Annotated in this window: 100 protein-coding genes and 3 pseudogenes (1 of these 103 only partly in view); 22 read left to right on the plus strand and 81 right to left on the minus strand. The window is 53.5% G+C overall.

The genetic code is table 11. The annotated features are described in order from the left end of the window. The 10 genes from MTP43_RS11995 to ppdK all read right to left on the minus strand — a co-directional run. Positions 1-387, minus strand: the 5' portion of a protein-coding gene (locus MTP43_RS11995; protein WP_057571461.1) for a DUF4313 domain-containing protein. Its footprint begins 33 nt before the window's first position; 387 of the gene's 420 nt are visible here — the first part of the coding sequence; it begins with the start codon at positions 385-387; its stop codon lies beyond the left edge, outside the window. A gap of 12 nt (positions 388-399) precedes the next feature. After that, a complete protein-coding gene (locus tag MTP43_RS12000; RefSeq protein ID WP_249234859.1) occupies positions 400-711 on the minus strand; it encodes a DUF5720 family protein in 312 nt (103 codons plus the stop codon). 22 nt (positions 712-733) lie between these two features. Beyond that, positions 734-1,480, minus strand: coding sequence for a BRO family protein (locus MTP43_RS12005; RefSeq protein WP_249234860.1), 747 nt, complete (start codon positions 1,478-1,480; stop codon positions 734-736). 36 nt (positions 1,481-1,516) lie between these two features. Then, complete coding sequence (locus MTP43_RS12010) at positions 1,517-2,395, minus strand: DUF6017 domain-containing protein (protein ID WP_249234861.1); 879 nt, start codon at positions 2,393-2,395, stop codon at positions 1,517-1,519. 67 nt (positions 2,396-2,462) lie between these two features. Continuing rightward, positions 2,463-2,651 carry a hypothetical protein gene (locus tag MTP43_RS12015; protein WP_006059571.1) on the minus strand — a complete coding sequence of 63 codons (189 nt, stop codon included), beginning with the start codon at positions 2,649-2,651 and terminating at the stop codon, positions 2,463-2,465. Positions 2,652-2,679: 28 nt separating this feature from the next. Further along, positions 2,680-2,952, minus strand: a complete 273-nt coding sequence (locus MTP43_RS12020; protein WP_118041055.1) for a DUF5720 family protein — start codon at positions 2,950-2,952, stop codon at positions 2,680-2,682. A gap of 11 nt (positions 2,953-2,963) precedes the next feature. Beyond that, complete coding sequence (locus tag MTP43_RS12025) at positions 2,964-3,893, minus strand: ParB/RepB/Spo0J family partition protein (RefSeq protein WP_249234862.1); 930 nt, start codon at positions 3,891-3,893, stop codon at positions 2,964-2,966. Next, complete coding sequence (locus MTP43_RS12030; RefSeq protein ID WP_148337531.1) at positions 3,850-4,671, minus strand: ParA family protein; 822 nt, start codon at positions 4,669-4,671, stop codon at positions 3,850-3,852. Before MTP43_RS12030 ends, MTP43_RS12025 begins: the two co-directional genes overlap by 44 nt. Positions 4,672-5,121: 450 nt before the next feature. Then, positions 5,122-5,985: a ParB/RepB/Spo0J family partition protein gene (locus tag MTP43_RS12035; protein WP_148337529.1), complete on the minus strand. Its 864-nt coding sequence runs from the start codon at positions 5,983-5,985 to the stop codon at positions 5,122-5,124. Between the two features lie 315 nt (positions 5,986-6,300). Beyond that, the gene (gene ppdK, locus MTP43_RS12040) at positions 6,301-8,967 is read right to left on the minus strand and encodes a pyruvate, phosphate dikinase (RefSeq protein ID WP_015537435.1); all 2,667 of its coding nucleotides are present in this window, start codon (positions 8,965-8,967) and stop codon (positions 6,301-6,303) included. Positions 8,968-9,384: 417 nt separating this feature from the next. On the opposite strand from ppdK, the gene MTP43_RS12045 reads away from it, so the two are divergent. The 5 genes from MTP43_RS12045 (at position 9,385) to MTP43_RS12065 (ending at position 16,043) form a co-directional block, all read left to right on the plus strand. Next, entirely contained in the window at positions 9,385-10,143 is a 759-nt protein-coding gene (locus MTP43_RS12045; RefSeq protein WP_005920954.1) for a UDP-N-acetylglucosamine diphosphorylase, read from the plus strand. A 24-nt stretch (positions 10,144-10,167) separates the two neighbouring features. Then, the gene (locus tag MTP43_RS12050) at positions 10,168-10,689 is read left to right on the plus strand and encodes a hypothetical protein (protein ID WP_005920958.1); all 522 of its coding nucleotides are present in this window, start codon (positions 10,168-10,170) and stop codon (positions 10,687-10,689) included. A 133-nt stretch (positions 10,690-10,822) separates the two neighbouring features. Then, positions 10,823-11,401, plus strand: coding sequence for an aminoacyl-tRNA hydrolase (gene pth / locus MTP43_RS12055; RefSeq protein ID WP_249234863.1), 579 nt, complete (start codon positions 10,823-10,825; stop codon positions 11,399-11,401). Positions 11,402-11,442: 41 nt separating this feature from the next. After that, on the plus strand, positions 11,443-14,919 hold the full coding sequence (gene mfd / locus MTP43_RS12060; protein WP_249234864.1) for a transcription-repair coupling factor: 3,477 nt from the start codon (positions 11,443-11,445) through the stop codon (positions 14,917-14,919). Continuing rightward, the gene (locus MTP43_RS12065) at positions 14,916-16,043 is read left to right on the plus strand and encodes a foldase (protein ID WP_249234865.1); all 1,128 of its coding nucleotides are present in this window, start codon (positions 14,916-14,918) and stop codon (positions 16,041-16,043) included. The genes mfd and MTP43_RS12065 overlap by 4 nt, the downstream gene beginning before the upstream one ends. A 73-nt stretch (positions 16,044-16,116) precedes the next feature. Here the strand turns inward: MTP43_RS12065 and MTP43_RS12070 are convergent, their stop codons facing one another. From MTP43_RS12070 to MTP43_RS12090, 5 genes are all read right to left on the minus strand, one after another. Beyond that, complete coding sequence (locus tag MTP43_RS12070; protein WP_249234866.1) at positions 16,117-17,886, minus strand: glycoside hydrolase family 2 protein; 1,770 nt, start codon at positions 17,884-17,886, stop codon at positions 16,117-16,119. A 246-nt stretch (positions 17,887-18,132) separates the two neighbouring features. Beyond that, positions 18,133-20,052 carry an ABC transporter ATP-binding protein gene (locus MTP43_RS12075; RefSeq protein ID WP_249234867.1) on the minus strand — a complete coding sequence of 640 codons (1,920 nt, stop codon included), beginning with the start codon at positions 20,050-20,052 and terminating at the stop codon, positions 18,133-18,135. Continuing rightward, complete coding sequence (locus tag MTP43_RS12080; RefSeq protein ID WP_113620784.1) at positions 20,052-21,803, minus strand: ABC transporter ATP-binding protein; 1,752 nt, start codon at positions 21,801-21,803, stop codon at positions 20,052-20,054. Before MTP43_RS12080 ends, MTP43_RS12075 begins: the two co-directional genes overlap by 1 nt. Before the next feature lie 140 nt (positions 21,804-21,943). Further along, complete coding sequence (locus MTP43_RS12085; RefSeq protein WP_015537423.1) at positions 21,944-22,426, minus strand: MarR family winged helix-turn-helix transcriptional regulator; 483 nt, start codon at positions 22,424-22,426, stop codon at positions 21,944-21,946. Positions 22,427-22,583: 157 nt separating this feature from the next. Beyond that, complete coding sequence (locus tag MTP43_RS12090; protein ID WP_097785525.1) at positions 22,584-23,453, minus strand: phosphoribosylaminoimidazolesuccinocarboxamide synthase; 870 nt, start codon at positions 23,451-23,453, stop codon at positions 22,584-22,586. 323 nt (positions 23,454-23,776) lie between these two features. On the opposite strand from MTP43_RS12090, the gene MTP43_RS12095 reads away from it, so the two are divergent. Both MTP43_RS12095 and MTP43_RS12100 read left to right on the plus strand, forming a co-directional pair. After that, complete coding sequence (locus tag MTP43_RS12095; protein WP_097785524.1) at positions 23,777-25,216, plus strand: 6-phospho-beta-glucosidase; 1,440 nt, start codon at positions 23,777-23,779, stop codon at positions 25,214-25,216. Positions 25,217-25,296: 80 nt separating this feature from the next. After that, the gene (locus tag MTP43_RS12100) at positions 25,297-26,343 is read left to right on the plus strand and encodes a glycerophosphodiester phosphodiesterase (protein ID WP_113620783.1); all 1,047 of its coding nucleotides are present in this window, start codon (positions 25,297-25,299) and stop codon (positions 26,341-26,343) included. 71 nt (positions 26,344-26,414) lie between these two features. Here MTP43_RS12100 and fabZ read toward each other — a convergent pair whose 3' ends face one another. From fabZ to rsmD, 22 genes are all read right to left on the minus strand, one after another. Next, a complete protein-coding gene (gene fabZ / locus MTP43_RS12105) occupies positions 26,415-26,885 on the minus strand; it encodes a 3-hydroxyacyl-ACP dehydratase FabZ (RefSeq protein ID WP_015537419.1) in 471 nt (156 codons plus the stop codon). A gap of 3 nt (positions 26,886-26,888) precedes the next feature. Beyond that, the gene (gene fabF / locus MTP43_RS12110) at positions 26,889-28,127 is read right to left on the minus strand and encodes a beta-ketoacyl-ACP synthase II (RefSeq protein ID WP_117526406.1); all 1,239 of its coding nucleotides are present in this window, start codon (positions 28,125-28,127) and stop codon (positions 26,889-26,891) included. Between the two features lie 12 nt (positions 28,128-28,139). Further along, positions 28,140-28,889, minus strand: a complete 750-nt coding sequence (gene fabG / locus MTP43_RS12115) for a 3-oxoacyl-[acyl-carrier-protein] reductase (protein ID WP_117526405.1) — start codon at positions 28,887-28,889, stop codon at positions 28,140-28,142. Further along, positions 28,886-29,818, minus strand: a complete 933-nt coding sequence (fabD, locus tag MTP43_RS12120) for an ACP S-malonyltransferase (RefSeq protein ID WP_097783120.1) — start codon at positions 29,816-29,818, stop codon at positions 28,886-28,888. The genes fabG and fabD overlap by 4 nt, the downstream gene beginning before the upstream one ends. Beyond that, positions 29,815-30,882: an NAD(P)H-dependent flavin oxidoreductase gene (locus MTP43_RS12125; protein ID WP_117526404.1), complete on the minus strand. Its 1,068-nt coding sequence runs from the start codon at positions 30,880-30,882 to the stop codon at positions 29,815-29,817. The genes fabD and MTP43_RS12125 overlap by 4 nt, the downstream gene beginning before the upstream one ends. Then, positions 30,876-31,811, minus strand: a complete 936-nt coding sequence (locus tag MTP43_RS12130) for a nitronate monooxygenase (RefSeq protein WP_015537414.1) — start codon at positions 31,809-31,811, stop codon at positions 30,876-30,878. Before MTP43_RS12130 ends, MTP43_RS12125 begins: the two co-directional genes overlap by 7 nt. 5 nt (positions 31,812-31,816) lie before the next feature. Then, a complete protein-coding gene (locus tag MTP43_RS12135; RefSeq protein WP_097785518.1) occupies positions 31,817-32,767 on the minus strand; it encodes a beta-ketoacyl-ACP synthase 3 in 951 nt (316 codons plus the stop codon). After that, positions 32,764-33,723 (minus strand): acetyl-CoA carboxylase carboxyltransferase subunit alpha, encoded by a 960-nt coding sequence (locus MTP43_RS12140; protein ID WP_015537412.1) that lies wholly within the window; start codon positions 33,721-33,723, stop codon positions 32,764-32,766. The genes MTP43_RS12135 and MTP43_RS12140 overlap by 4 nt, the downstream gene beginning before the upstream one ends. Before the next feature lie 14 nt (positions 33,724-33,737). Further along, positions 33,738-34,595, minus strand: coding sequence for an acetyl-CoA carboxylase, carboxyltransferase subunit beta (gene accD, locus MTP43_RS12145; protein WP_005921023.1), 858 nt, complete (start codon positions 34,593-34,595; stop codon positions 33,738-33,740). A 21-nt stretch (positions 34,596-34,616) separates the two neighbouring features. Beyond that, a complete protein-coding gene (gene acpP / locus MTP43_RS12150) occupies positions 34,617-34,844 on the minus strand; it encodes an acyl carrier protein (protein WP_015537410.1) in 228 nt (75 codons plus the stop codon). A gap of 238 nt (positions 34,845-35,082) precedes the next feature. Next, the gene (locus MTP43_RS12155) at positions 35,083-36,561 is read right to left on the minus strand and encodes a UDP-N-acetylmuramoyl-L-alanyl-D-glutamate--2,6-diaminopimelate ligase (protein WP_223450850.1); all 1,479 of its coding nucleotides are present in this window, start codon (positions 36,559-36,561) and stop codon (positions 35,083-35,085) included. A gap of 23 nt (positions 36,562-36,584) precedes the next feature. Then, on the minus strand, positions 36,585-38,135 hold the full coding sequence (locus MTP43_RS12160) for a cell division protein FtsQ/DivIB (RefSeq protein ID WP_113620779.1): 1,551 nt from the start codon (positions 38,133-38,135) through the stop codon (positions 36,585-36,587). A 37-nt stretch (positions 38,136-38,172) separates the two neighbouring features. After that, on the minus strand, positions 38,173-39,300 hold the full coding sequence (murG, locus tag MTP43_RS12165) for an undecaprenyldiphospho-muramoylpentapeptide beta-N-acetylglucosaminyltransferase (protein ID WP_113620778.1): 1,128 nt from the start codon (positions 39,298-39,300) through the stop codon (positions 38,173-38,175). A 55-nt stretch (positions 39,301-39,355) separates the two neighbouring features. Beyond that, the gene (locus MTP43_RS12170) at positions 39,356-40,669 is read right to left on the minus strand and encodes an FtsW/RodA/SpoVE family cell cycle protein (protein WP_113620777.1); all 1,314 of its coding nucleotides are present in this window, start codon (positions 40,667-40,669) and stop codon (positions 39,356-39,358) included. Positions 40,670-40,697: 28 nt separating this feature from the next. After that, a complete protein-coding gene (locus MTP43_RS12175; protein ID WP_113620776.1) occupies positions 40,698-41,693 on the minus strand; it encodes a glycosyl transferase family 4 in 996 nt (331 codons plus the stop codon). Positions 41,694-41,721: 28 nt separating this feature from the next. After that, positions 41,722-43,104, minus strand: coding sequence for a UDP-N-acetylmuramoyl-tripeptide--D-alanyl-D-alanine ligase (locus MTP43_RS12180; RefSeq protein ID WP_113620775.1), 1,383 nt, complete (start codon positions 43,102-43,104; stop codon positions 41,722-41,724). Positions 43,105-43,358: 254 nt separating this feature from the next. Further along, complete coding sequence (locus MTP43_RS12185) at positions 43,359-45,836, minus strand: PASTA domain-containing penicillin-binding protein (RefSeq protein WP_113620774.1); 2,478 nt, start codon at positions 45,834-45,836, stop codon at positions 43,359-43,361. A 113-nt stretch (positions 45,837-45,949) separates the two neighbouring features. Beyond that, the gene (locus MTP43_RS12190) at positions 45,950-46,429 is read right to left on the minus strand and encodes a cell division protein FtsL (protein ID WP_112090810.1); all 480 of its coding nucleotides are present in this window, start codon (positions 46,427-46,429) and stop codon (positions 45,950-45,952) included. 39 nt (positions 46,430-46,468) lie between these two features. Beyond that, on the minus strand, positions 46,469-47,434 hold the full coding sequence (rsmH, locus tag MTP43_RS12195) for a 16S rRNA (cytosine(1402)-N(4))-methyltransferase RsmH (RefSeq protein WP_113620773.1): 966 nt from the start codon (positions 47,432-47,434) through the stop codon (positions 46,469-46,471). A 35-nt stretch (positions 47,435-47,469) separates the two neighbouring features. Next, positions 47,470-47,889 (minus strand): division/cell wall cluster transcriptional repressor MraZ, encoded by a 420-nt coding sequence (mraZ, locus tag MTP43_RS12200; protein ID WP_113620772.1) that lies wholly within the window; start codon positions 47,887-47,889, stop codon positions 47,470-47,472. A 228-nt stretch (positions 47,890-48,117) separates the two neighbouring features. Continuing rightward, positions 48,118-48,579 (minus strand): ATPase, encoded by a 462-nt coding sequence (locus MTP43_RS12205; RefSeq protein ID WP_112120924.1) that lies wholly within the window; start codon positions 48,577-48,579, stop codon positions 48,118-48,120. Then, entirely contained in the window at positions 48,576-49,151 is a 576-nt protein-coding gene (gene rsmD, locus MTP43_RS12210; protein WP_097785508.1) for a 16S rRNA (guanine(966)-N(2))-methyltransferase RsmD, read from the minus strand. The genes MTP43_RS12205 and rsmD overlap by 4 nt, the downstream gene beginning before the upstream one ends. Positions 49,152-49,339: 188 nt before the next feature. On the opposite strand from rsmD, the gene MTP43_RS12215 reads away from it, so the two are divergent. The 5 genes from MTP43_RS12215 (at position 49,340) to MTP43_RS12235 (ending at position 54,827) form a co-directional block, all read left to right on the plus strand. Continuing rightward, entirely contained in the window at positions 49,340-49,960 is a 621-nt protein-coding gene (locus MTP43_RS12215; protein ID WP_112120923.1) for a flavodoxin family protein, read from the plus strand. A 232-nt stretch (positions 49,961-50,192) separates the two neighbouring features. After that, positions 50,193-52,592: a glycoside hydrolase family 2 protein gene (locus MTP43_RS12220; RefSeq protein ID WP_113620771.1), complete on the plus strand. Its 2,400-nt coding sequence runs from the start codon at positions 50,193-50,195 to the stop codon at positions 52,590-52,592. Between the two features lie 147 nt (positions 52,593-52,739). Continuing rightward, positions 52,740-53,135, plus strand: coding sequence for a hypothetical protein (locus MTP43_RS12225; RefSeq protein WP_055185500.1), 396 nt, complete (start codon positions 52,740-52,742; stop codon positions 53,133-53,135). Positions 53,136-53,141: 6 nt separating this feature from the next. Next, complete coding sequence (locus tag MTP43_RS12230) at positions 53,142-53,987, plus strand: DUF5685 family protein (RefSeq protein WP_097783111.1); 846 nt, start codon at positions 53,142-53,144, stop codon at positions 53,985-53,987. 87 nt (positions 53,988-54,074) lie between these two features. After that, positions 54,075-54,827: a J domain-containing protein gene (locus tag MTP43_RS12235; protein WP_113620770.1), complete on the plus strand. Its 753-nt coding sequence runs from the start codon at positions 54,075-54,077 to the stop codon at positions 54,825-54,827. A gap of 76 nt (positions 54,828-54,903) precedes the next feature. On the opposite strand, the gene MTP43_RS12240 is transcribed toward MTP43_RS12235, so the two are convergent. Next, the gene (locus MTP43_RS12240; RefSeq protein WP_005921061.1) at positions 54,904-55,398 is read right to left on the minus strand and encodes a hypothetical protein; all 495 of its coding nucleotides are present in this window, start codon (positions 55,396-55,398) and stop codon (positions 54,904-54,906) included. 344 nt (positions 55,399-55,742) lie between these two features. Here MTP43_RS12240 and MTP43_RS12245 point away from each other — a divergent pair, with 344 nt between their 5' ends. Both MTP43_RS12245 and MTP43_RS12250 read left to right on the plus strand, forming a co-directional pair. Further along, positions 55,743-56,300 carry a TetR/AcrR family transcriptional regulator gene (locus MTP43_RS12245; protein ID WP_044959644.1) on the plus strand — a complete coding sequence of 186 codons (558 nt, stop codon included), beginning with the start codon at positions 55,743-55,745 and terminating at the stop codon, positions 56,298-56,300. A 194-nt stretch (positions 56,301-56,494) separates the two neighbouring features. Then, a complete protein-coding gene (locus MTP43_RS12250; RefSeq protein WP_005921067.1) occupies positions 56,495-57,169 on the plus strand; it encodes a hypothetical protein in 675 nt (224 codons plus the stop codon). Positions 57,170-57,309: 140 nt separating this feature from the next. Here MTP43_RS12250 and MTP43_RS12255 read toward each other — a convergent pair whose 3' ends face one another. Next, positions 57,310-57,984: a GntR family transcriptional regulator gene (locus MTP43_RS12255; RefSeq protein ID WP_005921069.1), complete on the minus strand. Its 675-nt coding sequence runs from the start codon at positions 57,982-57,984 to the stop codon at positions 57,310-57,312. Positions 57,985-58,107: 123 nt separating this feature from the next. After that, complete coding sequence (locus MTP43_RS12260; protein WP_005921071.1) at positions 58,108-58,749, minus strand: phosphatase PAP2 family protein; 642 nt, start codon at positions 58,747-58,749, stop codon at positions 58,108-58,110. A 124-nt stretch (positions 58,750-58,873) separates the two neighbouring features. Here MTP43_RS12260 and MTP43_RS12265 point away from each other — a divergent pair, with 124 nt between their 5' ends. From MTP43_RS12265 to MTP43_RS12285, 5 genes are all read left to right on the plus strand, one after another. Then, positions 58,874-59,782: a Cof-type HAD-IIB family hydrolase gene (locus tag MTP43_RS12265; protein WP_113620769.1), complete on the plus strand. Its 909-nt coding sequence runs from the start codon at positions 58,874-58,876 to the stop codon at positions 59,780-59,782. 237 nt (positions 59,783-60,019) lie between these two features. After that, complete coding sequence (gene eda, locus MTP43_RS12270; protein ID WP_097783102.1) at positions 60,020-60,982, plus strand: bifunctional 4-hydroxy-2-oxoglutarate aldolase/2-dehydro-3-deoxy-phosphogluconate aldolase; 963 nt, start codon at positions 60,020-60,022, stop codon at positions 60,980-60,982. Positions 60,983-61,074: 92 nt separating this feature from the next. Continuing rightward, positions 61,075-62,100, plus strand: a complete 1,026-nt coding sequence (locus MTP43_RS12275) for a sugar kinase (protein ID WP_055185510.1) — start codon at positions 61,075-61,077, stop codon at positions 62,098-62,100. Positions 62,101-62,119: 19 nt separating this feature from the next. Next, positions 62,120-62,968 (plus strand): 5-dehydro-4-deoxy-D-glucuronate isomerase, encoded by an 849-nt coding sequence (gene kduI, locus MTP43_RS12280; RefSeq protein ID WP_113620768.1) that lies wholly within the window; start codon positions 62,120-62,122, stop codon positions 62,966-62,968. 90 nt (positions 62,969-63,058) lie between these two features. Continuing rightward, positions 63,059-63,859: a gluconate 5-dehydrogenase gene (locus MTP43_RS12285; protein WP_005921081.1), complete on the plus strand. Its 801-nt coding sequence runs from the start codon at positions 63,059-63,061 to the stop codon at positions 63,857-63,859. Between the two features lie 167 nt (positions 63,860-64,026). Here MTP43_RS12285 and MTP43_RS12290 read toward each other — a convergent pair whose 3' ends face one another. The 8 genes from MTP43_RS12290 to MTP43_RS12325 all read right to left on the minus strand — a co-directional run bounded on the left by MTP43_RS12290 (position 64,027) and on the right by MTP43_RS12325 (position 75,599). Further along, complete coding sequence (locus MTP43_RS12290; protein ID WP_005921083.1) at positions 64,027-65,331, minus strand: HlyC/CorC family transporter; 1,305 nt, start codon at positions 65,329-65,331, stop codon at positions 64,027-64,029. A 229-nt stretch (positions 65,332-65,560) separates the two neighbouring features. Continuing rightward, on the minus strand, positions 65,561-68,173 hold the full coding sequence (gene clpB / locus MTP43_RS12295) for an ATP-dependent chaperone ClpB (protein ID WP_015537390.1): 2,613 nt from the start codon (positions 68,171-68,173) through the stop codon (positions 65,561-65,563). 1,811 nt (positions 68,174-69,984) lie between these two features. Continuing rightward, the gene (locus MTP43_RS12300) at positions 69,985-71,196 is read right to left on the minus strand and encodes a tyrosine-type recombinase/integrase (protein WP_055222189.1); all 1,212 of its coding nucleotides are present in this window, start codon (positions 71,194-71,196) and stop codon (positions 69,985-69,987) included. 146 nt (positions 71,197-71,342) lie between these two features. Further along, entirely contained in the window at positions 71,343-72,551 is a 1,209-nt protein-coding gene (locus MTP43_RS12305) for a tyrosine-type recombinase/integrase (protein ID WP_249234868.1), read from the minus strand. Positions 72,552-72,622: 71 nt separating this feature from the next. After that, the gene (locus tag MTP43_RS12310; protein ID WP_002576363.1) at positions 72,623-72,853 is read right to left on the minus strand and encodes a hypothetical protein; all 231 of its coding nucleotides are present in this window, start codon (positions 72,851-72,853) and stop codon (positions 72,623-72,625) included. Continuing rightward, complete coding sequence (locus tag MTP43_RS12315; protein WP_101870668.1) at positions 72,846-73,268, minus strand: type II toxin-antitoxin system PemK/MazF family toxin; 423 nt, start codon at positions 73,266-73,268, stop codon at positions 72,846-72,848. The genes MTP43_RS12310 and MTP43_RS12315 overlap by 8 nt, the downstream gene beginning before the upstream one ends. A gap of 648 nt (positions 73,269-73,916) precedes the next feature. Further along, positions 73,917-74,435: a hypothetical protein gene (locus MTP43_RS12320; protein WP_101870666.1), complete on the minus strand. Its 519-nt coding sequence runs from the start codon at positions 74,433-74,435 to the stop codon at positions 73,917-73,919. 12 nt (positions 74,436-74,447) lie between these two features. After that, the gene (locus MTP43_RS12325) at positions 74,448-75,599 is read right to left on the minus strand and encodes an AAA family ATPase (protein WP_022272668.1); all 1,152 of its coding nucleotides are present in this window, start codon (positions 75,597-75,599) and stop codon (positions 74,448-74,450) included. 139 nt (positions 75,600-75,738) lie between these two features. On the opposite strand from MTP43_RS12325, the gene MTP43_RS14520 reads away from it, so the two are divergent. Beyond that, complete coding sequence (locus tag MTP43_RS14520) at positions 75,739-76,215, plus strand: ATP-binding protein (RefSeq protein WP_022273726.1); 477 nt, start codon at positions 75,739-75,741, stop codon at positions 76,213-76,215. Here the strand turns inward: MTP43_RS14520 and MTP43_RS12335 are convergent. The 4 genes from MTP43_RS12335 to MTP43_RS12350 form a co-directional block, all read right to left on the minus strand. Further along, positions 76,193-76,483, minus strand: coding sequence for a helix-turn-helix domain-containing protein (locus tag MTP43_RS12335; RefSeq protein ID WP_002576367.1), 291 nt, complete (start codon positions 76,481-76,483; stop codon positions 76,193-76,195). The two genes, MTP43_RS14520 and MTP43_RS12335, sit on opposite strands and share 23 nt — an antisense overlap. A gap of 473 nt (positions 76,484-76,956) precedes the next feature. After that, positions 76,957-77,688 (minus strand): ImmA/IrrE family metallo-endopeptidase, encoded by a 732-nt coding sequence (locus MTP43_RS12340; protein WP_154265718.1) that lies wholly within the window; start codon positions 77,686-77,688, stop codon positions 76,957-76,959. Further along, positions 77,685-77,945, minus strand: coding sequence for a hypothetical protein (locus tag MTP43_RS12345; RefSeq protein ID WP_008396548.1), 261 nt, complete (start codon positions 77,943-77,945; stop codon positions 77,685-77,687). The genes MTP43_RS12340 and MTP43_RS12345 overlap by 4 nt, the downstream gene beginning before the upstream one ends. A gap of 81 nt (positions 77,946-78,026) precedes the next feature. After that, a complete protein-coding gene (locus MTP43_RS12350) occupies positions 78,027-79,262 on the minus strand; it encodes a DNA polymerase Y family protein (protein ID WP_008396547.1) in 1,236 nt (411 codons plus the stop codon). Between the two features lie 201 nt (positions 79,263-79,463). On the opposite strand from MTP43_RS12350, the gene MTP43_RS12355 reads away from it, so the two are divergent. Continuing rightward, entirely contained in the window at positions 79,464-79,880 is a 417-nt protein-coding gene (locus MTP43_RS12355) for a helix-turn-helix domain-containing protein (protein ID WP_002576372.1), read from the plus strand. Between the two features lie 45 nt (positions 79,881-79,925). Beyond that, complete coding sequence (locus tag MTP43_RS12360; RefSeq protein ID WP_005929797.1) at positions 79,926-80,438, plus strand: ImmA/IrrE family metallo-endopeptidase; 513 nt, start codon at positions 79,926-79,928, stop codon at positions 80,436-80,438. A gap of 155 nt (positions 80,439-80,593) precedes the next feature. On the opposite strand, the gene bsh is transcribed toward MTP43_RS12360, so the two are convergent. The 29 genes and pseudogenes from bsh to ltrA form a co-directional block, all read right to left on the minus strand. Next, positions 80,594-81,583, minus strand: coding sequence for a choloylglycine hydrolase (gene bsh, locus MTP43_RS12365; RefSeq protein ID WP_007890377.1), 990 nt, complete (start codon positions 81,581-81,583; stop codon positions 80,594-80,596). A gap of 21 nt (positions 81,584-81,604) precedes the next feature. Then, positions 81,605-81,787, minus strand: a pseudogene (locus MTP43_RS14445) (hypothetical protein); the annotation flags it as partial. A 154-nt stretch (positions 81,788-81,941) separates the two neighbouring features. Continuing rightward, a complete protein-coding gene (locus MTP43_RS12370) occupies positions 81,942-82,259 on the minus strand; it encodes a transposase (RefSeq protein WP_005929809.1) in 318 nt (105 codons plus the stop codon). A gap of 243 nt (positions 82,260-82,502) precedes the next feature. Further along, positions 82,503-83,375, minus strand: a complete 873-nt coding sequence (locus MTP43_RS12375) for a DegV family protein (RefSeq protein WP_005929812.1) — start codon at positions 83,373-83,375, stop codon at positions 82,503-82,505. Positions 83,376-83,455: 80 nt separating this feature from the next. Continuing rightward, a complete protein-coding gene (locus MTP43_RS12380; RefSeq protein WP_242651533.1) occupies positions 83,456-84,673 on the minus strand; it encodes an AI-2E family transporter in 1,218 nt (405 codons plus the stop codon). Continuing rightward, the gene (locus tag MTP43_RS12385; RefSeq protein ID WP_255466232.1) at positions 84,673-85,278 is read right to left on the minus strand and encodes a cation transporting ATPase C-terminal domain-containing protein; all 606 of its coding nucleotides are present in this window, start codon (positions 85,276-85,278) and stop codon (positions 84,673-84,675) included. Before MTP43_RS12385 ends, MTP43_RS12380 begins: the two co-directional genes overlap by 1 nt. A gap of 27 nt (positions 85,279-85,305) precedes the next feature. After that, a pseudogene (locus MTP43_RS12390) lies at positions 85,306-85,877 on the minus strand (CDP-alcohol phosphatidyltransferase family protein). Next, positions 85,867-86,931 carry an FUSC family protein gene (locus MTP43_RS12395; protein ID WP_005946426.1) on the minus strand — a complete coding sequence of 355 codons (1,065 nt, stop codon included), beginning with the start codon at positions 86,929-86,931 and terminating at the stop codon, positions 85,867-85,869. Before MTP43_RS12395 ends, MTP43_RS12390 begins: the two are co-directional and overlap by 11 nt. Positions 86,932-86,964: 33 nt before the next feature. After that, positions 86,965-88,008, minus strand: coding sequence for a HAMP domain-containing sensor histidine kinase (locus MTP43_RS12400; RefSeq protein WP_005929825.1), 1,044 nt, complete (start codon positions 88,006-88,008; stop codon positions 86,965-86,967). Next, positions 88,008-88,718, minus strand: coding sequence for a response regulator transcription factor (locus MTP43_RS12405; RefSeq protein ID WP_005929827.1), 711 nt, complete (start codon positions 88,716-88,718; stop codon positions 88,008-88,010). Before MTP43_RS12405 ends, MTP43_RS12400 begins: the two co-directional genes overlap by 1 nt. Further along, entirely contained in the window at positions 88,697-90,130 is a 1,434-nt protein-coding gene (locus MTP43_RS12410) for a phospholipase D family protein (RefSeq protein WP_008396524.1), read from the minus strand. Before MTP43_RS12410 ends, MTP43_RS12405 begins: the two co-directional genes overlap by 22 nt. 210 nt (positions 90,131-90,340) lie before the next feature. Beyond that, positions 90,341-91,900, minus strand: a complete 1,560-nt coding sequence (gene cls / locus MTP43_RS12415; protein ID WP_008396523.1) for a cardiolipin synthase — start codon at positions 91,898-91,900, stop codon at positions 90,341-90,343. A gap of 36 nt (positions 91,901-91,936) precedes the next feature. Next, entirely contained in the window at positions 91,937-92,617 is a 681-nt protein-coding gene (locus MTP43_RS12420; protein WP_154265982.1) for a GTP pyrophosphokinase, read from the minus strand. Between the two features lie 183 nt (positions 92,618-92,800). Next, complete coding sequence (locus MTP43_RS12425; protein WP_117966293.1) at positions 92,801-93,610, minus strand: SMODS domain-containing nucleotidyltransferase; 810 nt, start codon at positions 93,608-93,610, stop codon at positions 92,801-92,803. An 11-nt stretch (positions 93,611-93,621) separates the two neighbouring features. Further along, positions 93,622-94,182, minus strand: a complete 561-nt coding sequence (locus MTP43_RS12430; protein ID WP_117965640.1) for an SLATT domain-containing protein — start codon at positions 94,180-94,182, stop codon at positions 93,622-93,624. Between the two features lie 27 nt (positions 94,183-94,209). After that, positions 94,210-96,324 (minus strand): protease Lon-related BREX system protein BrxL, encoded by a 2,115-nt coding sequence (gene brxL, locus MTP43_RS12435; RefSeq protein WP_425350682.1) that lies wholly within the window; start codon positions 96,322-96,324, stop codon positions 94,210-94,212. Between the two features lie 29 nt (positions 96,325-96,353). Continuing rightward, positions 96,354-98,876 carry a BREX-1 system phosphatase PglZ type A gene (pglZ, locus tag MTP43_RS12440; RefSeq protein ID WP_249234869.1) on the minus strand — a complete coding sequence of 841 codons (2,523 nt, stop codon included), beginning with the start codon at positions 98,874-98,876 and terminating at the stop codon, positions 96,354-96,356. Next, complete coding sequence (locus MTP43_RS12445; RefSeq protein ID WP_227192419.1) at positions 98,864-99,235, minus strand: chalcone synthase; 372 nt, start codon at positions 99,233-99,235, stop codon at positions 98,864-98,866. The genes pglZ and MTP43_RS12445 overlap by 13 nt, the downstream gene beginning before the upstream one ends. A gap of 26 nt (positions 99,236-99,261) precedes the next feature. Continuing rightward, positions 99,262-102,888, minus strand: a complete 3,627-nt coding sequence (gene pglX, locus MTP43_RS12450) for a BREX-1 system adenine-specific DNA-methyltransferase PglX (RefSeq protein ID WP_007882137.1) — start codon at positions 102,886-102,888, stop codon at positions 99,262-99,264. Positions 102,889-102,908: 20 nt separating this feature from the next. Then, positions 102,909-106,562, minus strand: coding sequence for a BREX system P-loop protein BrxC (brxC, locus tag MTP43_RS12455; RefSeq protein ID WP_249234870.1), 3,654 nt, complete (start codon positions 106,560-106,562; stop codon positions 102,909-102,911). Positions 106,563-106,580: 18 nt separating this feature from the next. Continuing rightward, positions 106,581-107,156, minus strand: coding sequence for a DUF1788 domain-containing protein (locus MTP43_RS12460; protein ID WP_005929853.1), 576 nt, complete (start codon positions 107,154-107,156; stop codon positions 106,581-106,583). A 1-nt stretch (position 107,157) separates the two neighbouring features. Continuing rightward, positions 107,158-107,766, minus strand: a complete 609-nt coding sequence (locus MTP43_RS12465; RefSeq protein ID WP_007882141.1) for a DUF1819 family protein — start codon at positions 107,764-107,766, stop codon at positions 107,158-107,160. Continuing rightward, positions 107,747-107,974, minus strand: a complete 228-nt coding sequence (locus MTP43_RS12470; protein ID WP_005929859.1) for a helix-turn-helix domain-containing protein — start codon at positions 107,972-107,974, stop codon at positions 107,747-107,749. The genes MTP43_RS12465 and MTP43_RS12470 overlap by 20 nt, the downstream gene beginning before the upstream one ends. A 323-nt stretch (positions 107,975-108,297) precedes the next feature. Then, positions 108,298-109,770: a relaxase/mobilization nuclease domain-containing protein gene (locus tag MTP43_RS12475; RefSeq protein WP_005929866.1), complete on the minus strand. Its 1,473-nt coding sequence runs from the start codon at positions 109,768-109,770 to the stop codon at positions 108,298-108,300. A gap of 54 nt (positions 109,771-109,824) precedes the next feature. Then, the gene (locus MTP43_RS12480) at positions 109,825-110,094 is read right to left on the minus strand and encodes a hypothetical protein (RefSeq protein WP_005929869.1); all 270 of its coding nucleotides are present in this window, start codon (positions 110,092-110,094) and stop codon (positions 109,825-109,827) included. A 16-nt stretch (positions 110,095-110,110) separates the two neighbouring features. After that, on the minus strand, positions 110,111-110,416 hold the full coding sequence (locus tag MTP43_RS12485; RefSeq protein WP_154265984.1) for a hypothetical protein: 306 nt from the start codon (positions 110,414-110,416) through the stop codon (positions 110,111-110,113). 154 nt (positions 110,417-110,570) lie between these two features. After that, a complete protein-coding gene (locus MTP43_RS12490) occupies positions 110,571-110,903 on the minus strand; it encodes a plasmid mobilization protein (protein WP_002576391.1) in 333 nt (110 codons plus the stop codon). Next, positions 110,900-112,834 (minus strand): annotated as a pseudogene (locus tag MTP43_RS12495) (helicase-related protein); the annotation flags it as partial. The gene MTP43_RS12490 and the pseudogene MTP43_RS12495, both read right to left, overlap by 4 nt. Positions 112,835-113,043: 209 nt before the next feature. Continuing rightward, on the minus strand, positions 113,044-114,960 hold the full coding sequence (gene ltrA / locus MTP43_RS12500) for a group II intron reverse transcriptase/maturase (RefSeq protein WP_242960739.1): 1,917 nt from the start codon (positions 114,958-114,960) through the stop codon (positions 113,044-113,046). Between the last annotated feature and the right edge of the window lie 383 nt (positions 114,961-115,343).

The raw sequence follows: 115,343 nt of genomic DNA on the forward strand, positions 1-115,343 counted from the left end.
CGGCTTCTTATCCGGCAGATTCCACTCTTTCCGAAACTCCGCCACACCTTTGGGGTCAAATGCCTTCAACTTCTCCAGATCAAAGGCAACAGCAGAATATTTCCCATAACCGGACTGCACCTGATAGGGAAGCACCTTCCCCAATTTGTTCTCTTTGATGAATCGCAGCAAGTCCTTGCTGATGTCACCGGAAATAAACGCCTCTCCGGGGTCCAGGGAATACCCCGGAAGGTTCACCGTCATATCTGCAAACGGTTCTGCCCCATCTTCTGTATGGGTAATCATGCCGATATAAAGCCGCTGATTATTCGCATACATCCCAAGTTGCAGCGATATGGTTTCTTCCCCATATTCCCACTTGAAGGGTACTTTCTTTTCCTCATTCATATCGGATACCTCCTATCGTATCTGTTCTTTGTGGTCATAAAACAAATCTCCATTTCTGACCTTTGCATGGCTGAGAATTTTGATCTGCCCCTTTGCCTGACTGTCCAGCGCTTTTCCATAGCCTATATCTGACAAAAACAGGCGAGTCCGTTCTCCTTTCCAGCCCACCGGGGAGTCATCGGTCAGCACATCAAAAATAACCATGTGCCGGGTATTCTCCGCAAATCGCTGAAGATCCATGTAGTCATGGCCGTGGTAGTTCTGCGCCCCGGCCTTCTGGCGCATTTCCTCCATCAGCTGACCGATTGTTTTGCCTTCCTGCATAAAACCCACTTCCCTTCCGTTCTTATGAGACCAGCAAGATCATCTCCCGAAGCTGGGCAAAATACAGCTTGCCTTGCGGAGTTATCAGCGTATAAGAACCGGTATGACCGTGATTGCAGTAGTCCTTTACACAAAACAGCCCTTCATTGGCTGGCTTTGCATAGGGCAGTACATTGCCGGACGCAGTGCGGTACACAAAACGCTTTTCCAGAAGAAATCGGACAAAGCGGCGTTCCGGGACAGCAAGCTCTTTGGCAGTAGTTCTGAGATTGGTGCTATGCTCCAAATCAATAAATAGGTCATAGAAAGCGGCTTTACCCTCCAGCTGTGCGTTTGCTATGCGCAGAGATACATTCTCCTCTCGTTCAGCCAGGAGATCTGAGCAGAGCTTGAGCAGTGCCTCCGGTGAAGTGGCTACTTCCCATAGCTTTTCTTTTGTGAGATAGGACCCATGCTTGCGAATGGTAGGAAGAACCTCGTCAAAGACCCATTTTTCAAATCGTTCTGCCGATGGCAATTTGCTGTGGACAATCAAGCGATACAGGTTTCCTTCGCTGATGAATTTAGCTTTCTGTTTACGCCCCAAATTATCGGTGAGGTGGTAAAACGCCACCCCATCTTCTCTGCAATGTGTCTTTAGGGCATTTACTGTATCTTTGTATCCCAGAGATTTTGCAACATCAGCGCCGCAAAACAGGTATTTCCCATTTTCCTCGATTACTCGAATGCTTCCAAACTCTGGACTATTGAAAATCTCAATCTGATTCATGCTGTGCCTCCTTTGGTGTAATACAAAAGCGGCCGATTACCAGCCGCCTGCGTGCATATCGTGATTTACCAGTGAAGTGTAGTGGTTATTCATGGTGGTAGGAGCGTTGAACAGCACTGCAAGCAGGTACTGCTTGATGTTGCGTACCTGGGTGGTGTTCTTTTGCAGACAGTCCATGACAAACTCGATGTGAGAGCTGTCCAGCTTCAAAAAGCGGGAGCGTACAATCTCGTGAGGAAAGTCCGCGCCAGAGATCCGGGTTGTCTTTCGTTTGGCACAGACCGTTTCTACCAACAGCTCTACAATCTCATTCAGGTCATCCAGGTAGAGAGGATAACGCTGCTTCAGACAGTCATACTCGATATTCTCCAAAATCAATTCCCGATAATTTTCTATCTCTGTGACAGACATCGCATCCCTTCCTTTCCGTTCCGGCGGTATTGCCGCCGCTGTTTCCCGGAAGGGAATGGAATCGGTATTTGATCTATGAGTATTTTGTTTTTGGGTATTTGATTTCTTAGTATTTAATTGTGTTGGATTTTCCGGTAACGGATTTACCGCTGACGGGTTTACCGTTATCGGGTTTTCCGACGACGGCTTATCCAACATCGGTTCTCCCTCGATGGGACGCTCAAAAATGGTATACTCATTGGCTGCGAATTTACCAGAAGCATCAGTTGTCTGTCTGCGCCGAATGTATCCGGCTGTTTCAAGCTCATTGACAGCAGAGCGGATTGCATCTTTGCTTTCTCGATTGATATAGCTGAGTCCTGACAGCGTATAATCCCAGTCATCTGGCAGAGATAACATCTGCGACAAGAGACCCTTTGCCTTCAAAGAAAGCCGTTTATCCTTTAGATGGAAATTGCTCATAACCGTGTAATCGCCAGTGCGTTCTACACGAAAAACAGCCATTTACTTCACTCCTTTCATTTCTCAGGTATGAAAAAAGCCGCAATTCATAAGAGAATTGTGGCAGTGGTTAGGGTCTGTCTGTATCTTTTTTCTTGCGTCGGTAGGGGCGTTTTGGCATTGGTGGTTTATCAAACAGATCCCTTTCCTGAGAAAATGGTAAGGTTTGAAAAACACGGTCAATCTCGGTGGATTCCATATCACGCTGTGAGCGGCAATCTTCTTGAATAGCTTCTCGGATTTCTCTTACAGTACACATATTCATTCCTTTCCTTTCGTTGTATCGGTTATGAACGACGGTGTTTTTTAGGCTTGAAGTCGAGGATATGCCCCTCAATAACATGAGCATATCTCTTAATTTTGATTTCTCGACGCTGCTGGCTTTGCAGAGCTGACTGATACCTGTCCTCTGTGAGAAAAAGCCTCATTTCGTCACCGGGTTCTCCATAAGCAGTAGGGCGCAAGACAGTAAACTCAATCATCCAGCAAGTGCTGTCCCAAAATCGCTCCACTGCAAGAATGTTGTGGCCTTTCAGCTCCCTTGCTGCAATATCTTTCATAGGCTCTCCCTTCATCGTTCCTGATCTCGTTGGCGTTTTTTCTGCCATTGTTCCAGCAGTTTAATAATGGTTTCCTGCATTTTGGCCGGTGTATAGCTTTTGGGGAAATACTTTCGCAAGGTATCGCTGCTCAAGGTCACTTTATCCAGATCACCCTTTTTTTCCTCTGACATGATGGCAAGCATCACATTTTCTGACAATTTCCCGTCCTGGCTGAACTTTTTCATTCGCTGAGCCTGAGAAAGAGAAGGGGTGGCCTGCTCATAGTCCATTGTTTCCACCAGCATTTGCTGTTCGTCCGGTTTCAAAAAAGAGAGTTCATAGGCTGGATTAAATGCGATTTTCTTTTCATCCACCATATCCAAAAGCTCTGGAATCAGCTCAGTCAAACGAACATATCGCATTACCTGGATACCGCTTCGTTCACCGGCTTCTTTTGCCACCTGGTCTCTGGCGCTCAACTTCTGTTCAACTTGAACAGAAGTCAGGTCTGTTCTTGCTCCCTGATGTTTAATGGCTTCCAGCTTCATTTTGTAGGCAAAGGCCCTTTCACTGGGGAGCAGATTTTCTCGCTGCAAATTGCTGTCAACCATAATAATTGTGGCAGCATCGTCATCCAAGTCGCGCACAATGACAGGCATGGTTTCTTTTCCGGCCAACTCGCTGGCTCTGCGGCGTCTGTGTCCGGCTACCAGCTCATAACTGCCATCAGGCAGAGGTCTGGCAATCGCAGGAACCAACACGCCATACTTTTTGATGCTGTCTGCGGTTTCTATCATTGCATCATCATCCTTGACCTTGAAGGGGTGATCCTTGAACGGATGCAGTTCAGATAGGGGAATTTCCTGGATTTTTTCCAGTTGCTCGTCTTGCCGACTTTCTTCAGTAGAAAACAGGTCATCTACTGAGGCCAGCTCTATTTTTTTCGCGCTGCTTTTCAAGTTTCATCACCTCCTGGGTCAGATTCTTGTAACCCTCGGCCACTTTGCCCTTGGGGTCATGGGCAAAAATACTCTTGCCCTCGGCACTGATTTCCTTTGCTCGGACAGAATGGGGAATCTCAGTTCCGAACACTTTGATTTTGCTGCCGTAGGTTTCTCGCAGCAGAGCCGCAATCTCCTTGGCAAAGTTGGTGCGGTTGTCCACCATCGTCAGCAGGATACCGTCGATCTGGAGCTTGGGGTTGATCTGCCGTTTCACCTTATTGACCGTCTGGAGCAGCTGTTCCAGGCCCTTGGCGGGCAGATACTCCGCCTGGACGGGGATTATGACCCTGTTGGCCGCCGCCAACGCATTGACCGTAAGCATCCCCAGGGAGGGCTGACAGTCAATCAGGATATGGGAATACTGTCCCTTGAGCGTGTCCAGGTATTGCCGCAAGATGGTCTCACGGCTCATGGCGTTCACCAGGGAGACCTCCATGCCGGAGAGCTGGATGTCGGCAGGCATCAGGTCAACGCCTTCCGGGTGGTGCAGGATGCCCTCGCCGGGGCGCATCGGCTCGTCCATCAGGATACGGCCCATCGCGTCGGACAGAGTAAAGGGCAGCTTGTCCGGCTGGGGATGGCCCAGGCTGATGGTCAGGCTGCCCTGCGGGTCTCCGTCGATCAGCAGAACTTTCTTCCCCGTCTGCGCCAGCCCGATACCCAGATTTGCGCAGGTGGTTGTCTTGCCAACGCCGCCTTTCTGGTTGGCGATGGCGATAATTTGTGTGTTCATTTCAGTTTCCTCCTGTGTCTTGAACAGAAGATGGAATGTAAAGAGGGTAAACTACCCCCTTGGGTTTTCTTAAAATCAAGAACATTTCGGCATCCTTTTGATTTAGGATTCATTTATCACGGTTCTGTACCGGACACTCCCATTGCCTGCGACGCTTTTAACGCTCGGACTGTGGCTGAGTGTAAGTTTTCCCCCTGTCCCTGGATCGTGGCCTCAAGTTATCAAGCTCTTTACCGGCGATAGGGAAGTCGCTCGACCCGTAGGCGTCATGGCGTATCACCGGAGTGGCTCTCCGAGGGACGGTTGTACCTGATGTTCTTCTGAATTTTCAAGGTCCACGAGATGTAACTCTCACTTGTAGGCCACGGCAGAGGCCGTTTGTTGCGCAAAAAATAAAAAAAGGAGCAGAAAATTTTTCTGCTCCCTGTTGTGACAAGGTATAATGACCTTTTATTGTGTGTAGCCACGCTTTTTACTCCAATTTCTAATCAACAGTAAAATCGTGTTGTGCATCTGTTCACTATTGTAATGCGAGGGGAAATACTGCTTGATTTCTTCTTCTTCAACAATCATCGGCTCTCTCTGGTTTGGTTTCTTTTCCGATAAGATACAAACCAAGTAATCTTCTGTAAAGTCTGATTCACTGGCCTTTTCTCGGATGGCTTTTGCCTGAGAAATAGATGGGGTTGCTTTTAGTGCTACCATTACCTTATATAGTAGCCTCTGTTGCTTCTTGTCCAAGTAGGAAATAGATACTGCTGGATTCAATGCCATTTTTCGATTATCAACCATTTCAAGGATTTCTGGTATCAATTCAGTAAGACGGATATAGCGAGAAATTTGGTTGCGACTTTGACCGACTTGTTCAGCAATTAACTCTCTGGATTCTTTTCCGACACACTTCCGCCCAAGTTGGGCGGAAGTAAATCCTTTACGCCCCTGATGGCTCATAGCTACCAACTTCATTTTGTATGCAAAGGCTCTTTCACTTGGGAGAATCGTTTCACGCTGAAGGTTTGCATCTACCATGTTTACAACTGCCTCATCATCCGTCATAGACCGGACTAAAACAGGCATCTCAGAGTAACCCAATACTTCACAAGCCGCTTTGCGTCGATGACCAGAAATTAGTTCATAACAATCCTCACCAATCTGGCGAGCCACCGCTGGATGAATTACACCGTGAATTTCAATGCTCTCAACAAGACGCCGAAATTCCTCATCGTCTCGTACCTGAAAGGGATGATTCTTAAATGGCTTCAGTTGTTCCAAGGGAATGTTTTTTACTGCTTGCCTTTGATCGTCTCGTCTCATAATGGCCTCCTTTACTGAAAGCTGAATTCGTCCAAAATTACGGAATTGGCTGCTGTGAAAATAGCAGCGAGCATGGACAAAATGTATTTTTGAAATCAGAATACATTTTTGCGTTCCCATTTAGATTTGTACAAACAGCCCAAAATAACAACAAAAAACCCCCGCACATTGCCCAATTGGGAATGTACGGGGGTTTTGGTGATTAGATATAAACCTCCACGGTCAAATCATGCCATTTTGACGGTTTTATGCCGTATCCATGGGATTTATAGAAGGTTTGCGCTTCATCAAATCCAATGGTGAATGACAGAACTCTTACTTGCGGGGGTTCTTGATAGCAGCCTGAGCAGCAGCCAGACGGGCGATAGGCACACGGAAGGGAGAGCAGCTGACGTAATCCAGACCAACGTTGTGGCAGAACTCCACGCTCGTGGGGTCGCCGCCGTGCTCGCCGCAGATGCCCAGACCCAGATCGGGGCGGGTCTCACGACCGTCGTGGGCAGCCATCTTGACCAGCTTGCCGACGCCGACCTGATCCAGATGCTGGAACGGATCGCTCTCGTAGATCTTGTTCTCGTAGTATGCGCCCAGGAACTTGGCAGCGTCATCACGGCTGAAGCCGAAGGTCATCTGGGTCAGGTCGTTGGTGCCGAAGCTGAAGAACTCAGCCTCCTTGGCGATCTCGCCGGCAGTCAGGGCTGCGCGGGGGATCTCGATCATGGTACCGACCTGATACTTCATGTCAACGCCGGCAGCAGCGATCAGCTCGTCAGCAACCTTGACGACAACGTCCTTGACGAACTTCAGCTCCTTGACCTCGCCGACCAGCGGGATCATGATGTGCGGAGTGATCACATGACCGGTCTCAGCAGAGACGTTCAGGGCAGCCTTGATCACAGCGCGGGTCTGCATAGCAGCGATCTCGGGGTAGGTAACAGCCAGACGGCAGCCACGGTGACCCATCATGGGGTTGAACTCGTGCAGAGAAGCAACCACGTTCTTCAGGTCTTCGTAGGTCATGCCCATGTCGGCAGCCAGTTCCTTGATGTCCTCGTCCTTGGTGGGCAGGAACTCGTGCAGGGGCGGGTCCAGATAACGGATGGTCATCGGGCGCTCACCCATGATGCGGTACATGGCCTCGAAGTCGCCCTGCTGGAACGGCTCGACCTTGGCCAGAGCAGCCTCGCGCTCTTCCACGGTGCGTGCGCAGATCATCTCGCGGACAGCCTTGATGCGGTCCTCAGCGAAGAACATGTGCTCGGTACGGCACAGGCCGATGCCCTCAGCACCCAGATCCACTGCCTGCTGTGCGTCACGCGGGTTATCAGCGTTGGTCATGACCAGCAGCTGACGTGCTGCGTCTGCCCAGCCCATGAAGCGGTTGAAGTTCTTGTTGCCGGTAGCGGCCACGGTAGCGACCTGCTCGCCGTAGATGTTGCCGGTGGAGCCGTCGATGGAGATCCAGTCGCCCTCGACGAACTTATGGCCGTTGATCTCGAAGGTCTTTGCCTCCTCATCGATCTTGACCTCGTTGTCGTTGCCGCAGCCGGAGACACAGCAGGTGCCCATACCACGGGCAACAACGGCTGCGTGGCTGGTCATACCGCCGCGGACGGTCAGGATGCCCTGAGAGACCTGCATACCCACGATATCCTCGGGGCTGGTCTCCAGACGCACCAGAACGACCTTCTTCATCTTGCCGGACTTGACCATCTCCTCTGCCTCTTCAGCAGTAAAGACGATCTGGCCGCAGGCAGAACCGGGAGAAGCTGCCAGGCCCTTGCCGACGACCTCTGCAGCCTTCAGGGCAGCAGCGTCGAACTGGGGATGCAGCAGGGTATCCAGCTGCTTGGGCTCCACGCGCAGGACAGCCTCCTGCTCGGTGATCATGCCCTCGTCCACCAGATCGCAGGCGATCTGCAGAGCAGCCTGTGCGGTACGCTTGCCGTTACGGGTCTGCAGCATATACAGGTGGCCATCCTCGATGGTGAACTCCATATCCTGCATATCGCGGAAGTAGTTCTCCAGACGGGTAGCGATCTCAACAAACTGATCGTACACCTCAGGCATCTGATCCTTCAGGTGGCTGATGGGAGAAGGAGTGCGCACGCCGGCAACAACGTCCTCGCCCTGTGCATTGATCAGGTACTCGCCCATCAGCTTCTTAGCGCCGGTGGCGGGGTCACGGGTGAAAGCAACGCCGGTGCCGGAACGGTCGCCGGAGTTACCAAAGGCCATCTGCTGCACGTTGACAGCGGTGCCCCACTCGTAGGGGATCTCGTTCATCTTACGGTAGACGTTTGCACGGGGGTTATCCCAGCTGCGGAACACGGCCTTGACAGCCTCGATCAGCTGATCGCGGGGGTCCTGCGGGAAGGGACGGCCTTCGTTCTCCTCGTAGATCTTCTTGAAGGTGCCGACCAGTTCCTTCAGGTCGTCAGCAGTCAGGTCCACGTCGTTCTTGACGCCCTTGGCTTCCTTCATCTTGTCGATCTCGACCTCGAACAGGCTCTTCGGGACCATCATAACGACATCGGCGAACATCTGCACGAAGCGGCGGTAGCAGTCGTATGCAAAGCGGGTGTTGCCGGTCTTTTTAGCCAGACCCTCAACAGCCTCGTCGTTCAGGCCCAGGTTCAGGATGGTGTCCATCATACCGGGCATGGACTGACGTGCGCCGGAACGGACGGAGACCAGCAGGGGGTTGGTGTTGTCGCCGAACTTCTTGCCGGTGATCTTCTCCAAGCCCTTGAGGTGCTCAAAGATGTCAGCAGTGATTTCGTCATTGATCTGACGGCCGTCTGCGTAATACTGGGTGCAGGCATCGGTAGTGATGGTGAAGCCCTGCGGCACCGGCATACCGGCTGCGGTCATCTCGGCCAGACCGGCACCCTTGCCGCCCAGCGTGTTCTTCATGGTGACCTTGTCACCGCCGAAAGCTTCATTGCCTTCGCTGAAGTAGTACAGATACTTTTTGCTCATGCGTTGTTTACCTCCCATTCGTGACCGGCGGCATGGCAGCCGCGGTCTCATCGTTTGCCTTGTCTTGAACGTACGATGAACATTGTTTTGTGAATGCTAAACTATTATACCAGAAAATCCACTCCTTTCCACCATGCAAAATCCCGAATTTGTCTGTTATTTTTTATGCAAATCCCTTGAAATTTGCTAAGTTTTAAGGTAGTATAGAATGGGAGAAAGTTCGAGAGGTTTTTTGTTTATACACGCGATTTCTCGTCCTGTTGGATACAACTTTCTATCCCTGTAACTTTTTCATTTTTATTTTGTCGGAACAAAGCTTTCCGCAGCGGAGATGCTGGGCGGACAGGCAACAATTTTCCGGTCGCCTTTTCTGTCTCTCTTCCGCCGCGCGCTTTGGTGGGAAGGGAGATTTTTTTCATGCAGAATCCTATTTCTGAACAGGCCCGCGCCGCAGCTTTGGCACAGCTGGATGCCGCCGAGGCTGCCCGCGAGGACATCCTTGTGCAGCACATTGCAAACGGCGTCGTCATCGACAGCCGCACCGTGCAGATCGACCCGGAGGTGGTCATTGCCCCGGGCGCTGTGATCCTTGCGGGCACCATCCTGCGGGGCAAGACGGTCATCGGCGCAGGCTGCGTCATCGGCCCCAACACCCTGATCGAGGACAGCACCGTGGATGAAGGCACCACCGTAAACGCCAGCCAGATCTACGGCAGCCACATCGGCCCCCACAACAACATCGGCCCCTTCACCCATGTGCGAGTGAACACCGTCACCGACTACGGCGTGCATCTGGGCGCCTATGTGGAGACCAAGAACTCCAACTTTGCCCGCGGCAACACCGTGAGCCACCTGACCTACATCGGCGACAGCGATGTGGGCAAGTACTGCAACTTCGGCTGCGGCACCGTCACCTGCAACTACGACGGCAAGGATAAGTTCCGCACCCAGATCGGCGATTACTGCTTCATCGGCTGCAACACCAACCTTGTGGCCCCGGTCAAGGTGGGCGATGGTGCCTACACCGCCGCCGGCAGCACCATCACCAAGGATGTGCCCGCACAGGCATTGGGCATTGCCCGGGAGCGCCAGACCAATCTGGACGGCTGGGCAGAGCCCAAGATGGAAGCCTACATCGCAAAAAAGCAGAAGCTGGAAAACGAGCAGAGCAAGTAAACCTCTGCCGGAAGGGAGCCATGTATGAAGTCTGAAAGCTTTCGCAAGCAGGCGCTGAGCCTTGTCCTTTTCTTCGCGGCTGTTGCCGCCGTGTTCGTCCTGACCCGCCTGCGCAGCGACCCCGCCAAAAAGCAGGCCGAGTTCGTGGTGCAGCAGCTGCTCTCCTGCTCCTCTGCCGTAGAGCAGGCCGTGGATGCCGCCGCGCCCGCCGGCAGTGAACCGGGGCTTGCCGCAGCGGACACCGATGGGCTGTACGCCTTTCTTCAGGCGCAGCTGGGCGATACCATGACAGCCGACTGCCTGAACAAAATCATGGCGAACCGTCTGCCCACCCGCATCACCGCGCTGGCCGGGCAGTCCGGCGACAAGCTGGTGCCCGCCGACCTCACCCTGAAAAAGCGCGCCGGGGCAGAAAACTGCTACGACTTTTCCGCCGCCCTGCTGACCGCTACGGACAGCACCGCCGCCGCGCAGGTGTCCGGCACCATCACCATGGTGAAGGAGGACGGCCGCTGGAAGGCCTCTGCCATCACGCTGAACCTGTAATATAATGTTTTTCTGCCCCTGTGCCCTGCGGCATGGGGGCATTTTTTGCTTATAATGTATATCTTTTTGCGCGCGCGTATGTTATACTTAGATGTTGTATCACACTATTATCAGGAAAAGGTATTATCATATCATGAATGAAAACGATATCTGGCTCATTGCAGGGCTGGGCAACCCCGAAGCAAAGTACGATGGCACCCGCCACAACGCCGGTTTTGCCGCGCTGGACGCGCTGGCCGACAAGTGGAACATCTCTGTGGGCAAAACCAAGTTCCAAGGCCTGTGGGGACAGGGCGAGGTGAATGGCCACAAGGTGGTGCTGCTAAAGCCCCTGACCTACATGAACCTTTCCGGCGATTCCATCGCCCCTATGGCGGGCTTTTTCAAGATCCCTGCCGACCATGTGCTGGTGCTGTGCGATGACATCACCCAAGCCCCCGGCAAGCTGCGCATCCGTCCCTCCGGCTCTGCGGGCGGGCATAACGGCCTGAAAAGCATCATTGCCCGGCTGGGCGGGGAGAATTTCCCCCGCATCCGCATCGGCATCGGCGCAAAGCCCCACCCGGACTACGACCTTGCCGCATGGGTGCTGGGCAAGTTCCCGCCAGAGGACGCCAAGGCCATCGCCGACCGCTACCCCGACCTTGAAGCCGCCGCAAAGCTCATCATGGACGGCAAGCTCAGTCTGGCACAGAGCAAGTATAACGGGTAAAAATCATTCTCCCGCATCCTGACAGGAAAGGAGGTTTTTCCATGTACGAAGCCTTACTCAAGGCCACACCGGAATATCAGAAGGTCGCCGCAAGCTTTGGCTCCGCAGGGCCGGCGGCGCTGTTCGGTCTGCCGCCCGCAGGCCGGGCACTGCTGTATGCCGCCCTGCAAAAGGACCTTGGGCGGGTGCTGTGCATCGTGACCCCCGGCGAAGCCGAAGCCACCCGCTTTGCGGACGACCTCAAGGCGCTGGGGCTTACTGCTGCGGTGTTCCCGCCCCGGGATTTTATGCTGCGCCCGGTGGAGGGCGCAGGCCGCGAGTACGAGTACCGCCGCCTTTCGGTGCTGGGTGCACTGGCAGGCGGGCGGCTGCAGGCCGTCTGCGTGCCCGCCGAAGCCCTTTTGCAGTACACCGTGCCCCGGGCTGAGTTCATCCAGAATACCCTCACCTTAAAGCCCGGCATGGTGTATAACCGCGAAGCGCTGGTGGCGCGGCTGTTTGCCGCCGGGTATGTGCGGCGCAGTCAGGTGGACGGCCCGGGACAGTTCAGCGTGCGCGGCGATATCGTGGATATCTACGCGCCGGATATGCGTCAGCCCGCCCGCGTGGAGTACTGGGACGACGAGATCGATTCCATGTCCTCCTTTGACCTGCTGACCCAGCGGCGGGACGGCGCACTGGAAAAAATATACCTCTCCCCTGCCCGCGAGGTGCTGTTCGGCAGCACCGCCGAGACCGCCGAGGCGCTGCGCAGCGCCATCAAAAAGGCGCGCGGCAAGCACCGCACCGCGCTGGAAAAGGCCACCGAAGCCGACCTTTCCCAGCTGGATTCCGGCATGATGCCGGAGGCCATGGATAAATATTACGGCATCCGCTACCCCACCCCCGCCACGCTGCTGGATCATCTGGACGCACCGCTGTTCATTCTGGACGAAGTGGGCGGCATCCGGGATGCCCAAAAGGCCACTGAGTTCCGCCGCAGCGAGGAGCTGACCGGACTGCTGGAAGAGGGCGTGCTCTGCCCCGGGCTGGATGTGCTGTACCAGACCATGGATGATCTTGTCATTGCTGCCCAGAACCACAGCACCCTGCTGTGCGAGAACTTTCTGCGCGGGATGAACGAGTTCAAGCTGAAAGACCTCATCAACGCCGAAGCCTTTGCCGCCCCCAACTGGAACGGCGACCTTGCCTCCCTGCGGGAGGACTTAGACCCGCTCATCGCTCAAGGCTACGCCGTTACCCTGTTTGCCGGTACGCCCAAGGGCGCAGCTGCCCTGACCCGCGACCTTGCCGACAAGGGCTATTCCGTGAGCATGAGCCGGGATGTGCGCCCCGCCAAGGGCATTTTGCAGGTGCTGCCCGGACACCTGACCGCCGGGTGTACCTTCCCCTTTGCCCACGCAGCGGTGCTTTCCAGCCGCCGCCACGGGCTGGACGAGGAAGCCGCCGCCGAAGCCAAAAAGCGCAAGAAGAATAAAAACGCCCTGTCCAGCCTTTCGGACATCAAGCCCGGGGACTATGTGGTGCACCAGAGCCACGGCATCGGGATGTACGCCGGCATCCAGCGGCTGGAGGTGCAGGGCGCTACCAAGGACTACCTCAAGGTGCAGTATTCCGGCTCAGACGTGCTGTATGTGCCGGTGACCCAGCTGGACCTGCTCAGCCGCTACACCGCCCCCGGTGACGAGGAAAAGGTAAAGCTTGCAAAGCTGGGCGGCACCGAGTGGCAGCGCACCCGCGCCAAGGTGAAAAAGGCCACCGAGGAGATGGCGCAGGAGCTGATCGAGCTTTACGCCCGCCGCCGTCAGGCCACGGGCTACGCCTTCCCGCCGGACGGCGACTGGCAGCGGGACTTTGAGACCCGCTTTGACTACGACGAGACCGACGACCAGCTGCACGCCACCGCCGAGATCAAGCAGGACATGGAAAAGGGCTACCCCATGGATCGGCTGCTCTGCGGCGATGTGGGCGTGGGCAAGACCGAGGTGGCGCTGCGCGCCGCCTTCAAGTGCATCATGGGCGGCAAGCAATGCGCCCTGCTGGCACCCACCACCCTGCTGGCGTGGCAGCACTACAACACCCTGCTCTCCCGCATGGAGGCTTTTCCGGTGAAGATCGGGATGCTGTCCCGCTTCCGCACCGCAAAGCAGCAAAAGGAGACGTTGCGCGGCTTACAGGCCGGCAGCGTGGATATCGTGGTGGGCACCCACCGGCTGCTGTCCAAGGACGTAAAGTTCCACGACCTCGGTCTTGTCATCATCGACGAGGAACAGCGCTTCGGCGTGAAGCACAAGGAAAAGCTGAAGGAGAACTTCATCGGGGTGGATATGCTCACCCTGTCGGCTACCCCCATCCCCCGCACATTGAACATGGCAATGAGCGGCATCCGGGATCTTTCCACCATCGAGCAGCCGCCCATCGAGCGCCAGCCGGTGGAGACCTTTGTGCTGGAATATAACGACGTTATCCTTGCCGAAGCCATGAAGAAAGAACTTGCCCGGGGCGGGCAGGTGTACTACCTGCACAACCGGGTGGACAACATTGAATCCTGCGCCGCCCATGTCAGCCAGATGGTGCCGGGTGCGCGGGTAGGCATTGCCCACGGCAAGATGACTGAAGAAGAGCTGAACCCCGTGTGGCAGCACCTGCTGAACGGCGAGATCGACATTCTGGTCTGCACCACCCTCATCGAGACCGGCATTGATGTGCGCAACTGCAACACCCTCATCATTGAGGATGCCGACCGCATGGGTCTGGCACAGCTGTACCAGATCCGTGGGCGGGTAGGACGCTCCGGCCGCAAAGCCTACGCCTACTTCACCTTCCGCCGGGACAAGACCCTGACCGATATCGCCCAGAAGCGGCTTTCCGCCATCCGGGAGTTCACCGCTTTCGGCTCCGGCTTCCGCATCGCCATGCGGGATCTGCAGATCCGCGGCGCGGGCAGTCTGCTGGGGCACAGCCAGCACGGCCACATGGAAGCCGTGGGCTACGACCTCTACGTTAAAATGCTGGGACAGGCCATTGCCCGGGCGCGGGGCGAGCCTGTCCAGCGGGACAAGAGCGATTGTCTTGTGGACCTGCGGGTGGACGCCTTCATCCCGGAAAAGTATATCCCGGACGGCGCGGGGCGCATCGAAGCCTACAAGCGCATTGCCGCCATCCAGACCCCGGAGGACGCCGCCGATGTGCTGGACGAGCTCATTGACCGCTACGGTGACCCGCCGCCCTCGGTGAGTGATCTGGTCAACGTCTCCCTCGTCCGCGTGCAGGCCGCCGCCGTGGGCGTGTACGAGGTGACCCAGAAGAAGGACACCCTCGTGCTGAATCTGGAAACGCTGGAACTTGCCATGATCCGCGGCCTGCTGCAGGCTTTCAATGGCCGTGTCACCGCCGGAGCGGGCAGCAAACCCTATCTCTCGGTGGTATTGCAGCCGGACGAAAAGCCGCTGGAGCTGCTGCAAAGCATCCTGAAAGCCATGGATGCCATTTTGAACAACAAGGAGCCAAACCAATGAAAAAGAAACTGCTTGCGCTGGTATGCGCACTTGCACTGACCGTCAGCCTTGTGGGCTGCGCACTCTCCACCCCGGACACCGTGGGCAAGATCGGCGATTTTGAGGTGACCAGCGGCCTGTACCTGCTGGCGCAGTACGATGCCTACCAGCAGGCTGCGCAGCTGGCGGACTCTGAGCAGGACACCAGCAAGGTGAATTCCTTCCTCAAGGCCACCATCACCACCGATGCCGACACCGGCGAGACCGCCGTGGTAAAGGACTATGTGGCGCAAAAGACCCTTGAGACCTTGCAGACCCTTGCCGCCGTAGACGCCCGCTTTACTGAACTGGGCGGCCAGCTGACCGAGGAACAGAAGTCAGCTGCCGACAGCTACGCCCAGCAGCTGATGGATAACTACGGCGATGCCTACACTGCCAACGGCATCGGGCTGGAGACTTTGAAGCTGTTCCAGCAGCTGCAGTACAAGCAGGTCCTGCTGCTGGATCTTGTCTACGGCAAGGACGGCGAGACCCCTGTGGAGGACGGCGAGCTGACCGAGCATCTGGACAGCACCATGTACGAGATCGGCTTTATCACCGTGCCCCTGTACAACACCAGCACCTTCGCCTTTGCCAGCGATGACCAGAAGGCCGAGATGCTCTCCCTTGCCCAGAAGGCTGTGGACAGCTACAACGCCGCCGCCCCGGAGGACGCCTCCAGCCAGATGGCCGCCTTTAACAGCATCGCAAGCAGCGCACTGACCGATATTTGCGCCGTGCTGGATGCAGAGGTTCCCTCCACCAGCACCCTGCAGACCGACCTGCTGGGCGAGAGCGACCTGACCGACGCCTTTACGCAGGAGGGTGCCGCCGATACCCTGCGCGGCCTTGCCTACGGACAGGCAGCTGCCATCCAGTACACCGGCTACGCCATGATGCTGGCCGTCCGTCTGGACCCGCTGGGCGTTTCCACGCTGGATGCTCTGCGCAGCCAGATTTTGAGCGACATGAAGGGCGAGGAGCTGAACGATGCCCTTGCCGCCTACGGTGCCCAGCTGGACAGCACCCTGAGCAGCTCTGCCATGAGCAAGCTGCCCGCCGCCAAGATTGTGAACGCCACCAGCGCCAACAGCGCCAACAGCTAATGGCTTTGTAAAAACAACACGCCCGGGTTTTCCACATCCTTCCTGTGGAAGGTGGAAAACCCGGGCGTTGTTTTTATTTTATTACTTTTGCAAACTCTGCGGCAAGGGCAGCGTTCACCGAGCGGACGGCGTTGGCGTCCGGCTTGATGGCGGTGCGGTCGTAGGTAAACAGGCCGTTCACCTCGTCCTCCACGTCGGTCAGCTGGGTGTACACCAGCGCCGAAAGCCCTTTTTGCAGCTGCGGCAGCACCGTGCCCAGCTGCATTTTTTTGTACCGGGCGGTCAGCTCCTCCCGGCTTTTGGCTGTGCCGTAGCCGTAGGTCTTGCGGGGCGGCTCGTGCCCCGGCATGGGCCATGCAATGCCGCCGTACTCGCTCAGCGCCACGGTGCGCGTCTGCGGGCGCACCCGCAAAGGGTAGAAGTAGTTGTGCAGGGAGTATACATCCCCGCCGCCCTGATCGTACCAGCCGCTGGCTTCGTCTACAAGGCGGGTGTCGTCCAGCGCACGGATGGCCTGTACCGCCCCGGCGGCATCGTACTGTCCCCAGCCCTCGTTAAAGGGCACCCAGCAGCCCACGCAGGGGTGGCAGCGCAGCGCCTGCACCGTATCTTCCAGCTCCCGGCGGTATTCTTCCCGGCTGCTTTCGCTGCTCCGGCTCAGCAGTCCCCACAGGGGCGCTTTGTCCGGCAGACGGCGCATAAGCGGCTGCAAAACATTGGTCAGGTAGGTGACGAACCACAGGTTATACTTGCTGCCGCCGTTGACCATATCCTGCCAGACCACAAGCCCCAGCTTGTCGCAGTGGTAGTACCAGCGCTGCGGCTCAAGCTTTGCGTGCTTGCGCAGCAGGTTGTAGCCCAGCGCCTTTACCTCGCTCAGCTCCCGCTCCACCGCCGCATCCGAGGGCGGGGTATACAGCCCCTCCGGCCAGTAGCCCTGATCCAGCAGGCCGTTGAGCAGGATGGGCTTGTCGTTCAGGCAAAAGCGCAGCACGCCCCTTGCGTCCGGTGCGCAGCTCCACTTGCGCAGGGCAAAGTAGCTGTGCACGGTGTCGAACTGCTCTTCCTCTCCCTGCGTGGTGCCCACGGTCAAATCGTACAAAAAGGGTGTGTCCGGACTCCACGGGAAGAAATACTCGTCCGCAATATGCAGCGTCACCTCACCGTCTTGGCCGGTCTCATCGCTGCCCCAGTCCTCGGCAATGGTCACACCCCCGGCGCGCACTACAGCCCACAGGTTCGCCGCGCCGCCGGGCGCAGAGGTATGGGCTTTCACAGTCACGGTGCGGGCATCGTAGTCCGGCGTAACGGTGAGAGACTGGATGTAATTTTCCGGCACACGCTCCAGCCAGACCGTCTGCCAGATGCCGCTCTGCGCGGGGTAGAACATCCCGCCGGGCTGCAAGGTCTGCTTGCCCCGCGCCTGTGTGCCGTGGCCGGTGGGGTCCTGCACCGCCACCCACAGGCTGTTGCGGCCTGTGCCGTTGAGCTGCGCGGTGATATCCAGCGTAAAGGGCCAGTAGCCGCCCCGGTGACCGCCCACCAGATGGCCGTTCACCTGCACGGCACAGGCGTAGTCCACTGCACCGAAATGCAGCAGCACCCGTCCGCCCGTCCCGGCGGGCGGCGCAAAGTATCGGTGGTAGTGCAGCCACTGCCCGGGCTGCAATGTGCGCCCCACCCCGGAGGCGCGGCACTCCGGCGCGTAGGGCACCAGGATCTCACCATCCCAGCCCGCCGGGCGCTGTGCCGAAGCGGTGATGGCGTACTGCCACGGGCCGTTCAGGTTCTCGTAGCTGTCCCGGCGCATGGCGGGGCGGGGATATTCCGTCAAAGGATGCATACACTCACCAGCCTTTTCTACTCGTTTGCTCCATTCTAGCACAGCCCGGGGCGTTTGTATACCGGGGAGCGGACGATTTTGAATGGCCGCCGCGTAGCTCTGGCCATCTTCAGCGGAAAATTATTTTTATATTTGCAATTCTGGAAAATCTGCGGATTTTCCAGAATTGCTTCTTTATGAGAGCAAAAAACGCCGCCGCACGGCGGCATGGCTGTGCGGCGGCTTTGTGAGAAGGTTGGAAATTGCTTAGTTCTCGGCCAGATTACCGGTATAAAGCTGGTAATACTTGCCCTTTTTAGCGATCAGCTCGTCGTGGCTGCCGCGCTCGATGATGCGGCCCTGTTCCAGCACCACGATGCAGTCTGCATTGCGGACGGTGGACAGGCGGTGCGCGATGACAAAGCTGGTGCGGCCGTACATCAGGCCGTCCATACCGCGCTGCACCAGCGCTTCGGTGCGGGTATCAATGGAGGAGGTCGCCTCGTCCAAAATCAGCACCGGCGGGTCTGCCACGGCTGCGCGGGCAATGGCAAGCAGCTGGCGCTGTCCCTGCGAGAGGTTAGCGCCATCGCCGGTCAGCATAGTGTTGTAGCCCTCCGGCAGGCGCTTGATAAAGCCATCGGCGTTGGCAAGGCGGGCGGCGGCGATGCACTCCTCATCGGTGGCCTCCAGCCGTCCGTAGCGGATGTTCTCCATCACCGTGCCGGTAAACAGGTGGGTGTCCTGCAGCACGATGCCCAGCGAGCGGCGCAGGTCGGCTTTTTTGATCTTGTGGATGTTGATGCCGTCGTAGCGGATCTTGCCCTCCTGAATATCGTAGAAGCGGTTGATCAGGTTGGTGATGGTGGTCTTGCCCGCGCCGGTAGAGCCGACAAAGGCGATCTTCTGTCCCGGACGGCCATACAGGTTGATGTCATGCAGCACCGTCTTTTCCGGCACATAGCCAAAGTCCACGTCCGTAAAGGTGATGTCACCCGCCAGCTTGTGGTAGGTGGTAGTGCCGTCGTGGTGGGGGTGCTTCCACGCCCAGATGCCGGTGCGCTCGTTCGTCTCCACCAGCTGGTCGTTGCGGTCGTACTTGGCGTTCACCAGCGTCACATAGCCCTCGTCGGTCTCGCTGGGCTCGTCCATCATCTTGAAGATACGCTCGGCACCGGCCAGTGCCATGATGACGCTGTTGGCCTGCATGGACACCTGACTGATGGGCATATTGAAGCCCTTGTTCAGGCTGAGGAAGGCCACCACGGTGCCAAGTGTCATGCCTCCGACACCGCCCACGGCCATGGCTGCACCAACCAGCGCGCAGATGGCGTAGCTGATGTTGCCCAGCTGGGCGTTGACCGGCATCATGATGTTGGAGAAGGCGTTGGCCTGTTTGGCGCTTTCCTTCAGCTGGTCGTTCAACTCACGGAAGCCGGCAAGGGTCTGCTGCTCGTGAGTGAACACCTTGACCACCTTCTGGCCTTCCATCATCTCCTCGATGTAGCCGTTCACCTTGCCCAGATCCCGCTGCTGCTGGATGAAGTACTTGGAGGAGCTTTTTGCGATCTGCTTGGAGCAGAACAGCATCAGCGCCACCATGAGCATGGTAACGATGGTCAGCTGCCAGCTGAGCATACACATACTGAAGAACACCGATACGATGGTGATGACGCTGGACACCAGCTGCGGGATGCTCTGGCTGAGCATCTGGCGCAGGGTATCCACATCGTTGGTGTACACGGACATGATATCGCCGTGAGGATGAGTATCAAAATACCGGATGGGCAGGCTTTCCATGTGGGTGAACAGCTTGGTGCGCAGATTGCGCAGCGTGCCCTGCGTTACGTTGACCATGATGCGGGCGTTGGCCCATGCGGCCAGAATGCCCACAAGGTAGATGCAGCACATCCGCACCAATGCACCGGCCAGTGGTGCAAAGCTGGGGTTCTGCTGGCGGGTCATGGGTACGATGTAATCGTCCATCAAAGTCTGCAAGAACAGGCTGGCCTGCACATTGGCCAGCGCGCTGACCACGATGCAGACAAGCACAAGGATGCAGTGGGGCAGATAGTTGCGGAACACCTCATCCATAATGCGCTTCAGCAGCTTGCCCGGGTTTTCCACCTTGGGGCGCGGCCCCCGTGCGCCCCGCGGGCCGGGGCCATGTACTTCTTTTACTGCCATTACTGCGCACCTCCCTGCTTGTCAAAATCGCCGCCGCCCTGCGTCTGGCTGTTGTAGACCTCCTGATAGATGGCATTGGTCGCCAGCAGCTCTGCGTGGGTGCCCAGACCGTTGATCTGGCCGTTCTCCAGCACCAGAATGCGGTCTGCATCCTGCACCGAGGAAATGCGCTGTGCAATGATGATCTTGGTCGTGCCGGGGATCTCCTCCCGGAAGGCCTTGCGGATCTTGGCATCGGTCGCGGTATCCACGGCGCTGGTGGAGTCGTCCAAAATCAGCACCTTGGGCTTGCGCAGCAGGGCGCGGGCGATGGTCAGGCGCTGCTTCTGGCCGCCGGACACGTTGGAACCGCCCTGCTCGATCCATGTATTGTACTTATCCGGGAAGCACTGGATGAACTCATCCGCGCAGGCCAGCTTTGCCATGCGGATGCACTCTTCCTCGGTGGCGTTGGCATCGCCCCAGCGGAGGTTATCCAGAATAGTGCCGCTGAACAGCACATTCTTCTGCAGCACCATGGAGACCTCGCGGCGCAGCACGTCAAGGTTATAATCCCGCACGTCCACGCCGCCCACCCGCACGGTACCGCTCTCGGCATCGTACAGGCGGGGGATCAGCTGCACCAGACTGGACTTTGCACTGCCGGTGCCGCCGATGATGCCCAGCGTCTCGCCGGGTTGGATGGTAAAGCTGATATCGTTCAGCACCGGCTGACCGCTGCCGTGTTTATACTTGAAGGTAACGTGGTCGAACTGGATGCTGCCGTCTGCCACCTGCTGCACCGGCTGCTTTGCCGGGGGCAGGTCGGTGTGCTCGTCCAGCACCTCCACGATACGCTTGGCAGAGGCGGCGGACATAGCGATCATGACAAAGGCCGTGCTCAGCATCATCAGTGCCATAAGGATGTTCATGATATATCCGAACAGGGCGTTCAGCTGGCCGGTGGTAATAGCACCGTGCAGCACATATTTTGCGCCGAACCAGCTCAGCGCGATGTTGCAGCCGTACACCGCCACCAGCATGGCGGGGTTATTGAAGCTCAGGCGGCTTTCCGCGTTGACGAACTGCTTGTACAGGCTCTCGCAGGCAGCAGTATATTTTTCGTTCTCGAAGCCCTCGCGCACGAAGCTCTTGACCACGCGGATGGCAGAGACATTCTCCTGCACCGAGGCGTTGAGGTTATCGTAGTTCTTGAACACACGGTCAAAGATGTGGAAGGTAGGGATCATGATGGCAGCCAGCACCGCCACCAGAAAGGCCACCGCCACCACGAACACCAGCGACAGCGGGCCGCCGATGATCACAGCCATGAACATTGCAAACACCAGATGCACCGGGGCGCGCACGCACATGCGCAGGATCATCTGGAAAGCGTTCTGCACGTTGGTCACGTCGGTGGTCATGCGGGTGACAAGACCTGCCGTGGAGAATTTGTCGATGTTGGAAAAAGAGTAATGCTGGATGTTTTCATACATGGCATCGCGCAGATTTCCGGCAAAGCCGGTGGATGCCTCGGCGGCGTACTTGCCCGCCAGCACGCCCAGCACCAGCGCAATGGCTGCCACCAGAAAGGTAAGCAGGCCGTAGCGGATGATGGCGTTCATATCGCCCTTTTCAATGCCCTGGTCGATGATAAAGGCCATGATGGTGGGCAGCAGCACATCCATAATGGCTTCCAGCGCAGCAAAGAGCGGTGTCTTGATCGAGGCGGCTTTATACTCGCCCAGATGCGACACAAGCTTTTTGATCATCTGAGTTCCCTCCTGTTGAATTTATTTGTTTGGTACAAAACAATTTTATACATAACAATTTAAATGTCAAGACGTTTCGTAAAATGTTCATAATTGCTAATTTAACAAGTCCTTTTTCGGCGCTTTGACGGAAAAGATCGTTATTTCAGTGCTTCCCGCAGCTTGTTCAGCAGCCGCAGCAGTTCTGCGTTCTCCTCCTCGGTCAGCAGTCCGGCCACATAGTCGTCGGTCTGGTGGAAGGACAGCAGGGTCTTTTCGTGCCGTTGGATGCCCTCCTCGGTCAAAACCAGCTGCTTGAGCCGGGCATCCTGCGGTACGCTCAGCCGCTGGATGTAGCCCTTGCGCTCCATCAGCTGCAAAATGTTCGTCACCGTGGAGCGGGTGATGGAAAATTCCCGCTCGATGTCCCGCTGGAACACCGGCTCGTCCCGGTGGCGGTAGAGATACTCAATGATCCACCCGTGCATGGGGGTGGTCTGCTCTACCCCGTTGGCGCGGGAAAACTGGTTCAGCCTGCGGAAGATCAGGTTATCCACCCGGTGCAGCTGGGCGGGGATGACCTGCGGCCCTTCCCACGGCGGGTCCAGCTTGCAGGGCTCTTCAATAGGGTGCTGTGTACACATAATGGTTTCCTCTATTCAAGTTGTTCGATGTGAAACTGTTTGATGCGATACATATATTACCCATCTCCCCGCCCCTTGTCAAGAGGGCGGGGCGCAAAAAAGGCCGCTGCGGAAAATTTTCCGCAGCAGCCTTGGTTTTTATGGATACGGGATACGCTTACAGCTTTTTGCCGGTCAGCAGCTCATAGGCCTCCAGATACTTGGCAATGGTCTTGTCAATGACATCCTGCGGCAGGTCGTAGTTGCTGTCGGGGTTGGCCTTCAGCCAGTCGCGGACGAACTGCTTGTCGAAGGAGGGCTGGCCGTGACCCGGCTCGTAGCCCTCCAGCGGCCAGAAGCGGGAGGAGTCCGGGGTCAGCATCTCATCGCCCAGCACCACGTTGCCGTCCTCGTCCAGACCAAACTCGAACTTGGTGTCGGCAATGATGATGCCGCGGGACAGTGCATACTCGGCGCACTTCTTGTACAGGGCAATGGTGTAGTCCCGCAGCTTGGTGGCGTACTCCAGACCGTGGCCGGGGAACTTCTTCTCCAGCACGTCGATGCTCTGCTCGTAGGAGATGTTCTCGTCGTGGTCACCGATCTCTGCCTTGGTGGAGGGGGTGTAGATGGGCTCGGGCAGCTTATCGGACTCCTGCAGGCCCTCGGGCAGCTGGATGCCGCACACCTTGCCGGTCTTTTGGTAGCTTGCCCAGCCGCTGCCGGTGATGTAGCCGCGCACGATGCACTCGATGGGCAGCATGGTCAGCTTGCGGCACATCATGCTGTTGCCGGTGAACTGGGGCTGGCGGAAGAACTCCGGCATATCCTGCACATCCACGCTCAACATGTGGTTGGGCAGCAGATCGCGGGTGTAATCGAACCAGAACTTGCTCATCTGGGTGAGCACGGTGCCCTTTTTGGTGACCTTGTTTTTCAGGATGACGTCAAACGCAGAAATGCGGTCGGTGGCAACCATGATCAGGCTGTCGCCATTGTCGTAGATCTCGCGGACTTTGCCTTCTTTGATGGGTTTGAACTCAGTCATAATCAAACACTCCATTTTTCCATGTTCTCAGCAGCGCATCAGCGCAGCGCAGTTCTTACCCTATTATTCTACCATACTGCCGCGCGGTTTAAAAGGAACAGAATAAAAGAAAAACAGGCAAGTTTTGTGTTTTTATCGTGAAAAGTGCGCAAAAAACAGTAGGAAATTTCGGCGTTTTGACGATAAAAGTCGTACTTTATCCCCAAATGCACGCACCTTTGCAAAATGCAGTCATGGACAAGCGCCGCCGGTTGCGGTATCATAGTAGTATGCGTATATCTGCGCTCCGCAGGGGCGCAAAAGTAAACAAGGAGGTAAAGAGTATGGGCAAATTTCCCAAGGGCTTTTTGTGGGGCGGCGCTACCGCCGCCAACCAGTGCGAGGGTGCATGGCAGGCAGACGGCAAGGGTCTGGCAACGGTGGACGTGACCCCCTTCGGCCCGGACCGTTTTCCGGTGGCAACGGGCTATATGGAAATGCTGGGCTGCGATGACGCACATTTCTACCCCAGCCACGAGGCCATTGACCTGTATCACCATTATAAAGAGGATATCGCCCTGTTTGCAGAGATGGGCTTCAAGTGCTTCCGGCTGTCCATTGCATGGACCCGCATCCTGCCCAACGGCGACGATGCTCAGCCCAACGAGGCAGGACTGGCCTTCTACGACAGCATTTTTGACGAGTGCCATAAGTACGGCATTGAGCCGCTGGTCACCATCTGCCACTTTGACACTCCCATTGCCCTCATCAAAAAATACGGCGGCTGGAAAGACCGCCGCATGGTGGACGCCTATGTCCACTACTGCGAGGTGCTGTTCGACCGCTTCAAGGGCAAGGTGAAGTACTGGCTCACCTTTAATGAAATCAACATGCTGCTGCACCTGTCCTTTACCGGCGCCGGGCTGGTATTCCACCCCGGCGAGAATGTGGAGCAGGTCAAGTATCAGGCCGCCCATCACGAGCTGGTGGCCAGCGCAAAGGCGGTAAAGCTGGCGCACGAAAAAATGCCGGACGCTATGGTGGGCTGTATGCTGGCGGCGGGTCAGTTCTACCCCCGCACCTGCGCCCCGGAGGATGTGCGGGCGGCGCAGGAGGCAGACCGGGACAACTACTTCTTTACTGACGTACAGGTGCGCGGCGCTTACCCCGTGTGGGCTAAAAAGCGGATGGAGCGCGCCGGGGTGCAGCTGCACACACAGTCCGAGGACGACCGCACGCTGCGGGAGGGCACGGTGGATTTTGTATCCTTCAGCTACTATTCCAGCCGCTGCATCACGGTGGATAAGGAGCTGATGGCGGCAGAGAATGCGGAAGGCAACGCCGTGTCTGCATCGGTGAAGAACCCCTACCTGAAAGTCAGCGAGTGGGGCTGGGCCATCGACCCGGTGGGTCTGCGGGTGACCCTGAACACCATTTACGACCGGTACGAAAAGCCTATGTTCATCGTGGAGAACGGTCTGGGTGCGGTGGATACCGTAGAGCCGGACGGCTCCATCCACGACAGCTACCGCATCGACTACCTGCGGGCGCACATCGAGGAGATGGAAAAGGCCGTCAATGAGGATGGTCTGCCGCTGATGGGCTACACCACATGGGGTCCCATCGACCTTGTGAGCGCCTCCACCGGCGAGATGAAAAAGCGGTACGGCTTTATCTATGTGGACAAGGACAACGACGGCAACGGCACCCTTGCCCGCAGCCGGAAGGACAGTTTTTACTGGTATAAAAAGGTCATCGCTTCAGACGGCGAGGACCTGACCTGAGCAAGCGCCCCGGCACTGTTTGCGGTATGGCAGCGCCGGGGCGTAAACGTGTGAGGACGAACCGATAACGGAGAAAATTTATGACACCACAAATCATTGCACACCGCGGTGCTTCCTATCTTGCACCGGAAAACACCCTGACTGCCTTTAAAAAAGCCATGGAGATTGGCGCGGACGGCGTAGAGATGGACGTACAGCAGACCATTGACGCCGGGCTTGTGATCCACCACGACTATATGATCGATCTGCACACGGATATTTCCGGCAAGATCTACGATATGACCATGGGCGATTTAAAGGAACTGGATTTTGGCAGCTGGAAGGACGCCATCTTTCAGGACGAGAAGATCGCCACCCTGCAGGAGGCCATGGAACTGTGCAGGCAGATGCCGGGATGCACCGTGCATCTGGAACTGAAATCCACCATGGACAACGACCCGGACTTTGTGCCCCGGGTGCTGGAGGTGCTGCAGCAGACCGAGATGGTAGAACAGGTGATCCTTGTTTCCTTCAACCACGCGCTGCTGCGGCAGGCAAAGCAGCTGCTGCCCGAACTGCGGGTGGGTGCACTGGTATACGGCGAGCTGGAAAGCATGCTGCTGCCGCCGCCCATCATCTGGAAGGATCTGGGACTGACCAACGGCATAGACGACATGGATGCCATGGACGCTGCCCTGCCGGAGAGCGCAGCAGACGAGGAAAATTGCAGCTGGATGACCCGCTGGATGAGCGATAAGGTAAGTATGCTGCGGGCAAACTTTCCCGGCGAGAGCCTGAACGAGATCTATAAAAACCTGTTGTCGCAACGGGATCTGCCCGCCTATATCAGCAGTCTGGACTTTGTGCCGGAGTGGGTCAGCTGTGAGTACCACACCGCCTACAAAAACGCCGGTTTCATTGACAAACTGCACGAGATGGGCATCAAGGTGTCTTTGTGGACGGTGGACACGGAAGATTCCGTCCGCAGCCTGCTGCGCACCAGCGCCGATGCCTACATCACCAACCGCCCCGACCGCGTGCGGGAGTGGATGGAGAAGGAACAGGCAGCGACCGCCCCAACAGAAACCGCCACGGCAGAGTCTGCCCCCACTGCTGAAGCAGACGCCGGGACAGCTGCCGCAGAGTAAACCGACCGGAACAGACACAAAAAAGAGATAGGCTTTCCCGAAAGGGATCGCCTATCTCTTTTTCATTCATTTTATTCTGCTGCGTCGGTCAGCACAAAGGTCAGCTCTGCGGTGACGGCGCACTTGCCGTCCACCCATGCCGAGGCCTTGCCTACGCCCACAGCGCCGTGCTGCTGTACCAGCTCGCAGTGGAGGGTGAGCACGTCCCCGGGGGTGACCTGCTTGCGGAAGCGGGCACTCTTGATGCCGCCGAACAGTGCCAGCTTGCCCTTGTTTTCCGGCAGGCTCAGCGCTGCCACAGCGCCGGTCTGTGCCAATGCTTCCAGCAGCAGCACGCCGGGCATGACCGGCTGCGCCGGGAAGTGGCCGTTGAAGAATTCCTCGTTGCGGGTGACGCACTTGCGGCCGATGGCCCACTGCCCCGGCTCGTAGTCCAGAACACGGTCCACGAGGGCAAAGGGGTAGCGGTGGGGCAGAATTTCTGCAATCTGCACGCTGCTCAGGGTGTTGGCGTTTTCACGCACGGTACGGGGTTCTGCCATGGGTCAGCCCTCCCATCTGCGCAAGGCGATGCAGGCGTTGTGGCCGCCAAAGCCCAAGCTGTTGCTCAGCGCGTACTGCATTTCCTGCTGCCGCCCGGTGTTGGGCACATAGTCCAGATCGCACTCCGGGTCGGGCTGGGCGTAGTGGATGGTGGGCGGGGCGAACTGGTCCCGCAGCGCCAGCGCGGTAAACACGGCCTCGATGCCGCCCGCGCCGCCCAGCAGATGGCCGGTCATGCTCTTGGTGCTGACCACGGTCATCTCCTTGGCGTGTGCGCCGAACACGGCGTGGATGGCGGCAGTCTCGCAGGCATCGTTCATGTGGGTGCCGGTGCCGTGGGCGTTGATGTGATCCACCTGCTCCGGTGCGATGTCGGCATCCACCAAGGTCAGCTTCATGCAGTCGATGGCACCTGCGCCGCCGGGAGCCGGAGCAGTAAAGTGATAGGCATCGCAGTTGGCACCGTAGCCCACCACCTCGGCATAGATGTGTGCGCCGCGCGCTCTTGCGTGCTCCAGTTCTTCCAGCACCAGCACACCGCTGCCCTCACCCATGACAAAGCCGCCGCGGCGGGCGTCAAAGGGCAGGCTGGCAGCGTCCGGATCGGTGGCGGTGGAAAGTGCCTTCATGCTGGTAAAGCCGCCGATGCCCAAGGGGCTGATGCAGCTTTCCGCGCCGCCGCAGACCATCACCGGCTCGTAGCCGTCCCGGATGCGGTGGAAGGCGTCGCCTACGGCGTTGGTGCCGCCGGCGCAGGCCGTGACCGGGCAGGTGCACATGCCCTTCAGACCAAAGCGGATGGCCACCTGTGCCGCCGCCATGTTGGCAATGGCCATGGGCACAAAGTAGGGGCTTACCTTCTCCATGCCCTTTTCCTCGCCGCGGGCGTGCTGCTCCTCGATCGTGGGCAGACCGCCGATGCCGCTGGACAGGATGACGCCGATGTCCTTGCCCTCGGCCTCGGTATCAAGGCCGCTGTCTGCAATGGCTTCGGCGGCAGCGCCCAGTGCCAGCAGGGTGAAGCGCGCCATTTTGCGGACTTCCTTTTTGTCCACCACGCTCTCGGGGTCAAAATCCTTTACCTCACCGGCCAGTTTGCACTTGAAGTCGGTGGTGTCGAACTGGGTGATGGGGCCGATGCCGCATTTACCGGCACGGGCTGCTGCCCAGCTGTCCGCCACATTGTTGCCCAGCGGGTTCACCGTGCCAAGGCCGGTGATCACAACTCTGCGTTTTTCCATAAGGGTTCTCCTTTACATTGCCATGCCGCCGTCCACACAGAGCACCTGCCCGGTGAGATAGCTGCTTTGTTCTGCGGCAAAAAACGCCACTGCCTGTGCCACATCCTCCGGCTGGCCTGCGCGGCCCGCGGGGATGCCCTGCGTCATGCCGGTGCGCACCGCCTCCGGCAGCACGGCAGTCATGTCGGTGTCGATAAAGCCGGGTGCTACCGCGTTCACGGTCACGTTCCGCGCGGCCAGTTCCCGGGCAAGGCTCTTGGTCAGGCCGATGAGCCCCGCCTTGCTGGCGGCGTAGTTGGTCTGCCCGGCGTTGCCCCGCAGCGCCACCACGCTGGAAAGGTTCACGATGCGGCCATAGCGCTGGCGCACCATGCGGCGGGCGGCCTCCTTGCAGCAGAGAAAGGCGCTTTTCAGGTTGGTGTCCAGCACCGCTTCAAAATCCTGCTCGGTCAAGCGCAAAATCAGGTTGTCCCGGGTGATGCCCGCGTTGTTCACCAGCACATCCACCCGGCCAAAGGCCTCTGCAGCGGCATCGAACAGCGCCTTGCAGCCCTCGGCGGTGGATACATCCGCCTGCACGGTCACCGCCTGCACGCCCTCGGCGCGGCAGAGCGCTGCCGTCTGCTCCGCAGGCTCTGCGCCGTGGCAGTAATTCACCACCACATTGCAGCCCTGCTTTGCCAGTGCCACGCACACTGCGCGGCCAATGCCCCGGCTGCCGCCGGTAACAATGGCGGCGCGGGTCAGCTTTTCTTCACTCATTCTGCATCCTTCCATGCGGTCAGCACTGCATCCAGCTGTTCCGGGGTCTCCACTGCGGTGCAGACCACCCCGGGCAGGGTCTTTTTCACAAAGCCGCTCAGGGCGTTGCCGGGGCCGACTTCCAGAATGTGGTCCACACCCAGCTCGCCCAGACGGCGCAAAGTGTCCTCCATGTAGACGCTGCTCTGCACCTGCTTTACCAGCAGCTGCGGGATGCTGTCGGTCTCGGCCTTTTCATGCCCCAGACAGTTGAACAGCACCGGCGTCTCCATGGTGCCGAAGTTTTCGCCCGCAAAGCGCTGTGCCAGCGCATCCCCTGCGGGAGCCATCAGCTTTGTGTGGAAGGGGCCGCTGACCTTCAGCGGGATGCAGCGGCGGGCACCGGCTTCCTTTGCCAGCGCGGCAGCCTGCTCCACAGCGGCCTTTTCGCCGCCGATGACCAGCTGCCCAGGGCAGTTGTAGTTGCAGATCTGCACACAGCCCGTCTCCGCCGCCTGTTCGCAGCAGGCAGACAGTTTTTCTCTGTCCAGCCCCAGCACGGCGGTCATGCCGCAGGCAAGGCCCTTTGCGGCCTCCGCCATGGCCTTGCCCCGGAAGGCGGTCAGCTCGATGGCCTGCTTTGCGGTGAACACCCCGGCTGCCTGCAGCGCGGAGTATTCGCCCAGCGAAAGCCCCGCAAGATAGGCGGGCTTTACGCCCTTTTCGGCCAGCACAGCGGTCACGCCGCAGGCAAAGGCCACCATGCAGGGCTGGGTGTATTCGGTCTGGTTCAAAACGCCGTCCGGGTCCTCAAAACAGACGCGGTGCAGATCAAAATCCAGCGCTGCGCTGTCAAAGGCCGCCCGGAAGGCGGGAGATGCTTCGTAAAATTCCTTGCCCATGCCGGGGTGCTGCGCACCCTGACCGGCGTAAAGTACGGCAAGCTTCATAAGTTCTGCCTCCATTCGGTCACAAGTTCGTCCATCAGCTCGCACACGGTGCGCATCCGGTCCAGCCTGCCCACGTTTTCGCCGCAGAAGAAGAGCCCTTCCTCCACGTTGCCCTTCACCGCCTCGATGAGGGCGTGGGTGATGCAGTAGGGCACGGCAGCGGGGTCGCAGGTCTTAAGACACCGGGCGCAGTGCTTGGGCGGGAAGCGTTTGCCCTCGGCCAGCGCCTGCACCAGCGGGGTGTTCAGGGCGCGGCCGGGCATTCCCACCGGGCTGTGGATGATGCGCACATCCTCCGGCTTTGCCGCCAGCAGCACGTCCTTGTAGGTCTGGGAGGCATCGCACTCGTAGGTGGGGATAAAGCGGGTGGCAAGCTGCACGCCCGCAGCGCCAAGCTTTGTAAAGTGTGCCATGTCGGCACCGGTGTACACGCCGCCCGCCACGAATACCGGGATGGCGTGGCCGTATTGCTCCTCGTAGGGATTTACCTCGGCCAGCACCCCGGGCAGAATTTCGTCCAAGGTCTGGCAGCGGTCTGCCAGCAGGTCCTCCTCGGCAAAGCCGAGATGCCCGCCCGCCTTGCAGCCCTCGATGACCACAAAATCGGCGGTGCGGTCAAAGCCCTTTGCCCAGCGGCGCAGGATGAGCTTTGCCGCCCGGGCGCTGGATACGATGGGCGCAATGGCCACCTCTTTGGTGCCCACGATACCCGGCAGTTCCAGCGGCAGACCCGCACCGGAGACCACGGCATCCACCCCCGCCGCTACGGCGGTGCGGATAGCCTCGACATAGTCCCGGGTGGCTACCATGGCGTTGATAGCTACCAGACCCACGCCCCCGGCAATGGCCTTGGCTTTTTGAATTTCTGCGGTCAGGGCACGGTGGTTTGCTGCCGCCGGGTCACGGGCAAAATCCGGCTCGCGGTAGCCTGCATCGGCGGTGGAGATGCACCCCATGCCGCCGCAGGCTGCTACCGCACCGGCCAGCCCGCCCAGCGAGACGCCTACGCCCATGCCGCCCTGCAAAATGGGTACTTGCAGGGGCTTGCCGCCAAGGGTCAGCATTCGGTGTTCAGCGCGGCGATGCGCTGCCTCCCGCCCTGCCACAGGTCGGCAAGGATGTCCGCCACGGGGCGCACCTCGTGCAGCATTCCGGCTACCTGACCGGCCATCAGGCTGCCGCTTACCGTGTCGCCCTCAAAGACGGCACGGCGCAGGCTGCCCAGCGTGTATTTTTCCAGTTCCATCTTATCCGCGCCCGCCTTTTCCTGACGGACATACTCCCGGCTCATGCGGTTTTTCAGCACACGCACCGGTGCACCCACGGTGCGTCCGGTGACGATGGTGTCACTGTCCCCGGCTTTGAGCAGCGCGGCCTTGTAGTTGGGGTGAATGGGGCACTCCTCGCTTGCCAGCAGGCAGGTGCCCACCTGCACACCGCAGGCGCCCAGTGCCAGCGCAGCCGCCAGCTGACGGCCATCGGCAATGCCGCCTGCGGCGATGACCGGCACGCTGACCGCGTCCACCACCTGCGGCACCAGTGCCATGGTGGTCATCTCGCCCACATGGCCGCCGCTCTCGGTGCCCTCGGCAATGACGGCGTCAATGCCCAGCGGCTCCAAATGCCGTGCCAGCACGGCAGCAGCCACCACCGGGATCACCTTGATACCGGCAGCTTTCCACATGGAAACGTATTTTCCCGGGTTGCCTGCGCCGGTGGTGACCACGGCGACTTTTTCCTCCACCACGATCTGGGCAAACTCATCTGCCTGCGGGTGCATGAGCATGATGTTTACACCAAAGGGCTTGTCGGTCAGCTCCCGGCAGCGGCGGATGTTCTGGCGCAGGGTATCGGCATTCATGCCGCCCGCACCGATGATGCCCAGTGCACCGGCGTTGGAGCAGGCGGCGGCAAACTCGCCGGTGGCAATGTTGGCCATGCCGCCCTGAATGATGGGGTATTTCGTCCCCAGGATCTCGTTTAAAAGTTTCATGGTCTTTATCCTTTATATTCCACGATCATGCCGCCCCATGTCAGGCCGCCGCCGAAGCCGATGCAGGCAAGGGTCTGACCGGGGAGCAGCTGGCCGCTTTCAGCCAGCTCGTTCAGCGCCACCGGGATGCTGGCAGCACTGGTGTTGCCGTGGCGGTCCATGTTTTTGTAGAACTTTGCACCATCGGCGTGCAGCGCCTTGACGCAGTGGTCGATGATGCGGCTGTTGGCCTGATGACAGACCACCCAGTCCAGATTGTCCAGCGTAAGGCCGGTCTCGTCCAGCACGGTGTGCAGGCATTTGGGCAGGGCATCCACTGCAAAACGGAACACTGCCCTGCCGTCCATGCTGATGGGTGCCGAGCCTGCGCGGCTGGGGCCGCCGGCATGGATGGCGGCATCGCCCCGGGCACCCAGCGTGATGGCAAAGGGCGCGGAGGTGTCGGTCAGTTCAAACACTGCCGCACCGGCACCATCGCCAAACAGCACACAGGTGGAGCGGTCGGCGGGGTCCATCAGACGGGAAAGTGCTTCCGTGCCGATGACCAGCGCGTACCGCCCGCCCAGCGTAGCCAGCAGGCCGCGCGCCACCGCCGTTCCATACAAAAAGCCGGAGCAGGCGGCGTTTACATCCAGTGCGGGGCGGTTTTCCGGCAGTGCCAGCGCCGCCTGCACCTGACAGGCCACGCTTGGGGTGGCGTCCGGTGCGGAAAGGGTGGCGCAGACGCAGCAGGCAATGTCTGCCGGAGCAAGACCGCTGCGCTGCAGCGCCTGCTTTGCGGCAGCAATGGCCAGTGTAGCGGCGTTTTCGCCCTCGGTGCAGTAGTGCCGGGTGCGGATGCCGGTGCGGGTGGTGATCCACTCGTCGCTGGTATCCACGGTGCGGCTCAGCTCTTCGTTGGTGACCGTGCGGCCGGGCAAAGCCCCGCCGGTGGCGATCAGACGCAAACCCTTCATGCTTTCCTCATTTCTCCGATCTGACGGAATTTCTGGTAGCGCTGCTCGGCCAGCTGACGGCCGTTCATGCGGGCAAGGCTGCGCAGCTGCCGCTGCAGTGCCTCGTCCAGATTGCCGAACAGTACCCCGTGGGCGCGCTGTGCGCCGCCCACCGGCTCCGGGATGATCTCCTCCACGATGCCGTCCTTGTACAGATCCTGTGCGGTCAGCTTCATGATCTCGCAGGCTTCGCCGCTGCGGGAGGAATCCTTCCACAGGATGCTGGCAAAGCCTTCGGGGCTCAGCACCGAGTAGACGGCGTTTTCCAGCATGAGGATGCGGTTTGCCACACCCAGCGCCAGCGCGCCGCCGGAAGAGCCTTCGCCGGTGACCACTGCGATCACCGGCACAGTCAGGCCGCTCATCTCCATCAGGTTGCGGGCGATGGCCTCGCCCTGTCCGCGCTCCTCGGCGTCCTTGCCGGGGTATGCGCCCGGCGTGTCGATGAAGGTGATGATGGGACGGTCAAATTTTTCCGCCTGCTTCATCAGGCGCAGGGCCTTGCGGTAGCCCTCCGGCCCGGGCATACCGAAGTTGCAGCGCAGGTTTTCCTCCAGCGTGCTGCCCTTGCGGTGGCCGATGACCGTGACCGGTTGGCCGTGGAACAGCGCCACACCGCCCAGAATGGCGGCATCTTCCTTGCACTGACGGTCGCCGCACTGCTCAAAGAAGTCGGTGAACAGTGCATCCACGATCTCGTCGATGTGGGGGCGCTCCGGGTGGCGTGCCAGAAAGACCCTGTCCTCTGCGGTCAGTGCCCCGCAGCCGGACAGCAAAGCGTCCTCCTGCGCGGAAAGCTCTGCCAGCTCGGCAGCGTGGTTGGTGATATCGGTCATGTTCTCGTCCGCCGGGTCGCCGCGCAGGGCGGCGATCTTTTCATCCAGCGGTGCGAGCTGTTGTAAGATGTCCTTGATCATAAGGCGCTTCCTCCTCAGGCGTGCAGACGCAGCAGCTGCGCCAGTGTTTCGCGCATTTCGGTACGGGGCACTACCTTGTCCACAAAGCCGTGCTCGTATTGGAACTCGCTGCGCTGGAAGCCTGCGGGCAGCTTTTCGCCGATGGTCTGTTCAATGACCCGGGGCCCCGCAAAGCCGATCAGCGCCCCGGGCTCTGCCAGCATAATATCGCCAAGGCTGGCAAAGCTGGCAGTCACGCCGCCGGTGGTGGGGTGGGTCAGCACGCTGATGTATAGCCCGCCCCGGGCGGAGAACCGCTCGATGGCGGCAGAGGTCTTTGCCATCTGCATCAGGCTGAAAATGCCCTCCTGCATCCGGGCGCCGCCGCTGGCCGAGAAGATGATCAGCGGCAGGTGCTTTGCGGTGGCGTGCTCCACGGCGCGGGTGATCTTTTCGCCCACAGTGGTGCTCATGCTGCCCATAAAGAACCGGCTGTCCAGCACTGCCACTACCACCGGGGTGCCCTCGATGCGCCCCGTGGCGGTGATGACAGCTTCCTTCAAGCCGGTCTTGCCTGTCTGTGCTTCCAGCTTTTCCGGGTAGCCGGGAAACTGCAGCACATCCTGCGGGGCAAGGTCGGCATCCAGTTCCCGGAAGCTGCCCTTATCAAGGATGAGGCTCAGGCGGTAGTACCCGCCGATGGGCAGGTGCACCCCGCAGTTGGGGCAGACGTACTGCGCCTTGTTCCAGATCTGGCGGGTGGCGCGGCGTCCGCACTTTTTGCATTCCACGAACTGCGGGTCGTTCCACACGGCACCCGCATCCCGCCGGGCCTTCAGCTGGAAGGTGCGCTCCCGCATGCTGCCCGGCAGCAGGTCTTTGATACTGTTCATCTCGTTTCGCCTCGGTCAGCCTCAGACATGGGCATTGATGTAGTTGAAGATATCGCCCACGGTCTTGAGGTTTGCCAGCTCCTCATCGGGGATGGACACGCCGCAGGCCTCTTCCAGTGCCATGTTCAGCTCCACAGCGTCTAGGCTGTCGGCCTCCAGATCCTCGGTCAGGCTGGCCTCCATGGTCACCTTGTCCTCATCGCAGCTCAGGGTATCGACAACGATCTTCTTCATTTCCTCGAAAGTCATGGTAGTATTCTCCTTTATGTTTACTGTTTGTGTTTAATTATTTACCTAAAATTTATGAGGTATCGAACACGACCATTATAATCAAACCGTTGGATAAGTCAATGGTTTTAGTTAAATATTTTTATCTTTTACATTTCTGTCACAGTTTGCTTCCTCTTTATATAGGGGCTCCCACAGACGCAAAAAAGCCGCTGCACAGTACTTTGTGCAGCGGCCTTTCCCGCAATAATAATATTTCTTATTCCAGTCCGATCTGCTGGGCGTATTCTTCCAGCAGTTCCCGCTCAAGGAAGGGGGTCTTGACGCCCTCGCGGTCGCGGTAGGTCTCGTGTCCCTTGCCGATGACGGCGATCAGGTCGCCCTCCTGTGCGTGATCCACTGCGTAGTGCAGCGCGTCCAGACGGTCGGGGATTTCCACGAACTTTGCGTCCGGGTTGCCCTTGTTCATGCCCTCGCGGATATCCGCAATAATGTCCTCTACCTTTTCAAAGCGGTTGTTGTCCTCGGTGAGGATGGAGAAATCGGCCATCTTGGCGCAGATCTCGCCCATGCCGTAGCGGCGCAGCTTGGAGCGGTTGCCGCCGCAGCCAAACACCACCACCAGACGGTGGGGCTTGTAGGCGCGCAGGGTGGTAAGCAGGCTCTCGGTGGATACCTCGTTGTGGGCATAGTCCAGCAGGATGGTGAACTTTTTGCTGATGGGCACCAGCTCCACACGGCCCTTCACCACGCACTTGCCCAGACCATCGTGGATGGCGGCATCCGGCAGACCCAGCACCTTGCCCACGGCCAGCGCTGCCAGCGCGTTGTACACGCTGAACTCGCCGGGCATATTCACCTTGACGTCCATCTCGTCCTTGCCGGTAACGTGGAAGGCAACGCCCAGAAAATCGTGGGTGCGCAGCAGCTCGTAGCCGGTCTCGCGGTAGTCGGCCTTTTCATCGCGGCCATAGGTGACCAGCTTGCAGGTATGGCCTTCCAGCAGGGCGGCGGTGTTCTCGTCGTCAATGTTCACCACGCCCACATCGCAACGCTTGAACAGCTGTCCCTTCCAGCTGCGGTACTCCTCAAAGGTCTTGTGCTCGCCGGGGCCGATGTGATCCGGCGAAAGGTTGGTGAACACACCCACATCGTAGTGCACGCCCGCCACGCGGTCCATCATCAGGCCCTGACTGGATACCTCCATCAGCGCGGTATCGCAGCCGGCATCCAGAAACTCCCGGAAGGTCTTTTGCAGCTCGTAGCTTTCCGGGGTGGTGTTGGCGGTGTCCTTGTGGCGTCCCATATAGTAGATGCCGTTGGTGCCGATCATGCCCACCTTGCGGCCTGCGGCCTCCAGCACGCTTTTGATCATGTGGGTGGTAGTGGTCTTGCCCTTGGTGCCGGTGACGCCGATCATGGTCATCTGGCGGGCAGGGTTGCCGAAGAGGTTGGCGCTCATCAACGCCATGGCATAGCGGCTGCTCTCCACCTTGACCACGGTCACCCCGGGCAGGGTAGAAAGGTCGATATCGTGCTGGATGACCAGCGCGCTGATTCCCTTGGCGGCGCAGTCAGCGGCAAACGCGTGGCTGTCCCGTTGGGTGCCCACGATACACACGAACAAAAGCCCCGGGGCAGCCTTGCGGCTGTCGTAGATGATATCTGCGATCTCAGTATCCAGACTGCCCTGCACAAGGGTAAAGGGCACGCCTTCCATCAGTTGTTCCAGCTTCATACAGTCTCCTCCAAAGAGCTTCTTTACATGGGGTTTTCTTCTTCGTTGGCCGTCATGCGGTCAGGGTGGGTCAGGGGCAGCTGCTCGGTGTCCGTTTCAGCCGCCGGTTCGGTGGTGTCGGCAGTATCCGTGCTTTCTGCACTGTCGGTGCTGTCGGCGGTGTCCTCTGCCGGGGCGGGTTCCTCAGCCTTGGGCGGCACCACATAGCCGGAGGGCAGGGTGGGCTCGCCCTGTGCAAAATAGATCTTACGTGTGCTGCTGGCGCTGGTATGGCTGAAATCCAGCCGCCCGGTGTCGGTGGGGCCGCAGCCCTTGCCGTCGGCGTTGGTCAGTACATAGCGGGCGCGATCCAGCTTATAATCCAGATCGTTCAGCGTGCCCAGCAGCACGCTGATGCGATCCTGATACAAAAATGCGAGCTGCTCGGTGTCTGCCACTTCCAGCCGTGTCACGTCCTGCGACAGGCCGTATTCCTCCAGCTTGCTGCGCAGTGTGCGCAGCGCTTCCATACGGTCGTTCTCTGTGCTCACCGTGCTTTCACTCTCGGCGGTTTCCGACCCGGAGGCGCTTGCCGCGTCCGCATCGTCCACGAACCAGAAGCCCTGTCCCGGGGTGGTATCCTGCAGCTTGCCGCCGTACAGGGTGCAAAGTCCCTCAGGCTGGGTGCTTTCCTCGGACAAAATCTTCCATTTGTCCGAGATCACAAGCCACTTGCTGCCGTTTTGCACCGCGTAGGCGGGCACGGCCTCGGTCACCTGCACCACCACGGTGTTGGGGTAGTCCCGGATCACCTTGATGGAGCCCAGCAGCGGGAAGTTCTGCTCCAGCACCGCGGCCTTTTCGCCGGGCTCAAAGCTGAAGATGTTTTCCTCCAGCTGCACGCCCATCCGCTGCAAAATGCTGTCTGCGGAGTAGCCCGCGATCTCGGTCACCTGCTTGCCGTCCGGGGTCTGCACCTGAATGGAGTTGATGCGGAACAGCATGGTCATGGTCAGGTAGATGCCCGCGCCAATGACGCACAGCAGCATGGCAAAGGCGGTCAGACGGCGTAGTATCCGTCGACGGCGCAGCGTGGCGCGGGTCACCTTGCGCTTTTTGCGCATTTCCCGCCGGGCAGGGCTTTGCTGCGGGGCGCTTTGGCTGCCTGCCGGGTGCTGCCGGTTCGGGCGGTTTTGCGCGTTCTGGTTTTTCCGGCTGCTCTGCCCGCTGCGGGCATTGTTTGCCGGGCGGCGCTGCTTGCCGCCGGACTTTGCGTTTTTTGGTCTGCTGCCCGCCGGGCGGTTACCGGCGGGGTACTGGGTGGTATTGCTCCCCTGCCCCTGCGCCGGGCGGCGGGGCTGGGATTGGGTGGGGAACTGGATGCTGTTATCTGCCCGGGAGGAGCGCACACTGCCGTTGGCGCTGCGGGAGGGCGGGCGGCTGAGCGGCTCGCCGTTGTAGCCGTAGCGGCTGTTGCCGGTGCTCCGGGGTGTATTATGATTCTGCGAAGGCGCAGAGGTGCGCGCCACATCCCGGTTCAGGTCATAGGGTCTCGGGTTCCGGGGTCTGCCGTTGCGGTCACGGTTCTGCTGCATCGTTCGCACCTTCTTTCCTGTTTATTCCGGGGCTGCATCACGGGGTCTTTACCAGCTTGAGCAGCGCCGCAGTGATGCGGTCCAGACTGTCGTCCACAGACAGGCTGCGGGCGTTTTTGCCCATCTCGGCCAGCTTGCCGGGCTGTGCCAGCATGGCAGAAACAGTCTGCACCAGCTTTTCACCGGTCAGGTCTTTTTCTTCAATGACCACAGCCGCCCCGGCCTTCTGCAGTTCCATGGCGTTGTAGTACTGGTGGTTCTCCGCTACGTTGGGGCTGGGGATCAGCACAGCGGCGCGTCCCACAGCCTCCAGTTCGGCCAGCGTCAGCGCACCGGCGCGGCTGATAACGAGGTCTGCCGCAGCCAGCAGCTCCGGCATATTGTTGATGTATTCCTTTACCACAAGGCTGTCGCCGGGGGCAAAATCCTTCTGCTTTTGCAGCTGCTCAAACAGCTGCACGCCGTACTGGCCGGTGGCGTGCAGGTGCAGCACCGGCTTGTGCTCGTGCTGCTCCCAAGCGCACAGGTCTGCCACCACCTCGTTGACCCGGCGTGCGCCCAAGCTGCCGCCGAAGGACAGGATGACCGTGCGGTCGCCCGCACCCAGCTGTGCGCGGATGGCCTCGCGGTTGGCGGCCTGTGCAAACACCTCCGGCCGCACGGGGTTGCCCACCACAAGGGTCTTGTCCGGTGCGCCCAGCTTTTCCACGGCGGCGGGCACGGCGGCAAACACGATATCCACATCCGGAGCCAGCAGCTTATTGGTCACACCGGGGAAGGCATTCTGCTCGTGCAGGGCGGTGTGGATGCCCATTTTGGCGGCGCAGCGCACCACCGGGCCGGACACATAGCCGCCGCAGCCGATGACGAGATCTGGCTTTACTTCCTTCATCATGGCCTTGGCCTTGGGGCCGGAAAGCGCCAGATTCCACAGGGTAATGATGTTGCGCTTGATGTTGTGCAGGCTGAGCTTGCGTTGAAAACCGGTGATCTCGATGTGGTGGAAGGGGTAGCCCGCCTGTGTGACCAGACGGTACTCCATGCCCTCCTTACGGCCTGCAAAGTGGATCTCGGCGGTAGGGTCGGCCTTTTTCAGAGCACCGGCAATGGCCAGTGCAGGATTGATATGTCCGGCAGTGCCGCCGGCTGCGATGAGAACACGCATGGTGATTCCTCCTTATAAACGCCCGGCCTGCGGCCGGGCGGGCTTGCGGTTTGTTTTACTGTTCTGTACGGGCTGCGCGGGCAGAGGCCAGATCAATGGTCTTGCGTGCAAGTTCTGCTTCCCGCTCGGCGCGGGCGGCCTCCCGCTGGGCACGCATCTGCTCCCGCTGCTGCGCCGCCCGCTCGCCGTTGCGGCCAATGTTCACCATTACGCCCATCTCTGCCAGCAGCAGGATCAGGCTGGTACCGCCGGAGGAGAAGAAGGGCAGGCTGATGCCGGTGTTGGGCAGGGTATTGGTGACCACGGCGATGTTGCAGAACACCTGCCACGCGATCTGCGCCATGATGCCGATGCCTACCATGGTGCAGTACAGATTTTCCGCTTTATAGGCGATGAGCAGCCCCTGCACGATGAACAGCACGAACAGCACGATGATGAGCACCGCACCAATGAAGCCCAGTTCCTCGCACACCACGCTGAAAATGAAGTCGTTGGTGCTTTCCGGCAGCCAGAGCTGCTTTTCCACACTGTTGCCCAGCCCCAGTCCCTTCAGCCCGCCGGAGCCGATGGCGTAAAGGCTCTGCACGGTCTGGTCGGTCATCTTGCTCAGATCCTGCGTCCAGCCGTCCAGACGCTTTTGCAGGTAGGGGATGGAGTCCACATGGGAGAGCAGTGTTTCCAGCAGGGCGCCTGCCGTGATGGCACCCGCCCATGTCAGCACACCGCCGCTGCCGGACAACAGCAGGATGGTGCCCACCACCGCCACCGTCAGCACGATGCCGGACATATGCGGCTCCAGCGCCAGCAGGATGACCACCGGTATAAGGGGCAGCACCGGCACCACCAGCTGCTTCCACACCCGCACCCGCAGCCACTCCCGGGGGGTAAGCAGGATGCGGCGCTCCGGGTCCAGCCGCTCCACCTGCGGCGCTTTGGCCGCAAGATGGGAACTGAACAGGATCATCTCAAACTTTGCTACCTCCGAGGATTGCAGCGTAAGCCCGCCGAAGCGGATCCAGCGGCGGCAGCCGTTCAGGGGTGCCATGGTCAGGGTGACGGCCAGCATGGCCAGCACGATGATGTAGCCCGGCACCACCATCTTGCGCAAAAAGCGGTGGTCCACATAGCTCATAAGGAACATACAGCCCAGCCCGAGCATCATACACAGCGCCTGCTGTTTGATGTAGTGGAAGCTGTCGCCCATACGCAGGTAACCGGTGGTGTAGCTGGCGCTGAACAGCATCACCAGCCCAAAGATTATAATAACAGCCAGCGTAGCCAGCCAGTCGATCAGCAGCCGGGACCACGGGCCCGGATCTCGCTGGAACACCGACACCGGCGCTCTGTGTTTTTTGCGGATAGTCGCCATCTGCGCTCCCTTCCCTCTCTGTGCCCGGTCAGCACCAGCGCAGCAGCGCCAGCGCCAGCACATAGCCGACAGCGCTCAGCGCAAAGCTGCACAGAAACACCGTTTCCGGGCTCATTTTATGCTTTTTTACCCAGCAGCGCAAGGGCTTGCCGGTGCGCTTTGCACACAGCAGCTGCGCTGCCAAAAGACCGCCCGCCGCCCAGAAGGGCAGCGCCAGTGGCACAGTCAGGCTGGTCATGTCCAGACTGAGCGGGATGCAGCCGATGGCACCCGCTGCCAGCAGGCTGCCGCAGCAGCCCGCACCCAGCCTTGCCGGGGGAAATGCCCATAGCCCCAGTGCCACCAGTGCCCCGGCAAGCGCGGCGGGCAGCACCGCCAGCCCGGAAACGCCCAGACCGGCTTCTACCATCATCAACGCCAGCATGGCCACAAAGGCCGCACCGCACACCGCGCCCTCGTCCCGCTCGGCAATGCGGGCGCACTCGGCCAGTGCCACCATGAGCACCGCCCACAAAAAGGGCACGGCGCTGCCCAGCAGCACATACCCCGCCCCGGGCACGCCCAGCCCCCGGGGCAGACAGCCCGCTGCCCGCAGCAGCAAAAGGACGAAGGCCGCAGCCAGTGCTTCCAGCAAAAGCCGCACGTCCCGCCGCAGCCCCAGCGCCGCCGGGCTGCGCATCCGGGCAACATCTTCTGCAAGACCCACTGCCCCAAAGGCAAGGCTCCCAGCCAGCGCCGTGAGCAGCCGTGTCATCAACCGGCCTTCGCTGCCCAACAGCTCCGGCTGACCCACGCAGGCGGCAAGCCAGCCCACACCCACCGCAGCCACCGTACCCGCCGCCGCACACAGCCCGCCCCACAGCGGGGCGCGCAGAGGTGCAGGCCGGGGCTGCTCAGACTGTACCGGCTGCTGTTGTTGTTCGCGGCGTTCCAACACCCGCCGCAGCGGCACAAACAGGCTGCACAAAGCTGCCGTAAGGGCAAAGCCCAGCACCACCGCCGCTGCCAAGGCGAAACGCTCCATAGATCAGACACTCCATTTCGCCAAATAGTTATACTTCCGCTTCTTTATGCTCTGCGTAGAAGATATCCAGCACTTTTTCCAGTGCCATGCCGTGGCTGGCCTTTACCAGAACGGCATCGCCGGGCTGCACCCGGCTCAGCAGGGCATCGGCAGCCTCGCGGTAGCTGTCCGCGTGCAGGGTCTCTACCCCCTTGGCGGCAGCCACCACAGCGGTGCGCTTGGCCTGCTCGCCGTAAGTGATCAGGCAGTACAGCCCGCTCTCGGCGGCAAGGCGTCCCAGCTCCTCGTGTGCTTCGCGGCTCAGATCGCCCAGCTCCAGCATATCGCCCAGCAGGGCAAAGCGGCGCTTGCAGGGGAAGTCCTTGAACATCGCCAGCGCAGCCTTCATGCTGTCCGGGTTTGCGTTGTAGCAGTCCTCGATGACGGTCACGCCCTCGCTGTCCACCACCTTCTGGCGGCGTCCGGTCTGCTCAAAGTTGGAAAGGCCCCGGATGACCCTCTTGGCGTCACACCCCAGACGGGTGGCGGCGCAGTAGGCAGCCAGAGCGTTTGCCACATTATGGCGTCCCATGGCGGGGATGTTCACCACAAAGGTGCCGTGCTCCTGATCTTCCAGCACAAAGCTCATGCCGTCAGTCTCCTGCCGGATGGACAGGGCGCAGACATCGGCGTTCTCATCGCTCAGGCTGAACCACACCGGGCGCACATGGGCGGGGAGCACCGCCTTGCGCAGGAAGGGGTCATCGTAGTTCAGCACCAGCGGCGCACCCTCCGGCAGACCGTTGCAGATTTCCAGCTTTGCCTTGCAGATGTTCTCCTGACTGCCCAGATTGCCGATATGCGACACGCCGATGCAGGTGATGATGCCCACATCCGGCCGTGCTGCCCGCGCCAGACGGTCGATCTCGCCGGCGTGGCTCATGCCCATCTCGATGACCGCGTACTCGGTGCTGCTTTCCAGCCGCATCAGGGTGCGGGGCATGCCCAGCTCATTGTTCTGGTTGCCCTCGGTCTTGATGGTCTCGCCAAAGCCGCACAGAGCGGCGTAGGTCATCTGCTTGGTGGTGGTCTTGCCCACACTGCCGGTCACACCCACCATTTTGGGGTGGTACTGGCTGCGGTAGTTTGCGCCCATCACCATCATGGCGTGGTAGCTGTCCGGGCAAAGGATGGCCTTTTCTTCTGGCACACCGGACACGGGATGGTTGACCACCACATACTCCGCGCCCTGCTCCAGCGCACGGGCGGCGAAATCATGGCCGTCGAACCGCTCGCCGGGGAAGGCCACAAAAATGCAGCCGGGCTTTACCTCGCGGCTGTCGGTGGTGACCAGTGCCACCTCCGGGTCACTGGTCAGTTTTCCGGCAGGCACCAGCCCTGCCAGAAGCTTGCTTGCATGGATCTTTTCCATTGTTCTATCCCCTCTCTATATTGATAAAAGCTCTCAATCCATACGATTGTTATCAACTGAATTTCTTGCTATTTTTAAGCGGGCTCGCCCTCTCCGTCACCTACGGTGACACCTCTCCCAAAGGGAGAGGCCTTGGCAAAAAGATGAAGTTTGCGTGGACTGCCAAGGGCTCCCACTTTGGGGGAGCTGGCGCGTAAGCGCCTGAGAGGGCGAGGCCGTTGCCCTGCGCAACAAGCCTTTGCAACGTGTCACTTTTACCCACAGGTCAGGGTGATGATGGTGCCGCGCTGCACACTGGAGCCGGGCTCGGCGCTTTGTGCCTGCACCGTGCCGCTGCCTTCCACCACGCAGTTCAGCCCAGCGGCGCTCAGCATCTGGCGGGCAAAGTCCGGGCTCTTGCCTGTCACATCCGGCACCTCGGTGCGGCTGCCCTCGTAGGTATCGGTATACAGGTAGATGGTGGTGCCGTAGGGCACCTTTGCGCCCGCGTGGGGGTACTGGTAGGTGACCGGGGCAGCGGACTGGCTGCTCTGGCTCTCCTGCAATTGATGCTTTAAGCCCTGAATGTTCAGGCTTACCTGCGCGTTGCTCCACTCGGTGCCCACAAGGTTCGGCACAGTGACGATGGTGCCGCTGCGGTCCTCGCCATCGGTGGCGATGCCCAGATAGGGAGCCACCTCACTGATGATATTGCCCGCCACAGGGGCTGCAAGGATGGAGGAGTAGTCCGTCTGTGCGTTGTTGGGGTCGTCCAGCATGACGTAGACCAGAATTTCCGGGTCGTTGGCGGGCAGCACTGCCACGAAGGAAGCCACCTTTTTATAGTCGCCGTCGGCGCGGCGGTGCATATTCAGCTGCTCGGAGGTACCGGACTTGCCGCCGATGCGGTAGCCGGACACATAGGCGTTTTTGCCGCCGCCGGTGCCGTTGCCCACCTCGTACTCCATCATCTCCCGGATGACCTCGCTGGCGCTCTGACTGATGACCTGACGGCGCACGTTTGCGCCGAGCTCCTGAATGACGTTGCCGTTGGCATCGGTGATCTTATCCACCACATGGGGGGTGACCAGATACCCGCCGTTGACGGTGGCCGCAATGGCGGTGCACATCTGCAGCGGGGTGATGGCCATGGCCTGACCGAAGGAGGAGGACGCCAGCTGCACCTCGCCCAGCTGGTCGGCGCGGTAGTACTGCATAAAGTTGGTCTCGCTGGGCAGGTCCACGCCGGTGCGGGCGGTAAAGCCGAAGGCATCGAAGTAGTTATAGAACTGCTGCGAGCCGACACGCTGCCCCAGCTGGATGTAGTAGATGTTGCAGCTCTTGCGCAGCGCCTCGGCCATATTGAGCAGGCCGTGCGCCTTGCGTCCGGCGCAGTGGTAGGTCTCCTTGGCAACACCGTACGCGCCGGAGCAGGTAAAGGTGGTGTTCATGGTCGCCACGCCGGAGTCGATGCCCATGGCAGAGGTGATGACCTTGAACACAGAGCCGGGGTAGTACAGCTCGGTGATGGTCTTGTTCTTCCACAGGATATCCCGGTAGTAGCCGGAATAGTCCGCTTCCTCGTCCAGAATTTTGTTGCCCTGTTCATCGGTGATGTAGTTGCCGTCGGCATCCTTTTTATAGATGCCGTAAAGCTCCGGCTCTGCGTGCACCAGCTCGTTGAGATAAGCCTCGTTGGCGGTGTAGTTCAGCGGGTCGTTGGGGTCAAAGTCCGGCTTGGAGGCCATGGCAAGGATGGCACCGGTCTTGACGTCCATTACAATGGCGCAGCCGCGGTTTTCCACCGTATTGGCTGCAATGGCTTCGTTCAGGTACCGCTCCGCGATCTCCTGCACATTCACATCCAGCGACAGCACCAGATTGGAGCCGTCCTTGGCGGCAAAGGTGGTAGCGTTGGCGTCTGCAATGGCGTTGCCCACCGCGTTGCGCTGGGTGATGGTGCGGCCATCTACACCGGCCAAGGTGGACTGGTAGGATTTTTCCAGTCCGTAGGTGCCGACGCCGTCCGCGTCCGTAAAGCCCAGCACCGCTGCGGCAAAAGCGCCGTAGGGGTAGTTGCGCTGAAAGCTCTTTTCCGAGGACACTGAGATGCGCCCCTTGCGGGAGGTGTCGGTGGCCTTTTTGTGCGCCTTGTTGAAGCTGGTGACGTACTTTTCAATGGAAAGCTTCACCGCGTTGTTCACCTTGGTGGCAAGGGTGACGTAGGCGGAATCCAGCCGGGAAAGTGCATCGTAAACGGTCTGGTACTGCTGCTGGTACTCTGCCGAGGAAGTGTCCACGCTGTCCAAGCTTTCGCCGTCTCCGGAGAGCAGACGCAACGTCAGCTCCCGGCTCACCTCGGCACACATGGCGGGGTCCAGCGTTTTGGTCACGGTGTCGTCATCGTTGGTCTTGCTGGTATAAAGGATGCTGCTGTAACTGGGGTCTGCCCAGATGGTCCACACCACGCTGGTGGAAGCAAGGGTGATGCCGGAAGCATCGTAGATCTCACCGCGGGTGGCCTTGATGGTGGTATCCAGCAGCTGCTGCTGGGCGGCGTACTGGCGGTACTCTGCCCCGTGGACGATCTGGATATTATACAGGCTGCGGATGACGATGGCGGCTGCCACCACCACCGCAAGGATGCCCAGACGGCTGCAAATCCGCCGCACCCGGCTGTCCAGCCGGTCCCGGCCGGAAGCCGGACGCAGGCGGTAACCCCTGCTTTTTTTGTTACGGAAAGGTTCTTGCATTGGTTTTCTCCTGCGGGGCGTGCACTGCATTCCGCACGCCCTGCGCTGTTATTTGTTCAGACTGCGGTGTCCATAAACCGAAAAAAGCGTGCGCCGCCGCACGCTTTTTCCGTTTATCTCACGGTGCCCAGAATGTTCACCGCACCGGTGTACAAAAAGTCGGTCCATTGCCGCACGGTGGACTCCCGGCGCACCAGTGCGCCGCTCTCGCCCAGGCGGATGTAGGTGATCTGGCTGGGGTCTACTTTCATCAGACCCAGCCGCCCTGCGGTCTCCTCCACGCTGGCAATGTTGGTCTTGCTGTTCAGGGTGCTGTTGTAGTAGGTATACTGGCTCTGCTCGCTGACCAGCTGCGCTTTTGCGTCCTGGATCTGGTCGTTCAGCTCCACCAGCTGTGCCTCGCTCCACAGCAGACTGATGGCAAAACCCACCAGCAGTGCTGCCGCCACCAGATTCATGGCGTTATGTACGGCGGCCTGCAGCGGGTTCAACCGCCGCTTGCCGCCCTTTGCTACCCGCAGGTTTGCTTTGCGCTGCGGCTGCGGCGCCCTGCGGCGGCGCGCCGCGTTACGATCGTATGCTGGCTGACCCATGGTTCCTCTCCTCCTCATGATGCCGGTGCTTCCGGCATCTCAGCATTTTTCCAGTACACGCAGGTGGGCAGAACGGCTGCGCCGGTTCTCCTCCAGCTCCTGCGTATCAGCTTCAATGGGTTTGCGGGTGATAAGCTTTGCCTTTGCCTTGCCGCCGCATACACACACCGGAAACTCCGGCGGGCAGGTGCAGGCCGTGGACCAGCGGCGGAACTTGTTCTTGACCAGCCGGTCCTCCAGAGAGTGGAAGGTGATCACGCACAACCGGCCGCCCGGTGCAAGGTGATCGAAAATGGTATCCAAGCCCTCTTCCAGCGCATCCAGTTCGTGGTTCACTGCAATGCGCAGCGCCTGAAAGGTGCGGCGGGAAGGGTTCTTGTTTTTGCGGCGCTCTGCCGGGGGCATCGCGCTTGCTACGGTATCTGCCAGCTGCAGGGTGGTCAGGATAGGAGCAGTTTCCCGCGCCTCCACGATCTTTCCTGCGATCTGCCATGCGTAGGGTTCCTCGCCGTAATCCCGCAGGATGCGGGCAAGCTCCTCGCGGCTTTCGGTGTTCACAAGGTCTGCTGCAGTCTCGCCCTGCTGGCTCATGCGCATATCCAGCGGTGCGTCTGCCCGGTAGGAAAAGCCCCGGGCGGCATCGTCCAGCTGGTGGCTGGAAACGCCAAGATCCAGCAGTGCACCGTTGATCTTTTCAATGCCCAGCTGCTCCAGCGCCTGCCCCGCATAGCGGAAATTGATCTGCACCACGGTGGCAGGCAGCCCGGCAAGGCGGGAGCGCGCGGTCTGCACCGCGTCCGGATCCTGATCCAGCGAGATGAGTCTGCCGCCCTTGGCGGCATCCAGCCGCAAAGCGATCTGGCGGGAATGTCCCGCGCCGCCGGCGGTGCCGTCCAGATAGGTGCCCGCCGGGTCGATGGCAAGCCCCGTCAGGCACTCGTTCAGCAAAACGGGGATATGCTCAAACGAGGCCGGGTCAAAGGGCTGCTGTTCTTCAAAGGCCATTGGCACGGCCTCCTTTCTCGGTTTAATTTTTTGCATCAGAGGTGCAGCTTGCGCAGCTGCTCGGCGCGCTGGTCGTTGGTCACGGCGGCGCGGCGGGCGTTCCAGACCTCGGTGGCCCAGATCTCGGCGTGGTTGCGGTTGCCGATGATGGTCACGTTCTTTTCCAGCCCGGCGTAGGCGCGCAGCTCTGCGGGCAGCAGGATGCGTCCCTGCTTGTCCGGCACCACCTCGCAGGCGGTGCTGAACAGATCGCCGGAGATCGCCCAGCTGTCCATCAGTTCATCGCTTTCCAGCTTGTCCGCCAGCCGCTGGACTTCCTCCATGGGCAGTGCGAACAGGCAGCTGTCCACCCATTCCAGCACCACGAAACTCTCGCCCATGGCGTCGCGGAATTTTGCGGGGAAGTTCAGCCGCCCCTTGGCGTCGATAGTGTAATCATAACGGCCAAAAAACACGCGCTGTTCCCCCTTTCAGGGGCGTTTTCAGGGCATGCGCCCTACTTTTACCCACTTTGCCCCACTGACACATCTTTATTGTAGCAAATCAAGTTCGTGAATGCAAGGGTTTTTGGGCGGCTTTTTGCCGCAAAAATCCACAAAAAAAGTCCCTGTGAGCCGTCATTTTTGCTCGCAGGGACTTCGTTTTCCGCAATCTGTGGAATTTGTGTGGAAAGTTGACCGTTATCAGCCGTTTTTCTTGGCGTTCTGGCGCAGGCTGGCACGGATATTTTTGACCTGTGCAGCGTTTTCCACCATGGTGTCCTCGGTGGTGCGCAGCATATTCTCGCAGTAGTCGGTCACGGTCTGGCGCAGGGTGCGCGCCTCGGTCTGGGCTGCGGAGGTGATCTCAGAAGCGCGCTGCTGGGCGGCCTTGACGATCTCGGCGTCGCTGACCAGAATACGGGCGCGTTCCTCGGCCTTTTTCACAATGGCCTGTGCCTGTGCGTTGGCGCTGTCCACGATCTGCGCCCGGTCGTTCACGATCTGCTGCGCCTGCCGCAGCTCGCCGGGCAATGCCGCCCGCACCTCGTCCAGATAATCCCGGATCTGCTCCACATCCACGATGCGCTTGCCGCCGGAAAGGGGCACGTTTGCGCTCTCTTCCAGTGCATCCTCAATGGTATCCAAAAGCTCGTTCACGTTCATAAGGCTTCTCCCTCCTGCCCAGCGGCGGACTGCATGGGCTTTGTGTACTTCCACAGCAGCACCTTGCCGTATTTATACTGTTTCTGCAGGGTCAGACTGCCCGCCTGCGCGGGCAGCACGATGCCTGTTTCGCTCTCGCACAGCACGATGCCGCCGGGGGCAACGCACTTTTCCACGGCGGGCAGGATCTTTTCCAGCGTGCCGCCACGGAAGGGCGGGTCCAGCAGCACCAGATCGAACTGCTCCCGGCAGGCCGACAAGAACCGCGCAGCCTCGCCAATATTCACCCGGCTGCGGTCGAACACGCCGCAGGCCTTGCAGTTGCGCATCACGATGCTTACGGCCTCCCGGTTCTCGTCCAGAAAGACGCACCGGGCCGCACCCCGGCTGAGCGCCTCGATGCCCAGCTGGCCGCTGCCGGCATACAGATCCAGCACCCGGGCCCCGGGCAGGTCGAACTGTACGATGCTGAACATCGCCTCCTTCACCTGCGAGAGGGTGGGGCGGGTGACATCGGTGCCGGGCAGTGCTTCCAGCCTGCGGCCCCGGGCTTCTCCTGCGATCACGCGCATGATGTTACCTCCTTGCCGTAGCTGCCGCCCCCGCGGCAGCCGGTTTGAACTCTTTCGTATCCTTTATTATCTCCCAACTGCATAGCATTGTCAAGAGCCCGCATTGCGCTGCGGGCGGCTTTGTGCTACAATCATAGCAGCAATATTGCGCATTTTACGGCGCATTTCAGCAAAGGAGAGTATACAGCATGAAAGTTCTGCTCATCAACGGCAGCCCCCACGAGAAGGGCTGCACCTACACCGCCCTTTCCCTCATCGCCGGGGAACTGAAGGCACAGGGCATCGAGACCGAGATTTTGCACGTCGGCGGCCAGCCCGTGGGCGGCTGCATCGGCTGCGGCGGCTGCCGCAGCGGCAATGGATGCGTGTTCGGCGGCGTGGTCAACGAGGCCATCGAGAAGGCAAAGACCGCCGACGCCTTTGTGTTCGGCAGCCCGGTGCACTACGCCTCTGCTGCGGGCAACATGGCCAGCTTTATGGACCGTCTGGCCTACGCGGGCGGCAAGTATCTGGCCTACAAGCCTGCCGCCGTCTGCTGCTCTGCCCGCCGCGCCGGTACCACCTCCACCCTTGACCAGCTGGTCAAATACCCCCAGTTCTTCCACATGCCGCTGGTCAACGGCTCCTACTGGGCCATGGTGCACGGCTCCAACCCCGAGCAGGTGCTGCAGGACGCCGAGGGCTGCGCCGTGATGCAGGAACTGGGCCGCAACATGGCATGGCTGCTGCGCTGCATCGAGGCCGGTAAGGCCGCAGGCATCGACCACCCGCAGAACCCGCCCCGCCCCATGACCAACTTTATCCGCTGAGGCAGGAATAAATTTGGAGCCCCGGAACGCCGCTGGCGTTCCGGGGCTCCATTTCTATGGGCGATTTTATACAATTTTTCCAAGCATTTCTTGGGAAGCCTGCCACCCGGCAGCTTTCGCGCACTGCAAAATTTCTGCTGTTCCGGCACAAAAGGGGCGTGAATGCTTTTTTCGTTCATAACTTTGTGATACCATACCTCTATAAGCATATCACTCAGACGGAGATCCTGCTATGGAACACTACGATTGGAACGAGGGCTGGCTGTTTGCCCCCACCTTTGACACGGCGCTGGTGCGCCCGGAGTGCCCGGAGCTTTCCCTTACCCCGGTGCGGCTGCCCCACACGGTCAAGCCTCTGCCCTATAACTACTGCAATGAAAACGACTACCAGCGCCTGTGCGGCTACCGGCGGGAGTTTTTTGCGCCCAAGGAGTGGCTGGGCCGCACCGTGCTGCTTACCTTCGGGGCGGTGGCGCACGACGCCACCGTGTTCTGCAATGGGCGGCGGGTGTTCCACCATGGCTGCGGCTACACCGCCTTTACGGTAGACCTGACCGGCGCGCTGCGTCTGGGACAGAAAAACGTGGTGGCTGTGCGCTGCGACTGCCGGGAGGATCTGAACATCCCGCCCTTCGGCGGGCAGCTGGATGCGCTGACCTACGGCGGCATCTACCGCGCCGTCAGTCTGGATATCAAGGAGCCTGCCTACCTGCGGGACGTGTTCATCGAGGCCAAGGCCGAGGGCGATTTCCGCATCTACACTGCCACCGTGGGCGAGACGGTCGGCTGCACCCTGCAGGCCGAGATCCGCAGCCCCGCCGGGAGCCGGGCGGTGTACAGCGGCGAGCTTTCCCTGCCCACCACCGGCACACTGAACAACGTGCACCCGTGGAGCTTAGAGCACCCCACCCTGTACACCCTGACCGTGCGGCTCATCCGCCCCGGCACCGGCGGTCTGCCCGACCGGGTGCTGGACGAAAAAACGGTGCGGTTCGGTTTCCGCACGGTGCAGTTCGTGGCAGGCGGGCTGTACCTGAACGGCCAGCGGGTGGAGCTGCGCGGGCTGGACCGGCACCAGAGCTACCCGTATCAGGGCTACGCCATGCCGGACAGCATCCAGCGGCTGGACGCCCAGCTGCTGAAAAAGGAACTGGGCTGCAACGCCGTGCGCACCTGCTATGCGCCCCCCAGCCCGGCGTTTCTGGACGCCTGCGATGAGTTGGGTCTGCTGGTGTTCCCCGAAATGCCCGGCTGGCAACACATCGGCGATGAGGTCTGGCAGGCGCAGGCGCTGCAGAACTGCCGGGAGATGGTGTGCCAGTACCGCAATCATCCCAGCATCTTTTTGTGGGGTGCCCGCATCAGCGGCAGCCCCGACAACGAGGCCTTTTATAAGCGCACCAACGAAGCCATCCACCGGCTGGACCCCACCCGCCCCACGGCGGGCACCCGCAGCACCCGCAAAAGCCAGCTGCTGGAGGACGTTTACGCCTACAATGATTATTCCTACGCTGGGCGCGGCGCGGGCTGCGAGAACCGCGCCGCCGTGACTCCCGACACCCGCAAGGGCTACCTTATCAGCGCGTTCGGCGGACAGAACTTCCCCGCCAAGCCCTTTGACGATGAACCTCACCGTCTGGTGCAGGCGCTGCACCACGCCGCCGTGCTGAACGACAGTATCGCCCAGCCGGGCGTGGCAGGCAGCTTTGGCTGGTGCATGACCGACTACAACACCCACCGGGAATTCGGCAGCGGCGACCGCATCTGCTACCACGGCGTGATGGACCTGTTCCGCAACCCGAAGCTTTCTGCCGCCGTTTATGCCAGCCAGAAAACGCCCCGCGCACCCTCCGACATCGTGCTGGAGGTCTCCTCCGCCATGACGCTGGGCGACCTGCCCGGCGGCGCAGCAGCCGCCTGCTGGGTGTTCACCAACGCCGAGAGCGTTCGGTTGTACCGCGGCAACGACTTTGTGGCCGAGTTTGGCCCCGACCGCCGGGGACGCTTTGCCGCCCTGCCACACCCGCCCATCGAGATCAACGATTTTGTGGGCTCCCTGCTGGAAAAGTACGAGGGCATGGATCACGCCACTGGCGCACAGGTCGCCGCCATCCTCAACGAGCTGCGGCGGGACGCCATGGCGCTTTCGCCCCTTTCCAAGGCGCGGATGCTCTCGCTGCGGCTGAGCTGGAGCGAGCTGCTGCGGATGTACTACAAATACATCGGTGTGCTGGGCAGTTCCGCGCCGGTGTACCGGTTCGAGGCGGTATGGCATGGCCGCGCCGTGCGCACCGTGGTGCGGGAGCCGGTGCAGAGCGTCCGACTGGAATGCACCGTGCACAATCCCCTGCTGACCGACGGCCCCACATGGGACTGCGCCGCGGTCAGCCTGCGCGCCATCGACCAGAACGGCAACCTGCTGCCCTACTGCGGCGAGGCCGTCTGCCTGTCCGTGGAGGGGCCGCTGAAAATTCTGGGCCCCAGCGTGGTGCCCCTGCGGGGCGGCATGGCGGGCACCTACCTTGCCACCACCGGCGAGGCCGGACGCGCCGTGCTGCACTGCCGCATGGAGGGCGCACTGGACACGGAGGCGGTGCTCACCGTGCGCAGCCGGGAGGAGCAAAACGTTTAATTTTCGTCCTTTCATGATAGATTTGCAGTCTGTTCAAAATTTTATCATGGTTGGCTGATATCCTAGAAGCACAAAGTATTCCGCAGGGCGGCGCTGCTGCCCTGCGTTTCCGTGTGTAAAGCCCCAGAGAAGAGGATGCGAAAACCTATGAGAGAAAAATTCCGTCAATTCATGATCGGGCGCTACGGCACCGATGGCCTGAACCAGTTTTTGAGCATGAGCTCCATCGTGATGCTGCTGGTATCGCTGCTCACCCGCGTTTCCCTGTTCACATGGCTGGGCGCAGCGCTGCTGATCCTGTGCTACTACCGCAGCCTGAGCCGCAACATCTCCAAGCGCACCGAGGAGAACTACCGCTTTTACAGCCTGAAGGACCGGTTCAATAACAAGTTCCGCAGCCTGAAGGAGCAGTGGGCCAACCGCAAGCTGTACCACTACTACCGCTGCCCCCAGTGCCGTCAGAAGCTGCGCGTGCCCCGGGGACGCGGACGCATCCAGATCTCCTGCCCCCGCTGCGGCACCCAGTTCATCAAAAAGAGCTGAGCTGCCATGTTCGGATATGTGATCCCGGATCGGGCCGGCCTCAGCCCCGAAGCGCAGAGCCGCTATCGCTCGGCCTACTGCGGGCTGTGCCGCCGCATCGACGCCTTGCACGGGCTGCGGGGACGGTTCAGCCTGAGCTATGACCTGACCTTTTTAAATATCCTGCTGTGCAGCCTGTACGAGGGCGAAACGCCCGCAGACAGCGGCATCGACCGCTGTCCCGTCCACCCGGTGCATGGTGTGCTCTGGCGCAGCGCCGACCCTACCGACTACTGTGCCGACCTGAGCGTAGCGCTGCACTACTATAACGCACAGGACAAATGGCAGGATGACCATAATCTGCTGGCACTGGGGTACAGCACCCTGCTGGACAACAGCACCGCCGAGGCCGCCCAGCGCTGGCCGCGGCAGTGCAATGCGATCCGCGCTTGTCTTGCCAAACTTGCTGAGTACGAGGCCGCCGGCAGCACCGACCTTGACGCGGTGTCCGGCTGCTTCGGTGCGCTGATGGCAGAGCTGTTCGACTACCGGCAGGATCGCTGGGCACCGGAGCTGCGCAGCATCGGCTTTCATCTGGGCAAGTTCATCTACCTGCTGGACGCCTACGACGACCTGCCCCGCGACAAGCGCCGGGGCGCATACAATCCCCTGCGGGAGCTGAGCACCCACCCGGACTACGAGGAAGAGATGCTGGACATCTTTGAGCTGCTGCTGGCACGCTGCGCGCAGAACTTTGAGCGTCTGCCCTGCGTGGAGGACGCGGACCTGCTGCGCAACATCCTGTATTCCGGCGTATGGCTGAAATACAACTGCAAAAACGCAAAACGCACCGGAAAGCCCGATGCATCTTGATTTTGTGCCGATGTTCCGGTAAAATAAAACGGATGCGGTGCAGCGGTGCTGTACCGTCAGTATAATGAGTGAGGAAGTATACCGAGCATGAGAGATCCCTATGAGGTGCTGGGCGTTCAGCGCGGCGCAAGCGACGACGAGATCAAAAAAGCATACCGCGCCAAGTGCAAACGCTGGCACCCGGATTTGAACCCCAACGACCCCACGGCTGAGGAGCACTTCAAGGAGGTGCAGGCCGCCTACGATGCCATTACCAAGGGCGATGCCGGCCCCCAGATGGGCGGCAACCCCTACGGCGGCTACCAACAGCAGGGCTACAACCGGCAGAGCTATGGTCAGCAAGGCTATGGGCAGCAGAACTACGGTTACACCGGCTTTGATGGCTTTGACGGGTTTGAGGGCTTCGACCCCTTTGGCTTCGGTTTTGGCTTTGGCGGCTATCAGCAGGCCGGGCCCAGCGCCTCCGGCACCGACACCCCGGAGATGCAGGCCGCCCGCAATTTTGTGGCCAATGGCCGCTACGCCGAAGCGCGCCGGGTGCTGGACGGCATGACCGGCCGCAATGCGCGGTGGTATTACCTCTCTTCGCTGGCCAATCAGGGGCTGGGCAAAAGCGTGGACGCCCTGCAGGATGCCCGCCGCGCCGTGCAGCTGGACCCGAACAACACCGAGTACCAGATGCACCTGCGCCGGATGCAGAACCCCGGCCAGACCTACCGCACCCAGACCACCTACGCCCAGCCCGGCGGGCTTTTGCGCTGGTGCTGGAGCATGATTTTGCTGAACCTGCTGTGCAACTGCTGCTGCGGCGGCTGGGGCTTCCGTGGGTTCCGGATGTGATATGATTTTATACAAAAAGGCTGCTGCACGCACGGTGCAGCAGCCTTTTTCTGTTTGCGGATGTAAGGGTTTGCTCTTACTTCTGGGGAGCCTCGAAAGCAATAGCGGTAGCACCGGCAGCGGCGTCCACACTCTTCAGAGAGATGGGAGCCACCTCGTAGTGCAGGGTGTCAAAGCTCTGGGTGTTGCCGTCCTCGGTGGTGAACTCCAGAACGTAGACAACGTCAGCCTGCTTGTCAGCCTCGACATCGCGGGTGATGACGATGCTCTCGCCGTCAGCCAGACCCTCGCCTGCCAGGTTCTCGCCCTTGTCCTCAGAGCCTGCATCGTACAGGTACAGCTCGGTCACCTTGCTGCCGGTGGTGTTGTACACGGTGTACTCGGCAGAAGTGGCCTCAGCCTCGGAGGAAGCAACCTCGGAGGAAGCAACCTCGGAGGAAGCAGCCTCGGAAGAGGCAGCAGCAGAGGATGCGGTGGAGGATGCAGCGGTAGAGGCAGCGCCGCCGCAGGCGGTCATGCCGACAGCCAGTGCCAGAGCGGCAGCGGCAATTGCAACAGTCTTGAGCTTCATAGGGATTATCTCCTTTTTCGTCTTTTGTTGGTGTCAGCCCCCGGCAGCATACCAACCGCCTTGGTTGGGCTGATGTTCTCTTATTATACGCACATTGACAAAAAAAGCAAGCTTTTTTCGTGAAAAATCAACGATGAAACAAGAACTGTTACCATTTTGACATGAATTTGGCACATTTTAGGTGGCAGAAACATGAAACAGGTTGCGTATATGCAGCTTTCGTTTCCTGCCGCTGTGCAGACGGCGAAATAGAGCTGCAAAAAATTTTATTCTCCCCTTGACAACAGCCCACCGCCGCTGTATACTGTGCATCGTGAACGTTGTTCATGTTGGAGGGTGAGTGTATGAATCCAATGGCAACATCCAAGGCGGACATCCTGAAAACCAGCCGGGAGCTGATCCAGCAGAACGGCTGGGCAGCGGTCAACATCCGTGCGGTCGCGGCCGCCTGCGGGGTCTCTGTGGGCTGCATCTACAACTACTTCGGCTCCAAGACCGAGCTGGTAAGCGCGGCCGTGGAAAGCATCTGGAACGACATCTTCCACCACCCGGAGGACGAAGCCGTGTTTCAGGACACCCTGTCCTGCATCCGGTGGATGTACCGGCAGATGGAATACGGCTGCCAGCAGTATCCCGGCTTTTTCACCCACCATGCGCTGGGTTTTGTGCGGCAGGACACTGCCAATGGCAAGCAGCAGATGCGGCAGACATGGCAGCACATTCTGGATGCTTTGTGCAACGTGCTGCGCCACGATGCCAAGATCCGTCCGGGTGCTTTTACCGAGCAATTCACCCCGGAACAGTTTGCGGGCATCCTGTTCTCCCTGATGCTGTCCGCGGTGGTGCAGCAGAACTTCGACCCCTCTGCGGTGCTGGAGATCGTGCGCAGGACCATTTATTAAGCAAAAAAACATCCCACAAGCCTTGTGGGAGTTTTTTAAGCCCGAATGTGAACATAGTTCAATTTGGTTTCTGCGCCCCGCAGACTATACTACTGCAAGCCCTTTTCCCTATGATGCTTCCGGTACGGCTGTGCCGCGCCGGTTCGCTATAAAATCAAAAAACTGCAATCAAAACAAATAAAGGAGAAAAACGTATGAGAGCTGTTATTGAAACTGTTTTCGACATCTTCTATCTGGTCACCGTGCTCACGGTGGGCATCCGCATGATCCGCGATAGCAAGACTGGCACCCAGTTCCGCCTGTTCGGCCTGATGGCCGTTGTGCTGGGCGCGGGCGACGCCTTCCATCTGGTGCCCCGCGCACTGGCGCTGTGCACCACCGGTCTGGAAAACTACGCCGTGCCGCTGGGTCTGGGCAAGTGGATCACCTCTGTGACCATGACCGTGTTCTATGTGCTGCTGTACTACGTCTGGCGCAAGCGCTACCAGATCGAGGGTCAGAAGAACGTGACCGCCGCGGTGTACGCCCTGTCCGCTGTGCGCGTTGTGCTGTGCATGATGCCGCAGAACCAGTGGCTCACCAACCACACCCCGCTGGCATGGGGCATCCTGCGCAATGTGCCCTTTGCCCTGCTGGGTCTGCTGATCATCGTGCTGTTCTACCGCAGCGCCAAGCAGAACAACGACAAGGCTTTCCGCTGGATGTGGCTGACCATCGTGCTGAGCTTCGGCTTCTATATCCCCGTGGTGCTGTGGGCAGACGTGAATCCCATGATCGGTATGCTGATGATCCCCAAGACCTGCGCCTACGTCTGGACCGTGCTCATCGGCTACAACGCCATGAAAGCCGAGACCGGCAATCAGAACTAACCTTTTCCCCCGCTGCTTAACAGAAAACCCGCCGACAGACAGCGATGCACTGCTCTGCCGGCGGGCTTTTTATATTGTATAAATAAATATGGCTCCAAAACACCTGCAGGTGTTTGGAGCCATATTTAAACAATTTCTTTTCACCCTTCGGTGAAATATTCCGGGTGGACGCTGCGGGCCTGCTCCACCGAGAGCTTATAGCGGTTCAGGTGGCTTTCCAGCGCTTCGCCCAGTTCATCGGCGGTGCCGTGCAGCACCATTTCCAGAATGCGGGTGTGGGCGGCGCAGACGGATTTGTTCTCGTTGGTCTGCAGGCTGAACTTGCGGATGCGCTCCACATGTTGCAGCTCACCCAGCATGTGGTCAAAATGCGCCTCCATGCCGGTGATCTCAAAGGCCTTGCGGTGGAACTGGTTGTCCAGTTCCAGCAGGCGGGTCTCCCGGTTCGGCTGGGTCAGGTCGGCTTCCAGTAAGCGGTAGTTCTCGATGACCTGCCGGTACTCCTGCTCCTGCTGGTCGGTCAAGCGGCCGCGCACCCGGTTCAAAATCTCTTTTTCCAGGGTGAAGCGGGCAAACTGCTCCAGCTCCATCCGCTTCAGGTCGATGGGCGCCACATGGGTACCGCTTTGCGGCTTGATGTCCACCATGTGGGCAATGTTGAGCATGATCAGCGCCTCCCGCATGGGGGTGCGGCTGATGCCCATCTGCTCCGCAAGCTCCCTGTCGTTCAGGGGGTCGCCGGGCTTCAGCTCCATGGTGATGATCCGGCTGCGGATGGTCTGATACGCCTGTTCCCTCGCACTCAAAGATGCCATTGCAGTGTTCTCCCTTCGGGGTCAGTTGGTGATATACTAGTATATGACCATATTACCCAACTGCCGGGCAACTGTCAATAGCAGGAGCAACCGAAAATCAAGGGCAATTTTTTGCTATTTTGTTCAATGAAGTGCCCGCGCCGGGCGGTACACCACCGGCAGCCACACAAAAGCCACCGCCAAGCCGCAGGCCACATCAATGACCGAGTGCTGCTTGGTGAACACGGTGGACAGGCAGATCAGCGCCGCCCACACCCACGCCAGCACCTTGCGCAGAGGCTTGCCCTCTGCCAGCTTGCTGTGACTGAAGGCCATTGCCATGCAGGCAGAGCTCTGGCAGTGGATGGAGGGGCAGACGTTCACGGCGGCGTCCGCCTTCCACAGCAGCTGCATGATCCGCAGCGCCGGGTTATCCCGGCCAAGAGTCTCCACGGCAGGACGCAGTTCCAGCCCGTTGGGCAGGATCATGTACACGATCAGGCAGAAGGTCATGCCGGAAAACATGGTCATGCAAAGTTTATCATAGCTGGCGGTATCGCACCACCACAGTGCCGCCGTCACCCCCGCCAGCAGCAGAAACCAGCTGCAATAGGGGAGCACAAACCACTCGTTAAAGGGGATCAGATCGTCCAGCGGGCTGTGCAGGATATATTTCGGGGCGGTGACGGTGAGGTCCAGCCAGAAGAACCAGATCAGGTACACCACCCAGTACAGCTGGTACCACAAATGCGGGCGGCACCGGCTGCGCAGTTGGCTAAGTTTCATGTCGTTTCTCCTATTTTTTATGTGAATTGACGTGTTATTATAGCACATTCCGTCCACTTGCGCAAATGTTTTCCCTGCGATACAATAAAAACAAGCTGCATCTTATTTATAAAAGGAGTACGTCATGCCACAAGAATTTTCCGCCATCCGTCTGGTCGCGCTGGATCTGGACGGCACCCTGCTGAACCGCGAGGGGCACGTCACCCCCCGCACCCGCGCCGCTCTGCAAGCTGCTGTGGATAAAGGCGTGTACATCGTGCCCGCCACCGGCCGACCGCTGGCCAGTCTGCCGCCGGAGGTGGCGCAGCTGCCCGGCATCCGCTACGTCATCACCTGCAACGGTGCCGCCGTGTGGGATTTGGGCACCGACCCCGTGGGCGCAGTGTACAGCCGCTATTCCAACGCAAAAGAGCACCGCACCAGCACCCCGGTCTGCCTGCTGCACAGCCTGATGCCGGTGGAGACTGCCCGCGAGGCCTTTGCCGTCTGCGAGAGCTGCCACGCCGACCTGCGCATTTTCTCGGACGGATACGCCTGCACCGATGCCCGCAGCATTGCGCTGGCCGCTGCCCGGGCAGCAAAGAAGGACGGCACCGAAGCGTGCCAGCCCAACGATGGCCGCTTTACCATTCTGCGGGACGCAGCCGAGTGGATGAGCCGCAACGCCTTTGCCATTGAAAAGCTCTGCGTGTTTTTTGAAACCCCGCAGCAGGCTGCGGCCGCGCTGCCCCGCTTCCGCGCCGTCCCGGGCGTGGAGATCGTACAGGGGTCGCCGAAAAACGTGGAGGTGACCGCCGCCGGTGTGGACAAGGGCGAGGCGCTGCGCGCACTGGCCGACCGGCTGGGCGTCCCGCACGAATGCACCCTTGCGGTGGGCGACAGCGAGAACGACCGCGCCATGCTGCAAAAGGCCGGGGTAGCCGCTGTAATGGCCAACGGCATGCCGGAGATCCGGGCACTGGCGCACCTTGTCAGCAAAGCCGACTGCGACCACGACGGCGTGGCCGAGATACTGGAAACCCTTGGCATCTGAGCCAGTTTTTGCAGCAATTTTCCAGCATTTTTACCGGCATTTGCCCCGATTTTTCGGGTCATTCGTCATTTTTGTGCAATGTATACAAGCTCTTATGCAAAACATTGTGCTTGTTGAGTATTACCAAAGACGGGCTGTTCGTTTATACTAGTACTATAAGCGCGTATGGGGGTATTGCGCCCACTGGAGCAAACCCGACGCACCAAGAGAGTTCAAATATAAAAGGAGAAATGCGTTATGAATCCCATCGTAGAAAAGGTCTATCAGATCGGCATTATCCCTGTTATCGCTTTCAACAGCGTTGATGAGGCCCTGCCCCTGTGCAAGGCTCTGGCTGAGGGCGGTCTGCCCGCAGCTGAGGTCACCTTCCGCACTGCCTGTGCTGAAGAGTGCATCCGCAAGATCCACGAGGAGATGCCCGAGATGCTGCTGGGTGCCGGCACCGTTCTGACCTGCGAGCAGGCCGACCGTGCTATGGCTGCCGGTGCTTCCTTCATCGTTGCTCCCGGCTTCGACCCCGAGGTCTGCAAGCACGTCATCGACAAGGGCGGCATCATGATGCCCGGCACCTGCTCCGCAGGCGAGATGCAGCAGGCCATGAACATGGGCTGCGAGGCTCTGAAGTTCTTCCCCGCTGAGGCAAACGGCGGCGTGGGCATGCTGAAGAACATCGGCGCTGCCCTGAAGGGCGCTCGCTGGATGTGCACCGGCGGTGTCAACGCCAAGAACGTCAACGATTATCTGGGCTATGACCAGATCTTTGCCGTGGGCGGCACCTGGATGTGCAAGAGCGATGTGATCAAGGCCGGCGACTGGGCAAAGATCACCGCACAGAGCAAGGAAGCTGTTGACACCATGCTGGGCCTGAAGCTGCTGCATGTCGGTATCAACACCGGCAACGAGGAAGAGGCCATGAAGGTGGCTAACCTGATCGGCGCTATGCTGAACATGAAGGTCGCTCCCGGCAACTCCAGCATCTTTGTCGGCAACAAGGAGTTCGAGATCATGAAGAAGCCCGGCCGCGGCACCAATGGCCACATCGCCATCGGCTGCAATAACGTGGACCGCGCCATCTATCACCTGTCTCAGCGCGGCGTGAAGTTCGATCTGGACAGCAAGAACGTGAAGAACGGCAAGACCGTTGCCTGCTACATGGCAGACGAGATCGCCGGCTTTGCCTTCCATCTGGTGCAGGCATAAGCGCCTGTCCCCCTTTTACCGTAAAAGCCCCGCCGCAGCGGGTATGCCCTGCGGCGGGATGATGAAACACCTGATATAAAGGAGAATAACCAATGAAAGTCGTTACTTTTGGCGAACTGATGGTCCGTCTGCAGCCCTTCAACTACGAGCGTTTCGTTCAGGCTAACAGCCTGGAGTTCAGCTTCGGCGGCGGCGAGGCTAACGTTGCTGTTTCTCTGGCCAACTACGGTCTGGACGCAGCTTTTGTTACCAAGCTGCCCGCACACGCCATCGGTCAGGCCGCTGTCAACAGCCTGCGCCGCTACGGCGTTGATACCAGCATGATCACCCGCGGTGGTGACCGTGTGGGCATCTACTACAACGAGAAGGGCGCTTCTCAGCGTGGTTCCGTCTGCATCTACGACCGTGCCAACAGCGCCATCCAGCTGGCTCAGCCCTCCGACTTTGATTGGGACAAGATCTTCGAAGGCGTGGATTGGTTCCACTTCACCGGCATCACCCCGGCTCTGGGCGAGAACGTTGTCGAGATCTGCCGCGAGGCCTGCAAGGCTGCTAAGGCTCACGGCGTGAAGATCAGCTGCGACCTGAACTACCGCGGCAAGCTGTGGACCCGTGAGCAGGCCCGCGCTGCCATGACCGACCTGTGCCAGTACGTTGACGTCTGCATCTCCAACGAGGAGGACGCAAAGGACGTGTTCGGCATCGAGGCCGAGGCTACCGATATCTACGGCGGCAAGCTGAACGCTGAGGGCTACAAGAGCGTTGCCAAGCAGCTGGCTGACAAGTTCCACTTCGAGAAGGTCGCTATCACCCTGCGTGAGAGCCACAGCGCATTCGACAACGGCTGGAGCGCTATGCTGTACGATGTTGCTTCCAACGAGTACTGCTTCTCCAAGAAGTACGACCTGCACATCATCGACCGCGTTGGCGGCGGCGACTCCTTCGGCGGCGGCCTGATCTACAGCCTGCTGACCGGCAAGAGCACCCAGGAGGCTGTGGAGTTCGCAGTTGCAGCTTCCGCTCTGAAGCACTCCATCGAGGGCGACTACAACATGATGACCGTGTCCGAGGTCGAGAAGCTGGCCGGCGGCGACGGTTCCGGCCGTATCCAGCGCTAATTGCAGGAGGGAGTCCGCCATGGATATCCGTTATTCCTGCAACCAGAAGGATTTTAAGCGCTATACTACCGAGGAAATGCGGGACGAGATGCTGATCACCGGCCTGTATAAGGCAGATGAAGTGGTGGCCGTTTACAGCCATGTGGACCGTATGGTCACGCTGGGCTGCATGCCGGTACACGAGACCGTGTCCATCGACAAGGGCATCGACATCTGGGCCAACTTCGGCACCCACTACTTCCTGGAGCGCCGCGAGATCGGCATGTTCAACATCGGCAAGGATTCCACCGGTATCGTGGTGGCCGACGGCGTAAAGTACGAGCTGGGCTACAAGGACTGCCTGTACATTACGCAGGGCACCAAGGAGGTCACCTTTGCTTCCGCCGACCCGGAGCATCCCGCCAAGTTCTACATGGTCTCTGCTCCGGCACACTGCGCTTACCAGACCCGTCTGATCAAGATGGCTGATGCAAACCACCGCCCGCTGGGCAGCGTGGAGACCTGCAACAAGCGCACCATCAACCAGTTCATCCACCCGGATGTGCTGAAGACCTGCCAGCTGAGCATGGGTATGACCGAGCTGGCACCGGGTTCCAACTGGAACACGATGCCCAGCCACACCCACGAGCGGCGCATGGAGATCTATACCTACTTTGAACTGCCCGAGGGGCAGGTGGTGTTCCATATGTGCGGCGAGCCTACCCAGACCCGCCACATCGTGATGCACAACGAGGATGCTGTCATCAGCCCCTCCTGGAGCATTCACAGCGGCGTAGGCACCTCGAACTATACGTTTATCTGGGCAATGGGCGGCGAGAACATGGAGTTTGACGACATGGACAACATCGCTACCACTGACCTGCGCTAAAAGCACCAATCAAACGCCCCGTACCGGGAAACCGGCACGGGGCGTTTTGCTAAAAAATTAACTTGGATACTGTGAAAAAAGGAGAACCTCATGGATCTGTCTGCATTCAACCTGCAGGGCAAGGTAGCCCTGATCACCGGCGGTGCCCACGGCATCGGTTTTTCCATTGCAGAGGGCATGGCCAAATGCGGCGCCGTCATCTGCTTCAACTGCTCCTCTGAGGCCAGCTTAGAAAAGGGCATGGCCGCCTACAAGGCTGCCGGCATCGACGCCCACGGCTATGTGGCAGACGTTTCCGACGAGGACGCCGTAAACGCCATGGTGGCAAAGATCAAGGCCGAGGTCGGCCCGGTGGACATTCTGGTGAACAACGCCGGTCTGATGAAGCGCGTGCCCATGATCGAGATGAGCCACGCCGACTTTATGCGTGTGATCGACGTCCATGTGGGCGGTGCCTTCAACTGCTCCAAGGCCGTACTGCCCGACATGATGGAAAAGCGCGAGGGCAAGATCATCAACATCTGCTCCATGATGAGCGAGCTGGGCCGCGAGACCGTCTCTGCCTACGCCGCCGCCAAGGGTGCGCTGAAGATGCTGACCAAGAACATCGCCTCTGAGTACGGCGAGTACAACATCCAGTGCAACGGCATGGGCCCCGGCTACATTGCCACCGCCCAGACCGCGCCCCTGCGTGAGCGTCAGCCGGACGGCAGCCGTCATCCCTTTGACAGCTTCATCGTTGCCAAGACCCCCGCAGGCCGCTGGGGTGACCCGGAGGACATGGTTGGCCCCTGTGTGTTCCTTGCCAGCCACGCATCCGACTTCGTGAACGGCCAGATCCTCTACGCCGATGGCGGCATTCTGGCCTATATTGGCCGCCAGCCTAAGTAAATCCTGAAAAAAATCCCCCCGGCGGTGCTCGCCGGGGGGATTTTTTATAGGCAAATTAGACGATTTTAAATGCGCTCCGCGGAGCGCTCCAAACGCATTTTCACGGGAGGGGTCGTAACGAAAAAAAACCGGCTGCCGCACGTTTTGTGCAGCAGCCGGTCAGTGTTTTATTTAGAGGTCATTCTGCCAAAGTGGCCTTTTTCCTCTTCGTCCTTTTTGGTGTCAGGCTTTTCCGCCGGGGTCAGACGCACCTCGGTCACGCGGCGCTTGGCGGTGCGGGTGACCACGCCGTCGTAGCTGCCCAGCGTAAAGCGGTCGCCTACCTTGGGCAGGCGGCAGGTCTTTTCCTGCACCAGACCGTTCACTGTGTTGGAGTCGATATCCTCGTCCTCCGGCAGACCCAGCCGCTCGTACAGGTCGTCCACGCCGGCGCTGCCCAGCACGATCCAACTGCCGTCCGACTGCTTGCGGAAGTCCTCGGTCACCTCGTCGTGCTCATCCCAGATCTCGCCTACCAGCTCCTCCAGAATGTCCTCCAGCGTGATGATGCCCTCGGTGCCGCCGTACTCGTCCACCACCACAGCCATGTGATGGTGCTGCTCGCGCAGGGTGCGCAGCAGCTGGGAGATCTGAGTGGAGCCTGTGGTGTAGAGGGTGGGCTTGACCAGATCCTCCAGCTTGGTCTCCTTTTTCAGGCGTGCCATGTAGAAGTCCTTTTCATGTACCACACCAATGATGTTATCAATGGTGTCGTGGTACACTGGCAGACGGGAGTAGCCGGATTCCGCAAAGGTCTGTGCCACCTCTTCCAGCGGCATATCGTCCTCCACCGCGATCACATCCACGCGGGGGGTCAGGATCTCTTCCACCTCCACGTCATCAAATTCGATGGCGCTGCGGATCAGCTCACTTTCCCGGTCGGTCAGTTCGCCGTCATTCTCGGCTTCGCTGACCATGGTCATCAGCTCGCCCTCAGTGATGGTGTCCTCCTCGGTGCTGTGGACAAAGTGCCCCAGAAAGCGCTTCCACTGGCTGAACAGCCATGTCAGCGGGGTAAACACCAGCATCAGCAGGCTGAGCGCCGGCGCAACTGCGGTGGCTACCGTTTCCGGCATCTCCTTGGCAAGGCTCTTGGGGGTCACCTCGCCAAAAATCAGCACCACCACGGTCAGCACCATAGTGGACACCGTAGCGCCCCGCTCTGCACCCAGCATCTTGGTGAAAATGATGGTGCCAATGGAGGCTGCGGCAATGTTCACGATATTGTTGCCGATGAGGATGGTGGAAAGCAGCTTATCGTATTTTTCAGCCATTGCCAGCACCCGGGCGGCAGAGGTATCGCCGTCCTCGGCGCGGCTTTTCAGGCGGATCTGATTCAGGGAAGAAAATGCGGTCTCGGATGCGGAGAAAAAGGCGGAGAATACCACCAATACTACCAGCGCTACCCAGAGCGTCATACTGCCATCGTCCATAAAAAGGGGAATCACACTCAACTTTCTGTTTTAAATTTAGTTTTATTTGCCCGTTGTATTTTTATTGTGCTTCAACCGTGCCAAGCGGGCTTTTCCGTATACAAAAATGTGCTTTCCATCGTTGCCATTTCCACGATGAAAAGCACATCAATGTTATTTTCTATAATAACATATTCTGCACACGGGTGCAAGCGTTTGGGCTGTACTCCATGTACAAAACCGGTAAATTTTAACGCAGAACCAATGCGCTTCCGTCATAATCCACCGTCAGGGTGTTGCCCTCGGCATAACCGCCCTTGATGATGGCCTTGGCGATCAGGGTCTCCACGCGGCTCTGGATGAAGCGCTTGATGGGACGTGCACCATAGACGCTGTCGTAGGCAGAATCAATGATGAAGTCCTTGGCGGCGGTGGTGACCTCCAGCTTGAGGTGCTTGCCCTCCTCCATACGGTTGCGCAGATCCTGCAATTGCAGATCCACGATCTTGCGCATTTCGTCCTTGGTCAGGCTCTTGTAGTAGACGATCTCGTCCAGACGGTTCAAAAATTCGGGACGGAACTTGCTCTTGAGCAACAGGTCGATCTGGTGCTTTGCATCCTCGCTCAGCTCGTTGGAGCCCTGCGCACGGCGCTGCTCCAGATCGTTCAGGATGATATCGCTGCCAAGGTTGGAGGTCAGGATGATGACCGTGTTCTTGAAGTCCACGGTACGGCCCTGACTATCCGTGATGCGGCCATCGTCCAGCACCTGCAGCAGGATGTTGAACACGTCGGGGTGAGCTTTTTCCACCTCATCGAACAGTACCACACTGTAAGGCTTGCGGCGCACAGCCTCGGTCAGCTGGCCGCCCTCTTCATAACCGACATATCCCGGAGGCGCGCCGATCAAACGGCTGACGCTGAACTTCTCCATATATTCGGTCATATCGATACGCACCATGTTGCGCTCGTCGTCAAACAGTGCCTGTGCCAGTGCCTTAGCCAGCTCGGTCTTGCCCACGCCGGTGGGGCCAAGGAAGAGGAAGCTGCCGATGGGGCGGTTGGGGTTGGCGATACCGGCGCGGCTGCGCAGAATGGCTTCGCTCACCTTGGTCACAGCCTCGTCCTGACCGATGACCCGCTGGTGCAGCACATCGTCCAGATGCAGCAGCTTCTCGCGTTCGCCCTCCACCAGCTTCTCTACCGGGATGCCGGTCCAGCGTGCCACGATGCGGGCGATCTCCTCGTCGGTCACGCGGTCACGCAACAGGCTGTCCTCCTTCTTGGCGGCAGCCACCTTTTCCTCTTCAGCCAGCTGTTTTTGCAGCTGGGGCAGCTTGCCGTACTTCAGCTCGGCGGCCTTGTTCAGGTCGTACTCGCGCTGGGCTTTCTCGATGGCGGCATTGGTCTGCTCGATCTGCTCACGCAGGCTCTGCACCTTGCCAATGGCGTTCTTCTCGTTCTCCCACTTTGCCTTCATGCTGCGGAACTTATCCTGCAATTCGGCAAGCTCCTTTTCCAGATCCTTCAAGCGGCTCTGGCTCAGGGCATCGGTCTCCTTTTTCAGGCTCACCTGCTCGATCTGCAGCTGGGTGATGCGGTGTGCCAGATCGTCCATCTCGCTGGGCATACTGTCCATCTCGGTCTTGATCATGGCGCAGGCTTCATCCACAAGGTCGATGGCCTTATCCGGCAGGAAGCGGTCGGTGATATAGCGGTCAGAAAGGGTGGCAGCGGCAATCAGGGCGCTATCGTTGATCTTTACGCCGTGGAACACCTCATACCGTTCCTTCAGGCCGCGCAGAATGGAGATGGTATCCTCTACGGTAGGCTCATCCACCTGCACCGGCTGGAACCGGCGCTCCAGCGCGGGGTCTTTTTCGATATACTGGCGGTACTCATCCAGCGTGGTCGCGCCGATGCAGTGCAGCTCGCCCCGGGCCAGCATGGGCTTGAGCAGGTTGCCTGCGTCCATTGCGCCATCGGTCTTACCGGCACCCACGATGGTGTGCAGCTCATCGATGAAGAGGATGATTTTGCCCTCGCTCTTCTTCACCTCGTTCAGCACGCTCTTCAAGCGTTCCTCGAACTCGCCGCGGTACTTTGCACCGGCCACCAGAGCACCCATGTCCAAGCTGAACACGGTGCGGTTCTTCAGGTTTTCGGGCACATCGCCACGCACGATGCGCTGCGCCAGACCCTCGGCGATGGCGGTTTTACCAACGCCGGGCTCACCGATCAGGCAGGGGTTGTTTTTGGTCTTACGGGACAGGATACGGATCACATTGCGGATCTCCTGATCTCGACCAATGACGGGGTCCAGTTTCTGCTTGCGGGCAAGTTCCACCAGATCCTGGCCGTACTTCTGCAGCGCATTGTAGGTGTCCTCCGGGTTATCGGTGGTCACCCGCTGGTTGCCGCGCACGGCGGTAAGCTGCTGCAAAAAGGCGTCCTTTTTCAGGTTGAAGGCGCGGAACAGCTCACTGGTGGTCTGGTCCTGCTCGTCCAGCAGGCCAAGGAACAGATGCTCCACGCTGATGAAGTCGTCCTTCATGGCCTTGGCTTCGCGGGCGGCGGCGCTGAGCACCTTATCGGTTGCCTGCGAGATATAGACCTTATCGGGGTCACGGCCGGAGCCGGACACCCGGGGCAGCGCGGACAGCTTTTCCGCCACGGCGGCGGCAAAGCTGCCGGGGTCAACGTTCAGCTTTTGCAGCAGCTGGGGAATCAGGCCGTTTTCCTGCGCAGCCAGTGCGTGCAGCAGGTGGGCGGGCTCCAGCGCATTGTGCTGATACTCCACAGCCAGCTGCTGGGCTGCCTGCAAAGCCTCAAGGGTCTTTTGGGTATATTGATTGGTATTCATAAAGTCAAGCCTCCATTCATACCGGAAGGTTTATTTTAGCGGACGGATAAGTTCTTTGCTAACAGCTCTGCGCCCGGCGGCGGCAGAGCCGTGAGTTAATTATACAGATGTTCTTCTTCATGGTCTTGCACGCCTCCTACGGAGCAGTTTATTTTTCTTTTAGCACTCTATCTGCTCGACTGCTAAAAATATACTCCTATTCACCCACTTTGTCAATAGGGTTCATAAAAAGTTTGCAGAATAGACGCAAACCCATGCTTTTTGTTTTAGCACGCGATGCTTGAGCAAAGATCAATAAGCGCCTCCGGCTCGCCCCTTGCGGGGCAACCGTCGGAGATGCGCAGTCGTGCTCCCCTGTTCTCCGGGAAAGGGGCAACAAAAAACGGCTCTGCCGAAGCAGAGCCGTAAAGTTGCATCTGAAATATAATCAGCGCTTGGAGAACTGGGGAGCATCGCTGGCAGGGCTGCGCCCTGCACGCGATGCTTGAGCAAAGTTTTGTAAGCGCCTCCGGCTCGCCCCTTGCGGGGCAACCGCCGGAGATGCGCAGTCGTGCTCCCCTGTTCTCCGGAAAAGGGGGCAGCAAAAAACGGCTCTGCCGAAGCAGAGCCGTAAAGTTGCATCTGAAATATAATCAGCGCTTGGAGAACTGGGGAGCATCGCTGGCAGGGCTGCGCCCTGCACGCGATGCTTGAGCAAAGTTTTGTAAGTGCCTCCGGCTCGCCCCTTGCGGGGCAACCGCCGGAGATGCGCAGTCGTGCTCCCCTGTTCTCCGGGAAAGGGGCAACAAAAAACGGCTCTGCCGAAGCAGAGCCGTAAAGTTGTATCTGAAATATAATCAGCGCTTGGAGAACTGGGGAGCATCGCTGGCAGGGCTGCGCCCTGCACGCGATGCTTGAGCAAAGTTTTGTAAGCGCCTCTGGCTCGCCCCTTGCGGGGCAACCGCCGGAGATGCGCAGTCGTGCTCCCCTGTTCTCCGGAAAAGGGGGCAGCAAAAAACGGCTCTGCCGAAGCAGAGCCGTAAAGTTGCATCTGAAATATAATCAGCGCTTGGAGAACTGGGGAGCATCGCTGGCAGGGCTGCGCCCTGCACGCGATGCTTGAGCAAAGTTTTGTAAGTGCCTCCGGCTCGCCCCTTGCGGGGCAACCGCCGGAGATGCGCAGTCGTGCTCCCCTGTTCTCCGGGAAAGGGGCAACAAAAAACGGCTCTGCCGAAGCAGAGCCGTAAAGTTGTATCTGAAATATAATCAGCGCTTGGAGAACTGGGGAGCATCGCTGGCAGGGCTGCGCCCTGCACGCGATGCTTGAGCAAAGTTTTGTAAGCGCCTCTGGCTCGCCCCTTGCGGGGCAACCGCCGGAGATGCGCAGTCGTGCTCCCCTGTTCTCCGGAAAAGGGGGCAGCAAAAAACGGCTCTGCCGAAGCAGAGCCGTAAAGTTGCATCTGAAATATAATCAGCGCTTGGAGAACTGGGGAGCATCGCTGGCAGGGCTGCGCCCTGCACGCGATGCTTGAGCAAAGATCAATAAGCGCCTCCGGCTCGCCCCTTGCGGGGCAACCGTCGGAGATGCGCAGTCGTGCTCCCCTGTTCTCCGGGAAAGGGGCAGCAAAAAACGGCTCTGCCGAAGCAGAGCCGTAAAAATGCACACTGAGATAAATCAGCGCTTGGAGAACTGGGGAGCACGACGTGCAGCCTTCAGACCGTACTCACCTGACCTTGATCCAAAAAGACCAGTATTCATGCGGTTTTTCGGGCTCTCCTCTCTCAGTAAACCCATAGGTAAACCCACGAAATCGCGAAATTTTTGGTGCAGTTTAACGCAGCCCGAATGCAGCATTCACAACGCTGCTTAATTCCTCAGGTTTATTATACTTGACTTTCGCATAGATGTCCATAGTCGTTTTGCTGTTCTCATGGCCTGCCAGATACTGCACCGTCTTAGGATCAACACCTTTGTAAATCAGATTGGTGATGTAGGTGTGCCGCAGCATGTGCGGAGTCACCTTGAAGTCCATCGTATACACCAGTTTGGGATTATTCGGCTGATGCTCACCAAGCCTTGGCTTTATTCTATGCTTGATGGACTGTCCATTTACATAAGTGTAATAACAGCGTTCTGCAGTAGAACGGACTGTTATGTACTTCCAGACTCTCACAAACTGTGTTTCCGTCAAAACAGTTCCCTTCGAATTCGAGATCACATATTCCGATTCTGATTTTTCCCTTTCTTCCTTGAGACAGGCTACCAGGCATTTTGGAATCGGAACATCTCGTTTTGCTGCCGGTGTCTTCAATAGCGTGTTGACTACCGGCTCACCGCCTTCCACATGCCATGCACGCCTTACCGAAATGTACGGCGTTTTTTCATCCAGGAATACGCAGTCCCATTTTAATCCAAGGATCTCTTCTCTACGCAATCCCGCGTACAAACCGATCATCACGAAGACATACGGTGGAAGCTCACGAATGCTATCCAGCAAAATGGCAGTCTGTTCATCCGTCAAAGCCTCGCGCCGTTTCGCTGGCTTTCCGCCTCTTGCGCAAATCGTTTTGGATGGATTCTCTTTAATCACCTTGCTCTCTTCTGCTGAATTAAAAATGTTCTTAATCAGCATATTGAGCTGACCATACATTCCGGAAGAACCTTTTGATAACGGAACCATCAGCAGCCGCAGGTCATCTGTGGTCACCTCGTCCATATACATCTGTCCAATCGGACCCACGATGTACCGATTCACCATCCGTGCGTATCCTTCCAACGTATTAGTTCTTACCGTTCCAGACCGCATCAGCAACCATTTTTCACAGTACTCTTCCACGGTCGGATTCTCTCTATGGAAAACCACTTCCGCGATTTTCTTCTGGGCATCTTCCACCCGGTCATACAATTCTTCGCGTGTCAGCCCATAAATCGCCACTCTCTTTCCGTCTGCATCTGTAATCCGGGTGCGGTAATACTGTACCCCTTTCATCATCACTGTTCCGTATTCCGGAAGTTCAGCAGGACGCTTTTTCCCTTTAGCCATGTGTTCTCCTCCTATCTATCTTCATACATTGCGTGTTGTCACTTTTATTATCATGGCGTACAGCACTTCCTTCAAGGATGTCGAATGTATGTAAAAAGGGCAGGGATTTTTGACCATCCCTGCCCTAATTTCTTTCTGATTTACTCTTAATCCCACGATGCAAAAGCATCTTCCAGCACTCCTGCGAGCTGCTCTGGGCGATTATATTTCACCTTGGCGTAAATATCCATGGTGATCTTGCTGCTTTCATGACCGGCAAGATACTGAACCGTCTTCGGATCAACCGAAGCATGAATCAGATTCGTAATGTAGGTGTGCCGCAGCTGATGCGGAGTCACCTCAAAGTCCAGACTGTAAACCACATTTCCATTGTGTGCTGCCTTTTGCCCCAGAACCGGCTTCACCGTATGTTTCACCCTCTTGCCATCTTCATAGCGGTAATAGCAGCGTTCCTTGGTGGTACGGGTTACGATATACTGCCATAATCTCTTGAACTGCGTATAGGACAACGGGTCTCCATCCCGGTTTGCAACCACAAAATCCGATGTCGATGTATTCTTCGCCTCTTTCAGACATTCCAGAAGATTGTCCGGCAGAGGGACATTCCGATGCGCTGCCTTTGTTTTCAGCTCTGTCAGAATCACCGGACGATTATGCTCCGTATGCCAGGCTCTCCGAACGGTAAGGTACGGAGCCTCGCAATCAAGATACACCGAATCCCATTGAAGTCCGAGGATTTCTTCTCTCCGCAATCCTGCGTACAGCCCCAGCATCACGAACACATACGGCGGTAAGCCGTAAATGGCATCCAGCAGCTTATCCACCTGCTCATCCGTAAGCGGGAGGCGATCCTTCTGGGGAATCCCGCCCACATTCTTCTTCAGATAGATGGTCGGATTCTCATCAATGATCTTACTCTCCATTGCTGCCGTGAAAATACACTTATATAGAACGTTCACTGATTTGTACACGGATGCCGACTTTTTCGATGCCGCCAACAGTGCCAGGCGAATGTCATCTGCTGTTACATCTCCCATATGCATATCGCCCAATGGCTTGATGATGTAGTTCTTCACTTTCGATGTATAGTCAATCAGCGTTGTCATCCTGATCTGTGCCGACTGCATCAGCAGCCATTTCTCGCAATACTCCTCCACTGTAGGTGTACTGCGGCGATACGTCTTGTTCTTAATCTGCTGGATCGCTTCCTGTTCCTTCTGGTACAGTTCCTCTCTCGTTCTTGCATATAAGGAAACCCGCCGTCCCTGCTGATCTGTTACACGGGTTCGATAATATTGCGTTCCCTTCATACTCACCGTACCATAATCGGGAAGCATCATTCTTCTTGCCGCCATATCATTACCTCCAATCCTGTTGATGCTTTCATTATTGCGGATTCATCGTCCATACTCAACGATGTCGATTTTCACCGCCGAAAGCTTCGAGGTTTGCGATATGTCGCAGCACGTTCCATCGGTTTTGCACGGTGCGTACATTTTGCAATGTACTCCTGAATCCCCACTTCCGTGAAATAAACGCAGCCATTTTCCACATACTGAACATAGGAGATCAAACCGTCTGTTCTTGCAGCATCCAGTGTTTTTACGCTGATTCCCAGTATACTGGCTGCTTCCTTCCTTGTAATCAGTTTATCCATCGCCTTCTTCGCCATCCTTTCGGCATTTGCCCTGTCTTTTTTTCTCTGACTGTTCCGGAATGTAATAACCAAGCTGAATCCTTACAGCTTCATCAATCCCACGCATCTGCCCCTTACTTACCCGCCCAAGATAGCGAATCACGCATATCTTGTCGCAGGTGTCGAGCTGTTCTGCCAATACCATAGACGGTTTTGCCAGTCCCTTTGCTTTACGGAGAAAGAAATGCGTTGGCTGCTTTCGCTTCTTCTCAATTTTCGATGTCAGCGGAGCAATTGTGATCGTCGGTGAATAATAATTGCCGACATCATTCTGAAGAACCACAACAGGACGAACACCGCCCTGCTTTGATCCGACCGGAACACCGAGATTGGCGAGATATAAATCACCTCGCCGATAAACCCAATTTTCTTTCATTTGCTGTTGTCTCCAATCTCCATACACTGATATGGATAAAGCCTGCCAGGTATCATGCTGATACAGCACCCGGCAGTACTTTCTGAAAATATGGTTTCTCTGTACTTTTTCTTATCACCCCAGAGATGTAGGATTTCTCACAGGCGGCAGTGTGCTTCACTGCTCCATTGGAATTTAACCATCCCGCCTTCCTTATGGCCGGACCGCGAATTACGGAAGTATCATTGTCCCTGTCTGGCTTTAACACCGCCGCCGGTTGCAATCCGGCATTTGCTTCTGCGAAACCGCTATCGCCCCGATGGGCTTCATGGCGTGCAGTCGAAGGCTTGACCAAACAGGAATGTACCTGAAGAATGAGTATTCAGTTTTCAAGGGACATCCGGACTTTCGTCCTTACAAAGTAAGTTTAACAAGAATCCTCCGGTTTCGCGTTGGCCTCGTAGGCGCACTTTGGTTGTCCTTGCAGGACTACATACGGTTCGTTTTGACTTTTTCAGTGTTCTATACAGCCAGATTGAGGCAAAAAAATACCCCGTTGGTTTCCCAACGAGGCATCAAAGACGATTCTATTCTGTTTTCTGTAAACTGGTACCCGTTTATCTCCTGGTGACCATTTGAGTCACGGCTAATGTATCAAAAAAGCAACGCTCATCTCAGCAAATCAGACAAGCTGTATTCTCCTTTGGGGATATTGGCTGTTCTGCGATACTCTTTTATGGCTTTCACCAAGAGCTGAGGATTACTGAAATACTGCTTCACAAAATCATACGACTTCACATCATGCATCCGAAGATTTGTTTTACAAAATTCGCTTGGTTTTTTTCCAGAACGCTTAAACTGATCATATGCTCCTTCCGCATGAATAATCAGCATTTCAATTTCTGGAGCAGTAATGACATTTACCACGTCAATTTTCTGCTCATATGCTTTACTCAATCGAAATTCCTCTCTACGAGAATCCAAAATCCGTATCACCGAAATCTGCTCATCGAATCCTTTCCGTAAGTATCGCTCCTCGAATCGTTTAGCACTTCTGCAACGGATAACACATTCTTCCAGCATTTCTTCTCTTTTGAAAATCAGAAGATCATTATCAACCAGTATGTCGATAATAGCTTCTTCGGCAGAGCCTTCACATATACACGCCTTGTATTTTGCTAATTCCATTCTGCCGCCTCCTTAATTGATTGAAGCAGCCAGGCTTTTCTTCAAGCGCATATACGCTTCATATGCTGGCGTTGTTCCCTCAAGGAAGCCGCTCTGGTAAGCATCACTCTTTTTAATATCATTACGTTTCAATATATAGCTCAAATTTTCTGCTGTAATGCCATTACGGTTTCTAACGATACAAATTCCGTCATTTCGGTCATATTCGTCCAGCAGTTCCGGATAATGCGTAGTGAAAATAAGCGTTCCGCCATTTTTGTTCAGTCGGCTGTCCATAAAGAAGCGCATTAAGGTCGTTACAATTTCCTTGTTGAAATGATTCTCTATTTCATCTACCAGAAGATAACCACCTGAATGAAGAACTTCCTTTACCATCGAGAATGTAATAATACCCTTAATCGTACCAGAGGACAGATACTGCTCAAGGTCTGCCGGATTATTCAGGATAATCTCTTCTTCATCCTTAAACTTCAAGTGGATAAATGTTTTTCCCTCTGTCTGCTCAAAACACAATTTCTCAATGGTCGGATCGAGAAATGCAATTACCTCCAATGGAATATCTTCGGTAAATGGAAGCACATTCACATTCGTATAGGAAAGCAGGCTGAATATTTCCACTGTATCATTCGCTTTTTTATTATGTGCAATGACAAAGCTGACATCATCAGAAAGGTATGCTTCATCGCTATTGCGCTGCTCTACAGGCTTCATTCCTGTAAAATCTGTCAGATACTTTTTCGACTTAACGGTTGCAATCGGTTTTTCCCAAAGGCTTTCAGACAGAATCGAATACACATATTCCCCTGTTTTCGACTTCTTTGCCGCAATTACAGTTTCCAAGCAGCAGACGTAGCTACGCTTATCATAAAAATATGTGCGGATTGTAACATTCTTCGCTCCGCCAAGAATGCTTTTTGCCTCCACATGATTGATGGGCTCATTTTTCACAATATTTAAGGCCAAGCTAATGACCTTTAATACCGAAGTCTTGCCAGATGCGTTAATTCCAATGAAAGCACAGGCAGAGTGGAGATAGTAGTTATCCGTCAAACGGTAAAGACTATCTTTGTCCTCTTCGCAAACACGTTGCTGCGTATAAAAGCAAATATCCAAGTCTTTTTTGAATAATGGGAGTCCTTGTGCGGTGATGCGGAGTATTTTCATAGGTAGTCCTCCTCTAAAAACAGTTTTTTCGTTTTTATTTTCTTATAATCTTATTATACGCCGCAAATAAGAAAATATCAACGGATTTTCCGTTTTTATTTTCTGATTTGTTTTTGACACTAAAAAGTATCCGTTCAATATGGCAAGCCCTGTGATTGCTGACCCGTTCCACCGCATGAAATACATGGAGCGTCATGGAAGCGGCCTACGCAAAATCGTCAGGGAAACCGAAAAGCCGCCTGGATATACAGCGGCATATAATCCGAAAATTTTCTCAACGGCAACAGATTTCAGAGTCATCTTGAAAAATGTAAATTACCAACTTAGTCAGAAAAACTTAGTCAATGACCAAGTTAGTGAGCAAGATAAATCGCCGGACATCCCACACACAGTTTTGAATCTTTGTATCCACCTTATTGCCCACGGCAGTGAGGGTGCTCAAATCACTCATGCTCACTCTATCATGGGTACAGCCAATGATAAGTCCTATGACGCAACCCATGATAACTTAGAGGATGACACCCATCAAGGTATCCACCAAGATAGCCACCATGATTCTACGCCGTCAGCAGTTATATTGCACCTAATGCTTTTTAGATTTTTTTCGCAATCGTAGACAGCTCCGAAATAATACTAAGAAGATCATTTTTGACTTCCTCTTTGCTTGGCTCGCTGCCCATCAGAAGATAATCCGTGCTGACATGGAGGATGCAGGACAGTTCAATCAGCAAGTCAATAGAGCAGCTGCGTTCACCGTTCTCCATGCGGCTGACATGCTGCTTGCTTGCCAGGCCCAGGCGAACCGCCAGTTCCTCCTGCGTAATGCCACGGGAAGTGCGAACATCGTGAAGTCTCTTACCAAACTCTTTTGCGTCAAAATACATACGTTTCTCCTTCCGCACAGCCGGTACAGAACCGGATCGACGGAAGGTCAAAAAAAGAGCCGCATGACGGTGAAGAAAAATCCTGTGCCGATAAAACAGAACATGGGTATCCCATAATTCTGTCTCATGCGGCATTCGGAAGACTTCGCCTGTCAGCGGCTCCACAGCACAGCTATGACTTATAAAATTGTGTTAATAGGGTTATTTATTGTCATCTCAACCATTCAAAGACGAATAGTAGCGCTGCAATCTTCGTAATCTTCTCATCTCCAAAACATTGAAGACGGTCTCGCGTCCGCAGGCCTTACATTTGGTCTGCACATGTCCTCTGGTATCCTCAAAGACGATGATTGAATTGTGTCGGCAATAAGGGCACCTGACAATCCTGGGCTTTTGCGAAGCAATCGCATCCTTTGCCCGGATGATTTTAATCTGCATTTCCGCAGATGGTTCCGATACTCTGATATTCCTGCTCATGGCCACACCTCCAATGGATCACGATATTCATAATCCTTTTTCCGGTTCAGATAGCCCAGTTGTTCCAAGCGGATAGCAGCTGCCGATCTCGAAACGCCAAAGACACCACAGAAAGTATCTATCTTCACCTGGTCTTTGTTATAAAAACGCCATCCATAACATGTCAGAGGCTTTCTGCTGTTGATGAACCACATCGCCCGATCCACTTCTGACTGGGGCATCAGGATGGCAGCTCCCAGCGAATTGGCCTGCCACTCGTTCCAATCTTCCTGCGTTCTCAGAACGCGGGAACCTTTTTTCCTCACTTCCGGTCTCTTATGGCAGGCTATCTTTCGGTCATCGGCATCCAGCTGAAACAATATCTGGTGAGCGCACTCATGTGCCAGCGTAAATCTGCGTTTTCCGCAGAGTTTCCGAATATTCTCTGGTTCAATGAAACTCTTGTCCAGAACCACATCATTAGTTTTCAGGAAGATGCTCCTCTGACTTCCATCAACCTCTATCTGATATTCTGTATCCACATACGCGGTCAGACCATAGATGCTTCCGTCCGAGGACAACTTTTGAAATGACACCTTCAGGTTCAGATAATCGGATGCAAACTGGTCAATGGGTGTCGGAAGCGCAAATCTTGCCGGATCATCTGCTTCGCTGCCGAAAAAGGACTTTTGAAAATCTCTTATCACTGCAACAGCGATTTCTTCTATTTTTTTCTGTGAAAGGATCATAGGCACTGCTCCTTTGCCTCAACGAACCATTTTTCATCTTCGTTGAACAGAAAACTCTCATGCCCACCGATCATGACCGTATAACGAATTCCGCAGCCGCCCACTTTCGTGGAAGAAGCTCGGCACTTATGCTTCAATCGGTCGATCTCATACACCCGTCCGTCAATCCATCGAATTAGGCGCGGGCGAATATTTCCCTCTGCATCCACATCTAAGTTCACAGGTACATATACTTTTCTACATTTCTGTTCCGACATATTCTACGCTCCTCCTCTGCAAACCGGCGAATGTGTTGACTTCTTTTAGCAAAGAACTCACCAGATTCTACCGGTGCTGTATTAACCAATCATTCCTGTCGGCATAACCAAATCCACTTTTCGCTCTGTCGGCATCTTGCTTTTCTGAAAAAGTACCCCATTTTTAATCGCATCTTTCCCGAATCGGAATCGAATCTGCTCAATCGCTGCGTCCAGCCGTTCCTGGCGATCCAGTGATTTCACGTCGGTGAATAAGTCGTATTGTATCGGACAATCCTCTTCAAACAGGTTGATTGCCCGAACCGTCACTGAACGAATCGGATGCTCCCACTGATAGTTCTTTGCAAACAGTGCAAATGCGGTTTTCGCCAGATAGGTAGGGCTTTGTGTCGGAATACCAATCCGGCACTGCCACTCTTTCGTGTAAAGCTCGTTGTTGCGGATGGAAATCGCTATTCCGCCAGCTTTCTTTTTATGTGCTCGCAGCTTGGTTCCGATCTCCTGCACCAGTTCCAGCATGACACACCAGACTTCGGCGTTATTCTCCAAATCCTGCATGGTCGTTATTCCGTGCCCAATGCTCTTTACTGGGGAGACATAATCGGAACGCATAACCGGCGAATCATCCAGTCCATTGGCATATTTCTTAATCGCCAGTCCATTCTTTCCAAGGCGGCACTTCAAGAAATCATCCGATGTTGCAGCAAGCTCTCCAATGGTATGAATCCCATAACCGGACAGAACCTTCTCGGTCGCTCTGCCGACTCCAAGCAAGTCAGAGGCGGGAAGACACCAAATCTTCTCCTGGAACGAATCTGCTTCGATGCAGGTAATCGCATCCGGCTTTTTCATATCCGACCCAAGCTTGGCAAAAATCTTATTGAAGCTCACTCCTGCGGAAATCGTAAGTCCCAATTCAAACTTAACCGTTCTGCGAATCTCATCTGCGATTTCAAATCCGGTTCCCATGCAGCCGCTTCCGGTCACATCCAGCCAGCATTCGTCCATCCCATACGGCTCGATCTGATCGGTATAGCGACCGTATATCCCACGAGCCAGCTTTGAAAACTTCATATATTGCTCATAGTGCGGCTCCACGATCACAAGATCCTGGCACTTCTGCTTTGCTTGCCAGATTGCCTCTCCCGTGGAAACGCCAAACGCCTTTGCTGCATAGTTCTTCGCAAGTACGATGCCATGCCGTTCCTCCACAGAACCGCACACTGCCACCGGCTTGTTCTTCAGTTCCGGGTTCAGCATACACTCGACAGAGGCATAGAAGTTATTCATATCACAATGAAGAATCACCCTTTGCATCCCGTATTCCTCCTCTCCGTTCGTGAAAGCACGAACAACTTTTCACGAACGCATTGACACACAGCATTTCTTGTGATACTATAATTACACGAATTGTATTTCGTGTTTTCATCGTCATTATAGCAAGCACAGTTTTTCGTGTCAATAGATTTTTATGAAAAAGTGTTCGTGTTCGTAATCAAAAAAGAAAGAGGTATTCCTATGGTCTTCAAAGAAAGGTTGAAAGAAAAAAGAACAGAAGCCAATTTAACTCAGGTAGAACTTGCAGAGAAGGCCGGTGTAACCGCCCGCACAATTCAGAATTATGAGCTTGGCAGCCGTAAACCATCCAATATGGTTACGATCCAGAAGATCGCAGATGCACTGAATACTACTACTGAGTATCTGCTGGGAAGCAGCGGCACCTATGTTGTAGAAGCCCATGAAAAAGGCGGCGCAAAAGCAGCGAAAGATATTGAAGAACTGGTCAGCGAAGTGACCGGTATGTTCGCTGGCGGCGAATTAAGCGAAGATGCCATCGAAGGAGCTTATAAAGCTCTGACCGATGCCTACTGGATTGCCAAAGAGAACAATAAAAAATACGCCCCGAAAACGAGGCGTAAAAAATCCGATCAGTGATATTTATCGTACACACTTTTCGCTATACTGTAAACTGGAGGTGGTATGATGAATGCGGAACAGCTTTCACTGGTCGGTGAGAAACTGGTAAAACGCTGCGGTTCCAGAGACCCTTTTGAAATTGCAAGGCAGCTTGGTATCAATGTCATGCTTTGCGAAAATTTTGGTTCCCTGAAGGGAATGTACCGGGTGATTAAGCGGAATCGCTTTATTTTCCTGAATAACAGTCTGGATGAAAATATGCTGCGCATCGTGTGCGCACATGAATTAGGGCATGACCAGCTTCACCGGAATATGGCGAAAACCACCCCGATTCATGAGTTCATGCTCTACGACATGAAATCCAAACCGGAATATGAAGCCAACATCGTAGCGGCAGAGATCCTGATGGACAGCGATGAAGTTCTTCGCTACATCTATGAGTATGGATACACAGCCGAGCAGATCGCCAGTGCGATGTCCACCGACATCAATCTGGTTGCGCTGAAGGTAGCGCACCTGGCTACACTTGGCTATAATCTGCACGCGCTGGAACACAAGAGCAACTTTTTGAAATAACGTACCTTTGAGGAGTCTGGACTGGCTCCTCTTTTTTGTTGCACAAATTGTGCAGGCGGTGCTTGCACAATTATCAACCTAACATCTGCATTCCATACAATCTCGATATTGTCCTCCTGTTGTTCTGCGTTATGCTTTCTCCGTGCATTTTCGTATTATTTATTCTGCCATCTGACTTCGCCCTTGGACAGAAGCGGATAACAGATCAGCTGATCTGAATCCAGATTTTCCGCATGCATGTCAACCGCTGTGATCTGATGATTATCATAAGTCGTATAATAGTAAATACCTTTTGCTGTATTACAACAGGACGTGTATATCGTGATCTCATATTTGCCTTCTGTCACCTCACAGCATCCACGCTGCTGATCTACGGATCCTAAGATATGGAAGAACTGACTTACACTCTCATCCTCTTCTTCACCGGAGATCGAATTTAATTTTGTAAAGGCAACTTTCACAAATCTTGACTGGCTGGAAAGATCTCCAGGTATTCCCATTCCACCCATTCCTCTGCTATATGCATCAAGCTGTAATACTCCTGCAAAAGTACTCTCCGGCTGTTTTCTGGATACTCCGGCATAATTATTCAGTGCAAACATCTGACTCGGGAATGGTGGATTATTGGTAAGCACTCCTACCGGATTATCATATACATGCAGCCCATCTTTCATAGACTCAACAACGATACAGGAGTCTTTGTCTGCAATGATCCAGTGAAGCTGTGCTGTCGGCAGCTGTTCACTGAATGCTGTACCTGTCAGTCTCATTGCTGCCAGCTTCTCTCTCGCGTCTGCTACAGTAGCACACTGTGTAAGGGTCCATGGGATGAACTCGAACTGTGCCACCTGGCTGACTTCTGTTTCATCTTCCGGCAAAGCCTCTTCATATGCCGCATTGCCGACAAAATTAAGACCTGCCATTCCAAGGCCTTTTTCATTAACAGCATCATAATAAAGCGGATAACCTTCTGCAACAAATGCCATTCCGATCAAAGCATAATGGCTTTTTATCTTCCCGGCAAACCGGAAATCAAATTCGTAATTTCTTGGCGTTATCGTGATCTGTTCCCCATAGGAAAATTCATAATCAAGCGTTCTGCCCATATAAAAATCTTTTGTTTTGTAAGTTGCTGCTGTACACATATCGAACACCTCTTCTTTCTGCTATAATAATCCTGCAAACAATCGCATAAACAACTGTTCGAGCCGTAAATATGCACTCCGTCCTGTGCGGTACTTTTCGGTCACTTCCCTGCATTCATTCATGGTTGCTCCCAGATCATCTCTTATATCCAAAACTGTCTGATTATCCGCCATAAAACAACCATTTTCAAAGTGGTGATAAAGCAATGCCATTCAGTTAAGCATCATTTTAGTGGTTTTCTGTCATAGAAAGCCACTGTTTTTATACCTAAAAACTTTAAAAATATTACAAAAAACAGTTGACAAGTAAGCCAATCCGGAGTGATATCCATAAAATCAGATATTTCTTTTGCCATTTTTACAACACATTCATGAAAAGATCAACATCATGCTCTGTTTCGTAAGAAAGAACTCTTGCTCTAAACCTGCTGAGGGTTCTGTCACTAATTGGCTGCTCTTCAAAACTGGTTGTGTGCAGTGCATACTGATAGCGGATATCAAATGCCATAGCTTCAACGATCTCATCGTCAGTAACATTAAGAGCTTCTTTAAGAATCAGTGCCCCAACAATCACATTGACCGGAGTATTAGGTCTGGATGCTTTTTTACTGTAAAGAACAGAAAAAATATTTTCATCAATAGCAGGAAAAACTTTGTCTGCAAAATTTTTGCCCATGATTTTTCTAACATTCGTTTTTCGCGTTCTGTAAGATTAAAAGTACTGTCTAAAACAGTAAGCTGTTGATTATCATTTTTAACAAAAGACATATAGATCACCTCATAAAATGCTACCTACATTTTACCAAAGAATCCAATGTTTTTACATATCGTGTTAAGTTTTCAAGGTACAAATTTATATCAAAGGCTATAAACCTTTTGACACCCTAATCTTTTATTTTATCTTCTCCGGAGCAGTTTTTTACACTGGCTTACAGGTGCATCCGATTCCCAGTCCATCCGGACCGATATGACAGGACAAACCGAAGGAAAGTTTATCACACATGACTTCCATTCCCGGGAAACTTTCTTTAATCTGGTTTACCCATTCTTCTGTCACTTCATCGGTACTGCTGGACGCCGCCATCAGGTACACTTTACCAGCAGCATATTCTTCTCGGAAATTCGTTTCCAGCTCATGCTTCATTGCATCGATCATAACTTTACGTGATTTCTTCATACCACGGCATTTCTGGTAGATATCAAGCTTTCCTGTGCTGAAATGCATAACAGGTTTGATACTCAGGACATCTGCTGCCAAAGCTGTCACAGAGCTGACTCTTCCTCCTTTTTTGAGATATTTCAGTGTGCTGAGCCCGATATAAATTGTCATTTTTTCTCTGGTTTCTTCAAGAATTTTCTTGATTTCGACTACACTGTATCCTTCTTTTGCCATTTCTACTGCATCAAGAACAGAACGATGCATCGGGGTTGCCACACGACCGTTATCTACGACAAACACCTTACCGGCAAATTCATCTTCATTTGCCATGGCTTCTGCTGTCATACAGGACCCGCTTAAAGCACTGCTAAGAGGAATATAAACAATCTCCTCATATTCTTTCAGCATCTCTTTCCACATATCCATAACTTCTGTTGGTGACGGCTGAGATGTAGATACATCTACGCCCTTTCGAAGCATATCATAAAATTCATCTCTGGAAAGATCTACTCCTTCACGATACACTTTCTCTCCGATATAAAAAGGCATCGGTAGTACCTTAATTCCGAGTCTCTGCGCTTCTTCACTCAAAATTCCACTGTGGCTGTCTGTCATGATTCCTATTTTCTTCATAATATCTTCTTCCTTCGTAATCTATTTTTATAACGTCTTAATAATCGGCATTACACTTCATTTATATTTGTATCACATCATTATTTTTCATTCGGCACAATAAAGGATGACGCAATTTCCTCCTCCGCATACTCTTCCACATCCGTTCTCGTTACTCGTTTTATATGTTGTTTTTTTAGGCGCAGATATACGAACTCCCGGAATATAGTATAAAATACCGATACAAGTGGAATGAAAATCAGCATACCTATAATTCCCATAAGATTTCCGCCGATTGTAACTGCCGCCAGTACCCAAATTGATGGAAGTCCTACTGATCCGCCAACCACATGAGGATAGATCAGATTACCTTCTATCTGCTGCAAAAGCAGAAAAACTATAATAAATAAAACTGCCTGTTTTGGATTTACCATAAAGATCAGAAAACTTCCCACGGCACAGCCAATAAAGGCTCCAAAGATAGGAACCAATGCGGTAAACGCGATCAAAATTCCAATTAAAAGTGCATATGGCATTTTTAAAATACTTAGCGTGATAACAAACATCATTCCGAGAATTACTGCTTCCAGACACTGCCCTGCAAGAAAATTTGCAAATGTCCGATATGTCAGCGAACATATGTTAAGAATTGCATCTGCTTTTTGTTTTGGAATAAAAGCGAAAATCACTTTTCTTACCTGTAAATGTAATTTTTCCTTCTGAAAAAGAATATAGCATGCAAAGGAAAACGAAATAAAAAAGGTCGCTAATCCACTGGCAATGGAACCTACTGCTGACATCGTCGTATTCATCATATTTCCGACTCCGTTTCCAAGAAGACTTATTCCCCATTTAATTGCCTGATCAGGCTGAAACTGCAGCTGATCTACCAATTTCATAATATCCTGATTATCATGTGAAAATTCTCGAATCCAGTTTTGCATCTGTGGAATAAAATCTGAAATACTCGTCATCAGATTTCCCATGGTCTGTGTAAGCTGTGGAATCACACCAAACATTACCAATATAATGACACCTGCTACCAATATAATTGTAAGAAGCAGGCTTATCGGTCTCGCAGCTTTTTTTCCTATTTTATTATTTTCTTTTATCTTTCCGAGCATTTTCTTTTCTAGGAAACTCATTGGTACATTAATCACAAAGGCAATTGCACCACCAAGCGCAAAAGGAAACACAATTTTCCATATTGACTTCAGCACTTCAATCACCACATCGAATTTCCACAAAGCAACTACAAGAAATGCCGTAAACACAATCAGTTCTCGAATTTTTTTCATAGAACATCTACTTAAATCCACTATCTTTCCCCTCTTTTTCTTAGTTTCATACGTATACACTTAAGTAATTGAATAATCAGAAGGCTTGCAAAAGCATATAAATATACACATCCAAGCTGCATCAGATTCAACGTTTCCACTTTGAATAAGTTATGGAAACCAGGAACCGTCAGTACTGTTGTAATGAGTACTGCACCTAACACAAATGCTCCCTGAAGCCACTTGTTATGAAAGAGACCTTTTGTAAAAATGACCGGATGATCTGATTTGCAATTATATCCATGAAACAAACGTGCCAGACAAAGAGTTCCAAAAGCATACGTGCTTCCAAGCAATGTACCATTCTGGTTGTATCCTGTCAAAAAACTGATCATTGTCATTGCTCCAATTACCAAACCTTCCAGACCGATTTTGCTAAGAAAATCTTTTGTCAATATCGACTCATCTGCCAATCTCGGTTTTTCACTCATCACTTCACTTCTATCCGGCTCTAATCCTAACGCAATTGCCGGAAGACTATCCGTCAAAAGATTAATGAAGAGTAAATGTACTGGTGCAAATGGCACCGGAAGTCCTGCAACCGATGAACAAAGAACGGTTAAAATTGCTCCGAAATTTCCTGACAAAAGAAACTGTATCGCATATAAAATTGCTTATACAGTCTCTTCCTTAAGAGTCCTGGTATTCTGGATAATATACAGAGCGACCGATATGACCATCATTATAGCGCACAAACCAATCAACAGATCTGATACCATCGGTGTAATGTGGAACCATATAATATGCACCGCTGCAGTTCCATATAATAAAAAGGTTACTATCTTTCCATGCCAGTCTGCACCATGTACTTTTCCTGTCTTTTGTATCACAAGACATCCACTGACTACCATATACAGCTCCTTACCTGCCATTATTACGATTAAAAGAAGCACATGCGGAAAACGAGTAAACAGACAGATTAACATCGCTGCCTGTGTCAGCTTATCAGCCACCGGATCAAGTATTTTTCCTAAATTACTAATCCTATGGAATCTTCTTGCGATATATCCATCAGCAAGATCCGTAAGACCAGACAGCAATAAGATTTCACCAGCTAACAGAGGATTTTTCTTTACACAATAACTCCATATAATTACCGGAATCAGACAAAGCCGAAAAAAGAAAGAAGATTAGGAACCGTAATAATTCTATTCAAATTTTCTTCCTTATTCACTTCACTCTGCATGTACGGTCACCTCACTTTCCTTTTTTTTAGGCATAAACCAATAAAAAATAACACAAAATGCTAAAGCAAACACAACACCAAAAACATTTTGACTCACTCTAAGACTAACCGCTCCTTGTAGTCCATATGTCTCTGCAGCAATGGCTAAAGCACCAAATGTGTTAAATACTGCCTGCCAGCCATATTGTGCTGAAAATCCTACACCGATTCCACCAAGAATTCCTATATATGCATAGATTGACGAAGGAAGCAGAAAATATAATACTGTAAAACATATAACACCTGCAATATTTCCGACAATCCTTTTACGGACTCTGTAGTGCATATCTTCCATAGACGGCAAAATCACGGACATGGCCGCAATACCAGCCCACATTGCACGTGGCATATTACAAAGTTCTGCAATGCAAAGGACAATCGGTACGCATAAAATCTGACATATCTGCCATTTTGTTCTGGAAGAAGTGATATCAAATTCTTGTATCAGATCTTTCAGATTTCTTTTATAAGTTCTGTTTTTATGATTTCGATAGAATACGAAGCAGGTAAGTGCTGCACCTAAAGCCATTCCGACTAATCGCATCTGATAGCTTTTTCCCGTAACATCATAACCATATAGCAGCAGATACCCAAGAACCAATGTAGATTGATTAAACATGGATGGATTATGGCATCCGAACAGAATCAACACAGCCAGTGCCGCAATATTTAACAGCATTCCCAATACCGGTGAAAACTGATTTGCTAAATGCGGACATACAGTCATAATTACAAAGAACAAAGCCAAAAGCATCGTAGATTGTCCGGTGTGGATCCCCAGATCCGCATTCCTAAACACCATGAGACATAATAAGACTACTACACCTACAATGCTGTTCTCATTTCCAAATAAGATGCTGAAAATACTAACAAAGAAAAAACAAAATGCCATTGTAGCAGCTATCTTCACCAGATATACCCACATATGATATAGTTTTTCTTTTAGTGTTTCACTCTTTTTCAACAGGTTTTTAGAACCTGCCTGATTTAACTGCAACTCCTGATAAAATGTCATATAAATCCTCTCATCTTCTAATTTATCTTAAAACTAGATAATCTCATCTTTCTGCTTTGGCAGCTCTATAACAAATCTGCATCCACCATATTCACGGTTTTCTGCTTTGATTGTTCCTCCGGCACTATCTACAATCCGTTTTACAAGTGCAAGACCTAGGCCATTTCCTTCTGCTTTATGAGATCCATCTACCTGATAGAACTTGTCAAATATTCTGGATTTTACATCATCCTCTATTCCTGGTCCTTCATCTTCCAGAATGAACTTAACAGAATCCTGTTCTTGTTTCAGAAACATCGTAATTGTCCCCTTTGAAGGGCTGAACTTAATCGCATTATCTAAAAGATTTATCCAGATATGCATAAAAAGTCCTTCATTCGCAGTATATTTAACTTCCTCCAATTCTACCTGAAAACCAATTTCTTTTTCTGTCCATTTTGTTTCCAATGAAAGAACTGCCTGGCGGATCTGTTCATCCAGACGATATTCCGTTTTTTTCATTGGTATATTCTGATTCTCTAACTTGGATAACAGCAAAATATTACCAACCAATCCGGAAAGTCTTTGGGTGTTAAATAAGATTTTTTCTACATATTCCTCTTGATCCGGAGACAGTTCTTCTCCCTGAAGCAGCATTGTATATCCTTCAATGGCATTAATCGGGGTCTTAAACTCATGAGAAACATCAGATACAAAATCCATCTGCAGCACCTCTGTTGCACGAAGTTCTTTTGTCATAACGTTAAAACTTTGATAAGATTCTCCAACTTCTGCTATACGGCTATTCGTTTCCAAATGCTGTTCAAAATCTCCCCGAGAAACTTCCTTCATTGCTTTACTAAGTCTTGTAATTGGTTCCAGTAACTTTGCATTAATAAAGGAAGTGATCAGCCCTGCAATCAATGTATTGAAAATCAAAAGCCAGCCAAGCACAGGTATGCTACCAGGCAGATTAAAAAAATGATTCAAAAAAGCAAATAATAAAGCAGATATGACTGTTGAAAATACAAGTGCCAGCCAGATTGCACCAGTCAGACAGGATCGAATCCGCAATCCTTTTTCTTTCTTTTGTTCCATTATTTTTTCACCACCTTGTATCCAATTCCACGCATTGTTACGATTTCAAAATCAGGGTTATCTTTAAAACGCTCTCTGATTCTTCCTATATGTACCTCTATCGTATGTGGGTCTGCCTCCGTCTCGTATCCCCATACTTCATCCATCAACTGTTGTTTTGTAAATATTCTGCCTGGCGAAGCTGCAAGCTTATATAAAAGCAGGAATTCTTTTTTAGGCAAAACAAGACTTTCCTTATCAGTTGTAACCGTCATTGCATCATAATCAAACTCTGTTGAACCGATCACAATTTTGTGTTCATTCAGTATCTGTGCACGGCGAAGCAGTGCTCCGACTCTTAAAACCATTTCATTCACATTTACCGGTTTTACCATATAATCGTCACTTCCCGAAAGAAATCCCTGGCGCATATCATCAAAGGAACCTTTCGCAGTGATCATAAGCACTGGTATCTGATATCCTGCTGAGCGAAGTTCTGACACCAGTTCATAGCCATCCATAACCGGCATCATAATATCAGAAATGATCAGATCAATATATTCCTTAACCAATACTTCTAATGCCTCTGCTCCATCCGATGCACTTTTGACTTGATATCCATTCTTCTCAAGCACTTTTTGGAATAGCTGGCTTAATTCTTTATCATCTTCTACAATCAATATTTGAAACACGTTTTCCTTCCTCCTTATTAAAACAGATACCTTGCCCATCCAAGCAGATGCTGTACCAAAAATATTTTTCTCTGACGTTTCTTTGTTAATTCGATTGGCTCTACATGATATGGATCACGATAGGTTCCATCTTCCAATACCTGGCGGGACACTCTTTCATATTCCATCATGCCCTCTTCCAACTGTTTATTAATATCTTTACTGCGAATTACAAGCATCAGTTCCGTATCCAGATATGCACTTCTCATGTCCATATTAAAGGAACCGATTACAGACAGATCATCGTCAATCAGAATACTTTTTCCGTGGTATGAATAACCGCCTTCATATTCCCAGATATTAATTCCTGTACTTAAGATTCTATTTCTGTTTTTCGCATAATCGGCAGCCCCAAATGGATTCCCATTATTCGCAACTGAATTTGTCATGATAGAAAAATCTGAAACGTTCTCTGCAATCTCCTCCCATGTGTTATACATCATATCATTACAGATAATATATGGCGTGTGGATCTTCACACGATTTTTTGCATTTTTCATCAATTCTCCCAACTGATACCACACTACTGGTTCTTTGGAACCTGTGTGAATAGGATTTGACACTAATGCAATCTTTTCTGTCTCAAAAGTTTCGTCCGTGTAATCGGTATCGCAGATTCTTTCCTTATTCTCTTCAAAATATTTCTGATAGCCGTTCTGCAGCTCTAAAACTGCGTTCTTTACAGATTTTCTATTTGCCAGTTTTTTATTGTCATGAAAATAATCACTGTCTTCTTGTTCCCATATCGTTTCAAAATACTCTAACAACTGGTTAACTGAATTTTCTTTCTCAGGTTCATCGCAAACCACTAACACGTCTCTGTCATAGTTCTTATGTCCCGGAAAATCACCCAGGAAATAATTGTATGTATTTCTTCCCCCAAGAATATATCTCTTTCCATCTGCAATCAAATATTTATCATGCATTCTACCCATCATTTTCCACGGTTTCAACGGATTGGCCTTATTATACAGTTTAATTTCAACATTCTCATGGGAAGATAATCCATAGAAATACGGATTTCCTTCCATATCAATCCAGCTCTCCATTCCATCTACTAACAGACGAATATGTACACCTCTGTCTGCCGCATCATGCAGTGCTCCTAAGATCAATTTTCCACTTTCATCGGATTGAAATGCAAAAGTAGAAAGAATAATTTCCTTTTTTGCATTCTTGATCAAACGCACTCTTTGTAAAAGCGCTTCTGGATTCTTTTCTATGATTACTGCCCGTTCTGTATTTTCACTGCATTCGTTCCATGACCCATTTTTTGTTTCTTTTTTGGTTGTATTGGACACTTCCGGCTGCTTTTTATATGCAACGCAGATTCCGAGCAATTCATAAAAAGCCACACATAAAAAAATTGCCAGTATAACAAGAAGGATTTTACATATTTTATGCTTTTTCATTGTACATCACCTGATTCCTTTTTATTTCTTATTCTTATTCATTAGCAATACAATACAATGGAAAACTCAATTTAACCTCAACAAGGTTTGTTTTTTCATCCATGCAAAATCTTCTTTGTACAACAGACTGTTAGATATAGCAAAAACGGCCTTTCAAAAACAGTTAACTTCTAAATCAACTGTTTTTTGAAAGGTCGTTTCATCAGATTCTTATAGCAATCCAGCAAATAATCTCATAAATAATTGTCCCAGTCGCAAATATGCACTTCGTCCGGTTTGATATTGGTCTGTCACATCACGACATTCTCCCATCGTTCTTATCAGATCATTTTTTATTTCCACAACTGCCTGACAATCTGCCATAAAACAGCCGTTTTCAAAATGGTGATATAAACTTCGATAATCCAAATTAATTGTTCCACAAGTTGCCATACAGTCATCTGCCACACTCATTTTTGCATGACAGAAACCAGGAGTCCACTCATAAACACGAACACCATGTTTAACTAATCCATGATAAAAAGAACGAGTTACATTATAAATGAATTTTTTATCAGGGATACCAGGTGTGATAATTCTTACGTCTACCCCTCGCTTAGCAGCCAGACATAACGCATGCGTCATTTCATCTGTTATGATTAGATATGGAGTCATAAACCAACAATATTTTTCAGCTTTATTTATCATACTGATATAAACTTCTTCTCCGACCTGCTCATTATCCATAGGACTGTCTGCATAAGGCTGAACAAAACCTGTTTGCTGTGCTTTATAATCGTAATGAATAATGTATTTACTAAAATCAGTATCATTCGTAGCTTTTTCACTAACAGCATTCCACATTTCTAAAAATGTCACTGTAAGCGACTGAACAGCATCTCCTTCTAAACGAATACCTGTATCTTTCCACTGTCCATACGGGTGTGTGTAATTAAAATATTCGTTTGCTAGATTATATCCACCTGTAAATCCGACTTTTCCATCAATAACTGTTATTTTTCTATGATCACGATTGTTCAAAAACAGATTTAAACCTGGCATAAACGGATTGAATACACGGCAATGAATTCCTATTGCCTCCATTTTTTTCACAAAATCTGTGTTAATAAAGCCTATAGAACCCATATCATCGTAGAATACTCTAACTTCCACACCTGCTTTTACTCGCTCTTCCAGAACATCTTGAATCTTATGCCATGCTTCAGCGTCTTCTATCGCATGATATTCCATAAAGATAAACTTTTGTGCTTTCTCCAAATCCTTAAGCTGTGCCTCTAATCCTTTCACTGCTTCATCAAAATACACAATATCCGTATTCTGATAGATTGGATACTGCGAATTTCTTTGTATATAACTTGCAATATTTCCTGCCTTCGGAATCGTTTCGTTTATTCTGTTTAAGCACTCCTGATTATCGGAAAGCATTGGTAACAATTTGCTATCAATTTCTGCATATCGCTCACGCATTTTATGTGTGCCGCCATTCAAACCAATCAACAAATACAGGCCTACACCCATAATTGGGAAAATTAGAATTAAGATGACCCAAGGCATTTTCATAGAGGATGTCTTATCTGATGCATACAATCCCAAAACTAAAATTCCACTTAAAATCCTTGTAAATAGATTTATGATTTCTGCATATTCATTTAAGCGTGTTACAATAGTAATAATAAAAACTACTTCTAGAAGAATGCAGACTATGGAAAAACACAATCGTTTTACTCCGTTTTTTGTTTTCGCTTTTCCTTCTAAAGTATCTTGTTTCATATATATTCCAACCTTTCTACTCGATCAAATTTCTGCTTAAATTTCGTGGAACATACCAATTTTGTCTTTTATTCTCTGCATTTCATTATCTGCATCAATGATAGCTCTTGCAGAATGAAGTAATTCTTCACTTATCTCTTCATATCCAGGCATTTCTTCAATGCCTTTTTTATAACGAAGCTGATGTTCCAACGTTGCCCAAAAATCCATCCCATTAGTTCGTATTTGAAGTTCTACACGCATAGGTGTTTTACCCTTAGCAAAAAATACAGGAATCTCAACAATCATGTGATAGCTTCGATAGCCATTTGGTTTGGGATTTTTTATATAATCCTTTACTTCAATAACTTTGATATCATCTTGTTGTGTGATCAAATCAGATATCATATAAATATCATCAATAAACGCACAAACTATTCGAACACCCGCTACATCATTTAGATATGTTTGTATATTCTCTGTTGTAAAATCATGTCCCATTTTCTGCAGTTTATTATAAATACTATTGGGCTTCTTAATTCTTGTTTTTATAAAAGAAATAGGATTTCGATTGTTCTCAACTGAAAATTCATCATCCAAAACCTCAAGCTTAGTTTGTATCTCCCGAATAGCACAACGATACATCATCATTAAATTATAAAATTTTGTAGCATTATTTAAAAACTGTAGTGATTCCGGACTGTTCATCCTGAGTTTTGTTACTTCATCTTTTGTCATGGAACTTTCCTTTCTACCTCATCCCTGATTTCAAAACATTATTTATACACGGTGCCGCCATGAACTTCTTCGTTATGTAAGGCTTTATATCTGCCAGCACCTGCGACATAGAGGTTTTCTTTCGAGTATCAGTCATAACAATTCCTCCTTCCTACTAATTATTGTCATTATCCCTTGCTGTATTTAACCAGCAATATATCTAAGAACTTTACCCAGGCAATCTCTGCTGTTATCCGTAGACACCTGTTGATTGCTTCCTGGTGCGCTAAGAGGCATCGCTCCCCACATAAAATGCTGATTATAATAATCTAAAAGAATCTTCTCGTATGTACCTGCTGCTGAAGTTGAACTTTCTCCAGAGGAAAGCCATCTCCAATTTCCTATTGCTTGATAAACGAAGCTGTCAATAACTATTCCTGACAAATGGTAGCTTCTAAAATAGTTATCTCGCACATATCGTAGATGCTTGCAAGTGTCAAAAAGCAGTCCATTACTGCTTATATTTTTGTTTTTCATGGCATCCTGTTCTGCTTTTGGATTAGTTGAACGCCAATTCCCACCCATATTTGTATCTGGATATCTGTATGAGCCATCCCAATTTTTGAATGCCGGCAGAATTTCAAAGAACATTCCATCTGAAAAATTGATCTTCACAACCTGTCCATCTGCTCTTACTTCACTTCTTGGATACCGAACAAGAATAGCCTGCCTAACTACTTGCAGAAGACGAGATTGACCATTCCCATAAACAGAGTTGAACTGGTTGTAATATGATTCCGGCAAGGACATCAAAATATCAATATCACTTGTATCTATCGCAGTTCCCCTTCCATAGGAGCCAACATATATACTATTTTGTCTATCGCTTGTTATATTCCAAAACTCACGGTTCATTGCTGATGTTACAGTGCAATATCTTTTTGAAATAAGAGAACGGCTGTCAGCTGATATTACTTCTTCATTTCTTTGAACATACAAACTCAATGTATTCATCCCCCATTTACTCATTTTTTTCTCAAATGCGCCGGAAGCATCTTGTTTAATTCCTCCTGCGTAAAGAATTGCTCTTCATTTGTTTTAAGCGCAGCTTGGGCGGCAGCATAACTTTTCCCATCAGTTAAAGGTGCAGCACAGTAAATTTCCGAACTTTCATCCAACAGTTCATCTCTTTTGCGCACTATTTCTTCAATACTAATTTCGTCAAAGTCTGTCAAAAGTGACAGATATTTTTCTCTTACCTTCCACAGCTTATTTGCAGTCTTAATATGATCGGTTTTTTCAGTGGAAATGTCCTTATCCTTCAGATAGCTTGTTAGGGCAAGAAGTGCTGTTGAACATAGTCCACCAGCCCATAACAGTATCTGTTCATTTGAAATGAGCACTCCCAAAAAGCCGCCTGTTGATATTGCTGATAACCCAATCTGTCCCCATTTTATCCAAAAATTACGCTTACTCAACCGATCAGCCATCTTAAAATGACATGTATAGGTATATACAAGTTTTCCATATTCTTCTTGTATTTGAGAATATAATTTTTCACGGTAATCCAGCGAACTTTTCTCCATTGGCGCATTTCCTCCGTACCTTTAGTATTACTCTACCCCCAACGCCTTAAACACCGCATCTTCCGCGCTGCTGTAGAAAATCAGATTAAAACTACCCACCAGCTCCGGCGGCACGGTGCCAAGGTCTGCTGCACTGGTAATCGGAAGCAACACTTTCTTTGCTCCGCTATCGAGACACACCTGCAAACTATTGGCAAGCTCGTCCACTTTCAGAATCGTGCCGCTAATACTGATTTCTCCCAGCACGGCAAGTGTACTGACCGTAGGCCGTCCAAGAGCGATGCTGCATAGTGCAATCAATGTAGGCAATGCCAGCTTTCCGGTCATGCCAATGCCCTGCAAATCCTGATAGTTGATGATGTAATCCCGCATCGTAGTACTGATGCTGCCACTGATGCGATTTCCGTTAGCTTTCAGGAAATTGAACGCCGTATTCGTGGATTCCTTGCAGTCACGGTCGCTGCCAAGGCCAGTACGTTCAAATTTTCCGTTGCCGGGCAGCATCTGGCTTTCGAGGCGGAATACACCGATCATACCGGACTTACCCTGACTTACGGTATATACCTGTCCAGGATTGCAGATACCATCAGGAATGAGTTTGCCGCCGCCCTGCTCTGGCACGGAAACAAATTTTTCTTCAAAGGTATCAAGATCAATATAGCTGAAGTTCACATCATAGAATTCCATTCCACCCAGTTTTTTCAGCTGCTCCTTGACGCGACGGCGCATTTCCAGCGCAAATACAAGAATTTCTTCAATCTGTTCCTTCGTGAACTCCCCATCCGGATATAGCAATTTCACATAGCCGCCTACGATCTTGCGGACAGCAATCGTATCGCGCTGGTTCAGGTTCTTTCCAAGGCGGAAATACTTATCCAACGCATCACCATACTGTTCTTTCCGCAGTTCTCGGATAAACTCTGCCAAGTAATCCGTGATAAAGCCGTAATCATTGGTAAAATGCTCCGGACGGAACTTCGGAATCTCCCAGCCTGGAATGTAGCAATGCAGACGGTCAAGAAAGGCGGTGTCCGTTCCCATCTCCGGCGGGAACGGGTCAAACAGAGAGGAAGTCTTAAGCAACACATCCACGCTCTGATTGATGTTTCCTACAAAGACCATAGAAGCCGATGCTGCCTTTTCCTCTTTGCCGCGGGCAAAGGAGCCGGAAGCCATATAGTCTTTCATAATTTGAATGCCGTCTTTGTCCTTAAACTTGATTCCGGCAACCTCATCAAAGGCAACGCAGTCCCATAAGCCTACCAAACCTACGGTTTTGCGCCCCATATTGTAAAACAAATTTGCAACGGTCGTCTGACCACCGGATACCAGGATACTGTTCGGGCTGATTTCTTTATAGATATGGGACTTGCCTGTGCTGCGCGGCCCCAATTCACAGAGATTGAAGTTGTTCTCCACCAACGGCAGCATACGCGCAAGCAGCAGCCACTTTTCCCGATTGTTCAACTGTTCTGGCTCATATCCGCAGGAACGCAGCATAACATCCATCCACTCTTCCTGTGTGAATGCCTTGCGTCCCTCTCGAACTTCTTCAATGTCGACATGGGGCATCTGAATCGGAGTCAGCTTATGGATGCTGATGGGAGAGATGTCCTTCTGCTTTTTCTGTTTAGAGGAAATCGGCTGTCCATCTATATCCGTGATTCCAAAGTTGCTGTCTCCCTCAGACTCATATTCCAGCTGCACGATGCACCAGATACCGCCGCAAAGCAGCCGGTCATATTTTTCCGGATAATCATCCGTAATCGGCACATTGGTGAGACCAAGGTTAGAGAACTCTGCAAAAAAGCAATCCTTTTTGATGTCCAGATGCACGGTCACCATATCAATAATGGTATGGTGACCGTTCTTGCGCAGTTGTGAGAGAATTTTCTGAGCCTCATCCGGGCGGACAAAATTATCTGCCAGAATTCGTTTTACATTCTGAACGCCCTGCTCAATGATTGTCTCATCGTCTGAACTACAATACTGACCCAGCAGGAACTCCAGCACATAGACCGGAACATTCGCTCCTTCTTTTATTTTCTTTGTCAGGTCTTTGCGGACGATCCGACCGTCAAAGTTGCTGCGCAGCTTCCGGCGCAGTTCTTCACGGGTATCATCTGCCGCCATATCCATCATTTCCATACGGAATTCCTGCCTCCTCTATATCAGAATCCGAATCCAAAGTCATCTGCAAAGGCAATGTCCATGATGACAGGCTGCCTCCACTGCTCCAGACCGCTTTCTTCGTCGTAAACCACAAGGTAATACTGCTTGTCCTTGTCATATTTCTTATTCTTGAATGTGAACCGCATCCGGAAGATACGCTTCTGCGCATTTTCCTCACGACTGTCCGCCACATAACTGTTTTCGTTCGAGATTTTCTCATTGTCTTCCGAGAGGAAGAAAATGCGGTATTTTGCAGCTTTTACAGTATCGCTAACGGCATCCGACTGAATAAAGTCCATGGACGTGATCAGGTTCGTAATCTTATGGACAATGCTGACCAGAGCAATCTCTGCATTCTTTGTTTCCATGTGACCGCGCTCCATCTTAAACTCCAGCACCGGCACCAGCATTTCCTGCGGTGAGGAACCGCCATGCACATAGTTAGCACCGCCTCCGGCCACCTTAAAGACATTGCTGCTGACAGGATAGGACACCACCTTGCTGTCCTCGTTCCCCAGAATGCGTCTCATGCTCATATGGTCGATGCCATCATCTTCCAGTGTCGCCTTGGACACAATAAATCTGCGATTGACAAATGCTTTGTCCGCACTTTTCCCGGAAATCTTGTCACTTTCTGTCAGCTTATCACGCTTGTAAATAAAGCCATGATCGGCAGTGACGATAAAATGATAGGTGTTGCCGCTGACGGAGATTCGATGAATCAAATCCACAATTTCCTGAACGGCTTCCTCACACGCATGAAACACCTCATCCTCGGTATTTGCCTTGTCTCCACGCGCGTCGATCTGATTATGGTATACATAGATGATCTGACGTTTTGTCAGCACATCTCGCAGCTCTGCCACTTTCAGATTTTTGATATCATCGAACTGTACACAGACACTATCCGGGTTATAGCTTTGCAGCACCTGCTGCCGACCTGCCAGATTATCGCAAAGGATACCATCTACCAGCACCTGGAAGTCATCCGTCATCTCCAGTGTTTTATGCGGTAAAAGTGCTGCCATACCGAGCCTTGTATAAGACGGCAGGACACTTAGTTGTACGGAAAGTTTTGCCGTGCATTTCGGGTCATCCTGCATTCGGGCAAACAATTCCTGTCCGACCTCGTAACGCATGGCATCCGAAATGATGACCACGGTGCGTTCCTTGGTATAGCGCAGGTTGGCATTGTAAAACTCCCGCTGCAACGGAATTGCCGAAAATGCGGCATCCTGCTGGATTCCAGCATTCCATGCTGGGAGCAGACAAGCCAGATATTCGTTCGTGTAGATATTTTCCACCAGCTCCCGAAGCGACTCAAAGCTTTCCGTGCTCTCCAGCTGGTCGTAATAATAGTAGAATTTCCGATACTGCTGATCCATATTGTAATCCGCAGCAAGATATCGGTCGATGATTGGCTTTAAGCCATCTGCGGCATGGTAATCCGCTTCCTTCACCATGCTGTATGCACTGGAAAGCATCTGATAGGTTTTCCCGGTCTTTCTGCCAAAGTGCATTTTAGCCCGTTTTTCACAGAGTTCCGGAATGGTAAATCCGTTTACGATTGCACCGATATCTTCCGAAACAAGTCTGCCAATGAGCCACTTTACCAGCACCTGATCCACGGCAAGGAAAGTGTCGCACTCCACCAAATCGTCCACTCGCATTCCTGCAAATGCCGAAAGAACATTCAGCCCTTTGGCAACGTGCGTCGACAGAGCGTCGTATTTGTCCCGGTACAGGACGCTGTTCATCAGGCTATCGAGAAATGCGATGATATTGCCGGACTTGTAGGAGACAAAGCTCTTCCATGCTGCCGGAAGCTCTGCCTGCACATATCGCCCAGTATAAGTAACGAACAATGTTACCAGCAGCCGTTCCAAACTCGGTTTTGTATCGGTGTATCCGAAATGCTGCTCACAGAGCTGCCAGAATGCAGACAGCAGGTCGTATTTTTCAAACTCCTGCAAGAAAGCATTGTCCACCAGCTCGCCATCTGTCAACACGATGCGCACGACTTCCTCAAAAGAGCAGGTACGCGCCTTGCAGACTGCACTTAGCAGACCGACAAGGATATTTTCTTCATTGAAGTTTTCGATTTCCAAATCATAGAACCGCTGAGTGCGCTCTTTGTTGGCGAAAAACTTGATGTGCTTCTCAATAACCGGCTTGTACTTTTCCTCAATACCCAGGTCAACCGACAGCAAGGAGGCTCGGTCAGCAAAGAACCGTCTGGAATACAGCATTGTGTCTTCCAGATGGTTGTCCCTTACATCCGGTTTAGGAAACGGTGCATAGATCAGATAATTCGTGGTCTTATCCACACGCTCAAGAAAATACTTTGTATAGAACTGGTTATCCGGCTGGAGATGGTAGATCTTCGCATTCTGAAGCTCCACCGTCTCCATATCCTCGGCAAATTCCGCCTTGTCATCGTACCAGAAAACCAGTTTCCGGGTCTCCCCGGTAAATTCCGCATTCAGGCGGTCTATAATTTGTTTCAGGTTCAATTCTGCCATATCATTGTCCTTTTTTCCTGTGATTGGTCTTTATCTCTTACAAGAGAACTCAGCAATAGCTTCATCTTTTTCCGGTAGAACTTTGTTCTTTTGATGTACCGTGGAATCGTCATGTGATACGCCTGCATAAATTCCAGTATCCATGCCAGATCATAGGATTTCTCGGTTGACCAGTCACGATATTTTCTATGACAGACAAGCCAGACACCAATGATATTGTAATCCAACGCATCTTCATCGGTTTCATCTTGAATACAATGACCGCAGAGGAAGCGGTATGCCACCGGATCATGGGCATATGTACGTTCAAAACGCTGCCATGCCGCCGCGACATCATCCTTTGTCCAGTGATTTTGCATTTTCCCACTCCCTCCGGTCATTTTTCTTATTTCTTTTCTTTCACCATGATATTCTTACTGTCTGCCAGCACCTCATAGAACTTGCCGTCCTGGGCGGTCTGGAGCTTACGGTAGTTGACCTTTACGCCGTCATCAAGGTCAAGCTCGATACGGGAAAGTGCCAGATGGCTGATCTTCTCATCGTATTCCCGGCATTCCTTCAGCTGCTTGGCAAGTTTATCCTTGCGCTTGGAGGCTGCTGCCACCTCGCGGGCATTCCCGCTGTGATCCATCATATCCTGCATCCGGTTAATCTCAGATTCGTACACGCGCTGCATTTTGTGCAGGTAGTCGATACGCAGGTTGCCGATGGTATCCGGCGTATAGCGGTGCAGGTAAACCAGTGCCTTAAAGCCGTTCTGCTTGCCACTGTCAAACAGCCAGTAGATCGGACGCTTGCCGGAACCGGTAACAGAATAGGTCTGGCAGTGATCCTTGAAGAAATCGTTCAGGAAGTAGTTACGGATAATCTCCCGGCTGGTGCTGCCCTTATTGCCAAGGGCTTTTGCGATATAATCGAGGTTTTCTTCCAGCGTATCTGCACCATACACCGCTTTCAGCCATGCACACAGGCGCGATACGATATCATCGTCCAGATATTCTTCATCGGTGATAGGGATAACATTATCTTCGTCCGGAATATAGCTCTGGTATTTGCTGCTATCCCACTCGCCGCCTGCATAGGCCAATCCTTCTACATCCAGCGAGTAGCGGCCAAACATGCAGCCCACGGCGTAGCTGAGCAGACTCTTGATATCCCGCTGCAAGTCGGCCTTACGCACCGTCACATCTTTATCTTCCACTTCCGGGGTCAGCTCGTCCTGTAAGCCGTAAATGTCAATAAAAATGCGGTTCAGCTCTTCCTCGTTGGTTTTTAGCTGGTTAAAGCGGTCTTCACATTCTGACTGCCACAGGGTAAAGGCTTCGTAAATCGTGGAAACGTTGCGGAGTAATGGGTGCTTCTTAAAGTCCCAAGAGACTTCAAAAGAATCCCAATCGGCTTTGCTTTGCTCTTCTGCATCAATTCCCAAGTCAATAATAACATCATCGTTTTTAGTGGAAATATATGGAAGTTTTTCAATGTTCCCGTTATTGTAGTCTAAGGTTGGGGATAAAATTCCCAAAAAATGTTGTGCTACGCAAGAATTCAAATATGATAGAATCAAAAAAACATTCGTTTCATCACGCATAAATGCTTTAGAGCCCTTACTATCAAAAATGTATCCCGGTTCCGAATAACGCATTGATATGTTACCAGAGCTTAATGCAGACCAAGAAATTCCCTCTGCAAAATATTTATCTTCACTTCTCAGTTCCTTGCTGTAGCTTCCATAATTTTCCGTTACGCATTTCTTCATTTCCTCGCCGTCGTTAAACCAATTAACAACATACGAATTGTTACCATACCATCTTCTAAACTCTCCACCTTTATTATAAGGAAACCATTTCTTTTGACTTACTTTTGCCTGCTCAGCCGATTTAGACGAGAATCCAATCTTTTCAAAGCTGCATTCCGGCCAAAATCGTAGAAACCTATTATTATCTGTAGTAGACATACCATTTCGCGCATCAATATGGCTTCTCAAGCAATCCTCTGAAAACAATTTGAACACGTGAGAACTTGTCCAGTATGCAATAGGGCTTCCAGCGATATTTTTGAAATCTGCTTGGTTAGCAGTATACAGCGTATCTTTTTTTATAAATAATTCTTCTTTTCCTTTTGGTGTAGTTGCACTGATTAACCGACAATAACTACCATTATACTCTGGCACATAACTTTCTCTCTGTACAAATGCCACAGTCTGAACAACTTCACCACCAATTTCTTCAAACGCACGAGCTCCCAAATGCGCCATATTAACTATATCCATCTGAAGCATCTTCTTGCGCAATTTCTCAAATGTTGCTAGGAACATCCAAGAATGTTGTGTTATCATTGCTTGAAATCCATTGGCTACGATCATTTCCTTGCAATGTTCAATAAAAACAGCGTATAGGTCAGCTTTGCTGTCCACATAATTGTCTTTCAGAAAAGCATTTACTCTTTTATCCAATTTGCTGGTTCCAGCATAGGGCGGATTCGTGCAGGTAACCCAATACTTCCGTGCCATCGTCTCACCGATATCAATGAGTCGGTTCAGCTGCTCGGCGGTATCTTCCACGCCCACGCTGTCCATGCTGATCTGACCGTCGGTATCTTCCGCTGCCACAAACCGACGCAGCAAATCCCAGTTATAGCTCTCCACATTCAGGATAGAGCCGTATTCCTTGGCATCGGTCAGGGTGTCCAGCAAACCTTCCAGCTGCATTTTGGCCGCGTTCTTCTCGATATCGTCCATTCCTGCGCCGAAATATTTCAGGTGTGCACGGTTGATGCTGTTGCTCTCCTGAATGGCATAGACATGGCAGGTGTTCTCACCGTTTAAGATACGGCGGTTGTACTGCCGTGCTTTCATCATCACGGCAAAGTACGCCAACTGATAGGCACGATCATCAATATCCAGACCGTAGATGTTATGTTCCAGAATGCTCTTTGCAGCATCACGCTGGCTGTAGCCGGCACTCTCGTAAATCTGCATCAGCACATCAAAAGCATATACCAGGATATGACCGGAACCCATGCAGGGGTCAATGAGCTTGATATCTTCTGGGTTCAGGGCAGCGTACTCTTTGCGAATTTCTGCCAGTTTTACCTGCACCTCCGGCTCCTGCTGTGCTTCTTCCAGATAGTATTTCCAGTTTTCTTTCAGGTCGCATTCCGGGTGTCCTTCCACCCACAGACGGCCAAGGCTGTTTTCCACCATGTAACGAACGATCCAGTCCGGGGTAAACAGCTGGGTCACGGCAGGGATTTCCTCTTTGGTGATCTTGCCGCTTTTGGCAAAGGCAGCGGCCTTCGGCTCAGTGTTGTAATACTGGTACAGCCAGCCGATGATCTCCACCTGACCGCCGCGCTCGATGTTGAAGTCATCCTCCGGGATATCGTGAATCAGGTGATAGACTACACCATCCTGGTCAATAACGGACAAGCTGAGCAGCAGCTCGGTGTAGTTCTTTGTCTTTTCAAACAGCGCTGGCAAAATCTCGTTCAGGGCGTTGCACTGTTTCAGGAACAGGATGCGGAACACTTCGTCCAGCTTATTGTCCTGCTTCAGCTGGAAAATCTGAGCTTCTTCCTCCGCAGTGAAGGGAAGCTCTGCGTCAAACGGTGTCGTGACCAGATCTGGCTCCAACTTTCCGCTCTCGGAAGAAAGCACTCGAATATGGGAAGGCAGATAGTCATTGACCTCCATGAAACGGATGGCGATCAGGCGGTTAAACCATGTATAGGCAACCTCCTCGATCACATACTGATATGCGGTTTTGTAGTCGGTATCCTTTTCCTTCTGCTGGATGACCTCTATCAGCTTGTCACGCTGGCGCACGGCCTCGCCGGAAATCGAATACGGTTCTGCAGTGCCGATATCGAAGAACTGAGTGCCGCCGAAGCTCTGCGGCAACGGCTTTGCAATGCCGTCCTCCGTAATACCGATCAGGCGGGCATCATAGCTGACATCTGCAATCAGCTTATTCCGCGCCCAGATCGCAAAATTCTTTATGGCTGCTTTGTTCATGGAGCCAATCCTCCTGTCATTTATAGTTCAATGTTGACGATTGTATCTTCGTCCATCTCTTTCAGCAGGTTTTCACGCAATGCAGCAAGGTATTTATCAACATCATCCTTACTTTCCAGCCGCCACGATGCAGTCTTGGCAACCGTCTTGATGGAAACATTCTTCGTGGTGCGCACCTTATATACCGGCTGCGGTTCTGCCAACTTTTCTGCCGGTTTCACGGTCTCGCCGCGCTTTTCCGCCTCTTCTTCCTGACGCTTACGCTCTGCCTCGGCCTTTGCCGCTGCCTCCTTCGCAAGGCGAATGTCCTCTGCGTTCATCTCGTTGAGCAGGCGCAGCTTCAGTGCCTCCGCCTTATCTGCATAACTGCGCAGAGTGGAAACATTGTTGCAGTGCTCCGCACCGTCCATGATCTCCTTAAAGAGTTCCAGATAACGGTTGAACTTCGCATCCTTATAGGGCTTGGTGTTCAGCACTTCAAAGACACGGTTCCGATCCTGATTGATGGAATCTTTGACCGGCTCTGCCTGCTCTTCCAGAATGCGCATATAGCAGTTCATAAACTTCTCGCGCAGCTCTGGCAGCTTCGGAATCTCCTTGTAGGGCTTCGGCATCCGGACGATGGTGCGCATCTTGGCCACCACGTCTTCCAGTTCTGCATCCACGATGTAGGTCTTACTGTCCTCGTAGATATTCAGCATATCCAGCGCACGGGTGAAGATGGTCAGCTGCTCACCGCCAAAGAAATCACGGATAGGCTCATAGTCCTCGCCAAAATCCATCAGATCATCCTGCTCGTCAAATACGGTCTTAAAGAATTCAAGCGGTGCCTGAATCTGCACCAGTGCGGAAAGCCGCTTCTTGCCCTTTTCCAGAAGTTCTTTTCCGGGATAGGCGTAATTCTCATATTTTGGTTCCAGCCGCTCGATCTCGGTGATTCGATTCTCGCAGTAATGCTGGAAGTTCTTCATGATGGTATCTTCGTCATCGGCAGGCGGTGCCACCTTGAACAGCTCTTTCATCACGGTGCGGACGGCCTTTTTCTGGTTTTCCGGCACACGGACGCGCACTTCCGTCAGCAGTTTATCCACGAACTGCTTCTTCGTGATGTAGCCGATGATTTCTTCTTCGGAGCGGTTGTTCAGATTGACGCTCTCACCGTTGACCGTAAAGGACAGATCTCCACGCTTAAAGAGACGTGCCACCAGCCAATGGATGTCATCTTCCACAAAGCCATAGGGTGCTTTCATAAAGCGATCCTTGATGGTTTTCATAGAAGTTTTCATGTGCATCCGGGAATTGCCTGCCACAAATTGCAGCACATCATCCAGTGCGTGAACATTGGATTCTCCGGTATCTCCCAGTGCCAGCGACAGCTGGTTGCTGGTCTTGAACATCTTCCGGATGTCTGCTTCACCCATCGCTGCATCAATATAGGACAGCTTGTGGTAAACCGTCTGCACCAGTCGTCCGATAGCCTCGTTGATGCGGCTGGTCACTTCCTTGCCGGAGGTGTGCAGCATATCGCCATTGACATAGATGGTAGCCTCTTTCAGAGCTTCCGTCAGATAAAGCTTGGCGTTACCGTTGCGTTCCCGCATCTCCACGCGCTTTGCTTCCTTAATGGTCTCATACTTGGCAAGCTGCACAGAGGTATTCTTGCGCAGGAACCGCTCAATTTTCAAGTATGCCCGCATTTCCGTCAGGAACGCATCATCATTCGGCAGAACCACAAGGACTTCCTTGCCCTGGCCGGAGAGCAGGCGCAGCGTACCATCATCGGTGCCGCCCTCATACCACGGGGTCAGCACACGGAGGCCGATATCGTAATTCTGGTTTGCCTTATAGGGGCGGTCATCCACTGTCTGATTGAAGGAGAATGCATACCGCCCACCAAAGCTGGGGTACTGATACTTCTTACTGGAGAAAATGTCCTCATAGATCATCTCCGCAATCTTCGTGATGACCTCCGGCATCTCCACATTTTCTTTTTCGATTTCGTTGTTGATTTCCTGTTCCTCATCGGTCAGGAATACATAGATGGAGCCATTCTTCTGGATCAGCATCTGGCGCATCAACACTTTCAGTGCATCCTCCACCTGTGCTTTCAAAGAGATGCGATCATCGTCAATGCTGGTAATCATCAGGCTGACGATGTTGTCTACATTGGCTTCGATCTCCAGAACATATTTAATCAGGAAAAGGGTCTTCAACACATTGATCGCAAAGACATCTTTTTCCTTCTTTTCCGGGTTGATATAGCTGTTGTCATAGGCGCGGATGATCACGCTGCTGTGGCTGTGGTCGAGAAAATTCTCCAATGCATCATAGAATCGATAGAACGGCACGATTGCTCCCATCTCATCGTCCATCAGCTGCATGGCAGACTCTTTGAACAGAGCCAGCATGGAACGTTCACCTTCGGACAGGTGCTTACCGGATGCACCGTGGGTACGGATGCTGGTCAGCACACTGGCAAGCAAATTAAACTGGTATGGAACAAAAGGATAAACCTCTGCAAAATCTTCTGCGTTGGCGTACAGTTTTTTCTCCACGCCGTCGTTGAAGACAATCAGATTTTTGATGATGGTTGCTTTCTGGTCATAAAGCAGACGCAGGCTCTGTGCTGCGGTCTCTGTCTTATCCAGAATACGCTTTTTGATAACAGCGTCCACATTGGCAGAGGACAAAGAAAGACGTGTATCGAAACGTCCCTGAATCTTGGAGAAGTCGTTACCCTTCACCTTGGTAATGGAGTCGATATCCTGCTGGCTCGTTACGATTACCCAAGCCTTGCCCATGCATTCCTTGCCCAGTTCTTCCGTCACTGTCTGAAGGTTCAGCATCAGCTTAGAATCATCACCAATGTACTGGCCGATCTCATCCACAAGGAAGACAACATGATGGTTGTTCCCTTTTTTATCAATATAGGACTTTACACGCTTGGCGAAATCCTCAATGCTGATCTGGTAGCTCTCGGTTGCTTTCTCGCACCAGTTACGGGCAGCTGATTCGCTCATGAAATCCATGTCAGAAAGAACATCGACAACGGAATCCTGAATGAAATCGAAGTCCTGACGAGAGCTTTCCCACGGATCGCCATACTCTTCTTCAAACTTTTCCTTAAACTCTTCAAAACGTCCTTCCTCGGAAAGCCTGCGCTCCAGGTCAGCAAGGTGCGGCATGGAACCGCAGAAGCCCTGCATCTCATTGAAAACCTTCAGGAATACGTTCACAATGGCATCTTTATTTTCTTTGCCATTAGAATCGCTTTTGGAATCAATATTGAAAAGAATTACGTCCGATGGGGTGTTTGCTGCCAGCTGCATATCTGCCAGCACCATCTGATTGGTAATCTTCTGATCCTCGATAAAGTAGTCGATGGCATGTTTGTCTCCGACCTGTTTATTCTGAAGCAGATAGGACAGGATTTTCAGGAAATGAGATTTACCACTTCCAAAGAAGCCGGAAATCCAGACACCCATTTTCGGTGTGGTTCCCTGAATACCTTTTTTATATGCTGCAAAGAAATCCGCAAAATGACGCTGAAGCTCACGGGTCACAACGTACTCTTCCAGCTCCTGCGCTACATTTGTTTCTTCACCCTGACCGACAATGATAACGCCCTGTATCTCACGGTCAATTTTCTTTCGGAACATGTCCTTGATCTGCATAACAGTTTCCTCCATCCATTACTTTACCAGTCGGAATGCACGGTAATAGTTATCGTCTTTAATCTCATTGAACAGAATCAGCTCCTGTTCATTATAGGTTCCCGGAAAGAACATCACGACCGGGCAGCGCACAAATGCCTGATGCAAGTTGTTAAGCACCTTGTGGGAGCGCAAAATCGGATAGCACTTGCCGATACCGGTTAAGAACACGACTGCATTCTCCGGCGTATGTTCTTTGATATATTGCACGATCAGGCTGTCATCGTCATTCACCTTCATGGAGTTGGTCACTGCCTTGACGATACGCTCGATTCCTCGCTTTTTTTCAAAGTCATAGCACTTTTCCATAAAGTTTTTCTTTTCCAAAAAGTCAATGATGATATCATACAGGTCAAAGACCACAAGCTCAAAATCATCATCGCCCCGGTCATTCTTATTTTTCAGATACTCTACACGCTCCCGAACTTCCAGTTCCTTTTCCGGTGGATAATCAAACACCCAATAGTTGACCTCATTTGCGCGGCCTGTTCCTTTTCGGAAAGATGGCTTATGGATTGCAAGCTCCATCTCGTCCAGTCTTTGGCTTAAATCCATTTCATCTTACCCCCGTCAGTGTTTTTACCATGATGCCAAGATCATGGTCATAAAGCCAATGCTCAAATGCAATATCAAGAATTGGCTTCAGTATTTTTCTTGTGCTGTTTGCCCGGTTGCTTTCTAAAAGCCCCGCTTCATAAAGCTGCGTTTTATAGCAGGAACCGAGGCGGCGCAGCGTATAGTCTTGAAGAGAAGCCACTTTCTCACTCTGTTCCTGCTTATTTTTGAAAAATATCCGGATATCTGCATCCGTCAGCTCATCGGAACCAAGAATCATTTTTTCCCGCACTACTTCATACACAAAATCAAAGAACAGCGTGTCATGCAAAAGAGCCGCAGTCAGCACAAATAGTTTTTGTGTAGCAAGATCACTGCTCAAAAAGATTGGATAAAAGCTTTCATCTAATGTCTTGATACGGGCTGTTACGGTAGAATAAATCTGCTGCGCTCGTAGTTTTGTCGGTGCACCATAGATGTTTGTCTCTTCATTCAACTTTTTAATATCCGCAAAGCTCTTACCCTCGCTCAAAAGCTGCACGGTTTTCCGAAATTCCATGAACCAGAACGAAAATTTCACTGCTCCGGCACTATACGGTTTTCTTTCCATCTTCGTTCTCTCCATTTCCGGATTTTGTTTTAATGTATTTGCCGCTTTTGATTCTGGCATCCTTCGGCTTTTCGGCGTTAATAGGAATGACCCACTGATGGCCTAAACGCTCGGCACCATCAATTCGCCCTTCCGTGCATAATGTCTGTACTCTCCTTGTGCAGATGCCCCATTTTTCAGAAGCCTGCTTAATCGTCATGAAATCCATACGGAACCTCTTTTTCGATGTCTAAAGTCACTCGCAGCAAGTTAAAATTTCTCATTTATATTCTACTCCAAGAAACGAACAAAATCAATCGAAAGTTCTTCCAAATTTTGAACGATTTTTTTAGAACCCACTCTTCTGCAAGCAGGGCTTTCGTGACACGAAAGCGATTTTCTGCTTGTTGGGGAAACTCCCCAATCCCCATAGAACGCTGCCTGCGGCATCGGGCTGCGCATCCGTTCCGGATGCTTTAACGGCAGTTCCTGCCAAAGAAAAAAGGCCCGGTGCAGCATGAGCATTACGCCCACACTGCACCGGACTTTCCATCATCGACTGCTTTGTCTATTTTCTTCTTCCTGCCGTACTTCCTGCTCATGCAGCTGCTCTTTCTTCTGTTCGTCCTCTTTCAGAATTTCCTGCACAATCTTCTGTGCCACAAGCCAATCCTGCATTTCCGATTTGGTCCTGCGGTACTCTGCATAGGAGCTTTTCTTTCGTTCCAGAAGCATCGCATACTCTGCGTTCAGCTCGCTGATGCGTGGAAGCTTTTTGTCAGAACCGTTCTCTTTCTTATAGGCATCGAACGCCTTTTTCGCTGCGCTGCGCAAGGCCAGCGTATCCCGATGGGCTTCATAGAACTCCCGATTGTAGCCGGATGCTTTATACGCGGCAAAAACATCTTTTGTCTTGGCATAATTGATTAGATGCTTTCGCAGCACCGACACTTCCGACATCCGTGCCTCATCTGCCTTTACAGATTCCAGCAGCGCATCACATTTTTCAGAAATTCCATCTGCCTGTTCTTTCAGCTCTGCATAGCTCTTGATTCCATGCTCTTCCATGAACATCATGGCTTTTGCCATTTGCTTCAGATTAAAGACTTTCGCCCAGCGCGCATACCCTGCGCCTTTGCCCGCCTGCATTTTGGCACGGACATCAATAAGGAACGACAACTCCGCCTTCTGATGCACCTGCGCCGACCGTGCGCTTGTGCGGTTTTTCTCTGCAAATTTACTTTTATGAACCGCATTCCCGGCAATCACTTCGCAGAGTTCTTCAACCGAATATCCTTTACCAAGAGAACGGAAACGAGCAAATCTGGCGTGGCCTTTCCCCCGCAGGGCAGGCTGTTTTCCCTCTTTATACTCGTACCCTGCTTCCTGCAAAATTCCAATCAGTTCCTGGAAGTCTTTTGGCTTTCTTTCCAATGCTGCATCAATGGCCTCACAGATTTCATCCCGCTGCGACTTTTTCTCCGGGTATTCCGTTCTCTTCTTCCGCTCCCCGTAGGGCTTTCGGACAATGACCGACAACCGATGTTCCAGGCAGACGATATCACTGAGCCTTGCCAGCGCAAGACCGGATAAGCGAAAATCTCGGAATTTTCTGGTGCAGTCTAATGTAGTCGAATTAAAAATAATGTGGTTATGAATGTGCGCGCGATCAACATGGGTAGCCACGATAAATGCGTGTTTTCCCTTGGTGAATCGCATGGCTGTCTCATACCCAACCTTGTTCGCCTCCTCCGGCGTGATTTCTCCGGGCTTAAAGGATTGTCGAATCTGATATGCAATCACATCATGCGCCTGTGTTCTACCGGTAATATGCTCATACTGCCGTTTGGAAAGCAGAAATTCTTCATCACAGGTCTTTGCATCACAGGCATACGCGCTGATATATTTTCCATCTTCCGTCTTTGCTGCATTCTCAGAATAATCAGTACGGTCAGCCAGACACTGCGCTACCGTCTTTCCTTTATTGATATGCAGCGCAATTAGTCTTGTAGCCGCCATTTTCATATTCCTCCATCTAAAAAGAGCTACCCGAAGGCAGCTCTTACCAATCTACTATTCTCATTTTAACATCCGTTCCCGGTCATAAGCTCCCTGCAAATAAACGGCCTGCTTGATGATCTCTTCCATATCGAAATAGACACACATGATGCTTTCGTACAGCTTCCACACATTAGATTCGCTGCCTCCCACCATCTCCATCAGCTGGTCTTCCATCTTCGATTGCTCAGACTGTTTTTCCTGATAAGCAGTCTCATCCACAAAATGATTTTCTCCATCCGTTTCCTCGTACCGCAAATCATAATAATCTTTCATAAACTGAATATCCATCCAATCCCTCCTGAACTCAAATTGTCAAAACATCCTCTACACACTCGCACAGCCGTTCCATCAGTTCCATGATGCCGCCCGCTCCAACCGCAGCTGCGAACAGTCCCATCTCAATCAGGGTCAGCAGGAACACATCCGTCCAGCTCGCCCGAACCACCGAATAGATACCGCAGCCAAGAACGAAAAGCATAACCGGCGAAAGTACCCACAGGGATAGCTGCATCAGCAGATTCCAGATAAAGCACAGAAATCGCAGCAGAAACGCAACCGGCAGCAACAGGATTTTCAGCACCAGCTTCAACAAAAAACATACGACCTTCATGGATTTCACCCCTTCGTTTTTCTTTTCATCTTCATTTTATCGTACCCGCTTGTCAAACACCACGATGTCAACAGGAAGACCTGCAAAAAATATGTAATGACACAGACTGTTTCATCTGTGCCATGTGCAATAGAAATTCCGCACGTTTGCGCCGTCATCGAATACCAGAAAGCCTCTTTAAGATCAGCTTTTGCATCTCCCAGAGTTCATCCAGTCGCTTCTGCAAATCCCGGATATCCTCCGCATAGATGCTTCCAGATTCATTGGCGCGTTTTGCGTACTGGTTCAGGTTGTTGCTGCATCGGCGAAGAAGTGTGGATACCTGCGCCACATCCGACAAATCAAGATTTACGCAGTACCCGTCCATCGCCATTTTTCTCATATAGGCACCGGTATTCCGAATCCCCAATTCTTTCTGCTTTTCACGAATCCTCGCCAGCTCTTCCGGGTTTACCCGGACATTGATCCAGTGTTCCCGAACACTCATAGTGCCACCTCCTCATCATTTCGATGTGTCATCGGCGGAATGCGCCCTGCACGGTCACGCAGCTCTGCCAGGACAGACGGCTTTTCCGTTGTTCTCTCACGGTCTGGATCATCATTTTCACGGTCATCCATATTCAGCAGTGCGTCCAGTTCTGCCAGTCTTGCACTCTTTTCCGCCAGTTCTGCCTCCTGGGGGAACGGCTTTCCAAGCTCGGCCTGCGCAGCTTCCTGCTGGCTCCTAAGATTGTCCAGCTGCTGTTCCGCCTTCTCCAGCCTTGCAGGAATCCCGGCAAGAGCATTATCCAAACGCTGGATATTGCCCGCAGCACTGGTGCCGATGGGCACCCGGTGGGTCATCTCGCCTTTCAGCAGCACCTGATACTCTTTCTGGAAGCTGTCATATGACAACTCCATCTTGAAACCACGATAGCTGCCAAGCGGCACCGGCTCCAAACTCTGATTGGCTTTACAGACCGCAAGAATTGCTTCACCGGCCTCGGCTTTTTCAGTAAATTGTGTGCCATTCACCTCCATACCGCAGAACCCCTCTTCCGGCAGCGGATGTGCCGCCACCGTCCGAATATCCGACTGAAAGCCCTTGATGAACCCTTGCGTTTTCTCAATCTCCGCAGGGAAATATTTCATCAATTTATCTTCCAATCGGTACTGCTGGCTCTGATGATCCGCCTTCAATACTTTCAGCCTTGCAACATCTACATCCAAGTCCATTTTCTCCTTGATTTGCGGGTCTCCGGCACAAAGTGCCTTGATCTCTGCATAGGAAAGAGCCTGCTCATCTACATCATCACAGGAACGTACCGGAGATTTGCTGGTCATGATCTGGCTGATAAATTTCTGCTTATTCTCCAGTGTCTGATAGAGGTAGGCATCAAAAGTTCCTTCCGTCACATACTGATAAACCTGCACTTCTTTGTTTCGGTTTCCCTGACGGATGATACGACCATTTCGCTGGGTCATGTCCGCAGGCCGCCAGCCCACATCCAGATGATGCACGGCCACCAGCCTGTCCTGCACGTTCGTGCCTGCACCCATCTTCTGTGTCGAACCTAACAATACCCGTACCTGTCCGGTACGCACTTTGGCAAACAAATCTTTCTTTTTTGCCTCAGTATCGGCATCATGAATAAATGCGATTTCTTCTTCCGGCACACCGGACTGAATTAGTTTGGCGCGGATATCCTCATAGACATTGAAGGTTCCATCGTTCTTCGGCGTGCTGAGGTCGCAGAACAGCAACTGGGTCAGCTTATCCGACTGTCCTTCCTCATAAATCCGAAGCACATTCCGCACACAGGCGTTGAGCTTGCTATTTGGGTCATCCGGCAGGAGCGGATTCATCAATCGCTGATCCAGTCCCAGCTTTCTGCCATCCGATGTGATTTTCAGCATGTTATCGACCGACGGGTCTACCACACCGGAATGCACAGCCGCCGCCCGTTCCGAAAGCTCCGCCACCATCGCCTGCTGATGCTCCGAAGGCTGCACCACCACGGTTTCAAATTTTGCCTCCGGCACCGGCAGATGCAGCTGATCGGAAGTCTTGATATCTGCCACTTCCTTGAACATATTCATCAGCTCCGGCAGGTTGAAGAATTTTGCAAATCTTGTTCTTGCCCGGTATCCGGTTCCTTCCGGTGCCAGCTCAATGGCTGTGGTGGTCTCACCAAAGGTAGAAGCCCAGCTGTCGAAATGGGTCAGCCCTTTCTGCTGCAACGTGCCGTACTGGAGATACCGCATCATGGTGTAAAGCTCCGTCATGCTGTTGCTAACCGGGGTGCCGGTCGCAAAAATGATGCCGCGCCCGCCTGTCAACTCGTCCATATATTGGCACTTCATAAACATATCCGAAGATTTCTGCGCTTCCGATGTGGACAAGCCTGCAACATTGCGCATTTTTGTGTAGAGGAACAATGTGCAGCACCTCTGCGGCTGCGAAGCAGTCCGCAGAGTAGTCTGCTTTGTTGTGATAGGTAACTTTTTGAAGTAATCTCCAAGTTTTCCCCCACCTCACGCCGGGCGTGCACCTTTCAGCGCACCCGGCGTACCATCAAATCGATTTACTTTCTTCCTTCAGATTTCAACACTGCTGTGTTCTCACGGACACAGAGTGGTTGTAAATTTCACAGTTTAAGTTTTTCGCGGTATTTCATGATTTTGCCTACCGTCTTTGCATCAAGTTCAGGCGGTATTGGACTGTTGTGAACCATGCGGTGGCATGGTTCACACAGCCAAACCAGATTTGGCACTTTATTGATTCTATCAAGTGGAAGCTTGTTTTTAACGTGGTGACAATGCTTTTGAAGCACGGGTGAGAAGGCATTTCCACAGCATTTACATTTTCCTTTGTCCCTGCTGTAAGCATACTCCCGGTTCATATAATACTCAAAATTCATCCTTCCCTTTGCGTATGCTGACATTGCAATATCGTTCGGGGAGTTAACGGATGGACGGTCACATGGCAGTGGCTTGTGCTTAGCACGATAGCTCACATACCGTCTGCGCCCTTCCACTGTATACGGCGTCATTTTCTGGTCAAATGGCTTGGGTTCATAGTGACTATGCGTGATGAACGCATAAGTTATACCAAACCATTTTCCTTCGACCCATACAGCAAATGTCTTACTGTCGTAGCCCTTGTGTCGGTCAGGAAGATTGCAAAGCACCTTCAGCGGCACCTGCATGGAGTTGTACCGTTTGGGGTACAGCTTTTTCCATACAGTCAGTGCAGCGTTGTTTACTCTGCGGTCTATCGCATGGTAGGCATGAGAGCAGATGGATGTCTGCAAGTACTGTGCCATACCCATAATGACAGAGTTGACGTACTGAATTTGCGCAGCCTGCACATTGACTTTTTGACAAAGTTCTATGCGGTGCACTTCTTCGAGCAGTTTCTTAATCTTCTTTCCTAACCGTTCCATATCCGGCAGCGGCTTTCCAACCAGATGTTTCGTCCATGTTGCCGGGTCAGGAGTTTTCCGTTTTCGTTCGGCCTTTACCACAAAGCCAAGAAAGTGTATACCGTTTGTCCGCAGGTCTGTTACATAGGTCTTTTCCTGCGACAATTCGAGTTTCATTCTGTTCCGAAAATATTTTGTCAAGACACGTTTCAAGCGGAGTGCTTCCTTCTCCGTTGACGTCAGAATCACCCAATCATCGGCGTAGCGATAATTGTACTTTGGCGTTACACCAGCCCATTTCAAACGCCTTGTGTCGTTGCCTTTATGCTTGCACTGTCTGTGCGGCTCCATATACATACGACCAACATACCAATCGAAATCGTTGAGATAAACATTGGATAAAAGCGGTGAGAGGATTCCTCCCTGCGGTGTACCAAGCTCTGTTGCATGAAACAGGTCATTTTCCATATATCCAGCTTTTAGCATCTGACTGATAATTTTCAGCACACGCTTGTCATGGATACCGATTCTCCAGAGTTTTTGGAGCAGCAGGCGGTGATTGATATTGTCGAAGCATCCCTTGATGTCACCCTCAATAGCCCACACGGGTTGGTCGGGCGATTTACATCCAGCATTTATGACATTGATGATACCCCGGATTGCGTGTTTCTGTGCCCGATAGGGGCGAAAGCCGTAGCTTTGCGGATAAAATCTCGCTTCACAGATCGGCTCGATAATGATACGCACGCACTCCTGTATGATCCTGTCCAATACAGTGGGGATACCCAGCGGTCTTTTCTTGCCGTTACTCTTTTCGATATATTCACGGCGGGCTGGTTTGGGGCGGTAGTTGCGAAAACTCGATTGAATCAATAAAATAAGCTCATCTTTGGGCATTTGAAGGTATTTGTCCATTTTTATCTTATCCACGCCAGCAGTTCTGCTGCCTTTGTTGGACTTGATATTGTGGACGGCAGTTACAATGGTCACTTCATTAGCCATCGCTTCCACCAGACCGGTGAACGATACTCCTTGACCGGACTTCTCATAGAGAAAATCCTGAATCTTTTTAAGTTCCGTTTCCGTTGAAAATCTGACGTTCAAATGCACAAGGTTTTCACCTCGCAGTTCGTCACCCATCTTTCAGGGAGTTATAGGATTTTCGTTTTGTGAAATTTACAAATCGATTTGACTCGTATCCTTCGCCATGGAATATTTCAATTCCGTATGACTGGCATTACCCAGCCCAGACTACTATGATACGGCTGACTTCCTGTTGTTTTCAATGCGCTGTAACGCTCCAACAATAGGCTCTCAAACGTTCCCTAATCTCTATCCTTATTCTGAAACCCTTAGGCCGCTACCTTACACCGGGAAAATCTAACCGTGCTTTGAACCACAGTTGCTGCACGGTTCCTGATGGGGATTTCATCCCACAGGGCGTGTACGGAAAAACCAGCCACACACACTTTTTCCAAGGTTCACCCTTTCGGATGGAGTCAACTCTTACGATGCTGCATAGC

The sequence above is a fragment of the Faecalibacterium sp. IP-1-18 genome, assembly GCF_023347355.1.
Lineage (GTDB): Bacteria > Bacillota > Clostridia > Oscillospirales > Ruminococcaceae > Faecalibacterium > Faecalibacterium prausnitzii.

Coding starts and splice junctions, on each gene's coding strand:
- MTP43_RS12000 (WP_249234859.1), bottom strand. CDS start 711: ATGCAGGAAGGCAAAACAATCGGTCAGCTGATGGAGGAAATGCGCCAG.
- MTP43_RS12005 (WP_249234860.1), bottom strand. CDS start 1,480: ATGAATCAGATTGAGATTTTCAATAGTCCAGAGTTTGGAAGCATTCGA.
- MTP43_RS12010 (WP_249234861.1), bottom strand. CDS start 2,395: ATGGCTGTTTTTCGTGTAGAACGCACTGGCGATTACACGGTTATGAGC.
- MTP43_RS12015 (WP_006059571.1), bottom strand. CDS start 2,651: ATGTGTACTGTAAGAGAAATCCGAGAAGCTATTCAAGAAGATTGCCGC.
- MTP43_RS12020 (WP_118041055.1), bottom strand. CDS start 2,952: ATGAAAGATATTGCAGCAAGGGAGCTGAAAGGCCACAACATTCTTGCA.
- MTP43_RS12030 (WP_148337531.1), bottom strand. CDS start 4,671: ATGAACACACAAATTATCGCCATCGCCAACCAGAAAGGCGGCGTTGGC.
- MTP43_RS12035 (WP_148337529.1), bottom strand. CDS start 5,985: ATGAGACGAGACGATCAAAGGCAAGCAGTAAAAAACATTCCCTTGGAA.
- ppdK (WP_015537435.1), bottom strand. CDS start 8,967: ATGAGCAAAAAGTATCTGTACTACTTCAGCGAAGGCAATGAAGCTTTC.
- MTP43_RS12045 (WP_005920954.1), top strand. CDS start 9,385: ATGCAGAATCCTATTTCTGAACAGGCCCGCGCCGCAGCTTTGGCACAG.
- MTP43_RS12050 (WP_005920958.1), top strand. CDS start 10,168: ATGAAGTCTGAAAGCTTTCGCAAGCAGGCGCTGAGCCTTGTCCTTTTC.
- pth (WP_249234863.1), top strand. CDS start 10,823: ATGAATGAAAACGATATCTGGCTCATTGCAGGGCTGGGCAACCCCGAA.
- mfd (WP_249234864.1), top strand. CDS start 11,443: ATGTACGAAGCCTTACTCAAGGCCACACCGGAATATCAGAAGGTCGCC.
- MTP43_RS12065 (WP_249234865.1), top strand. CDS start 14,916: ATGAAAAAGAAACTGCTTGCGCTGGTATGCGCACTTGCACTGACCGTC.
- MTP43_RS12070 (WP_249234866.1), bottom strand. CDS start 17,886: ATGCATCCTTTGACGGAATATCCCCGCCCCGCCATGCGCCGGGACAGC.
- MTP43_RS12075 (WP_249234867.1), bottom strand. CDS start 20,052: ATGGCAGTAAAAGAAGTACATGGCCCCGGCCCGCGGGGCGCACGGGGG.
- MTP43_RS12080 (WP_113620784.1), bottom strand. CDS start 21,803: ATGATCAAAAAGCTTGTGTCGCATCTGGGCGAGTATAAAGCCGCCTCG.
- MTP43_RS12085 (WP_015537423.1), bottom strand. CDS start 22,426: ATGTGTACACAGCACCCTATTGAAGAGCCCTGCAAGCTGGACCCGCCG.
- MTP43_RS12090 (WP_097785525.1), bottom strand. CDS start 23,453: ATGACTGAGTTCAAACCCATCAAAGAAGGCAAAGTCCGCGAGATCTAC.
- MTP43_RS12095 (WP_097785524.1), top strand. CDS start 23,777: ATGGGCAAATTTCCCAAGGGCTTTTTGTGGGGCGGCGCTACCGCCGCC.
- MTP43_RS12100 (WP_113620783.1), top strand. CDS start 25,297: ATGACACCACAAATCATTGCACACCGCGGTGCTTCCTATCTTGCACCG.
- fabZ (WP_015537419.1), bottom strand. CDS start 26,885: ATGGCAGAACCCCGTACCGTGCGTGAAAACGCCAACACCCTGAGCAGC.
- fabF (WP_117526406.1), bottom strand. CDS start 28,127: ATGGAAAAACGCAGAGTTGTGATCACCGGCCTTGGCACGGTGAACCCG.
- fabG (WP_117526405.1), bottom strand. CDS start 28,889: ATGAGTGAAGAAAAGCTGACCCGCGCCGCCATTGTTACCGGCGGCAGC.
- fabD (WP_097783120.1), bottom strand. CDS start 29,818: ATGAAGCTTGCCGTACTTTACGCCGGTCAGGGTGCGCAGCACCCCGGC.
- MTP43_RS12125 (WP_117526404.1), bottom strand. CDS start 30,882: ATGCTGACCCTTGGCGGCAAGCCCCTGCAAGTACCCATTTTGCAGGGC.
- MTP43_RS12130 (WP_015537414.1), bottom strand. CDS start 31,811: ATGAAACTTTTAAACGAGATCCTGGGGACGAAATACCCCATCATTCAG.
- MTP43_RS12135 (WP_097785518.1), bottom strand. CDS start 32,767: ATGAAGGGTTTGCGTCTGATCGCCACCGGCGGGGCTTTGCCCGGCCGC.
- MTP43_RS12140 (WP_015537412.1), bottom strand. CDS start 33,723: ATGATCAAGGACATCTTACAACAGCTCGCACCGCTGGATGAAAAGATC.
- accD (WP_005921023.1), bottom strand. CDS start 34,595: ATGAACAGTATCAAAGACCTGCTGCCGGGCAGCATGCGGGAGCGCACC.
- acpP (WP_015537410.1), bottom strand. CDS start 34,844: ATGACTTTCGAGGAAATGAAGAAGATCGTTGTCGATACCCTGAGCTGC.
- MTP43_RS12155 (WP_223450850.1), bottom strand. CDS start 36,561: ATGAAGCTGGAACAACTGATGGAAGGCGTGCCCTTTACCCTTGTGCAG.
- MTP43_RS12160 (WP_113620779.1), bottom strand. CDS start 38,135: ATGCAGCAGAACCGTGACCGCAACGGCAGACCCCGGAACCCGAGACCC.
- murG (WP_113620778.1), bottom strand. CDS start 39,300: ATGCGTGTTCTCATCGCAGCCGGCGGCACTGCCGGACATATCAATCCT.
- MTP43_RS12170 (WP_113620777.1), bottom strand. CDS start 40,669: ATGGCGACTATCCGCAAAAAACACAGAGCGCCGGTGTCGGTGTTCCAG.
- MTP43_RS12175 (WP_113620776.1), bottom strand. CDS start 41,693: ATGGAGCGTTTCGCCTTGGCAGCGGCGGTGGTGCTGGGCTTTGCCCTT.
- MTP43_RS12180 (WP_113620775.1), bottom strand. CDS start 43,104: ATGGAAAAGATCCATGCAAGCAAGCTTCTGGCAGGGCTGGTGCCTGCC.
- MTP43_RS12185 (WP_113620774.1), bottom strand. CDS start 45,836: ATGCAAGAACCTTTCCGTAACAAAAAAAGCAGGGGTTACCGCCTGCGT.
- MTP43_RS12190 (WP_112090810.1), bottom strand. CDS start 46,429: ATGGGTCAGCCAGCATACGATCGTAACGCGGCGCGCCGCCGCAGGGCG.
- rsmH (WP_113620773.1), bottom strand. CDS start 47,434: ATGGCCTTTGAAGAACAGCAGCCCTTTGACCCGGCCTCGTTTGAGCAT.
- MTP43_RS12205 (WP_112120924.1), bottom strand. CDS start 48,579: ATGAACGTGAACGAGCTTTTGGATACCATTGAGGATGCACTGGAAGAG.
- rsmD (WP_097785508.1), bottom strand. CDS start 49,151: ATGCGCGTGATCGCAGGAGAAGCCCGGGGCCGCAGGCTGGAAGCACTG.
- MTP43_RS12215 (WP_112120923.1), top strand. CDS start 49,340: ATGAAAGTTCTGCTCATCAACGGCAGCCCCCACGAGAAGGGCTGCACC.
- MTP43_RS12220 (WP_113620771.1), top strand. CDS start 50,193: ATGGAACACTACGATTGGAACGAGGGCTGGCTGTTTGCCCCCACCTTT.
- MTP43_RS12225 (WP_055185500.1), top strand. CDS start 52,740: ATGAGAGAAAAATTCCGTCAATTCATGATCGGGCGCTACGGCACCGAT.
- MTP43_RS12230 (WP_097783111.1), top strand. CDS start 53,142: ATGTTCGGATATGTGATCCCGGATCGGGCCGGCCTCAGCCCCGAAGCG.
- MTP43_RS12235 (WP_113620770.1), top strand. CDS start 54,075: ATGAGAGATCCCTATGAGGTGCTGGGCGTTCAGCGCGGCGCAAGCGAC.
- MTP43_RS12240 (WP_005921061.1), bottom strand. CDS start 55,398: ATGAAGCTCAAGACTGTTGCAATTGCCGCTGCCGCTCTGGCACTGGCT.
- MTP43_RS12245 (WP_044959644.1), top strand. CDS start 55,743: ATGAATCCAATGGCAACATCCAAGGCGGACATCCTGAAAACCAGCCGG.
- MTP43_RS12250 (WP_005921067.1), top strand. CDS start 56,495: ATGAGAGCTGTTATTGAAACTGTTTTCGACATCTTCTATCTGGTCACC.
- MTP43_RS12255 (WP_005921069.1), bottom strand. CDS start 57,984: ATGGCATCTTTGAGTGCGAGGGAACAGGCGTATCAGACCATCCGCAGC.
- MTP43_RS12260 (WP_005921071.1), bottom strand. CDS start 58,749: ATGAAACTTAGCCAACTGCGCAGCCGGTGCCGCCCGCATTTGTGGTAC.
- MTP43_RS12265 (WP_113620769.1), top strand. CDS start 58,874: ATGCCACAAGAATTTTCCGCCATCCGTCTGGTCGCGCTGGATCTGGAC.
- eda (WP_097783102.1), top strand. CDS start 60,020: ATGAATCCCATCGTAGAAAAGGTCTATCAGATCGGCATTATCCCTGTT.
- MTP43_RS12275 (WP_055185510.1), top strand. CDS start 61,075: ATGAAAGTCGTTACTTTTGGCGAACTGATGGTCCGTCTGCAGCCCTTC.
- kduI (WP_113620768.1), top strand. CDS start 62,120: ATGGATATCCGTTATTCCTGCAACCAGAAGGATTTTAAGCGCTATACT.
- MTP43_RS12285 (WP_005921081.1), top strand. CDS start 63,059: ATGGATCTGTCTGCATTCAACCTGCAGGGCAAGGTAGCCCTGATCACC.
- MTP43_RS12290 (WP_005921083.1), bottom strand. CDS start 65,331: ATGGACGATGGCAGTATGACGCTCTGGGTAGCGCTGGTAGTATTGGTG.
- clpB (WP_015537390.1), bottom strand. CDS start 68,173: ATGAATACCAATCAATATACCCAAAAGACCCTTGAGGCTTTGCAGGCA.
- MTP43_RS12300 (WP_055222189.1), bottom strand. CDS start 71,196: ATGGCTAAAGGGAAAAAGCGTCCTGCTGAACTTCCGGAATACGGAACA.
- MTP43_RS12305 (WP_249234868.1), bottom strand. CDS start 72,551: ATGGCGGCAAGAAGAATGATGCTTCCCGATTATGGTACGGTGAGTATG.
- MTP43_RS12310 (WP_002576363.1), bottom strand. CDS start 72,853: ATGGATAAACTGATTACAAGGAAGGAAGCAGCCAGTATACTGGGAATC.
- MTP43_RS12315 (WP_101870668.1), bottom strand. CDS start 73,268: ATGAAAGAAAATTGGGTTTATCGGCGAGGTGATTTATATCTCGCCAAT.
- MTP43_RS12320 (WP_101870666.1), bottom strand. CDS start 74,435: ATGGAATTAGCAAAATACAAGGCGTGTATATGTGAAGGCTCTGCCGAA.
- MTP43_RS12325 (WP_022272668.1), bottom strand. CDS start 75,599: ATGAAAATACTCCGCATCACCGCACAAGGACTCCCATTATTCAAAAAA.
- MTP43_RS14520 (WP_022273726.1), top strand. CDS start 75,739: ATGGCAAGCCCTGTGATTGCTGACCCGTTCCACCGCATGAAATACATG.
- MTP43_RS12335 (WP_002576367.1), bottom strand. CDS start 76,483: ATGTATTTTGACGCAAAAGAGTTTGGTAAGAGACTTCACGATGTTCGC.
- MTP43_RS12340 (WP_154265718.1), bottom strand. CDS start 77,688: ATGATCCTTTCACAGAAAAAAATAGAAGAAATCGCTGTTGCAGTGATA.
- MTP43_RS12345 (WP_008396548.1), bottom strand. CDS start 77,945: ATGTCGGAACAGAAATGTAGAAAAGTATATGTACCTGTGAACTTAGAT.
- MTP43_RS12350 (WP_008396547.1), bottom strand. CDS start 79,262: ATGCAAAGGGTGATTCTTCATTGTGATATGAATAACTTCTATGCCTCT.
- MTP43_RS12355 (WP_002576372.1), top strand. CDS start 79,464: ATGGTCTTCAAAGAAAGGTTGAAAGAAAAAAGAACAGAAGCCAATTTA.
- MTP43_RS12360 (WP_005929797.1), top strand. CDS start 79,926: ATGATGAATGCGGAACAGCTTTCACTGGTCGGTGAGAAACTGGTAAAA.
- bsh (WP_007890377.1), bottom strand. CDS start 81,583: ATGTGTACAGCAGCAACTTACAAAACAAAAGATTTTTATATGGGCAGA.
- MTP43_RS12370 (WP_005929809.1), bottom strand. CDS start 82,259: ATGGGCAAAAATTTTGCAGACAAAGTTTTTCCTGCTATTGATGAAAAT.
- MTP43_RS12375 (WP_005929812.1), bottom strand. CDS start 83,375: ATGAAGAAAATAGGAATCATGACAGACAGCCACAGTGGAATTTTGAGT.
- MTP43_RS12395 (WP_005946426.1), bottom strand. CDS start 86,931: ATGACATTTTATCAGGAGTTGCAGTTAAATCAGGCAGGTTCTAAAAAC.
- MTP43_RS12400 (WP_005929825.1), bottom strand. CDS start 88,008: ATGGAACAAAAGAAAGAAAAAGGATTGCGGATTCGATCCTGTCTGACT.
- MTP43_RS12405 (WP_005929827.1), bottom strand. CDS start 88,718: ATGGGCAAGGTATCTGTTTTAATAAGGAGGAAGGAAAACGTGTTTCAA.
- MTP43_RS12410 (WP_008396524.1), bottom strand. CDS start 90,130: ATGAAAAAGCATAAAATATGTAAAATCCTTCTTGTTATACTGGCAATT.
- cls (WP_008396523.1), bottom strand. CDS start 91,900: ATGAAACAAGATACTTTAGAAGGAAAAGCGAAAACAAAAAACGGAGTA.
- MTP43_RS12420 (WP_154265982.1), bottom strand. CDS start 92,617: ATGACAAAAGATGAAGTAACAAAACTCAGGATGAACAGTCCGGAATCA.
- MTP43_RS12425 (WP_117966293.1), bottom strand. CDS start 93,610: ATGAATACATTGAGTTTGTATGTTCAAAGAAATGAAGAAGTAATATCA.
- MTP43_RS12430 (WP_117965640.1), bottom strand. CDS start 94,182: ATGGAGAAAAGTTCGCTGGATTACCGTGAAAAATTATATTCTCAAATA.
- brxL (WP_425350682.1), bottom strand. CDS start 96,324: ATGATGGATATGGCGGCAGATGATACCCGTGAAGAACTGCGCCGGAAG.
- pglZ (WP_249234869.1), bottom strand. CDS start 98,876: ATGGCAGAATTGAACCTGAAACAAATTATAGACCGCCTGAATGCGGAA.
- MTP43_RS12445 (WP_227192419.1), bottom strand. CDS start 99,235: ATGCAAAATCACTGGACAAAGGATGATGTCGCGGCGGCATGGCAGCGT.
- pglX (WP_007882137.1), bottom strand. CDS start 102,888: ATGAACAAAGCAGCCATAAAGAATTTTGCGATCTGGGCGCGGAATAAG.
- brxC (WP_249234870.1), bottom strand. CDS start 106,562: ATGCAGATCAAGGACATGTTCCGAAAGAAAATTGACCGTGAGATACAG.
- MTP43_RS12460 (WP_005929853.1), bottom strand. CDS start 107,156: ATGGATTTAAGCCAAAGACTGGACGAGATGGAGCTTGCAATCCATAAG.
- MTP43_RS12465 (WP_007882141.1), bottom strand. CDS start 107,766: ATGGAAAGAAAACCGTATAGTGCCGGAGCAGTGAAATTTTCGTTCTGG.
- MTP43_RS12470 (WP_005929859.1), bottom strand. CDS start 107,974: ATGGATTTCATGACGATTAAGCAGGCTTCTGAAAAATGGGGCATCTGC.
- MTP43_RS12475 (WP_005929866.1), bottom strand. CDS start 109,770: ATGAAAATGGCGGCTACAAGACTAATTGCGCTGCATATCAATAAAGGA.
- MTP43_RS12480 (WP_005929869.1), bottom strand. CDS start 110,094: ATGGATATTCAGTTTATGAAAGATTATTATGATTTGCGGTACGAGGAA.
- MTP43_RS12485 (WP_154265984.1), bottom strand. CDS start 110,416: ATGAAGGTCGTATGTTTTTTGTTGAAGCTGGTGCTGAAAATCCTGTTG.
- MTP43_RS12490 (WP_002576391.1), bottom strand. CDS start 110,903: ATGAGTGTTCGGGAACACTGGATCAATGTCCGGGTAAACCCGGAAGAG.
- ltrA (WP_242960739.1), bottom strand. CDS start 114,960: ATGGGTGACGAACTGCGAGGTGAAAACCTTGTGCATTTGAACGTCAGA.